At 60.3% G+C, this 115,343-nt stretch carries 105 protein-coding genes and 4 tRNA genes (2 of these 109 cut by a window edge); 40 read left to right on the forward strand and 69 right to left on the reverse strand.

The annotated features are described in order from the left end of the window. From proS to GR212_RS09000, 23 genes are all read right to left on the reverse strand, one after another. Positions 1–908, reverse strand: the 5' portion of a protein-coding gene (proS, locus tag GR212_RS08890; protein ID WP_163986122.1) for a proline--tRNA ligase. It extends 415 nt beyond the left edge of the window; only the first 908 of its 1,323 coding nucleotides appear in the window; the start codon lies at positions 906–908; the stop codon falls past the left edge of the window. A 611-nt stretch (positions 909–1,519) separates the two neighbouring features. Beyond that, the gene (locus tag GR212_RS08895) at positions 1,520–1,795 is read right to left on the reverse strand and encodes a DUF1467 family protein (protein WP_163986123.1); all 276 of its coding nucleotides are present in this window, start codon (positions 1,793–1,795) and stop codon (positions 1,520–1,522) included. Positions 1,796–1,894: 99 nt separating this feature from the next. Continuing rightward, positions 1,895–2,299, reverse strand: coding sequence for a methylmalonyl-CoA epimerase (mce, locus tag GR212_RS08900; protein ID WP_163986124.1), 405 nt, complete (start codon positions 2,297–2,299; stop codon positions 1,895–1,897). A gap of 31 nt (positions 2,300–2,330) precedes the next feature. After that, entirely contained in the window at positions 2,331–4,004 is a 1,674-nt protein-coding gene (locus GR212_RS08905) for a ribonuclease J (protein ID WP_163986125.1), read from the reverse strand. Positions 4,005–4,018: 14 nt separating this feature from the next. After that, positions 4,019–4,783: a biotin--[acetyl-CoA-carboxylase] ligase gene (locus tag GR212_RS08910; RefSeq protein ID WP_163986126.1), complete on the reverse strand. Its 765-nt coding sequence runs from the start codon at positions 4,781–4,783 to the stop codon at positions 4,019–4,021. Further along, a complete protein-coding gene (gene nuoN / locus GR212_RS08915; RefSeq protein ID WP_163986127.1) occupies positions 4,783–6,225 on the reverse strand; it encodes an NADH-quinone oxidoreductase subunit NuoN in 1,443 nt (480 codons plus the stop codon). The genes GR212_RS08910 and nuoN overlap by 1 nt, the downstream gene beginning before the upstream one ends. A gap of 18 nt (positions 6,226–6,243) precedes the next feature. Continuing rightward, positions 6,244–7,755, reverse strand: coding sequence for an NADH-quinone oxidoreductase subunit M (locus tag GR212_RS08920; RefSeq protein WP_163986128.1), 1,512 nt, complete (start codon positions 7,753–7,755; stop codon positions 6,244–6,246). After that, positions 7,755–9,749: an NADH-quinone oxidoreductase subunit L gene (nuoL, locus tag GR212_RS08925; protein WP_163986129.1), complete on the reverse strand. Its 1,995-nt coding sequence runs from the start codon at positions 9,747–9,749 to the stop codon at positions 7,755–7,757. The genes GR212_RS08920 and nuoL overlap by 1 nt, the downstream gene beginning before the upstream one ends. 7 nt (positions 9,750–9,756) lie before the next feature. After that, the gene (nuoK, locus tag GR212_RS08930) at positions 9,757–10,065 is read right to left on the reverse strand and encodes an NADH-quinone oxidoreductase subunit NuoK (protein WP_007689961.1); all 309 of its coding nucleotides are present in this window, start codon (positions 10,063–10,065) and stop codon (positions 9,757–9,759) included. Positions 10,066–10,096: 31 nt separating this feature from the next. Then, positions 10,097–10,711 (reverse strand): NADH-quinone oxidoreductase subunit J, encoded by a 615-nt coding sequence (locus GR212_RS08935; protein WP_163986130.1) that lies wholly within the window; start codon positions 10,709–10,711, stop codon positions 10,097–10,099. Positions 10,712–10,861: 150 nt separating this feature from the next. After that, positions 10,862–11,353, reverse strand: coding sequence for an NADH-quinone oxidoreductase subunit NuoI (nuoI, locus tag GR212_RS08940; protein ID WP_068385913.1), 492 nt, complete (start codon positions 11,351–11,353; stop codon positions 10,862–10,864). Between the two features lie 40 nt (positions 11,354–11,393). Next, the gene (gene nuoH, locus GR212_RS08945; RefSeq protein WP_034507519.1) at positions 11,394–12,437 is read right to left on the reverse strand and encodes an NADH-quinone oxidoreductase subunit NuoH; all 1,044 of its coding nucleotides are present in this window, start codon (positions 12,435–12,437) and stop codon (positions 11,394–11,396) included. Between the two features lie 12 nt (positions 12,438–12,449). Then, the gene (nuoG, locus tag GR212_RS08950) at positions 12,450–14,531 is read right to left on the reverse strand and encodes an NADH-quinone oxidoreductase subunit NuoG (protein ID WP_163986131.1); all 2,082 of its coding nucleotides are present in this window, start codon (positions 14,529–14,531) and stop codon (positions 12,450–12,452) included. A 242-nt stretch (positions 14,532–14,773) separates the two neighbouring features. Next, positions 14,774–15,526, reverse strand: coding sequence for a 5' DNA nuclease (locus GR212_RS08955; RefSeq protein ID WP_163986132.1), 753 nt, complete (start codon positions 15,524–15,526; stop codon positions 14,774–14,776). Positions 15,527–15,534: 8 nt separating this feature from the next. Then, positions 15,535–16,839 carry an NADH-quinone oxidoreductase subunit NuoF gene (nuoF, locus tag GR212_RS08960; RefSeq protein ID WP_163986133.1) on the reverse strand — a complete coding sequence of 435 codons (1,305 nt, stop codon included), beginning with the start codon at positions 16,837–16,839 and terminating at the stop codon, positions 15,535–15,537. A 10-nt stretch (positions 16,840–16,849) separates the two neighbouring features. Next, entirely contained in the window at positions 16,850–17,971 is a 1,122-nt protein-coding gene (locus GR212_RS08965) for an NADH-quinone oxidoreductase subunit E (RefSeq protein WP_163986134.1), read from the reverse strand. A gap of 15 nt (positions 17,972–17,986) precedes the next feature. Beyond that, entirely contained in the window at positions 17,987–18,307 is a 321-nt protein-coding gene (locus tag GR212_RS08970) for a hypothetical protein (RefSeq protein ID WP_163986135.1), read from the reverse strand. Next, positions 18,307–19,497 carry an NADH-quinone oxidoreductase subunit D gene (locus GR212_RS08975; RefSeq protein ID WP_047627059.1) on the reverse strand — a complete coding sequence of 397 codons (1,191 nt, stop codon included), beginning with the start codon at positions 19,495–19,497 and terminating at the stop codon, positions 18,307–18,309. The genes GR212_RS08970 and GR212_RS08975 overlap by 1 nt, the downstream gene beginning before the upstream one ends. Positions 19,498–19,563: 66 nt before the next feature. Beyond that, positions 19,564–20,166, reverse strand: coding sequence for an NADH-quinone oxidoreductase subunit C (locus tag GR212_RS08980; RefSeq protein ID WP_163986136.1), 603 nt, complete (start codon positions 20,164–20,166; stop codon positions 19,564–19,566). Between the two features lie 18 nt (positions 20,167–20,184). Then, positions 20,185–20,766, reverse strand: a complete 582-nt coding sequence (locus GR212_RS08985; protein ID WP_015339504.1) for a NuoB/complex I 20 kDa subunit family protein — start codon at positions 20,764–20,766, stop codon at positions 20,185–20,187. Then, positions 20,757–21,122 carry an NADH-quinone oxidoreductase subunit A gene (locus GR212_RS08990; protein ID WP_113392144.1) on the reverse strand — a complete coding sequence of 122 codons (366 nt, stop codon included), beginning with the start codon at positions 21,120–21,122 and terminating at the stop codon, positions 20,757–20,759. Before GR212_RS08990 ends, GR212_RS08985 begins: the two co-directional genes overlap by 10 nt. 259 nt (positions 21,123–21,381) lie before the next feature. Beyond that, a tRNA-Asp gene (locus GR212_RS08995) sits at positions 21,382–21,458 on the reverse strand. Between the two features lie 50 nt (positions 21,459–21,508). After that, a tRNA-Asp gene (locus GR212_RS09000) sits at positions 21,509–21,585 on the reverse strand. 390 nt (positions 21,586–21,975) lie between these two features. Here GR212_RS09000 and GR212_RS09005 point away from each other — a divergent pair. Then, a tRNA-Val gene (locus GR212_RS09005) sits at positions 21,976–22,051 on the forward strand. Positions 22,052–22,124: 73 nt separating this feature from the next. Here the strand turns inward: GR212_RS09005 and GR212_RS09010 are convergent. From GR212_RS09010 to GR212_RS09040, 7 genes are all read right to left on the reverse strand, one after another. Further along, positions 22,125–22,418: a hypothetical protein gene (locus GR212_RS09010; protein ID WP_163986137.1), complete on the reverse strand. Its 294-nt coding sequence runs from the start codon at positions 22,416–22,418 to the stop codon at positions 22,125–22,127. A 15-nt stretch (positions 22,419–22,433) separates the two neighbouring features. Then, complete coding sequence (locus GR212_RS09015) at positions 22,434–23,729, reverse strand: capsular biosynthesis protein (RefSeq protein WP_163986138.1); 1,296 nt, start codon at positions 23,727–23,729, stop codon at positions 22,434–22,436. Then, complete coding sequence (locus GR212_RS09020) at positions 23,726–25,303, reverse strand: LTA synthase family protein (protein WP_246725715.1); 1,578 nt, start codon at positions 25,301–25,303, stop codon at positions 23,726–23,728. The genes GR212_RS09015 and GR212_RS09020 overlap by 4 nt, the downstream gene beginning before the upstream one ends. A 173-nt stretch (positions 25,304–25,476) precedes the next feature. Further along, complete coding sequence (locus GR212_RS09025) at positions 25,477–26,286, reverse strand: SDR family oxidoreductase (RefSeq protein WP_163986140.1); 810 nt, start codon at positions 26,284–26,286, stop codon at positions 25,477–25,479. An 18-nt stretch (positions 26,287–26,304) separates the two neighbouring features. Then, positions 26,305–27,663 carry an aminotransferase class I/II-fold pyridoxal phosphate-dependent enzyme gene (locus GR212_RS09030; RefSeq protein WP_163986330.1) on the reverse strand — a complete coding sequence of 453 codons (1,359 nt, stop codon included), beginning with the start codon at positions 27,661–27,663 and terminating at the stop codon, positions 26,305–26,307. 62 nt (positions 27,664–27,725) lie between these two features. After that, positions 27,726–35,183 carry a type I polyketide synthase gene (locus GR212_RS09035; protein ID WP_163986141.1) on the reverse strand — a complete coding sequence of 2,486 codons (7,458 nt, stop codon included), beginning with the start codon at positions 35,181–35,183 and terminating at the stop codon, positions 27,726–27,728. A 392-nt stretch (positions 35,184–35,575) separates the two neighbouring features. Continuing rightward, positions 35,576–36,754, reverse strand: coding sequence for a polysaccharide biosynthesis/export family protein (locus GR212_RS09040; protein ID WP_163986142.1), 1,179 nt, complete (start codon positions 36,752–36,754; stop codon positions 35,576–35,578). A 675-nt stretch (positions 36,755–37,429) separates the two neighbouring features. Here GR212_RS09040 and GR212_RS09045 point away from each other — a divergent pair. The 7 genes from GR212_RS09045 to GR212_RS09075 all read left to right on the forward strand — a co-directional run bounded on the left by GR212_RS09045 (position 37,430) and on the right by GR212_RS09075 (position 46,105). After that, positions 37,430–38,266 carry a class I SAM-dependent methyltransferase gene (locus GR212_RS09045; RefSeq protein ID WP_163986143.1) on the forward strand — a complete coding sequence of 279 codons (837 nt, stop codon included), beginning with the start codon at positions 37,430–37,432 and terminating at the stop codon, positions 38,264–38,266. Between the two features lie 320 nt (positions 38,267–38,586). Beyond that, the gene (locus tag GR212_RS09050; RefSeq protein ID WP_348643454.1) at positions 38,587–39,459 is read left to right on the forward strand and encodes a hypothetical protein; all 873 of its coding nucleotides are present in this window, start codon (positions 38,587–38,589) and stop codon (positions 39,457–39,459) included. A gap of 16 nt (positions 39,460–39,475) precedes the next feature. After that, the gene (locus tag GR212_RS09055; protein WP_163986145.1) at positions 39,476–40,780 is read left to right on the forward strand and encodes a capsule biosynthesis protein; all 1,305 of its coding nucleotides are present in this window, start codon (positions 39,476–39,478) and stop codon (positions 40,778–40,780) included. 13 nt (positions 40,781–40,793) lie between these two features. Then, positions 40,794–41,447: an ABC transporter ATP-binding protein gene (locus GR212_RS09060; RefSeq protein WP_163986146.1), complete on the forward strand. Its 654-nt coding sequence runs from the start codon at positions 40,794–40,796 to the stop codon at positions 41,445–41,447. Positions 41,448–41,476: 29 nt separating this feature from the next. After that, positions 41,477–42,742 (forward strand): capsule biosynthesis protein, encoded by a 1,266-nt coding sequence (locus tag GR212_RS09065; RefSeq protein ID WP_163986147.1) that lies wholly within the window; start codon positions 41,477–41,479, stop codon positions 42,740–42,742. 17 nt (positions 42,743–42,759) lie between these two features. Continuing rightward, positions 42,760–43,872: a hypothetical protein gene (locus GR212_RS09070; protein ID WP_163986148.1), complete on the forward strand. Its 1,113-nt coding sequence runs from the start codon at positions 42,760–42,762 to the stop codon at positions 43,870–43,872. A 46-nt stretch (positions 43,873–43,918) separates the two neighbouring features. After that, entirely contained in the window at positions 43,919–46,105 is a 2,187-nt protein-coding gene (locus tag GR212_RS09075) for a glycosyltransferase family 2 protein (RefSeq protein ID WP_163986149.1), read from the forward strand. Between the two features lie 27 nt (positions 46,106–46,132). Here GR212_RS09075 and GR212_RS09080 read toward each other — a convergent pair whose 3' ends face one another. Both GR212_RS09080 and GR212_RS09085 read right to left on the reverse strand, forming a co-directional pair. Next, positions 46,133–49,588, reverse strand: coding sequence for an ATP-binding protein (locus GR212_RS09080; protein ID WP_163986150.1), 3,456 nt, complete (start codon positions 49,586–49,588; stop codon positions 46,133–46,135). Further along, the gene (locus tag GR212_RS09085; RefSeq protein WP_163986151.1) at positions 49,588–50,823 is read right to left on the reverse strand and encodes a metallophosphoesterase family protein; all 1,236 of its coding nucleotides are present in this window, start codon (positions 50,821–50,823) and stop codon (positions 49,588–49,590) included. Before GR212_RS09085 ends, GR212_RS09080 begins: the two co-directional genes overlap by 1 nt. 222 nt (positions 50,824–51,045) lie before the next feature. On the opposite strand from GR212_RS09085, the gene GR212_RS09090 reads away from it, so the two are divergent. Then, on the forward strand, positions 51,046–52,032 hold the full coding sequence (locus GR212_RS09090) for an aldo/keto reductase (RefSeq protein WP_163986152.1): 987 nt from the start codon (positions 51,046–51,048) through the stop codon (positions 52,030–52,032). A 139-nt stretch (positions 52,033–52,171) separates the two neighbouring features. After that, entirely contained in the window at positions 52,172–52,924 is a 753-nt protein-coding gene (locus GR212_RS09095) for an SDR family oxidoreductase (RefSeq protein ID WP_246725716.1), read from the forward strand. Positions 52,925–53,013: 89 nt separating this feature from the next. On the opposite strand, the gene hupB is transcribed toward GR212_RS09095, so the two are convergent. The 4 genes from hupB to clpP all read right to left on the reverse strand — a co-directional run bounded on the left by hupB (position 53,014) and on the right by clpP (position 58,539). Then, positions 53,014–53,289: a DNA-binding protein HupB gene (hupB, locus tag GR212_RS09100; protein WP_163986153.1), complete on the reverse strand. Its 276-nt coding sequence runs from the start codon at positions 53,287–53,289 to the stop codon at positions 53,014–53,016. A gap of 201 nt (positions 53,290–53,490) precedes the next feature. Next, the gene (lon, locus tag GR212_RS09105; RefSeq protein WP_163986154.1) at positions 53,491–55,911 is read right to left on the reverse strand and encodes an endopeptidase La; all 2,421 of its coding nucleotides are present in this window, start codon (positions 55,909–55,911) and stop codon (positions 53,491–53,493) included. Between the two features lie 420 nt (positions 55,912–56,331). Beyond that, complete coding sequence (gene clpX, locus GR212_RS09110) at positions 56,332–57,609, reverse strand: ATP-dependent Clp protease ATP-binding subunit ClpX (protein WP_015339478.1); 1,278 nt, start codon at positions 57,607–57,609, stop codon at positions 56,332–56,334. A 297-nt stretch (positions 57,610–57,906) separates the two neighbouring features. After that, positions 57,907–58,539 carry an ATP-dependent Clp endopeptidase proteolytic subunit ClpP gene (gene clpP / locus GR212_RS09115; protein WP_004122396.1) on the reverse strand — a complete coding sequence of 211 codons (633 nt, stop codon included), beginning with the start codon at positions 58,537–58,539 and terminating at the stop codon, positions 57,907–57,909. 411 nt (positions 58,540–58,950) lie between these two features. Here clpP and GR212_RS09120 point away from each other — a divergent pair, with 411 nt between their 5' ends. Then, the gene (locus GR212_RS09120; RefSeq protein ID WP_204326427.1) at positions 58,951–60,195 is read left to right on the forward strand and encodes a GGDEF domain-containing protein; all 1,245 of its coding nucleotides are present in this window, start codon (positions 58,951–58,953) and stop codon (positions 60,193–60,195) included. Positions 60,196–60,237: 42 nt separating this feature from the next. Beyond that, positions 60,238–61,482 carry a cytochrome P450 gene (locus GR212_RS09125; RefSeq protein ID WP_163986156.1) on the forward strand — a complete coding sequence of 415 codons (1,245 nt, stop codon included), beginning with the start codon at positions 60,238–60,240 and terminating at the stop codon, positions 61,480–61,482. A 119-nt stretch (positions 61,483–61,601) separates the two neighbouring features. Here the strand turns inward: GR212_RS09125 and pstB are convergent, their stop codons facing one another. The 7 genes from pstB to GR212_RS09160 all read right to left on the reverse strand — a co-directional run bounded on the left by pstB (position 61,602) and on the right by GR212_RS09160 (position 68,014). Further along, entirely contained in the window at positions 61,602–62,438 is an 837-nt protein-coding gene (pstB, locus tag GR212_RS09130; protein WP_163986157.1) for a phosphate ABC transporter ATP-binding protein PstB, read from the reverse strand. A 29-nt stretch (positions 62,439–62,467) separates the two neighbouring features. Continuing rightward, the gene (gene pstA / locus GR212_RS09135; protein ID WP_163986158.1) at positions 62,468–63,319 is read right to left on the reverse strand and encodes a phosphate ABC transporter permease PstA; all 852 of its coding nucleotides are present in this window, start codon (positions 63,317–63,319) and stop codon (positions 62,468–62,470) included. Positions 63,320–63,330: 11 nt separating this feature from the next. Beyond that, positions 63,331–64,302 (reverse strand): phosphate ABC transporter permease subunit PstC, encoded by a 972-nt coding sequence (gene pstC / locus GR212_RS09140; RefSeq protein ID WP_163986159.1) that lies wholly within the window; start codon positions 64,300–64,302, stop codon positions 63,331–63,333. Between the two features lie 75 nt (positions 64,303–64,377). Continuing rightward, positions 64,378–65,403: a phosphate ABC transporter substrate-binding protein PstS gene (gene pstS / locus GR212_RS09145; RefSeq protein ID WP_163986160.1), complete on the reverse strand. Its 1,026-nt coding sequence runs from the start codon at positions 65,401–65,403 to the stop codon at positions 64,378–64,380. Positions 65,404–65,663: 260 nt separating this feature from the next. Continuing rightward, entirely contained in the window at positions 65,664–66,008 is a 345-nt protein-coding gene (locus GR212_RS09150; protein ID WP_163986161.1) for a cupin domain-containing protein, read from the reverse strand. 143 nt (positions 66,009–66,151) lie between these two features. After that, a complete protein-coding gene (locus GR212_RS09155) occupies positions 66,152–67,435 on the reverse strand; it encodes an O-acetylhomoserine aminocarboxypropyltransferase (protein WP_163986162.1) in 1,284 nt (427 codons plus the stop codon). A gap of 150 nt (positions 67,436–67,585) precedes the next feature. Further along, on the reverse strand, positions 67,586–68,014 hold the full coding sequence (locus GR212_RS09160) for a CoA-binding protein (RefSeq protein WP_163986163.1): 429 nt from the start codon (positions 68,012–68,014) through the stop codon (positions 67,586–67,588). Positions 68,015–68,125: 111 nt separating this feature from the next. Here GR212_RS09160 and GR212_RS09165 point away from each other — a divergent pair, with 111 nt between their 5' ends. The 9 genes from GR212_RS09165 (at position 68,126) to GR212_RS09205 (ending at position 75,898) form a co-directional block, all read left to right on the forward strand. Beyond that, complete coding sequence (locus tag GR212_RS09165; RefSeq protein WP_163986164.1) at positions 68,126–68,452, forward strand: hypothetical protein; 327 nt, start codon at positions 68,126–68,128, stop codon at positions 68,450–68,452. An 846-nt stretch (positions 68,453–69,298) separates the two neighbouring features. Continuing rightward, positions 69,299–70,135, forward strand: a complete 837-nt coding sequence (locus GR212_RS09170) for an EamA family transporter (RefSeq protein WP_163986165.1) — start codon at positions 69,299–69,301, stop codon at positions 70,133–70,135. Between the two features lie 235 nt (positions 70,136–70,370). Further along, positions 70,371–70,835 carry a 50S ribosomal protein L13 gene (rplM, locus tag GR212_RS09175; RefSeq protein ID WP_068385834.1) on the forward strand — a complete coding sequence of 155 codons (465 nt, stop codon included), beginning with the start codon at positions 70,371–70,373 and terminating at the stop codon, positions 70,833–70,835. A gap of 2 nt (positions 70,836–70,837) precedes the next feature. Then, complete coding sequence (gene rpsI, locus GR212_RS09180; protein ID WP_163986166.1) at positions 70,838–71,305, forward strand: 30S ribosomal protein S9; 468 nt, start codon at positions 70,838–70,840, stop codon at positions 71,303–71,305. Positions 71,306–71,446: 141 nt separating this feature from the next. Next, positions 71,447–71,710: a hypothetical protein gene (locus GR212_RS09185; RefSeq protein ID WP_163985749.1), complete on the forward strand. Its 264-nt coding sequence runs from the start codon at positions 71,447–71,449 to the stop codon at positions 71,708–71,710. 66 nt (positions 71,711–71,776) lie between these two features. Beyond that, positions 71,777–72,154 carry an antibiotic biosynthesis monooxygenase family protein gene (locus tag GR212_RS09190; RefSeq protein WP_163986167.1) on the forward strand — a complete coding sequence of 126 codons (378 nt, stop codon included), beginning with the start codon at positions 71,777–71,779 and terminating at the stop codon, positions 72,152–72,154. Beyond that, positions 72,135–73,088 (forward strand): agmatinase, encoded by a 954-nt coding sequence (gene speB, locus GR212_RS09195; RefSeq protein WP_163986168.1) that lies wholly within the window; start codon positions 72,135–72,137, stop codon positions 73,086–73,088. The genes GR212_RS09190 and speB overlap by 20 nt, the downstream gene beginning before the upstream one ends. Positions 73,089–73,225: 137 nt before the next feature. Next, a complete protein-coding gene (argC, locus tag GR212_RS09200) occupies positions 73,226–74,158 on the forward strand; it encodes an N-acetyl-gamma-glutamyl-phosphate reductase (RefSeq protein ID WP_163986169.1) in 933 nt (310 codons plus the stop codon). Positions 74,159–74,581: 423 nt separating this feature from the next. Beyond that, entirely contained in the window at positions 74,582–75,898 is a 1,317-nt protein-coding gene (locus GR212_RS09205; protein ID WP_163986170.1) for a DUF2778 domain-containing protein, read from the forward strand. Positions 75,899–75,926: 28 nt separating this feature from the next. Here the strand turns inward: GR212_RS09205 and GR212_RS09210 are convergent, their stop codons facing one another. Beyond that, complete coding sequence (locus GR212_RS09210; protein WP_163986171.1) at positions 75,927–77,030, reverse strand: COX15/CtaA family protein; 1,104 nt, start codon at positions 77,028–77,030, stop codon at positions 75,927–75,929. 113 nt (positions 77,031–77,143) lie between these two features. Between GR212_RS09210 and GR212_RS09215 the strand changes: the two genes are divergently transcribed. Then, positions 77,144–77,353 (forward strand): DUF2842 domain-containing protein, encoded by a 210-nt coding sequence (locus GR212_RS09215; RefSeq protein WP_163986172.1) that lies wholly within the window; start codon positions 77,144–77,146, stop codon positions 77,351–77,353. Positions 77,354–77,486: 133 nt separating this feature from the next. Then, the gene (locus GR212_RS09220; RefSeq protein ID WP_163986173.1) at positions 77,487–78,746 is read left to right on the forward strand and encodes a GNAT family N-acetyltransferase; all 1,260 of its coding nucleotides are present in this window, start codon (positions 77,487–77,489) and stop codon (positions 78,744–78,746) included. On the opposite strand, the gene GR212_RS09225 is transcribed toward GR212_RS09220, so the two are convergent. Next, positions 78,747–80,969 carry an exopolysaccharide transport family protein gene (locus GR212_RS09225; RefSeq protein ID WP_163986174.1) on the reverse strand — a complete coding sequence of 741 codons (2,223 nt, stop codon included), beginning with the start codon at positions 80,967–80,969 and terminating at the stop codon, positions 78,747–78,749. A gap of 192 nt (positions 80,970–81,161) precedes the next feature. Between GR212_RS09225 and GR212_RS09230 the strand changes: the two genes are divergently transcribed. The 6 genes from GR212_RS09230 to GR212_RS09255 all read left to right on the forward strand — a co-directional run bounded on the left by GR212_RS09230 (position 81,162) and on the right by GR212_RS09255 (position 87,377). Then, complete coding sequence (locus tag GR212_RS09230) at positions 81,162–81,737, forward strand: polysaccharide biosynthesis/export family protein (protein ID WP_163986175.1); 576 nt, start codon at positions 81,162–81,164, stop codon at positions 81,735–81,737. 12 nt (positions 81,738–81,749) lie between these two features. Next, positions 81,750–82,895: a glycosyltransferase family 4 protein gene (locus tag GR212_RS09235; protein WP_163986176.1), complete on the forward strand. Its 1,146-nt coding sequence runs from the start codon at positions 81,750–81,752 to the stop codon at positions 82,893–82,895. 76 nt (positions 82,896–82,971) lie between these two features. Further along, a complete protein-coding gene (locus tag GR212_RS09240; protein WP_163986177.1) occupies positions 82,972–84,531 on the forward strand; it encodes an undecaprenyl-phosphate glucose phosphotransferase in 1,560 nt (519 codons plus the stop codon). After that, on the forward strand, positions 84,528–85,790 hold the full coding sequence (locus GR212_RS09245) for an O-antigen ligase family protein (RefSeq protein WP_163986178.1): 1,263 nt from the start codon (positions 84,528–84,530) through the stop codon (positions 85,788–85,790). The genes GR212_RS09240 and GR212_RS09245 overlap by 4 nt, the downstream gene beginning before the upstream one ends. After that, a complete protein-coding gene (locus tag GR212_RS09250) occupies positions 85,787–87,022 on the forward strand; it encodes a glycosyltransferase family 4 protein (RefSeq protein ID WP_163986179.1) in 1,236 nt (411 codons plus the stop codon). Before GR212_RS09245 ends, GR212_RS09250 begins: the two co-directional genes overlap by 4 nt. Before the next feature lie 64 nt (positions 87,023–87,086). Continuing rightward, positions 87,087–87,377 (forward strand): helix-turn-helix domain-containing protein, encoded by a 291-nt coding sequence (locus GR212_RS09255; RefSeq protein WP_163986180.1) that lies wholly within the window; start codon positions 87,087–87,089, stop codon positions 87,375–87,377. 97 nt (positions 87,378–87,474) lie between these two features. Here GR212_RS09255 and tnpA (GR212_RS09260) read toward each other — a convergent pair whose 3' ends face one another. The 3 genes from tnpA (GR212_RS09260) to GR212_RS09270 all read right to left on the reverse strand — a co-directional run bounded on the left by tnpA (GR212_RS09260) (position 87,475) and on the right by GR212_RS09270 (position 89,511). Then, the gene (gene tnpA / locus GR212_RS09260; protein ID WP_113356627.1) at positions 87,475–87,909 is read right to left on the reverse strand and encodes an IS200/IS605 family transposase; all 435 of its coding nucleotides are present in this window, start codon (positions 87,907–87,909) and stop codon (positions 87,475–87,477) included. 144 nt (positions 87,910–88,053) lie between these two features. Next, positions 88,054–89,076, reverse strand: coding sequence for an extracellular catalytic domain type 1 short-chain-length polyhydroxyalkanoate depolymerase (locus GR212_RS09265; protein WP_246725717.1), 1,023 nt, complete (start codon positions 89,074–89,076; stop codon positions 88,054–88,056). Positions 89,077–89,298: 222 nt separating this feature from the next. Then, positions 89,299–89,511: a hypothetical protein gene (locus GR212_RS09270; protein ID WP_163986181.1), complete on the reverse strand. Its 213-nt coding sequence runs from the start codon at positions 89,509–89,511 to the stop codon at positions 89,299–89,301. A gap of 252 nt (positions 89,512–89,763) precedes the next feature. Between GR212_RS09270 and GR212_RS09275 the strand changes: the two genes are divergently transcribed. Continuing rightward, positions 89,764–90,156 carry a hypothetical protein gene (locus GR212_RS09275; RefSeq protein ID WP_163986182.1) on the forward strand — a complete coding sequence of 131 codons (393 nt, stop codon included), beginning with the start codon at positions 89,764–89,766 and terminating at the stop codon, positions 90,154–90,156. A gap of 92 nt (positions 90,157–90,248) precedes the next feature. Next, on the forward strand, positions 90,249–90,950 hold the full coding sequence (locus GR212_RS09280; protein WP_163986183.1) for a thermonuclease family protein: 702 nt from the start codon (positions 90,249–90,251) through the stop codon (positions 90,948–90,950). A gap of 36 nt (positions 90,951–90,986) precedes the next feature. Here GR212_RS09280 and GR212_RS09285 read toward each other — a convergent pair. Together GR212_RS09285 and GR212_RS37515 are read right to left on the reverse strand one after the other, a co-directional pair. Next, a tRNA-Pro gene (locus GR212_RS09285) sits at positions 90,987–91,063 on the reverse strand. An 87-nt stretch (positions 91,064–91,150) separates the two neighbouring features. After that, positions 91,151–91,549, reverse strand: a complete 399-nt coding sequence (locus GR212_RS37515; RefSeq protein WP_163986184.1) for a BA14K family protein — start codon at positions 91,547–91,549, stop codon at positions 91,151–91,153. 177 nt (positions 91,550–91,726) lie between these two features. Between GR212_RS37515 and GR212_RS09295 the strand changes: the two genes are divergently transcribed. Beyond that, positions 91,727–91,984 (forward strand): hypothetical protein, encoded by a 258-nt coding sequence (locus GR212_RS09295; RefSeq protein ID WP_163986185.1) that lies wholly within the window; start codon positions 91,727–91,729, stop codon positions 91,982–91,984. 78 nt (positions 91,985–92,062) lie between these two features. On the opposite strand, the gene GR212_RS09300 is transcribed toward GR212_RS09295, so the two are convergent. The 9 genes from GR212_RS09300 to GR212_RS09340 form a co-directional block, all read right to left on the reverse strand. Next, complete coding sequence (locus GR212_RS09300) at positions 92,063–92,392, reverse strand: hypothetical protein (RefSeq protein ID WP_163986186.1); 330 nt, start codon at positions 92,390–92,392, stop codon at positions 92,063–92,065. Between the two features lie 237 nt (positions 92,393–92,629). After that, entirely contained in the window at positions 92,630–93,064 is a 435-nt protein-coding gene (gene tnpA / locus GR212_RS09305; RefSeq protein WP_113356627.1) for an IS200/IS605 family transposase, read from the reverse strand. A 206-nt stretch (positions 93,065–93,270) separates the two neighbouring features. Then, entirely contained in the window at positions 93,271–94,377 is a 1,107-nt protein-coding gene (locus GR212_RS09310; RefSeq protein WP_163986187.1) for a porin, read from the reverse strand. Between the two features lie 339 nt (positions 94,378–94,716). Then, a complete protein-coding gene (locus GR212_RS09315; protein WP_204326442.1) occupies positions 94,717–95,256 on the reverse strand; it encodes a MerR family transcriptional regulator in 540 nt (179 codons plus the stop codon). Between the two features lie 232 nt (positions 95,257–95,488). After that, positions 95,489–95,827 (reverse strand): integration host factor subunit alpha, encoded by a 339-nt coding sequence (locus GR212_RS09320; RefSeq protein ID WP_112797246.1) that lies wholly within the window; start codon positions 95,825–95,827, stop codon positions 95,489–95,491. 107 nt (positions 95,828–95,934) lie between these two features. Then, positions 95,935–96,906: a beta-ketoacyl-ACP synthase III gene (locus GR212_RS09325; RefSeq protein ID WP_163986189.1), complete on the reverse strand. Its 972-nt coding sequence runs from the start codon at positions 96,904–96,906 to the stop codon at positions 95,935–95,937. A gap of 19 nt (positions 96,907–96,925) precedes the next feature. Next, positions 96,926–97,972: a phosphate acyltransferase PlsX gene (gene plsX / locus GR212_RS09330; protein ID WP_163986190.1), complete on the reverse strand. Its 1,047-nt coding sequence runs from the start codon at positions 97,970–97,972 to the stop codon at positions 96,926–96,928. 102 nt (positions 97,973–98,074) lie between these two features. Continuing rightward, on the reverse strand, positions 98,075–98,632 hold the full coding sequence (locus GR212_RS09335) for a YceD family protein (RefSeq protein WP_163986191.1): 558 nt from the start codon (positions 98,630–98,632) through the stop codon (positions 98,075–98,077). 10 nt (positions 98,633–98,642) lie between these two features. Beyond that, entirely contained in the window at positions 98,643–99,200 is a 558-nt protein-coding gene (locus tag GR212_RS09340; RefSeq protein ID WP_163986192.1) for a ubiquinol-cytochrome C chaperone family protein, read from the reverse strand. 280 nt (positions 99,201–99,480) lie between these two features. Here GR212_RS09340 and GR212_RS09345 point away from each other — a divergent pair, with 280 nt between their 5' ends. Continuing rightward, positions 99,481–99,993: an outer membrane protein assembly factor BamE gene (locus GR212_RS09345; RefSeq protein ID WP_163986193.1), complete on the forward strand. Its 513-nt coding sequence runs from the start codon at positions 99,481–99,483 to the stop codon at positions 99,991–99,993. Positions 99,994–100,068: 75 nt separating this feature from the next. On the opposite strand, the gene GR212_RS09350 is transcribed toward GR212_RS09345, so the two are convergent. The 3 genes from GR212_RS09350 to GR212_RS09360 all read right to left on the reverse strand — a co-directional run bounded on the left by GR212_RS09350 (position 100,069) and on the right by GR212_RS09360 (position 103,396). Next, complete coding sequence (locus GR212_RS09350) at positions 100,069–102,207, reverse strand: sodium-translocating pyrophosphatase (RefSeq protein ID WP_163986194.1); 2,139 nt, start codon at positions 102,205–102,207, stop codon at positions 100,069–100,071. 247 nt (positions 102,208–102,454) lie between these two features. Beyond that, positions 102,455–102,937, reverse strand: a complete 483-nt coding sequence (gene nusB, locus GR212_RS09355) for a transcription antitermination factor NusB (protein ID WP_107107680.1) — start codon at positions 102,935–102,937, stop codon at positions 102,455–102,457. A gap of 3 nt (positions 102,938–102,940) precedes the next feature. Next, a complete protein-coding gene (locus GR212_RS09360) occupies positions 102,941–103,396 on the reverse strand; it encodes a 6,7-dimethyl-8-ribityllumazine synthase (RefSeq protein ID WP_092710734.1) in 456 nt (151 codons plus the stop codon). Positions 103,397–103,594: 198 nt separating this feature from the next. On the opposite strand from GR212_RS09360, the gene GR212_RS09365 reads away from it, so the two are divergent. Genes GR212_RS09365 through GR212_RS09375 form a run of 3 tightly spaced genes read left to right on the forward strand, consistent with a single transcriptional unit; the run spans position 103,595 to position 105,166 of the window. Further along, positions 103,595–104,104, forward strand: a complete 510-nt coding sequence (locus GR212_RS09365; RefSeq protein WP_163986195.1) for a cupin domain-containing protein — start codon at positions 103,595–103,597, stop codon at positions 104,102–104,104. 38 nt (positions 104,105–104,142) lie between these two features. Next, a complete protein-coding gene (locus GR212_RS09370; protein ID WP_163986196.1) occupies positions 104,143–104,682 on the forward strand; it encodes a GNAT family N-acetyltransferase in 540 nt (179 codons plus the stop codon). A 1-nt stretch (position 104,683) separates the two neighbouring features. Then, on the forward strand, positions 104,684–105,166 hold the full coding sequence (locus tag GR212_RS09375) for a GNAT family N-acetyltransferase (RefSeq protein WP_163986197.1): 483 nt from the start codon (positions 104,684–104,686) through the stop codon (positions 105,164–105,166). Between the two features lie 53 nt (positions 105,167–105,219). Here GR212_RS09375 and GR212_RS09380 read toward each other — a convergent pair whose 3' ends face one another. The 7 genes from GR212_RS09380 to GR212_RS09410 form a co-directional block, all read right to left on the reverse strand. Next, on the reverse strand, positions 105,220–105,840 hold the full coding sequence (locus GR212_RS09380; protein WP_163986198.1) for a riboflavin synthase: 621 nt from the start codon (positions 105,838–105,840) through the stop codon (positions 105,220–105,222). After that, positions 105,840–106,949, reverse strand: coding sequence for a bifunctional diaminohydroxyphosphoribosylaminopyrimidine deaminase/5-amino-6-(5-phosphoribosylamino)uracil reductase RibD (gene ribD, locus GR212_RS09385; RefSeq protein WP_163986199.1), 1,110 nt, complete (start codon positions 106,947–106,949; stop codon positions 105,840–105,842). Before ribD ends, GR212_RS09380 begins: the two co-directional genes overlap by 1 nt. Before the next feature lie 2 nt (positions 106,950–106,951). Beyond that, positions 106,952–107,428: a transcriptional regulator NrdR gene (gene nrdR, locus GR212_RS09390; RefSeq protein WP_015339425.1), complete on the reverse strand. Its 477-nt coding sequence runs from the start codon at positions 107,426–107,428 to the stop codon at positions 106,952–106,954. 9 nt (positions 107,429–107,437) lie between these two features. Next, entirely contained in the window at positions 107,438–108,736 is a 1,299-nt protein-coding gene (gene glyA, locus GR212_RS09395; protein ID WP_163986200.1) for a serine hydroxymethyltransferase, read from the reverse strand. Between the two features lie 176 nt (positions 108,737–108,912). Beyond that, the gene (locus GR212_RS09400; RefSeq protein WP_163986201.1) at positions 108,913–110,226 is read right to left on the reverse strand and encodes a L,D-transpeptidase family protein; all 1,314 of its coding nucleotides are present in this window, start codon (positions 110,224–110,226) and stop codon (positions 108,913–108,915) included. 510 nt (positions 110,227–110,736) lie between these two features. Then, entirely contained in the window at positions 110,737–111,252 is a 516-nt protein-coding gene (ldtR, locus tag GR212_RS09405; protein ID WP_069616333.1) for a transcriptional regulator LdtR, read from the reverse strand. 133 nt (positions 111,253–111,385) lie between these two features. Further along, entirely contained in the window at positions 111,386–111,826 is a 441-nt protein-coding gene (locus tag GR212_RS09410) for a DUF6163 family protein (protein WP_112797217.1), read from the reverse strand. 144 nt (positions 111,827–111,970) lie between these two features. On the opposite strand from GR212_RS09410, the gene hemB reads away from it, so the two are divergent. The 4 genes from hemB to GR212_RS09430 all read left to right on the forward strand — a co-directional run. Further along, positions 111,971–112,984, forward strand: coding sequence for a porphobilinogen synthase (gene hemB, locus GR212_RS09415; RefSeq protein WP_163986202.1), 1,014 nt, complete (start codon positions 111,971–111,973; stop codon positions 112,982–112,984). A 174-nt stretch (positions 112,985–113,158) separates the two neighbouring features. Continuing rightward, positions 113,159–113,617 carry an RDD family protein gene (locus tag GR212_RS09420; protein ID WP_163986203.1) on the forward strand — a complete coding sequence of 153 codons (459 nt, stop codon included), beginning with the start codon at positions 113,159–113,161 and terminating at the stop codon, positions 113,615–113,617. A gap of 181 nt (positions 113,618–113,798) precedes the next feature. Continuing rightward, a complete protein-coding gene (locus GR212_RS09425) occupies positions 113,799–114,578 on the forward strand; it encodes an arginyltransferase (RefSeq protein ID WP_163986204.1) in 780 nt (259 codons plus the stop codon). Further along, positions 114,579–115,343: the 5' portion of a DMT family transporter gene (locus GR212_RS09430; RefSeq protein WP_163986205.1), read on the forward strand. The gene runs 117 nt beyond the window's last position; only the first 765 of its 882 coding nucleotides appear in the window; the start codon lies at positions 114,579–114,581; its stop codon lies off the right edge, out of view.

Consider the following 115,343-nt stretch of genomic DNA (forward strand, 5'->3'; position numbering starts at 1 on the left):
TGCACTTTCGCGCCCATCGGCTCGGAATATTTCGTGCCGAAATAGAAGATGTGACCAACCTCGATGCCGCGCGCGGACAGGCGCTCGCCTTCGGGAATGGCGTTGAACGCGGCTTCGTCGTGCATTTCCGACGTGGCGGCATAGACCGAAGTCCACTTGTCGAAGATAGCCTTCAGGCCGGCGACGTCGTCGAAATTCGTGTCGTCGCCAGGGATGTCGAAATTGACGAAATCCTTGTGGCAGAACACTTCGGACTCACCGGTATCGGCGAGGATGATGAATTCATGGCTGAGCTTGCCGCCGATGGGGCCGGTGTCGGCGCGCATCGGAATCGCCCTCAGACCGAGGCGATTGAAGGTGCGCAGATAGGCCGTGAACATCTTGTTATAGGCATGCACGGCGCCTTCGAGCGTCAGATCGAAGGAATAGGCGTCCTTCATCATGAACTCGCGCGAACGCATGGTGCCGAAACGGGGGCGGATCTCGTCACGGAACTTCAGCTGGATATGATAGAGGTTCAGCGGCAGGTCCTTGTAGGACTTGACGTAGGACCGGAAGATGTCGGTGACCATTTCCTCGTTGGTCGGGCCGTAGAGCATGGGCCGGTCCTGCCGGTCCTTGATGCGCAGCATTTCCTTGCCGTAGGCGTCGTAGCGGCCGCTTTCCTGCCAGAGCTCGGCCGACTGCAGCGTCGGCATCAGCAGCTCGATGGCGCCGGAACGGTTCTGCTCCTCGCGGATGATGGCATTGACCTTGTCGAGCACGCGCTTGCCCAACGGCAGCCAGGAATAGATGCCCTGCGACTGCTGACGGATCATGCCGGTTCGCAGCATGAGCCGATGGGAGACGATTTCAGCCTCTTTAGGATTTTCCTTCAGAATGGGCATGAAGTAACGAGACAGACGCATGACGCTTGTTCCAGATGGTTTGATATTCCGCGCCCCGCGGAATCGTTAGCAAATTATGTACTGGAGGCAGTTCATAACTGCTTCGGCGGAGGAAGGAAACCCGCATTCTGCAATGGAAGATTTTGGCAAACACCTGAGAATACAGGCGATACAGCCTATTTTCGATGTTTCGAAAAAGCGCACGTTTATAAGGATTTAAGACGAAAATCTGTCAACAGAAAAATTCTGCTCGACTGTAGCAAAAAAGCAAAAAAAAGGATGACAAAGCTCAATCTTTGAGCTAATTTTAGCTCACAAAAGAGGCAAGAAGGCTAAATTCTTGCCGTTTCGCGGTCAAGTCTTGGGAGGATCAGATCTTAGGCGCGCTCGCTCGCTGCCCCGGTAACGGATAAGGATCACGCGATACTTTAAAACAAGGCTTACAGCCTTGTTTTTTTTTGCTTTCTCGGCTCGCTCTTCAATCGCCCGGAAGTATTGGCCCGGTCTTCAGCCGAAATAATATACACAAGCTGTAAATTCTTTGCTCTACGCTGATGACAGGCGTGTGACAAATTGATGGCGATCGCAAGGCGCCGCCATTCCGGGCGCCGTCAATCTACGGTTTTCATGGATCACTTGTAGCTTGGAACGATCTGGGGAATGGAATCTATACTCAGCCCGAAATAATGCGAAGCGACATACCAGGTGCCATAGATGAGGGCCGACACCAGCGTCGTGGTGAAAACCACGCGCCACGCGCGAAACTTCGTCGGCGCGCTTTCGACGGTACCGAGGATCACATGCTCGTCTTCGGCCTGGGTTCGCAGGCCGAAGGGCAGGACGGCGAAAAGCGTAATCCACCAGATGACGAAATAGACGGCTAAACCGGCGGCGATCTGCTGTGCCATTGTGCTCCCTTCGAGACGAGCCTGCCCGCCTCCTCCTCTTCCAAGCTGCTTATAGGGGCAAAGCAGTCGTCTTTCAAAGCGCCGATCAGCGTTTTAATGTCACACTTGCTCAAGCTCGATGAGCGTACCGAAGAAATCCTTCGGGTGCAGGAAGAGCACCGGCTTGCCATGCGCGCCGATTTTCGGTTCGCCATTTCCGAGCACCCGCGCGCCCTTGGCGACCAATTGATCGCGGGCCGCCAGGATATCCACGACCTCGTAGCAGATATGGTGCATGCCGCCATCCGGGTTCTTGGCGAGGAAGGACGCGATGGGCGAAGTTTCGCCCAGCGGCTCCAGCAGTTCCACCTTGGTATTGGGCAGTTCCACGAAAACGACGGTAACGCCGTGCTCCGGCAACAGCTGCGGAGCAGACACCTTGGCGCCGAGCGTCTCACGATAGGCTTCGGAGGCCGTCGCGATATCGGGGACGGCTATCGCGATGTGATTGATGCGTCCCAGCACGGCACTCTCCTCCCCGATCGGATCGCCGACCTCAATTGGCCGTGCGCGTGACGAATACGGTTACAATCGGCTTTTTGCCCCAGCCCTGGTTGGCGGCCGAGCGCACCGCGCGACGAGCGGCCTCCTGCAGCATGTCCAGATCCTTGCGGCGTGCTCTGGGGATGCTTTCGATGGCGCTGACGATGGCGTCGAAGAGCGTATCTTCCATCTCCTCGCCTTCGTCGTCATAGGCCGGCAAGCCGATGGGTACGACATCCGGATCGCCGACGATATCGTAACGGGCATCCAGCACGACGTTGACGGCGACATGGCCGACATAGGACAGCTTCTTGCGCTCGCCGATGCCCATCTCGTCGAAATCGCCGATGAGCGTACCGTCCTTGAAGATACGCCCATGCGGGGCCTCACCGATAACTTCGACCGGTCCGGGCGCGAGGCGCAATATATCGCCGTTGCGCACGCGCGGTACGGTGGAAATGCCGCTCTGTTCGGCCAGTTCCTTATGGGCGGTCAGATGCGTCGCCTCGCCGTGCACAGGCACGACGACGGCCGGACGCGTCCACTCATACATCTTCTGCAGCTCGTTGCGTCTCGGATGGCCGGAGACATGCACGAGCGCTTCGGCGTCGGTCACGACATGCACGCCCTGCTCGATCAGGCCGTTCTTGATATCCTGGATCGCCTTTTCGTTGCCGGGAATGGCACGCGATGAAAAGACGACGATATCGCCGGCAGCCAGCGCAACATTGCGCATCTCGTCGCGGGAGAGCTTGGCAAGGGCCGCGCGCGGCTCTCCCTGACTGCCGGTCAGGATGACCACGACCTTGTCGCGCGGGATATAGCCATATTCGTCTTCCGCGATGAAAGGCTTGATGCCTTCCATCAGGCCGATGTCACGGGCAACATCGACGACCCGCTTCAGCGAGCTGCCCAATAGCAGCACTTCGCGGCCGGCAGCCTCGGCGGCCTCGGCGACCGTGCGGATACGGCCGACATTGGATGAGAAGGTGGTGATCGCAACGCGACCCTCGGCGTTCTCGATGATCTTGCGCAGGCTTTCCGAAACATCCTTTTCGGAAGGCGAAACGCCATCGCGGAGCGCATTGGTGGAATCGCACATCAGCGCCAGCACGCCTTCGTCGCCGATCTGGCGGAACCGGGTCTCGTCCGTCAACGGCCCCAGCGAGGGCTCATGATCGATCTTCCAGTCGCCCGTATGGACGACGTTGCCGAGCGGCGTGCGGATCACCAGCGACATCGGCTCGGGGATCGAGTGGTTGACGGCCACGCCTTCGATATTGAAGGGGCCGACATTGATGCGGTCACCGGCCTTGAAGAGCGTCACGGGAATCTCGCCCATCGACTTCTCATAATCGCGCTTGGCTTCCAGAAGGCCTGCGGTGAAAGCCGAGGCATAGATGGGAACATTCAGCCCGGGCCAAAGATCGTTCAGCGCGCCGTAGTGATCTTCGTGCGCATGAGTGATGATGATGCCCTTGAGGTTCTTGCGCTCCTTGGCGAGGAAACGGATATCCGGCAGCACCAGATCGACGCCCGGCAGATCCGGCCCCGGGAACGTCACGCCGCAATCGACCATGATCCACTGGCGCTGCTCGGGCGGGCCATAGCCGTATAGCGCGAGATTCATGCCGATTTCGCCAACGCCGCCGAGGGGCAGAAACACCAATTCGTCTTGCTTCGCCATCTGATCCCCAACCATCATCTAAAGAAAACGTCGCCCGCGGCGATCGGCATGATCCTGCCGTCCTCCGTCTCGAGCATCAACAAGCCATTATCATCGATTCCGGTGAAATGGCCCAAAATCGAGCGATCCGGCAAGTTCACCGTGATCTTTTCGCCGATACCGCAAGCGACCTCGCGCCAGCGCGCGGTGATTTCCCGAATGCCCTTGCCGCGATTCCAGGCGCCGAGCGCCTCGGACATGGTCGCATACAAATGGGCAAACAACTCGTCCGGCGAAACCATCGAACCCTGCTGCCTGAGGCAGGTGACCGGATACATCGGATTGTCAGGCATGACCGCAATGTTGATGCCGATGCCGATGACAAGCGCATAACGCCCGTCCGGCATGGCTTCGCCTTCGATCAGGATGCCGCAAGTCTTCTTTCGGCCGATCAGGATATCGTTCGGCCACTTGATCTCTACCGGTTCTGCAGCCAGCGGCAGCACGCTGCGCACAGCCTGATGCACGGCAACCGCGACCGCTAGCGGCAATGAGCCGATGCGGTCCATGGGAGCGGGGTCGATCAGAAGGAGAGATGCATAGAGATTGCCGGGCTCCGACACCCAGGGGCGACCGCGGCGACCGCGTCCACCCGTCTGGCGTTCGGCGGTCACCCACAGGTTCCCGGGATCGCCGGCGCGTGCACGCTCAAGGCACACGCTGTTTGTGGATGACGTTTCCTGAAGGGCATCATGCCGGAAGTCGGCGAGCGACTTCCGGTTATTCATGTCAGAGGCCATCAAAACAGCGTCGCAGCGGCCAGATCGGCAGCCCCGCCGATCGCGCCGCCAAAGAAGACGTAGGCAACGACGAAGAGGCCGGAAAGACCGAAGACGAGGCGCAGCGAACCGGCCGTGCGCGCAAATTCGTCCTTGGCTTCATCGAACCACATCACCTTGATGACGCGCAGATAGTAGTAAGCGCCGACGACCGAGGCCAGAACGCCGATGATGGCGAGCGCATAGAGATGCGCCTGGATGGCCGCGACGAAGACGAAGTACTTTCCGAAGAAGCCTGCAAGCGGCGGAATACCGGCCAGCGAGAACATCAGCGCCGTCAGCACGACCGCCATGAACGGGTTGGTGGTGGAAAGGCCGGCGAGGTCCTCGATGGTCTCGACCTGACGTCCGTCCTTGCGGCGCATCGCCATGATGATGGCGAAGGAGCCGAGCGTCATGGCCATGTAGATGACCATGTAGAGCATGACGCCGGACACGCCGGTCTTGGTGCCGGCGGCAAGGCCCACCAGCGCATAACCCATGTGACCGATCGACGAATAGGCCATCAGTCGCTTGAAGTTGCGCTGTCCGATCGCGGCGAAGGAACCGAGCAGCATCGACGCGATCGAGATGAACACGATGATCTGCTGCCAGTCGGCGAGCACCGGATGGAAGGCCGTGACGACGATGCGCGTCAGGATCGCCATGGCGGCAACCTTCGGCGCGCCTGCGAAGAAGGCGGTAACCGGGGTCGGAGCGCCTTCGTAAACGTCCGGCGTCCACATATGGAACGGCACGGCGGAGATCTTGAAGGCGAGACCGGCAAGAACGAAAACCAGGCCGAAGACGAGACCGAGCGAGCGGGTCTCGGCGCTCAGCGCCGCGGCGATGGCGTCGAAGCTCGTGTGGCCGGTGAAGCCGTAGACCAGCGACATGCCGTAGAGCAGCATACCGGAGGAAAGCGCGCCGAGGACGAAATACTTCAGGCCCGCCTCAGTCGACTTCAGGCTGTCGCGATTGATGGCGGCCACGACGTAGAGCGCCAGCGACTGCAATTCCAGCGAGAGGTAGAGCGAGATCAGGTCGTGCGCGGAGATCATCAGCAGGATGCCGAGGGTCGCAAGCACAAGCAGAACCGGAAACTCGAAGCGATCGAGCTGCTGCTCGCGCGCCTGCCCCATGCTGAGGAACATGGCGACGATCGAGCCGATAAGGGCGACGACCTTCATGAAGCGCGAGAAGCCGTCGGCTAGATAGGCGCCGCCATAAGCGAGCCCGTCGCCCGGCACGAAGATGATCCACAGGCCGGCCACCGCAAGAAGCGCGATGGCAAGACCGGTGACCATGGGTCCCGACCGCTCGCCCGAGAAGACGCCGATCATGAGCAACGCAAGCGCACCGACCGCGAGGATGAGCTCCGGAATGGAAAGATGCAGGCTTGCAAGAATTGTGTCAGCAGTCATGTCGAATAGGTCCCGTCATCAATTCATCGACAGCGCAACATTCTGCGCAGCGTGCAGGGCAGCGGTATAGTTGTTCACCAGCAGATCCACCGAGGCGGCCGTGGCGTCGAAGATCGGAGCCGGATAGACGCCGAACAGGATCGTGAGTGCGATCAGCGGATAAAGGATCAGCTGTTCACGCGGCGACAGATCCAGGAGCTTCTTCAGGTTCTCCTTGTCCAGCACGCCGAAAATGACACGGCGGTAGAGCCAGAGCGCATAGGCGGCCGACAGGATGACGCCGGTGGCGGCAAAGAGCGCAACCCAGGTGTTGGCGCGGAAGACGCCGATCAGGGTCAGGAACTCGCCGATGAAGCCGGAGGTGCCAGGCAGGCCGACATTGGCCATGGTGAAGACCATCATCGCGACGGCGTATTTCGGCATGTTGTTGACCAGGCCGCCGTATGCCGCGATTTCGCGGGTATGGGTGCGGTCGTAGATCACGCCGACGCAAAGGAAGAGCGCGCCCGAAACGATACCGTGCGACAGCATCTGGAAGATCGCACCCTGCACGCCCTGCTGGTTCGCCGCGAAGATACCCATCGTCACGTAACCCATGTGGGCGACCGACGAATAGGCGATCAGCTTCTTGATGTCTTCCTGCATCAGCGCCACCAGCGAGGTGTAGATGATGGCGATGACCGACAGCGCGAAGACGAGCGGCGCGAAATATTCCGACGCATTTGGGAACATGCCGAGCGAGAAGCGGATGAGACCATAGCCGCCGAGCTTCAGCAGCACGCCTGCCAGGATGACCGAGCCGGCCGTCGGCGCCTGAACGTGCGCGTCGGGCAGCCACGTATGGACCGGCCACATCGGCATCTTCACCGCGAAGGAGGCGAAGAAGGCCAGCCATAGCCATGTCTGCAGCTGCGGCGGGAACTTGTACTGCAGAAGCGCCTGGATGTCCGTCGTGCCCGCCTGCCAGTACATCGCCATGATGGCGAGCAGCATCAGCACCGAGCCGAGCAGCGTGTAGAGGAAGAACTTGTAGCTGGCGTAGACGCGATCCTTGCCGCCCCAGACGCCGATGATCAGGAACATCGGGATGAGGCCGGCCTCGAAGAAGACGTAGAACAGCACGATATCCAGCGAGACGAACACGCCGATCATCATCGTCTCGAGGACGAGGAAGGCGATCATGTAGTCCTTCAGCCGCTTTTCGACCGAGAGCCAGCTTGCCAGGACACAGAAGGGCATCAGGAAAGTCGACAGGATGACGAACAGCATGGAAATGCCATCGACGCCCATGTGATAGCTGATGCCGCTGGTCAGCCACTCATGCTTCTCGACCATCTGGAAGCCCGGATTGGCGTTGTCGAACCAGATCCAGACGAACAGCGATACGATGAAGGTGAAGACCGTCGTCGCCAGCGAAATGTTCAGGATGTTGCGGCGGCCGTTGGGGCCGTCGTCCTGCGTGAACAGCAGGAGCAGGACACCCACCAGCGGCAGGAACGTGACCGTTGAAAGAATGGGCCAATCGGTCATCAGAGGGAACTCCCGAGCATCATCCAGGTAACGAGGGCTGCAATGCCGAGCAGCATCGCAAAGGCATAGTGATAGAGGTAGCCGGTCTGCAGGCGCACGACGCGGTTGGTGACATCGACGACACGCGCGGCAATGCCGTTCGGGCCGTAGGTATCGATCACTCCGACGTCGCCCTTCTTCCAGAGGAAGCGGCCAAGCGCCTTTGCGGAGCGAACGAAGATGAAGTCATAGAGCTCGTCGAAGTACCACTTGTTCAACAGGAACTCGTAGAGCGGGCGCTGCTGCTGAGCGAGGCGGCGCGGCGTTTCCGGCGACTTGATGTAGAAATACCAGGCGACCACGAAACCGACGACCATCGCGATGAACGGGCTGAGCTCGACCCAGTGCGGGGCATGCTCCATTTCCTCGATGATCTTGTTGTCGGGCAGCGTGAAGAGTGCCTGCTTCCAGAATTCCTCGTAGGCGTGACCGACGAAATAGTCATGGAAATACCAGCCGGCGAAGACGGCGCCGATCGCCAGCAGATAGAGCGGGATCAGCATGACATTCGGCGATTCATGCACATGGTGCATGACCTCGTGCGAGGCGCGGGGCTTGCCGTAGAAGGTCATGAAGATCAGACGCCAGGAATAGAAGCTGGTGAACAGCGCGGCGATGACCAGCAGCGTGAAGGCGAAGCCCGAGGCCGGATTGTGCGACGTATACGAAGCCTCGATGATCGCGTCCTTCGAGAAGAAGCCGGCGAAGCCGATCGGCGAGAACGGAATGCCAACGCCGGTGATGGCCAGCGTGCCGATGATCATCATCCAGTAGGTCTTCTTGATATGGGTGCGCAGGCCGCCCATATGGCGCATGTCCTGCTCGCCATCGACGGCGTGGATGACCGAGCCGGCGCAGAGGAAGAGCAGCGCCTTGAAGAAGGCATGCGTGAACAGATGGAAGATCGCAGCGCCGTAAGCGCCGACGCCGAGAGCGACGAACATGTAGCCAAGCTGCGAACAGGTCGAGTAGGCGATGACGCGCTTGATGTCGTTCTGTACGAGGCCGACGGTCGCGGCGAAGAAGGCCGTGATCGCGCCAATGATGGTGACGAAGGTCAGCGCATCCGGAGACAGTTCGAAGATCGGCGACATGCGGGCGACGAGGAAGACGCCGGCGGTGACCATGGTTGCGGCATGGATGAGCGCGGAGACCGGCGTCGGGCCTTCCATGGCGTCCGGCAGCCAGGTGTGCAGCAGGAACTGCGCCGACTTGCCCATCGCGCCCATGAAGAGCAGCAGGCAGACGGCCGTCAGGGCGTGGCCGCGATCGAGGTGCATGCCCAGGAAATTGAGCACGATGTCACCCGGCTGGCCGCCCTGCCCTGCGGCAAAGCTCTGGGCATTGCCGAAGATCACGTCGAAATTGATCGAACCGAACAGGACGAAGACGCCTGCAATGCCGAGCACGAAGCCGAAGTCGCCGACGCGGTTGACGATGAAGGCCTTCATGGCGGCTGCCGACGCGGACGGCTTCTTGAACCAGAAGCCGATCAGCAGGTACGAGGCCAGACCGACGCCTTCCCAGCCGAAGAACATCTGCGCGAGGTTGTCCGACGTCACCAGCATGAGCATGGCGAAGGTGAAGAGCGAGAGATAGGCGAAGAAGCGCGGACGATGCGGATCGTGATGCATGTATCCGATCGAGTAGACGTGAACGAGGGTCGAGACCGAGTTCACGACGATCAGCATCACCGATGTCAGCGTATCCACGCGCAGCGACCACGATACGTCGATGCCGCCGGACTGAATCCAGCGCAGGACTTCAACCTTGATCGGGCCGTCGGTATGGCCGAGCGCCACCGTGAAGAAGACGACCCAGGACAGGATCGCGGCAATGATCATCAAGCCGGTGGTGACGTATTCCGAAGCCTTGGCACCGATGGCGCGGCCGAAAAGGCCGGCGATGATGGCGCCGATAAGGGGAAGAAAGACGATAGCCTTATATAAAAACATAGCTGTATCAGCCCTTCATCACGTTGACGTCTTCAACCGCGATGGAGCCGCGGTTACGGTAGAAGACGACGAGAATTGCAAGACCGATCGCAGCCTCGGCGGCAGCAACGGTCAAAATGAACAGAGCGAAGACCTGGCCGACAATGTCGTTGAGGAACGACGAGAAGGCGACCATGTTGATGTTGACCGCGAGCAGTATGAGTTCGACGGACATCAGGATGATGATGACGTTCTTTCGGTTGAGAAAGATACCGAAGACGCCGAGCACGAAGAGGATGGCGCTAACCGTGAGGTAGTGGGAAAGTCCGATGACCATGTTCTTGTTCCTTTGATCCTCGTGCCTCGCCTCAGACGCCCTGCCCCGGCTTGACCTTGACCACCTCGACGGCGGTCGCGGGCGTGCGGGCGACCTGTTGGGGAATGTTCTGGCGCTTGATGTGCGTGCGATGCTTCAAGGTCAGCACGATCGCGCCGATCATCGCCACCAGCAGCACGAGACCGGCGATCTCGAAGAAATAAACGTAGTTGGTGTAGAGCACGTCGCCGAGGGCGGCCGTGTTCGTTCGGGTCGCCGGCGCCGGGATCGGCATGGCGACCGATTTGGCGATCTCGGGCGAAATCACGCTGCCGCCGATAACGACGATCAGCTCGGCGGCGAGAATGACACCGATCAATGCGCCGATCGGTGCATATTCCAGAATACCCGCCCTGAGCTCGGAGAAGTCGATATCGAGCATCATCACGACGAAGAGGAAGAGGACCGCCACCGCGCCGACATAGACGACCAGCAGGATCATCGCCAGGAATTCAGCCCCCATCAGCAGGAAGAGGCCGGCCGCGTTGAAGAAAACCAGGATGAGGAACAGGACCGAATGGACCGGATTCCGCGCCGAGATGACCATGAACGCCGACGCCACAGCGACAAAGGCGAAGATATAGAAAAAAAGAGCCTGCAGACCCATGTTGGTGCCTTTTTCGTCTTCCCCCGGGCAGCCGGGAGTTTCCCTGCCCGATGGAGCTCGACCGGACGAACGTCCGGCAAAGCCCCGGTCTAGATTCGACCGCGGCGGCGACACTTGTGGCCGCCTGCCACGGCATATTCAAAACTCCGCTCAGCGGTATGGCGAATCCAGCGCAATGTTGTGCGCGATTTCGCGTTCCCAGCGGTCGCCGTTGTCCAAAAGCCGCGCCTTGTCGAAGTAGAGTTCTTCGCGGGTTTCGGTGGCGAATTCGAAGTTGGGCCCCTCGACGATGGCGTCGACCGGGCAGGCTTCCTGGCAGAAGCCGCAATAGATGCACTTCACCATGTCGATGTCGTAACGCACCGTGCGGCGGGTGCCGTCATTGCGGCGCGGCCCGGCCTCGATGGTGATGGCCTGGGCAGGACAGATGGCTTCGCAGAGCTTGCATGCGATGCAGCGCTCTTCACCGTTCGGATAACGGCGCAGCGCATGCTCGCCGCGGAAGCGCGGGCTGACCGGCCCCTTTTCGAACGGATAATTGATCGTCGCCTTCTGTTTGAAGAAGTAACGCATCGACAAAAAGAATGCGCCGACGAATTCCTTGAGGAACAGCGAGCTGACGGCGTTGGAAATTCCGGCCATCTTCAACCTCCAAATCTGCTTGAAGCGAGGATCGACATCATCATGCCCATCCCGTCAGCTTCAGCACGAATGCAACGATAACGACCATGGCGAGCGACAGCGGCAGGAAAACCTTCCAGCCGAGACGCATGAGCTGGTCATAGCGGTAGCGCGGCACGAAAGCCTTCACCATCGCGAACATGAAGAATACCAGGCACGACTTCAGCAGGAACCAGATGATGCCCGGAACCCAGTTCAGGATCCAGATATCGACCGGAGGCAGCCAGCCGCCGAGGAAAAGGATCGTCGTCAGCGAGCACATCAGGACGACGGCGGCATATTCGCCGAGCATGAACATCATGTAGGGCGAAGAACCGTATTCGACCATGAAACCGGCAACCAGCTCCGATTCCGCTTCCGGAAGATCGAAGGGCGGGCGGTTGGTTTCAGCCAGCGCCGAAATGAAGAACACGATGAACATCGGGAACAGCGACAGCCAGTGCCAGTCGAGGAACGAAGCCGGCAGGCCGAGCTTGGTGCCGAGACCGGTCTGCTGCGAGAGCACGATGTCCGTCAGGTTCAGCGAACCGACGCACAGCAGCACGGTGACGATGACGAGGCCGATCGAGACTTCGTAGGACACCATCTGCGCCGCCGAGCGCAGCGCACCGAGGAACGGATACTTCGAGTTCGAAGCCCAGCCGCCCATGATGATGCCGTAAACTTCCAGCGACGAGATCGCCAGAATGTAGAGAATGCCGACGTTGATGTCGGCGACGACCCAGTTCTGCGCCACCGGCACGACGGCCCAGGTGGAGAGCGCCAGCACCACGGAAACCAGAGGAGCCAGCAGGAACACGGTCTTGTTGGCGCCGGCTGGGATGATCGGCTCCTTGAACATGAACTTGAGCAAGTCGGCGAAGGACTGGAACAGGCCGAAGGGGCCCACGACGTTCGGGCCGCGGCGCAGCTGGACGGCAGCCCAGATCTTACGGTCGGCAAGCAGAATGTAGGCGATGAAAATCAGCAGGCAGACCAGGAGCAGCAGGGACTGGCCGATCATGATCAGCGCGGGCCAGAGATAGGTCGAAACGAATGAGTCCATAGTCCTGTGCCCTTACTCTGCCGCAACGCGGAAATTGTTGCGGGCCAATGCCGAGCACTCGGCCATGACAGCCGATGCGCGCGTTATCGGGTTCGTCAAATAGAAGTCTTTGATCGGCGAAGCAAATGCCGATTTGGCCATAGCGCCGGCTTTTTTCGCAAGTGCGGCAATTTGGGCGCTATCGGCTTCGGCAATCTCGTCGATACCGGCGAAATGCGGGAAGGCTGCATAGAGCTTGGCGCGCAATTCCCTCAGCGAATCAAAGGGAAGCTTCTTGCCGAGTACGTCGGAAAGGGCGCGGATGATGGCCCAGTCCTCGCGGGCGTCGCCCGGTGCGAAACCGGCGCGGTTGCCCATCTGGACGCGGCCCTCGGTGTTGACCCAGGTGCCCGACTTTTCGGTGTAGGCGGCTGCCGGAAGGATGACGTCGGCGCTCTGTGCGCCGTTGTCGCCGTGCGAGCCGATATAGACCGTGAACTTCGCGCCCTTGCGGCTGAAATCCAGCTCATCGGCACCCAGCAGGAAGAGGACGTCCATCGAAGACAACATGGCAGCGGCGTTGACGCCCTTTTCGCCCGGCACGAAGCCGAGATCGAGGCCGCCGACACGCGAAGCTGCCGTGTGCAGCACGGCAAAGCCGTTCCAGTCTTCCTTGACGACGCCAACGGCTGCGGCGAGCTTGGCGGCGTTCGCCAGCACTTCCGCACCGTCTTCGCGGATCAAGGCGCCCTGCCCGACGATAATCATCGGCTTCTGGGCATTCTTCAGGACATCGGCAAAGCTGTGCGAACCGTTGACGATATCAGCCAAGGTATCCGGGCCGGCACCGAGATAGTCATAAGAATAGCGGAGGTCGGCAGCTTCGCCGATCACGCCGATCGGAAACTTGCCACGACGCCAGCGCTTGCGGATGCGCGAATTCAGCACGGCAGCCTCGAAGCGCGGATTGGCGCCGACGATCAGCAGCGCATCGGCGGCTTCGATGCCCTGGATGCTCGGGTTGAAGATGTAGCTTGCGCGGCCGAGCGACGGATCAAGCGCCGTCCCGTCCTGGCGACAGTCGAGGTTTTCCGATCCGAGCGATCGCAGCAGTTCGCCAAGAGCGTACATTTCCTCAACCGAGGCAAGATCGCCGGCGATTGCGCCGATCTTGTCGCCGCTGGTGGCCGAAACCGCCGACTTGATGGCGGCGAAGGCGTCGCTCCAGCTTGCCGGCTGCAGGCGGCCGTCCTTGCGGACATAGGGCTTGTCCAGGCGCTGCGTCTTCAGACCGTCCCAGATGAAGCGCGTCTTGTCGGAGATCCACTCTTCGTTGATCTGCTCGTTGACCCTGGGCAGCACGCGCATAACTTCGCGGCCGCGGGTATCGACACGGATGGCAGAGCCGAGCGCGTCCATGACGTCGATCGATTCGGTCTTGTTCAGTTCCCACGGGCGAGCCGTGAAGGCAAAGGGCTTCGAGGTCAGCGCGCCGACCGGGCAAAGATCAACGATGTTGCCCTGCAGCTCGGAGGTCATTGCCTGCTCGAGATAGGTGGTGATTTCGGCGTCTTCGCCGCGGCCGATCAGGCCGAGCTCGGAGATACCGGCAACTTCCGTCGTGAAGCGAACGCAACGCGTGCAGTGGATGCAGCGGTTCATGACCGTCTTGACGAGCGGGCCGATATACTTGTCTTCGACGGCGCGCTTGTCTTCCTGATAGCGCGAACTATCGATGCCGAAGGCCATGGCCTGGTCCTGCAGGTCGCATTCGCCGCCCTGGTCGCAGATCGGGCAATCCAGCGGGTGGTTGATCAGCAGGAATTCCATCACGCCTTCGCGGGCCTTCTTGACCATCGGCGTGTTGGTGAAAACTTCCGGAAGCTCGCCGTTCGGGCCGCCGCGGATATCGCGAACGCCCATGGCGCAGGATGCCTGCGGCTTCGGCGGGCCACCCTTCACTTCGACGAGGCACATGCGGCAATTGCCGGCCACCGACAGTCGTTCATGGAAGCAGAAGCGCGGGACTTCGGCGCCGGCTTCCTCGCACGCCTGGATAAGCGTGTAGTGATCCGGAACTTCGATCTCTTTACCGTCAATCTTCAGTTTAGCCATCGTCCACTCAGTCCTATGTCACGTCTTCAGCCCAACCTGGCCGGAGACAATTTCATGATCGCAAGCCAGGTTTCCATCGGGACGGCTCAAATGCCCGATGGCACCGGTTCGCTCACAATAAGCTTTGCCGATACTTGTCCCCGCAAGACCAGCTTTACGATCGAACCGTGCGGATCGCGCCCGCACCGTCCCCATCGCCTTCATTCACCCTCCCCGGCCGTCGGATACAGCCGAGGAAATTCTCAACTCCGGCCTTTCGGCAGCAGCGCCTTCGCCTGGCCAACCCAGTCGTCGCGCCTTATGCGGCCGTCAAAGCCGAGTTCGGCGTCGATCCGCTCGATATCCGCATCGCTCCAGGCGGCGATATCGGCAAATCGCTTGACGCCGCGTCCGTTCAGCACCTGCTCCAGCTTGGGACCGATGCCGGATATCCGCTTCAGATCGTCAGCCTTTGCCACAGCTTTGCGACCGCGCGAGGGAGCCGGGTCTGTCGAAACCGGTTTCGCCGCTTCGACCTTGGCCTTGCCCCGGGCGGCTGCCGCCACCGGCGTTGCGGACACAACCGGCTTCGGCTCCGCCTTCTTGGCCCCCACAGGTTTTGCGACCGCGGGCTTCGGCTTTGCAGCCACCGGCTTCGAGACGACCGGCTTGACAGCGGGCGATGCCTTTACCGGCTTCGCTTCCCCTGCCTCGTCCTTCTTTACCGCCGGCTCCTCCCTGGAGACGACAGCATCCCTTGCGTCCGTCTCGGCCGCGCGCTTGCCGGAAGCCTCGACCGCCCCTTGAAGCGCACCGAAGAAGGCACCGGCGATCTGCGATGTAACGCTGAAGCCTATGGCCGCCGCCGCGGCAAACGCCGCAGCCTGATGGGCAACCAACGGATGGATCGGCATCATGGGCGCGTTCCGCAGCATATCGGCGGCGACGCGGCCGAAACCGGCCGATGCATCATCGGCCGCTCCGCTGTCCTGCCTGATATCCGTGGTCTTCGCCATGACAATCCCTACTCGGCTGCTTCCAGAACCGCGCCGTGGCTGGTCGCGTTGGCGGTGTACTGGTCTATACGCTTTTCGATCTCGGGACGGAAATTGCGGATCAGACCCTGAACCGGCCATGCGGCGGCGTCACCGAGCGCACAGATAGTATGACCTTCGATCTGCTTCGTCACCTGGAACAGCATGTCGATCTCGCGCTTCTGCGCGTTGCCGCGAGCCATACGCTCAAGAACGCGCCACATCCAGCCCGTGCCTTCGCGGCACGGCGTACACTGGCCGCAGCTTTCATGCTTGAAGAAGGCCGAGATGCGGGCAATCGCCTTGATGATGTCGGTCGACTTGTCCATGACGATCGCCGCAGCCGTGCCGAAGGACGACTTGACTTCGCGCAGACCGTCGAAATCCATCGGGCAATCGATGATGTCGGCAGCCGGAACGACCGGGCACGACGCGCCGCCGGGAATGACGGCAAGCAGATTGTCCCAACCGCCGCGAATACCGCCGCCGTGCTTTTCGACCAGCTCGCGGAAGGTGATGCCCATCGTCTCTTCGACCGTGCAAGGACGATTGACGTGGCCGGACAGCATGAACAGCTTGGTGCCGACATTGTTCGGGCGGCCGAACGAGGAGAACCAGCCTGCGCCACGGCGCAGGATCGTCGGCGCAACGGCGATGGATTCGACGTTGTTGACCGTGGTCGGGCAGCCGTAGAGACCCATGTTGGCCGGGAACGGCGGCTTCAGGCGCGGCTGGCCCTTCTTGCCTTCGAGGCTTTCGAGCAGCGCGGTTTCTTCGCCGCAGATGTAAGCGCCGGCGCCATGATGAACGTAAACATCATAATCCCAGCCGAGCTTGTTGTTTTTGCCCAGAAGTCCGGCATCGTAGCATTCGTCGATCGCAGCCTGAAGGGCTTCGCGTTCGCGCATGTATTCGCCTCGGACGTAGATGTACGCGGCGTTTGCACCCATGGCAAAACCGGCGATGACGCAGCCTTCGATCAGCGTATGCGGATCGTGGCGCATGATGTCGCGGTCCTTGCAGGTGCCCGGCTCGGATTCGTCGGCATTGACGACGAGATAGTGCGGACGGCCATCGCTTTCCTTCGGCATGAAGGACCACTTCAGGCCCGTCGGGAAGCCGGCGCCGCCACGACCGCGAAGGCCGGAAGCCTTCATCTCGTTGATGATCCAGTCACGACCCTTTTCGAGGATTTGCTTCGTGCCATCCCAGTGGCCGCGCGACATCGCGCCCTTCAGGGATTTGTCCTTGAGGCCGTAGATATTGGTAAAGATGCGATCCTGATCCTGTAACATGCTTCACCTCTTACCGCGGCTTCTTGCCGAAGACCTTGATATATTCCGCTTCGCCACCCTTAGCGAGTGCCTCTGCCTGCCTGACCCAGTCGTCGCGCTCGATCCGGCCCTTGAAATTCAGATAACCGTCGACCCAGTGGCGTTCGGCCTCATGCCAGCTCGCAATCTGCGCGAAGGTAAAGATGCCGAGCTCGTGCAAGGTGCCCTCGATCTTCGGACCAACGCCTGAAATGAGCTGCAAATCGTCCGGCTGTGCGGGTCTTTCGATACCTGCGGGACGATTCTTGTCGTCAAGCGAAGGCTTCCCGGCAACGGGCTCCGCAGCTGCAGTTCCCGAAAGCGGCTGCGTTTCGGCTGCCTTGGCATTCTTGGCCGCTTCCGCCGGAGCCGTTGCCGGCGTCTTCAGACTCTGATTGGTTTCAGCATCCGTGCTCTTGGCACGGCCGGCCTCGGACGGCGGTATCGAAACAGCCTCGGCAGTGGCCTTGGCCACCTTGCCTGCGGTGCTCTTTGCCTGCGCCTCATCCGACAGGAGGGACGTCAAGCCACCTTCCGGAGCGGAGAAAACGCGGTCGATCTGCGGACCGGTCGGAATTTCATGGCCCTTGCCTGCGGCGAACGCATCGATGATCTCTTCGAGACGTGTCGGGGTCAGATCCTCATAGGTATCCTTGCCGATCACGACCATCGGTGCGTTGACGCAGGCGCCCTGACACTCGACCTCTTCCCAGGAGAGCGTGCCGTCGGCGGTGCGCTCGAAAGCATGGTCGCTGATCCGGCTCTTACAGATCTTGATCAGCCCTTCGGCGCCGCGCAGCATGCAGGGCGTCGTGCCGCAAACCTGAACGTGAGCGCGCGTGCCGACCGGATGCAACTGGAACTGCGTGTAGAAGGTCGCGACTTCGAGCGCGCGGATATAGGCCATATCCAGCATGTCGGCGATCTTTTCGATAGCGGCCTTGGTGACCCAGCCTTCCTGCTCCTGCGCGCGCATCATCAGCGGGATGATCGCGGACTGCTGGCGGCCCTCGGGATATTTATTGATCGTCTTTTCCACCCAGACCGCATTCTCCTTGCTGAAGGCGAAGGCGGCAGGCTGGAATTGATCTTCGGCTAGTCGACGAACGGACATCTTTCACGCCTTATCTCAGTTTAAGGACCCACACCGCGTATTCGTCAGAGACGAGAATTCGCAGGCATAGGCCGACTGGTCTTTCTGCATAAACACAACAAACTTGCCGCCGTTCGGCACAGCGGCCTTGATCTGATAACCGCGGGAAAGAAGGTCGGCCATGGTCGAATCCCCCTCGCCCGACGTCACCTCATTTCCGCCCTTCGCAGAATTCGCGCCGATCGCATTCGAACCCTGCGTGGTGATGTTCGGCAGGGTCTGCGTCTTGCCGGCCTGCTGCGCCGAAGCGCCGCAGGCGACGAGGATCACAGGAATGACGGCCTGCCAGGCTCGCATCAGCGATCCACCTCACCGAACACGATATCGAGCGAACCGAGCACCGCTGCTACGTCGGCGAGCTGATGGCCGCGGCACATGAAGTCCATGGCCTGCAGATGCGCATAGCCCGGCGCACGTATCTTGCAGCGGTAAGGCTTGTTGGAACCGTCGGAGACGAGATAGACGCCGAATTCGCCCTTCGGCGCTTCGACAGCCGCATAAACCTCGCCAGCCGGCACGTGGTAGCCTTCGGTGTAGAGCTTGAAGTGGTGGATCAGCGCTTCCATCGAGCGCTTCATCTCGCCGCGCTTCGGCGGAACGACCTTGCCGTCCAGCGACGAAACCGGCCCCGTCTTGGCGTCACCCAGCAGGCGATTGACGCACTGCTTCATGATGCGGACGGATTCGCGCATTTCGATCATGCGGATGAGGTAACGGTCGTAGCAGTCGCCGTTCTTGCCGATCGGAATGTCGAATTCCAGATCCGAATAGCATTCATAGGGCTGCGCCTTGCGCAGGTCCCATGCGGCGCCGGAGCCGCGGACCATGACGCCGGAGAAGCCCCAGGCCCAACAGTCTTCCAGCGAAACCACGCCGATATCGACGTTGCGCTGCTTGAAGATACGGTTGCCGGTCAGAAGGTCGTCGATGTCATCGAGCGCCTTCAGGAAAGGATCGCACCAGTCGCCGATATCCTGCACGAGCTTCTCGGGAAGGTCCTGGTGAACGCCGCCCGGACGAACGTAAGCGGCGTGCATGCGCGAGCCGGAGGCGCGCTCATAGAACACCATCAGCTTCTCGCGCTCTTCGAAGCCCCAAAGCGGCGGCGTCAGCGCGCCGACGTCCATGGCCTGCGTCGTGACGTTGAGCAGATGCGACAGGATACGGCCGATTTCCGAGTAGAGAACACGGATCAGCTGGCCACGGATCGGGATATCGATGCCGAGCAGCTTCTCGACGGCCAGCGCATAGGCATGCTCCTGGTTCATCGGCGCCACGTAGTCGAGGCGGTCGAAATAAGGAACGGCCTGCAGGTAGGTCTTCGTCTCGATCAGCTTTTCAGTGCCGCGATGCAGCAGGCCGATATGGGGATCGACGCGTTCCACAATTTCGCCGTCCAATTCGAGGACAAGACGCAAAACGCCGTGCGCGGCCGGATGCTGCGGACCGAAATTGATGTTGAAGTTGCGAACGTTATGTTCTGTCATGGCGGCGATGCTCGCGTTGTCAGATATTCAGAGAATGGCAGGCTCAAGCCCGCCACACGCCATAAATTAGGCCTTCGCCTTCTCATCGCCCGGGAGCACGTAGTCGGTGCCCTCCCAGGGCGACAGGAAGTCGAAATTGCGGAATTCCTGCTTCAGCTCCACCGGCTCGTAGACGACGCGCTTGGCGGCGTCGTCATAGCGAACCTCGACGAAACCGGTCGTCGGGAAATCCTTGCGCAGCGGATGGCCTTCGAAACCGTAGTCGGTGAGGATACGGCGCAGATCCGGGTGTCCGGTGAAGAGAACGCCGTACATGTCCCAGGTTTCACGCTCGAACCAATCGGCGCCGGGATAGATGCCGCAAACGGACGGAACGGCCTGATCTTCGCCGACGGGAACCTTGACGCGAATGCGAATGTTCTTTTTCGGCGACAGGAGATGGTAGACGACGTCGAAACGCTCGGCGCGCTGCGGCCAGTCGACACCGCAAATGTCCGTTATGTTGACGAAACCGCACTTGGCGTCGTCACGCAGGAAGGTCAGCAGGGCGATAACGTTTTCGGCCGTCGTCGTCACGTTCAGCTCGCCGTACTTGATCTCGCTCGAGGAGATCAGGGCGCTGCGAACTTCCGTGAGATAAGCGGCGAGCTCGTTCAGGGCTTCACTCATGATACCTTGTCCCCTGCCTTACCGTTCGATCGTGCCGGTGCGCCGGATCTTCTTCTGCAGCAGAAGCACGCCGTAAAGCAGCGCCTCTGCCGTGGGAGGACAGCCCGGTATATAAATGTCGATGGGAACGACACGGTCGCATCCGCGCACGACGGAATAGGAATAGTGATAGTAGCCGCCACCGTTCGCGCAGGAACCCATGGAGATGACGTAGCGCGGCTCGGGCATCTGGTCGTAGACCTTGCGCAGGGCGGGCGCCATCTTGTTGGTCAGCGTGCCGGCGACGATCATGACGTCGGACTGGCGCGGCGAAGCGCGCGGCGCAAAGCCGAAGCGCTCGACGTCGTAACGCGGCATGGAAACCTGCATCATCTCGACGGCGCAGCAGGCGAGACCGAAGGTCATCCACATCAGGGAGCCGGTGCGGGCCCAGTTGATCAGCTCATCGGTGGAGGTGACCAGAAAGCCCTTGTCGGCGAGTTCGTTGTTGATCTCGCCGAAGAACGGATCGTTGCTGCCGACGGGTCTGCCGGTCGCGGGATCGATGATCCCCTTCGGCTGCGGCGCCACGAGCGTCGTGTTGCTTGGGGCTACTCCCATTCCAGGGCTCCCTTCTTCCATTCATAGATAAAGCCGATGGTCAGCACCGCGAGGAATACCATCATCGACCAGAACCCGAACCAGCCGATCGCACCGAACGACACGGCCCACGGGAAAAGGAAGGCGACTTCCAGGTCGAAGATGATGAAGAGAATCGATACCAGGTAGAAACGGATATCGAACTTCATGCGGGCGTCATCGAATGCGTTGAAGCCGCATTCATAAGCCGAGAGCTTTTCCGAGTCAGGCGCCTTGAAGGCGACGGCGAACGGCGTGATCAACAGCGCCAGGCCAATCACCAAGGAAATACCTATGAAAATCGCTATCGGAATATAGGAACTGAGCAGTCCAGTCATCATGTCCATCCCTGCTTGCGGTGAGCGCCGGGGCGGGCGCTTTTGAGCAATTGCCCAGCAAGCGAAAGAGCGTTGCAACAAAGCCGTGGTTAGCGCAGCCGGAGCGCGCGCGCAAGCCTTTTGAATCGGTCCGTTAGCGTACTATCGAGCGGGATTTATCAATGTGTTGCGACGGTATCGCGACAAATGGGCGCAAACGCGAAAAGGCTTCTTCGCAATCGCAACAAATTGATGTTTGATTGTAATGGCTTGGAAAGAATGGCGCGAGTGACGGGGCTCGAACCCGCGACCTCCGGCGTGACAGGCCGGCACTCTAACCGACTGAGCTACACCCGCGCATTGTTTGGCCTTTCAGCCGAGTGCCCAGACCGGAATTGACCTTGAAATGGCGCGAGTGACGGGGCTCGAACCCGCGACCTCCGGCGTGACAGGCCGGCACTCTAACCGACTGAGCTACACCCGCATTTCATTTCAAGCATTCCGGATGCTTTCGCACCCATCAAAGCGGCCCTCGCCGTTCGATGAGCGGCTAACTACGGGGTTCGCGTTTGGGTGTCAAGCAGGTTTGAATACAAATCGATGACAGAGTGCGAATTGTTTTGGACAAGCTCGCCCGCAAATTTCCGTCCCCGCGATTTAGCATGGCAGGTTCCCGCCTCACGCATTTCATCGGGGCCGGATATGCACAGGGTCGAGCGAACCGGCGCCGGATCGGTCCATGTGGATGAGTGCGGTTGGGATGTGTAAAAATCAAAAAAATCAAAAATTCTTCACAAACACTCTTGCGGTTTTTCCTCGTTCCGCATAGATCACGGCCACCGAACGCGGCGGGCCAATGACCCGCTTCGCTGAAGGGCGATTAGCTCAGTTGGTAGAGCGCCTCGTTTACACCGAGGATGTCGGGAGTTCGAGTCTCTCATCGCCCACCACTCTTCAAGAACTCAATTGTCAGCTTGATGGATATGAGCGGCTTAACGCGCTCACGGTATGCGGCCGCGCCGTTCAGTAATTACCGAAAATAACGACAGTCAGAAGCACGCCGGAAACAAGCACGAGAGCCGCTATGATCATGAGCAGCTCCTTCAACATGAATCGTTCCATACTGCTGTCATCCATGATGTTTGCTCCCTGCAAACGGCTATCCGCTTTTTGTTCCCGGCGTCGAATCACAGCGCCAAGATGAACTCCAGTCCGCATATAAGTAGCCATGTTGTCAATTTCAGGGGCAACAGCATCGCGGCCGCCTGACCGCGGCGGCCAGTTGGCAGCCATCCATAGACGCACCTCGGCGGCCATTCCCCTTCTTTTCGCTCAAGGGACATGAACCTTCACCGGTCGCTGCCTCGGCGGTGACTGGATGTAGCCGCCTGGCAAGTTGACCGTGCGCGACAGCAACCTTTCCGCAATCTGCGCGGCGGCGGCGCGGGCGCCCTCCCCGGAACAGAAATTGCCGCGCACCTGCACGGCCGCCGCAAGCAAGCGGAAGAATGCATCGCGAAGTTTCGGCGACGGCGGCATCGGGTCCCGCCAGAATCGATCCAAATCCTTTCGATCGCTCAAGCCCTCGATATCGTAGATCGCCGCTCCAAGCGCCTTGGCCGGCTTGCCTGCCTGCAGGGCCGAGAGGGCGGCGGTCGAATTGACCGTCACCATGCCCAGGCTGGCGGCGATTAATCGGTCGAGGTTGCCGCCGTCTATGACATGGACGCGGGCAGACAATCCGCACGAGGCGCCGATATGATCGACATAGGCCCGCCAGTCCACGAGACCGTTGTCGAGCGGATGTATCTTGAGAACGATATGCGCCTCCGGACCGGCATTTTCCGCAAAGGAGCGGAGAATCAGTCTGATGGCATCCTGCTGCAGATGGAAGGGCGAGTGAGCCCGAAGCTGAAAATCGGTCTGAAGCTGCAGCGGATAGATGAAGAATCGTTTGCCGCTGGCAATCAGATCCTCGATTACGCCTTCCGCCTGACGCGTCCTTCTGCCGCTCGACGGAAGCTTCCTCAGCCAGCCGGCATATTCCAGCAGCGGATGGTAGAGCCCATGCCGCCTATAGCCCGGATACAGAAACCACAGAAAAGTAGTCGGAAGATAGTAGGCGAGATCATAGAGCGCTTCCGAGAGGAAAGTCTGGCTGAAGCGGCGCGTCCAGTCCGGCTCCGGCAGATCGGACGCTGATTCGAGGATATAGTCGGGATCGGCGGGAAAATGGGAGTTGGAAGACAGGCCGTCTCGCTCAAGCGTTACCCAGTCCGGCCGCAAATATCCCATCTCCACGACGTTGACGCGGACGCCGGCGCGATGTGCCTCCTCGATGGCGACACGGTGATAGGGGCGCTCCTCGCCGTGCAGAATCATGTCGCTGACGCCTTCGGCCTCGATTCGCCGCCTGACATAGGCGCGCCAGTCGTCAAAGCCGCCGCGATAGTTGAAGGCATTGTGCCGGCGCCACGAAATCCGGTCCCCGGCGTTCAGGTTGATGCGGATGCAGCGGCCGCCGGCCCTTTCCAGTATCCCGGCAATCTCGGCGAACAGCGGTGAGGACGGCCCCTGCAAGAACAGGAATACACGCGGGGAAACGGCTCCTTCCCCGACAGCCCTCACTCCGAGACCTCGGTGCTAAGGCCGGCATAGCGCAGCAATGTACCGATCAGGTTCCAGGGAGCCTCTTCCTGCGACGGTTGCGGCTTCTGCGAATGGGCCCGCGCGCGGCCCAGGGGAACGATGATATAATCGGTCCGCGGATCCGGGAACGGATCGGCGAAGGCCTTCAGCAAGGGCGCGTGATCGCCGTAGAAAAGCAGCCATACCGGGCGATCCAGCTTATCGAGGTGATGGGCCAGATTGCCGAGCGCATGATCGGCGCGCATCAGGAGTTCGCCGTATATATCCACCGGATTGACCAGGTCGCCGCAGCGGCCAGGCTCCCAGGGGCCGTGATTCGCCATGGACGCCACGAAGACGAAATTCTTGCTCGTGCCGTCGTCATCGATCGTTCGAATCACGCTCTTCGTCAGCGACAGGTCGCTGACATAGGGGCCATCGCGCTCGGAATTGTGATCGAACTCATCCAGCATCATCATCCGGTCGAAGCCAAGCTGCGGCATGGCCTTGTGACGCAGGAAGAAGGTCTTGTCATAGGGATGGATGAACTGCGTCTTCCAGCCGGCCTTCTTGAGCCGCGCCGGCCAGACGACGTCCTTGTAGTGGCTGGCTCGCAGATAGGGATAGCTGGCATCGATGTGCACATTCTCGGGCAGCAAGCCGCTCAGCACCGCAAATTCGGTGCGCAGCGTATAACCACCCTCGAAGACGCTGGTCATGCGGCCCCACTGCGCGGCCTGCTCACGCAGTCGATCCAGATTCGGCAGCTTGATCTTCTCGACACCGAAATGCCGGAGATCGATAAAGGATTCGGATTGCCAGATGACGATGAGCGGCTCGTCTTCACCGTGCTCCCAGAGTTCCTGAAGCGCCGAGATCAAGCGCCCCGATAGCTCCGAGACGATCGCCTCGCGCCGGACCCCGACCCAAATGACGAAATGAAACACGACGGAAGCGAAGGTGCCGAATCGCACGGTATCTATCTTGACGTCGACCCTGCCCAAAAACCTCTGCGTGAAACGGCAGACCGGTTCGCTGACGATCCGGCTGAACAATGCAAGCCAGGGTGCAAAGGCGAAAACCAGCACCAAGAGTACCCAAAGCACGCCGTTCGACGCCGGAAGCACCGATGGCTCCAGGTACATGTAGAGGCCGCTGATGCCGAACACATAGGCGAAGGCGATGACCCAGAAAACAATGTTCAGCGATGTCGCGTAGAAGATCTCCTTGTATTTGAAGACATCGACCACAAGCGCAATGTCCGAAAATACCAGGGGCTCCCGAATGAATTCGAATTTCGCTCTCGAAATCCCCGTGAAAATGACGAAGAAGCTGATGACCGCCTGCGTGCTGTAGAGCGGGCGCCAGGAAATCGCGAAGAAGGCGATATAAATCAGCGCGATGACCGGAATTCTTACAGCCCAGTCGCAAACCAGGCGCAGCCAGCGCCGCTGCGTGCGATTCTGCGCGTTGACAGCCAGCGGCATCGCAAAAGGATCGGTCAGAAATACGATGACGCAGGAAAACGCGAAGCAGGCAAGCGTCAAAAGAACTGGAAAATCATGCAGCTTCAAGATTGCGCCATCCAAATGCCCACTGCCTGCCGCAGCGCTTTCCAAATCCGCGAGGAACTGGCCACCAATTCCCTAACACCTTCTTGTCCCAGCGCCGTCGATAGCGCAACAACGACAATTGCTTCGTATTACTTACCATCATCAAAGCCGCGGGCCGACCCATCGGCAAGACTTTAACTTGCTTCTTTACCAGTTATTTTTCGCGTTTTCCGAGAAAACCACCATATAAGAAATGGCTTTATCAGCGGACCGAAATAGGCGAGCGCCATCAGCGAGAATCCGAAATGGATTCTCGGCGTGCCGCGGTCGAGCCCACGCACGATTCTTGCTGCCACCGCCTCGGCGCTCCAGGGCCTGACGGACCCCATCAATATCTCCGCCTCGGGAGGTCTCCGAGAGATTTCCCGCCGATATTGCGGCGTCAGCGTATCGGGCGGGAAGCAGATGGAAACATCTACGCCACAGGCATCCGCCTCGGCGCTCAGGGCTTCGGCAAAGCCGGTGAGCGCCGACTTTGATGCACAGTAGGCGGTGTAGCCGAAGATGCCGATCAAGGCCGCGCCCGAGGAAACCATCAGGATTCGGCCGCGACGCCGGCTCTTCATGCCGTGGTAGACGGCGCGCACGGCATTTGCCGTTCCGAGAAAATTGGTGATGACCTGCTCGTCGAAAACCGACGCCGGCATCGCATCGAAGGCCAACGGTTCGACGATCCCTGCGGAAGTGACAAGGATATCGCAGGGACCGAGGGATGCCTCGCAAAGCTCCACGGCTTCCGCCGTCGCTTCGGCCGAGGCGACATCGACGGAAACCGTCCGAATAAGGGATCCGTCGACACCTTGAAGTGCTGCGATCTCGGCTTTCGCCTCGTCAAGCCGCCCGGAATGGCGGGCAAGAAGCGAAACCCGGTCGCCTCTGGCCGCATAGAGCTTCGCTATCGCCAGACCAATTCCGCTTGAACCTCCCGTGACGATAACGTGCATGAGACGATCGTCCTGATTTCAAGGGCCGCCGGGAACGACACCCGCGGGCAACAATTGCATTATCTTGTCCACGTCAAGCGATGCGAGACCGAAGTTCCGATCCAGCAGGCTCCTGAGCTTTTCCGCCGTGACCGCGACGGCCCGCCGGATTTGCTCTTCGGTGTGATTGCAGGTGATGAAGAAGCGCAGGCGCGCCATGCCTTCCGGCACGGCCGGATGGATAATGGGCAGTACGTTGATGCCTTCGGCCAGCAGATCGTTCGACAGCTGCGCCGCCCGAAGCGAATCGCCGACGATGACGGGCACGACCGAATGGCCCATGCTGATGCCGGTATCGAGGCCCGCGGCCTTGGCCTGCTCGAGGAACAGCTGGCCGTTGCGCCTGAGACGCTCGGTTCGCTCCGGCTCGGATCGAAGGATATCGAGGCCGGCAATGGCGGCAGCGGCCAGAACGGGCGAGAGCCCGACGCTATAGACGAAGCCGCCGGCTTCCGCTTTCAGAATGTCGGCGAGCGCGCTGCTGCCTGCGATATAGCCGCCGCAGCTTGAGGTCGTCTTCGACAGCGTGCCCATCCAGATATCGATGTCTCGCGGATCGAGACCGAAATGCTCGAAACTGCCGCGGCCCGTCTTGCCGAGAATGCCGAGCGCATGTGCCTCGTCGACCATAAGCCAGAAGCCATAGCGCGATTTCAGCTCCAGCAGAGCCGGCAGGTCGGCGATATCGCCATCCATCGAATAGATGCCTTCGACGATCACAAGGATGCGCCGGAACTCAGACGACAGAGACTTCAGGATGTTCTCGAGATTCTCGACGTCGTTATGCTGGAAAAGGCGCCGCGCCGCGCCGGAAAGCTTGATGCCCGCGAGCGCGCTGTTGTGAATGAATTCGTCGTGAATCACCAGATCCTGCGGGCCCATGAGGCAACTGATCGCCGCGACATTGGTCAGGTAGCCGCTGACGAAACAGACGGCGGCATCCACGCCGTAGACTGCCGCAAGCTTGCGTTCCAACTCGACATGGCCTGGCCTCTCCCCCGCCACCAGACGACTGGCGGAAGCCGAGATTCCGAAGCGGTCGATCGCCTGCCTGGCGCTTTCGGCGACATGCGGGTCCGTATTGGTGCCCAGATAATCGTAAGAGGCAAAATTGATGAACTCGCGTCCGCCGATGCGCGTCGTGGCGCCGGCAGCGACATCGTGCGAGCGATAGAAGGGATTGGCAACCCCGAGCAGTTCCCCTGCGATCCGCTGCGTTGCAACGCGTTTGTATTCCGGCAGATCTTCGAAACGGACCGCCTGGCGCTGCTGCTGCGGCGCCGGCCTGTTCAGACGTTCGGCCCGGTTACGCCCGGAGGATTCGCCGACGTGGCGCATCTGTTCGAGCAGCTTGTTTTTCTTCTGCTCCGCCGGGCCGCCGCCATTGGCATCATGCGTAGTCACTGAACCGCCCTTCTTTCCTGTTCCGCGGCGTGGCTGCGCGCCAGACGCTCGACCAGCTGGTCGTCGCCTGCGGTGTCCTTCGCATCGCCGCCGCGATTCATCACCCGATCGCGCAAACGGCTGACGACATCGCCCACGGTCGTACCGTCGCCTACGCCGCTCAAGGGAATATCAAAGCCGGTCTTCTGCTGGAAGCTCATTCCGAGCTCCATGGCCATCAGGCTATCGAGGCCGATATCCTTCAATACCTTGTCGGGCGTCACGGTATCCTCCGTTACGCGCAGAATGGCGGCGATCTCGGCGGCGACGAGCGCATGCAAGGCGGCCTGGGCTTCCTCTTCCGATTTGCCTTTGATCAGCTCCTGGAGGTCGATGCTGTCCCCTTCGTTCAAGGCCTGATGGCTGCCGGCGTGCCGCATCAGCGGCTCGAACAGCGACTTGCCGGCGATCGGCAGCAGGCGAACGGCGTTCCAATCGATCTCCGCGATCATGACCGCTGCCGCATCGACGGCACCTTTATCCGCCAGCATGTAGCGCTCGACCTGCTCCAGCGCATCGCGCGCCTTCAGGGCGGCCTTGCCGATGCGCTTGGACAGGAGATCATTGACCTCGCTGTTGCGGGCCAGGAAGCCCTTATCGGCGATGGCGCCGAAGCCCACCGCGAGCGCAGGCTTGCCGGCAGCTCGACGCGCCCGCGCCAGGCCTTCCAGATAGCCGTTCGCGATCACGTAGTTGGCCTGACCCGGATTGCCGAGCATGGTCGTCGCCGAAGAGAAGAGCAGGAAGAGCTCGAGTTTGTCGTCTCGCGTCAGGCGATCCAGGTTTTCCGCGCCACGGATCTTGACCTCGAGAACGGGACGGTTGCGCTCCGGCGTCAGATTGGCAAGCAGCGCGTCGTCCAGAACCATGGCGGCGTGAACGACACCCTTGAGCACGCCTTCGACGCGAAGCGAGACAAGCAGCGTCTCGACTGCGGCCGCATCGGTGATGTCGCAGGCATGCAGCGTCGTTACCACGCCCCGCTTTGCCCAATCGCCGATCGCCTTCTTCGTTTCCGCGTCGGCGATGCCTCGACGCGAGCACAGCGCTATGCGGCGCGCGCCCCTGGAAACGAGCCAATCGGCAGCGGAAAGTCCGAAGCCGCCGATACCGCCCGCCACAAGGAAAACGCCCTTGGCATCGAAGCGCAAGGATTTCGCCGGAGCCCGCAAGACACTATCGACGCCGGCAACAGGTGGCCGCACCACGATCTTGCCGATATGACCGGCGTTCTGCATCAATCGGAATGCATTGCCGATCTCGTCGTAGGCGAAGGCGCGATACGGCAGCGGCGTCAACTTTTCCTCTGCGAAGAGCTGGCCGATTTCCGTGAAAATGCGCCGCGTAAGGTCGGGTACGTTGACCAGAAGCTGATCGGCATCGATGCCGAAATAGCTGACATTGCGCCGGAACGGGCGAAGCCCGATCTTGCGGTCGGCATAGTAGTCGCGCTTGCCCAACTCCAGGAAGCGACCGAAGGGTTTGACCAGTTCGATGCTGCGTTCCATCGCTTCGGCAAAGAGCGAATTGAGAACGAGATCCACTCCCTCTCCATCCGTGAGACGCTGCACGCCGGAGACGAAATCCAGAGAGCGCGAATCGAGCACATGATCGGCGCCCAGCATCTCAAGGAAGCTGCGCTTCTCGACCGTGCCGGCCGTGGCGATCACCCTGGCGCCCCTGAGCTTGGCTATCTGGAGCGCAGCAAGACCGACGCCGCCGGCAGCTCCATGGATGAGAATGGTTTCGCCCGGCTGAATGCGTCCGAGTTCGACCATCGCATAATAGGCGGTCAGGAAGGCAACCGGCACAGTCGCAGCGGCGACGGTTTCCATCTGCTCCGGCAGCTTGGTCACGCCATCGCGACGAACCTGCACATGGGTCGAGAATGCAGCGGGCCCGATACCCATGACCTTGTCGCCAGGCCTCGGGTCATCGACCTTATCGCCTACGGCAAGAATTCGCCCGGCGAATTCCATTCCGATCGTGGCGCCGGCAAAACCATCCTCCAGGGCCTCTTCGGGCAAAAGGCCCATCGCCCACATGACGTCCCGGAAATTGAGACCGGTGGCTTCTACGGAGACGACAACCTCTCCTTCGTCCGGCACGGGAAGGCGCGTCTCCTCCCAGCCCAGGCTATCCAGGCGGCCGCCCACATGCTGGCGGATCGTTGCCGCAGCAAAATCGCGGCGGCTTGCTTCGACGGCATCGAAGGGACCGGCGGCGGCCCTGATCTCGCGGACCTTTTCGGTCGCGCGGTCCAGGAACCACTCCCGGTTATCTGTCTGCGCCGTCATCAGGGTGTCGACGATGGAAAGCGTTCGCTTGCCATCCGCATCGGCATCCAGCAGGTGAACGTCAAAGGCGTCATACTCGTTCTGAAGGACACGTCCGAAGGCCCAGAGGCCTGCATTGGCGTCATTGACGGAGCCAGCAGCCAGCGGAGAACCGCCCGGGGCGACAATGACCAGCCGGGGCCTTGCTCCATCACCGTTCTGCGACAACAGATTGGCCAGTTCGGTGAAGATCGAGAGACGCGACAGCGAGCGTTCCGTCGCATCGCCACGTTGCGCGTCCGCAATGTATACGATCCGCCGGGTATCGGGATCGATCGTATCGAGGGCGTCGGCAAGATCCGTAGACAGCGCGCCGAGATCGATGACCGTCACTCGCTTGCCCGGCTTACCGAGGCCTTTCCTGCCCCGCTCCGACACGATCAGAAGCGGCTCTGCAGCCTCCACCGTGATGCCGGTATCCGGTTGCCGCCCCGCCACGGCCGACACCGCGATCAGCGAACCTTCCGGGAAGGTCAATTCTTGAATCCGGGGCTTGGCAAAACCCAACGTGCCGAGGATGTCCTCGATCTGTTTCGGCGTGCCGAGCCGCCCGACCGGGAATTCCGGCGATTGGCTGCCGGCAAACCAGCCTTCGGTAAGGCCGAAGACGAAATCATTGAAGGCGCTCGGTGCACGATCCGCCAGGAGCAGCTGGCCGCCGCCGGCGGCGACCGATCGGACAATCCGCTTGATGTCATCGCTATGCCGCATCAGATGCTGGCTCTGTTCGCCAGAGGCAACGGCGATATCGGCGACAGTGCGATCCGCCAGTTTGGCCGGGTCCGCCACGATGACATGCGCATCGCGCTCGAAAGCGATCTCCAATGCCCGGCGCGTCTGTTCGCGCGGTTCGGCAATGATGAGGCATGCATCCGCGGCAGCGGCAACCGCCGCCAACTTTCGGCTGAAAGCGGCCGATACGGAACCAATCTCGAGAATTCGCCCAATCGCTCCGGCATTGGCTTCGAGGGACGAGGCCAATGCCTCCACCAGCATCGAAAGCCGCCTCCTGCTCAAGGGAGAATGAACAAGCACATGCTCCAGCGTCGCCGCGCTCGGCGAACCCGCTCCCCGGGTCGAAGGCTCATCCTCCAGGACGTGCGGGCGGATCATCGCCAGATGCTCGAGCGTCTCGCGATAGGCATTGCCGACGAGAACGCTCTCCGCCACGCGCCCGGCGTCCTCGCGATAGATTTCCTGCAGCAATTCAGCCACCGGCGGCAGGGTCGGTTCCGGGGGAATTTCCCACTTGCCATCCCTTGCAGTCGCTATGCCGGCGTCCTCGATAATATACAGGCAATTGACGAGGAAAGACCTGAACTCGGAATCGCCGGGAAGGTTCGAAAATGCGACGGTGCCGCTACGACCGGCAACCTTCAACGCTATATCGTGGCAGGCGCGATAGATCGCGGCATCGAGAAGAAGGCTCGCATTGTTCGCCTCATGGCTCTCCTCGGGGCGGGACTGCGGTGCAATTTGCAGTGCAGCCGCATCCGATTTTCCAAGGGTCGTGAAAATGGCCGAAGGCGTGCTCTCGTAGTGGAAGGCGACGGAATCGAGAGTCGCCCGACGTCGTAGCTGGGTGCGGCGGAAGCGGCAATCATCGAGAACGGCAACGGGCTTGCCGCTTGCGTCAAACAAGCTGAAACGCGCTTTGACCGAATTTGCGCTGAACCTGCCGATCTCGATCCGCGCCTTGACAATCGACCTGCCCTTTCCGAACGCCTTCACGGTGCCGAAGTGAACGGGAATATAGGGCGCCCCGGTGTCGTCACCCGAGAACTGATCGAACAAGGCGACGAGACCGTGAAACGCGGCATCGACCGACATAGGGTTGAGATTATAGGTTCCGAAGGGATGCGAAGACGGAGCCGCCGGCTTCAGATCCACCTCAATCACCTCATGACCGAAGGCCACGGCCTTGGAGAGAAGCTGGAAATACGGGCCGTAGTGCAACCCGAAACGCTCCGCCGTTTCGTAGGTCGCTTCAGCGGTCAAAACGGATTTGCGATCCTTGCCCGATCGACGGGCCGGCTCGCCGAACCCTTCGCCGCCAAGCGGCCTGCGGCAGCGCCCGACGGCATGAACCGTCCATTCATCATGGCTGAGGCGCTCGCGCGACCGGATCTCTATATCTCCGGTCTCGGCCGACAGGACGGTCGACAGCTCGACGATGCGATCCTGGAGCAATTCGAGCGGCCGGATGATTTCGAGGTTGCCGATTTCAACCTCGTCCGTTTGGTAATGCTGCTGTGCGGCGGTAACCGCGATTTCGACGAAACCGCTGCCGGGCATGATTGCCTTGCCGTCGACCACATGTTCGGCGATGTCCGGGAAGAGACGGGCATCTAGGTGGTTTTTCCAGTTCGTGCCGTTCAGGTCGGTCCGCCAGCCGAGCAGCGTATAGTGACTCTCTCGGTCACGACCGAAAATATCGATCTCGTCGGTCGTCCTTTGCGTGCGAAGCTCCACCGGCTCGAACGGCAGAGGCGGCAGCGTGACGAAAGCGTTGCGCGTCGCGCTTCCACGCGCACGCAACGCAGGCGCGCCATTGGCGACCGCCCGGGCGAACGATTGCGAAACCGGATCATGACCGGCAACGGCGGCCTCCCGCAGCAGGGTCGGTATGGCGATGACCTGAACCGATGCGTGCTTTGCAATCTCCGCCACGTAGTTGGACAGGATCGGGCGCGGCGAAATTTCGATGAACAGATTGCACCCCATGGCGATGGCCGCCTGGCAGCCAGCCTTGAAGAGCACGGGATCGCGCACATTGCGCCACCAGTATTGCGTGTCCAGCAGGCGCCCGTCCCGCAATTCGCCGGTCACCGTCGAAATGAAGGTCCCTGCCCCGCCATCCGGCGCCAAATCGGGCAGGTCCGCGAAAAAGGCGTCCCTGGCGCGATCGATGATGGGATGGTGGAACGGATAGTTGATGTCGAGGACATGGGCGACGATCTGGAATTTGCGCGCCGTGTCCCGATACGCCTCTATCTCGCCGGCCGGGCCGGAAATCGTCACCGAATTCGGCGCATTGATTGCTGCGATATGGATGTTGTCGAGGCCATGCGATTTCGCGAAGGCCAGCGCGGCGTCCTCGCCGAGGACCACCGCGGCCATCTTGCCTTCGCCGGCCAGAAGATCCTGATGCAGCGAACGCTTGGCGACGATCGCGACGGCGTCGGCGGCCGTCAGCGCCTTGGCGGCATAGGCCGCGGCGATTTCGCCGACCGAATGGCCGAAGACGGCATCCGGCTTGACACCCATGGACCAAAAGCAGTCCGAAAGGGACGCCTGAATCGCAAACAGCAGCGGTTGCGCGATCTTGGTGTCGGCCAGCCGCGCGGCAAGGTCCGGCGCGACGAGAATATCGGTCAGCTTCTCGTCGAGATAATATTCGAAGAGCGCGCTGAAGGACTGAAAGCATTGCCGGAAATGACGGTTTTCCTGATAGGCGCTGACGCCCATGCCCGCCCACTGAGAACCGTTGCCGGAAAAAACGAAAGCGATCTTGGCTGCCTGTGCCGGCGCCTCGCCCACCTCGCCGACCGAATGCTTGCCGGCCAGATGTGCGTCTATCGCGGCCAGAATGGCGGCATTGTCCCTGGCGCGCGCGGCGAAGCGATGGCGCATCGGTTCGCGATTGGCCGCGGCCGAAGCAACGATCTGGCGAGCCTCCTTGGGCTCCGCACTTTGGAGACGCGCCTTGTATCCCTCAAGCAGCGCCGAAAGAGCGGACGCCGTATGGGCGCTTGCGGCGAAAACCACTCCCTCGCCTCGGATCTGCGGTTCGGGCGGGGCTACCGGATCGGGGTCGCTGATTACAACGTGAGCGTTCGTGCCGCCGAAGCCGAAGGAGTTGACACCGGCAAAGCGCGGCTGCTTCGCAGGAAGAAGTTCGATCGCCGACGTGTTGACCCGGACGTTCAAACCCTCAAAATCGATCGACTCGTTCGGGTGGTCGAAATGCAGTGAGGCCGGGAGGAAATTGTTCTCCAGCGCTATGACCGCCTTCAACAGTCCGAAAAGGCCGGAGGCGGGTTCGGTATGGCCGATATTGGTCTTGATCGACCCGATCGGCACCGGCGCCCGCCGATTGCGTCCGATGATTTCGCCGATCGCCCAGATTTCGGCGGGATCGCCGACCTTCGTCCCCGTTCCATGGCCCTCGATGAAGGCGATGCGATTGACGTCGATGCCCCGCCCTTCATATATCGACTGCAGCAGTGCTGCCTGCGCTTCGCGGGAGGGCATGGAAATGCCGTTGGTGCGCCCCGAGGAATTGACCCCGACGGCATGGATCCTGCCGTGGCTGCGGTCCTTCTCACGCAAGGCGACATCCGTCCGGCGCAGCACGATCGCTGCGCCACCTTCCGCGCGGACATATCCGCGACCATTGTCGTCATAGGCGCGGCAAAGCCCCTCCGGCGACAACATGCGCGCCTGCGCGAAACCCACGAAGGACATGGGATTGAGCAGGATATTGATGCCGCCGACGATTGCCGTGTCGATCTCGCCACCTTCCAAAGCCCTGACGGCCTGGTCGAGTGCGACCAACGACGACGAACAGGCCGTATCGATCGTCATGCTCGGGCCGCGCAGCCCGAATATGTGCGAGATGCGGTTGGAAACGATGGAAAGCGTATTGCCCGTCATGAAATACGGGCCGCCCGATGCCGGATCTTCGAGCGTCAGGTTGCCGTGCTCAAGCGAGGATGCGCCGACATAGACGCCGACCCGCTGCCCCTCGAAGCCGTCGATCGGCAGATTTGCGTCCTCTAGCGCTCGCCAGACGACATTCAGAAGGATGCGCTGCTGCGGATCCATCTGCATCGCCTCGCGCTGGGAGAGACCGAAAACCGCGGGATCAAAGGCGTAGACATCATCGAGAACGCCGGCCGCATAGGTGTAGGTCTTGCCCGGAATACCCACAGCCGGATGCCAAAAGCGCGCAAGATCCCAACGCTCTTCAGGAATCCGGCTTATCGTGCAGCGCCCTTCCTTGAGAACAAGTTGCAATTCTTCAATCGAACTCGCCCCGGGGGCGACGCTTGCGCGTCCGATAATTTCAACCGTCATGATCTCTCAGCAATAGTTCACAAAGTGCACCAAATTGGCCAATTTCAATATTAACGGCTTGCACCATAAATATCAGTGGTTGTTACCGACAAAAAATCTGCGTGTGCGGCCAATATGCGGCAGCGCAATAGCCGATGCAATATGCGATCTCTCGCACCCTCGTTTCCCGTCGAAAATCACAGCATCTGCTCGCATCATCGGCGTCGTCTCTGCAAATCGCTCCGCGATGAATTTCCCTCGCTTTCAGCGCATGATCCGTCACGATCAGAAACGGTCGTCGCGAACCGACGGATGGAGGCGAAACAACCTCGTCGCACTCAACAGGGGCACGCGGGCGCCGGTTTAAATCCAGTCGCCCCACCACGCACAGCCTCAGGCTTCCACTTTCCGGTCTATTGCCCCAGGTTCGCTGCCGTTGCCGCCCCTTGAGATGCAATGCCCAACGGCGTGCCGATAAGGCTCAGGAACTTGCGAATATCGACGGATGGATGACGCGAGACATAGATGACATCGCGGCTCTTGACCGGAAAGGTCTGCCCAACGATCAAGCTATCCGGGTGGGACATGTCGAAGCGATAGACGATCGGATAGCGTCCCTTGTCATCCGGCGCCATCCCCTTGCGCAGCAGGTCCTGGAAACGGGCCGGACCGAGCAGGCTCCTGGCGATTTCGGGCTCTTCGTAGCGGAACAGGAAGAAGCCTGTGGCATTGCTTGCCGCATCGACCGCGCCATGCCCCAGGGCAACGGCTTCGAGCAGATTGAGGTCGTTGGCGCCAAACTCGATGCGTCCGCTTCCGCGAACGGAACCGAGCAAGGTGAAGGTTCTCGGATCACGCATGAGGAAAATCTGATCGCCGGGCTGGACATAGATGTCCTCCGTGGGATGCTCGATGATCGATTTCAGCAGAACCGTTCCGGTCCGGTTACCACGAACCAGCGTGACGTAGGTTTCATAAGGCTGCGTTACGGGCCCACCGGCCTTCGCAACGACCTCCGTGATCTTTTCCTTGGTCAGGTCCAACGGAACCAGCGAAGGGCGCCCGACCGCGCCTGAAACGGTGACGGTCCGCGACGCCGTACCCGTGCTCGTGACGATGACATCCGGTTCAACGGCCTTGGTCGCCAGAGCCGCGAGGATAGCCTTGCGTGCTTGCTCAAGCGTCTTGCCGACGAAACGCACCGAGCCGGCGTAGGGAATTGCGGCCGTGCCATCCGGCTGCACAACGATATCCAGCGACACCTGCTTCGACTGTGCCGTCGAAAACAGACCATCGACACCCGCTTCGAAAATCGTGACCTTCAGCGCATCGCCGACGCCGATAACGACGGGCCCGACACCACCGCCTATGCCGAAACGGCGATTGAGGGTGGAGGAAACATAATCGGAAACGAGGCGCGCGCTACGGCTGTCTATATCCACGACATCGAAAACCGCAGCATTCCTGCGACCGAGCTCGGCGCCGGACTGACCGGCGTCGTCTACGATGGTACCTGCCAGCGGGCCTTCGCTCGAGACCGAATTACAACCCGCCAGAACTACGCAACAAAGTACGGCGCCAATACGAATCAATTGCAAAACCTCAAACTTATTAGCTGCCGCGATACCTGATGGCATGCACAGACATGGAATGCATCAAATCTATCGACGCCTTGAAAAGCATAACGGGCGCGCATCAACAAGCCCGCATACTCGGAATACAATCAAAAAAATCGGATGCGATCATTGGGTGACACCTGATTTTCTACAACTGCCCGAACTCCAGGCTCAAGCAGAAGGGCAAAAACGCAACGGTACTGTTACGAATTGAAGTATTTAAATTAAAATTCACTGAATCGGACAAGATGTCATCCAAGCAAGCAGCCTCCGATATATCGAAATATCCGGAAATGATATCAACTTCAGGTTTTCGAAAAGCGATTTCCTATTTGGAGAAACGAACGCCCGAGTCATCTTATAAGGAGTTTTTGACGGTTTGATCTAACGCATTCCAGCGTTTCAAGCTTTAGGATTGACAACGCCCCCTCCTGAAAAAGATTTCGATTTCCAGAGGTAACGCAGATTTTGCTTGCGACACCGCTGCGATAATGATTTGCAAGCTAATGATTGGTTTCTGTAGTTTATATCAACTTGATGCAGAGAATTGCCATCTCGGTGAATAATGGATGATTATAATCGTATCTGTTGGAATCTCTCCAGTAATTCGTCTTCTTGGCACCAATATCTGTTGAAATGAAGGTTGAGTCGATGCTCGGTTTTTCAAGGCTATTGCAAAAAAAGAAGCCGAAAGAACCCTTGGAAATATTCGATCAATACGAGCAAGGTGTGCCAAGCCACCAAAATGCTATCGATGCCCTTTCCGGCTGGAACTGCGCTTTTCCGAAGAATCTCAATCTCAACGCAGGAAATCTGCCTCTCTACGCGGACGACCGCATCGAATGGGCTTTGAAGACCTTCGGCTCCATCGAAGGAAAAAAGATCCTGGAAGTCGGGCCGCTGGAAGGGATGCATACCTACATGCTGCATAGCCGGAGCCCGGCGCATATCGACTCGATCGAGGCGAATCGTCTCTGTTTTCTCAGATGCCTCGTCACGAAGCAGATTTTGAATATCGGCAGTGCTTCGTTCATGTTGGGCGACATACAAAAATGGCTGATGGAGCGAGAAGACACATATGATTTCGCGCTGGCATCCGGCGTGCTCTACCATATGGCCGATCCCGGCGAATTTCTTCGCTTGCTGGCCGCCCGCGCGAACGCCGTGTTCATCTGGACGCATTTTTTTCTGGAAGAGGCGATGCCCGAGGGCGACGTACGCCGAATCCCTTTCAGCGGCAAAGTGGAAACAAAGATAATCGAGGGCGTTCCGCTTCGCTACTATGAGCGGAGCTACCAGCACGCCAACGCCAATGCATCGTTCTGCGGCGGCATGAAGGATCGCCATTTCTGGATGCATCGTGACGACATATTGATGCTGCTGGAGAAACTCGGCTATAGCGAAATCACCATCAGGGACGAGAACCTCAAGCACGCCGGCGGCCCGAGTTTCTCGCTTCTTGCCCGTAAAGCCTCTGCCACGCCTTGACGGAGGGAAGGCCATGCCGTGGATTGATCCCAGCAGCAACGCGATGCGCCTTGCCGTCTTGAGACCCATGCTTGCGAATTTCCAATCTTTCAACTGCGGCAGCACTGGCGGAACGAGCCGTGCCGAGATGCCGGAGGATCTGTTTGCTTTTTAATCTCGAATACGATCGCGGCACGGTTCTCGAAGGCTACCTTATTCCAGATGGCTTTTCCGACCTCCCGTCCATCAGAGTATCGGATGCCGACGGCGAGCTGATGGTCCTTCCCTGCGACCAGATCAAGCAGGCGGTCATCGATTCCGGCAGGCATGAGAACGGGCGAGTGGGATTCAAGCTGGATACGAAGATCATTCCCGATCTCGCCAGCCGCACCACGCTCATGATCCACGACGCAAAATCCGGATTGCTGATCTATCGGCGCCCCCAGGTGCCGAAAGTGGTGCCGATGAAAGTCGTGCGGCTCGAGACCCAGCTTCTGCCCATGGTGAAATTCGACTACCATTGCGGCCGCCAGTTCCAGTATGAACTCTCATCGGTCGAACGCTTCGGCCATGAGACCGCGCTCCAAGCCTTTCACCTGAACGCGATCCAGTCGATCTACATCAGCGGGCGCCTGCTGATGCGCAATTACGAGGAGTTTCTGGATAAGGGCTTCAAGGCGTTCGTCCTGCTCACCGACCCTTACTACGAAATGGCCTTGCGCATCTTCCTTCTCAAGCGGATGGCGACGACCCAGATTTCGTTTTTTGGCGATCGAGACAAGATCATCCTCGCTCCGGCCGCCGAGCACTTTGCGGACATCGATCTCGTCAGCGAAACCGCACTAAAGATGGCGCTGAAAAAGGCGTCGCAAAATGTAAGAAATGTTCTGGTATCCCCGGTGACACGACAGCTGGTCACAACGACACCGGAACAACACATCACGCGCGGCGATGTTGCTGCCGCGATAGACCTATTGTCCCGATTTGCTATTGTCGGTCATGACACCGATAGCATCCGGTTTCAGAATGCGCTCGGGGAATTACTTGGAATTTCGATCGGAGATCTTCCGCTACATGCAAGACATAGTACGCTGGAGGAGATTGCAGCGAGGTTGCGTTCATTGCATATTGCCGAATTGATGCTTGAAGAGGATCTGATTTTCGATCACTACGTGCGGGAGGCGATCAAACCGACTACGCCCGGATTGCGATAGACGGATGTAAGCCAACATGCCTAAAGCAGCGATTGAAGATAAGACGAAAGAATCGTTTACGAAAGCGGTCTCGGGCAGGCATCTGCTGCCGTCGCTGTTTCGCCGTCGCACGCCTGCCAGCCGCGACCGCAACGACATCGAAGAGATTGAATATATTCCGGTTCTCGACGGGCCGGCGCCCAAGACGCAATCCGGAGGAAAGCCGCCGCTCAGGCTGTTGGGCTTCCTGCTGCTCGTTGTTCTGCCGTTTCTGGCCAGCTCCGTCTATTATGCCTTCATCGCTTCGGACCAATATGTTGCCGAGGCCCGCTTTGCCGTTCGCTCGGTCTCGGGTTCCGGTTCCGATGCGGATGACAAATCGGACAATAACGACACCGCACAGAATACCGGTTCGGGCGTCGGCGCTCTTTCCATGCGCTCCGCCACCCAGGACGCCTATGTCGTCACCAGTTTTATCCACTCCTCAGAGATCCTAAAGAGGATCAGTGGCGAGATCGACTACAAGGCGATATTCACGAAAGGCGATACGGATTTTCTTTCCCGCTTCTCCGCGTCCGAGCCTGACGAGGAATTCCTGAAGTATTGGAACGATCATGTCAGCGCCTATATCGACGTCTCCTCCGGCATCATAACGCTGAAGATCAGGGCATTCTCTCCCGAGGATTCGGTAAGGCTCGCGAATGCGGTCATTCAGGAAAGCGAAAAGCTTATCAACGAGCTGTCCGAACGAGCACGCAACGATATCGTGCAGAGCATGAAGGCCGACCTCGAGAAGAGCGGAAAGACCTACAGCGACGCCCTATTGGCGTTGAACCAGTTTCAGCACACATCGGGCCTGCTCAGCCCCGAAGCGCAGGCCAAGGACAGCGGTACAATTCTCACGGGCCTTCTCGCGCAGAAGCTGGATTTCGAAACGCGCCTTTTCGTCATGCGGCAATCCAACGCCGACGGCTCTCCGACCTATCAACAGCTGAGTCTCGCCAAAGACAGCTTGGATGCCCAGATCGAAAAGATGAAATCAGGACTGACCGGTCCTGAAAACGCAAGCCTTGCAAAGGCTTTGCTGGAATATTCCAGGCTCGATACCGATCGCATGATAGCACAAAAGCTATACGAGAGTTCGCAGAAGAACTACGACACCGTGCTCGCGGAAGCCCTGCGCAAGACGCTATATCTCGCAGTCTTCGTCAGGCCGACGCTACCGGAAGAAGCAATGTTCCCCAGGCGCATCAGCACGCCGCTGATCATATTGCTCGCCCTCACGGTTGCCTGGGCGACCCTCTCGCTCATCTGGGCGTCCGTGGAGGATCACCGAGTATGAGCGGCGATGCACCATGATCCGCTTCAAGAACGTCTCCAAGTTCTTCAAGACCCCAAACGGCAGGAAGATCATTCTGGACCGGGTGAGCTGTGAATTTGCGTCCGGTTATTCCTACGGCCTCCTCGGCGTGAACGGCGCGGGAAAATCGACGACGATCCGAATGATCGCGGGCACTATTCTGGCCAACTCCGGCAAGATTTCAAAGGATGTACGCGTCTCCTGGCCGCTGGGGCTCAGCAGCGGCTTCAACCCCTATATGACCGGCCGGGCCAATCTGCATTTCGTCGCCCGGGCTTACGGCGAAGACGTGCGACGCGTCTCCCGTTTTGTGGAGGAGTTCGCCGAGCTTGGCGATTATATTGATGCGCCGGTGCGCACGTACTCTTCGGGGATGAGCGCGCGACTGGCCTTCGGGCTCTCAATGGCGATCGAGTTCGAATGCTATCTGGTCGACGAGGTGCTGGCCGTCGGCGACGCCCGGTTTCAAGAACGTTGTCGGGCGGCATTCGAAAGTCGACGCAAGACTTCCGACATCATCATGGTCTCGCACAGCATGAACATGATCAAGAAGCACTGCGATAAAGGCATGGTGCTCGTGGACGGCAGGCTTGTTGTTTTCGACAAGGTCGAGCAAGCTATTGAAGCCTATTACAGATTGAACCGATAACGTTAGAAGGATTGCCGGTACGGCCCAATATGGCTCAAGATAGCGGAAACACGTCCAAGGCCGTTGAGCTCACGGCGACCAAGCAAAGCCGCGAGGTTGCGGCGAGGCTGTCGGTTACTGCGCGCAAACTGCGTTTCTCGACGTCGAGAAGGAGTCAGCTGTTCAAGGCTGTCGGCCTCAGACCGCGCCCGCTCGAGCAAGTCATTCAAAAAGTGTCGCTGCTTTCGGCTGTTCTTTTGCTTGTCGTGCCCAACCTGGCTTCCATCTATTATTTTACGTGCGTGGCTTCCGATCAATATCAATCCGAAGCACGCTTCACGGTCCGTTCATCGAGCCCGGCGCTCGGCAAGAACCAGTTGGCGAAGGTCACCGGCTTGCCGACCACGCAAATCGTCCAGGATACCCAGATCGTCACGAACTTCATTCAAAGCAAGGACATGCTGACGGCTCTTGAGGGCAAGATCGATCTGCGGAAAATCTATGGCGATTCATCGATCGATCCGATCGCGCGGCTGAAAAAGGATGCCAGCTCGGAAAAGCTGCTCGACTACTGGGAAGATATCGTATCGGTGAAAGTCGACGCGAACAGCGGTATCGTAACGGTCAAGCTACGCGCTTTTTCGGCGGCCGATTCCCAGCGGGTTTTAGAGGCGGTCGTCGAGGCTTCCGAAGGGGCGGTCAACGAGGTCAACAATCGCATCTGGCGGGATGTCATCACCACGGCGCAAACCAACCTGGACAACGCAAAAAATCAATTGCAGACGGCGCGAGAACATCTTTTGAGCGCCCGCAATCAATCGGGCGTTCTCAGCGTCGAAGGGTCGTCGACCATCTTGTCGACGTTGATATCGACGGTGCAAACCGAGAGAATAGGCCTCCAACAAAAATATGATGCGATGCTGGGCACGGTGTCCGCCGATGCTCCTCAGATGCGCATTCTCAAACGCGAAATCGATAGCAAGCAGAAGCAGCTGGATCAATTGAACAGCCAGATTGCCGGGCAGAACAAATCGGAACAGAACCTCGCGGATGTGTCGGTGGATCTGTCCCAGCGGGAGCTCGAGCAAAGTCTTGCGGAGCAGCAGTTCGCAACGAGCATGAAGACGCTGGAACAGGTTCAGTTCGTCAGCAAGCAGCAGCTTCTTTACCTCGACACATTTCTCGCACCCAGCCTGCCGGACGAGGCCGAATATCCCAAGCGAGCGCTTTGGATCGGCGTCATCCTTGCGGCGAGCCTGGCGATCTGGGGCATCGTCGTCGGCGTGCTGTCGAATATCCGAAGTCGTTTGACGTAAGTTGCGCAGGCGGCCCCATGCAGATTCTACGCAACGTCATCTACAAACTGCTTCCCCGGCCCCGGTCGCTGGGAAGGCCGGCGGAGAATAGGCATCGTATCGCGACACGGCTTCTTATCCTGTCGCGACATCCCAACCCCAGCGTCAGCTATTACCTTGACGAGCGAACCAAAACGCTCGGCGAGATCCCTGTGATCATGAAAGGCCTCGACGACCCCCTGGATGGGATCGAAAGCGACGGGCTTTTTGTGATTATTTGCCGTTACATCAAGCCGCCGCATATTCGCTGGCTGGAGCAGCGGCGCGAACGTCTCGCCGGAGTGGCGTACTTCGTTGACGACGATATCGCCGCCGTGGTCGCCGGCAACGAGGCAAACTGGGACTATAAGTTCAGATTGCTGAGATTGGCCATTCGCCCGTTGCCCCGGGTCAACCGGCTCCTGACGGACATCTGGTCCTCCACCGAAACCCTGGCGGATTCCCTCGCTACTGCGGGCCATCGGATCGATGTTCTCGCCCCGCTGCCGGCGGAGCCGGCTCACGGCGCGGCATCTGCCGAAGACCAGGATGCTGCCCCGCTGCAGATGGTCTATCACGCCACCGGCGTTCACCGCCGCGAGCATGAGTTCCTGATGCCCGTCGTCAGAACCGCGATGGAAAAGCACGTCAACCTGCATTTTGAAGTGTTCGCCGGGGGCGGCCTCGCGCGCCGATGGAGCCGGCAGGGAATCGATGCCACGCGGATTGCGATCCGACCACCCTTGTCGTGGCCGGCCTATCTTGCCAAGACAACGCATCATGCCGCCGACATCGCCCTGGCGCCCCTCCTGGCGGGAAAGACGAATGCGAGCCGTTCCGACACCAAGCGGATCGACATCAGCCGCTTGCAGGCGGCCGCGATCTTCTCCCGATGCCCAACGTTCGCGCGTTGCGCCGTCGCCGGAGAGTTTCACATCGACAATACTCCGGAGGCGTGGCTGACAGCCATAGACCAGCTGGTGGGCAACCGGGAGCGTCGGCTCGCCGCTCGCGATGCCACAAGAAATTCGATCGAGAAAATGCGCCTGCATGCGAACCCGGCATTTCCCGGCATATGTTTCGAGCCGCTCGGCGGCTTAGCCCAGATCTGAAATCTCATAAACGACGCCTCAAGGCGTCCGGATAAACAATATTTCGATGACACTCAAAATCGTACCGAACGCCGATCTCGAACGCGAAATATCCGCCGATGCTCCTCCTGACCTATGGACGTCCGTGGGCGACGATCCCGCATTCGAGATCAGGTTTTCGCCGGTTCGCAAAAGGCTGCTGGTCATTCATATTGCCGCGGTTGACGAGCCCATAGACCCGAAGTTCTATATCAACCGCGGTTATGGCTTCCGTGAGAAGGATGCCGTCTCCTTCCCGGAGGGCCGTCGCTTCATCGTCACGGCAGATATCGGTTCGGCCGGCACCATCTGCTCATTGCGCGCCGATCCAGCGACGTTTCCAACGCGTTTCCAGTTCGATGCCAAGACCTTTGCATCCGCCAAGTCGGCCGAGAGATATATTTCCGAGGCCCTCGGCGCGGACGAAACAACCAGACGCATCGATCTCGGCAAGCTGCCGCGGCACTGGATGAAGCTGCCCAGGCTGCGCTTTGGCCGCCGCGGAGCAAGCCTGACCGTGCAATATGCCGACGCGAACTACCGGCTTGCCTCCGAATTGGCCGCGCCACCGGTATCGGCAACCGCCGGGAACTGGCTGAGCATCGTCGTTCCCGTCTACAACGCGCCACCTCGCTATCTGGACGACCTCGTCAAATCCTTCGAAGCACAAAGCGAGCAAGGGACCGAACTTATCCTGAGCGACGATGGTTCGACCTCATCGGAAACGCGGCAATGGTATGAAAGCCAGCAATCGAAGGATAACGTCCGCTTCGTACTGAACGAGCGCAACGGCGGGATCGCTGCTGCCACCAATGCCGGATTGGCGCATGCGCAAGGGCAATGGATCGCCTTTCTCGACCATGACGATGTCATCGCGCCCCATGCCTTCAGGCTCATCCGGCATACGCTGGAGCGAAATCTGAAGGCGAACTTCCTCTATACGGACGAACTGGTGGTGGACGACACCCTGAAGCCGACCGGCGTCATGCTGAAGCCGGCCTATGATTCCGTGCTGCTGACGGGCGTGAACTACATCAATCATTTCTCCATCTATCGCCACAGCCGGCTTCGCGAAATCGGCTATCTGCGCACCGGCTACGACGGCTCGCAGGATTACGATCTGCTGCTGCGCTATCTGGAGAGCCTTCCCGAGGAGAGCATTCTCCACCTGCCCTATCCCGCCTACTGGTGGCGCCGGAACGGCAAAACCTACTCGCGCAAGTTCATGGACGCCGCCACCAGCAATGCCAGGAAGGCGTTGACCGAGAGGTTCGAGCGGCTGCAGCAGGCGATCGATGTGGAAGGCGCTCTCACCAAGACGCTCCATCGCGTCATTTTTGAAGCGCCTCGCGAGTGGCCGAAGATTTCGATCGTCATTCCGAGCAAGGATAATTTGGATCTGATCTCGCGCATCCTCGGCGATATCTTCACAAAGACCGACTATCCCAACTTCGAAGTTCTGGTCATCGACAACGGCTCCACGGATCAATCGGTTCTCGATCTCTACGATCGTTACCGCCAGACCGAGCCGCGATTCTCCGCATCCGTTACGGCGGAGGCCTTCAATTTCTCCCGCTCGATCAATCGTGGCCTGCAGGCGGCGACCGGGGAACACTGCCTCATCCTCAACAACGATGTCGAAGTCATAGAATCAGGCTGGTTGAAGGAAATGGTCTCCTGCCTCGCTTACGACAGAACCGGCATCGTCGGCGCCAAGCTGCTGTTCTCGAATGACAAGATGCAGCATGCCGGCGTGGTGATCGGCTTCGGCGGGCTGGCCGGCCACTGGTACATGAACAAGCCGAAGGAGTTCGGCGGGCCGATGAACCGGCTGCATGTGCGCAACACCATGACCTGCGTGACCGGGGCGGTGATGCTGATTTCGGGCGATTGCCTCCGGAAGATCGGCCTGTTCGACGAGGAGAATTTCGCGGTGGCCTACAACGACGTCGACTATTGCCTGCGCGCGCACAAGGCTGGCTATCGCATCGTCTGGACACCGTTTGCCTGCCTATATCATCACGAATCGCTGTCGCGCGGGTCCGACAAATCCGGCGAGCGCAAGAAGCGGTTCGAGCAGGAGAAGCAGAACCTGCGCCGGCTGCACGCCACGCAGAATTTCATCGACCGCTCGCTCAATCCGGCCTACAGCCGGGACAAGTCAGATCCAAGGATCGTGATACCGACACGACTGCACATCCCGTCGGCCTCGTAGAAACCCCGGGGCCGCAGCCGGCCCCGATCAGAGTTGGATCAGGTCGAGCCCCTTGCCGATCTCGCTTTCAGCGATCTCGACCACGCTCTTCTCGTGGGTAAACAGGATCGTCTGGAAGCGGTCGGCCGTTGCGGCCAGAACCTGCAGTCCGGCGCGCGCGCGTTCGTCGTCGAACGTCTGGAATATATCGTCGACGATCAGCGGCGCCGGCTCGTTGCGAGCGGAATAATCCTCGAGAAACGCCAGACGCAAGGCGAGATAGAGCTGGTCGCCCGTACCCTCGCTCAAGCCATCCAGCGGCACGCGTTCGCCGGCGGCGCGTTCCGCCAGCAGCTGCAGCGCATCGCTTTCGTCATGCGCCTCCACGAGACGGGAAAAGCGGCCGCCGGTCAATTGCGAGAATAGCTCGCCGGCCCGCCTGACGACGGGATCGGCCTGCTTCTCGCGATAGGCCTCCATCGAGCCCGCCAGCATGCGGGCCGCAATCCTCAGCACCACCCATTGCCGCGCGAGGTCCTTTGCCTCCTGCTCGGCCGAGAGCTTTTCGAAGACCGCGTATTCGGCGCTGACACCCGTTTCCAAGGACTGCCGCTGACGGCGGTTCTCCGCCAGTCGCGCCGAAAGCTCGCCATGCATGGCGAACTGACGCTGATCCTCTTCGGTCAGGCGCTCGATTTCGAGATCGGCAGCGACCCGTTCGAAGCCGGCAAGCTCGGCACGAAGGTCGTCTTCGGCCTTGCCGTCGGCCTGCTGACGGAAGCGGTCGCGACTTTCGGCAAGCCGTGCGGAGAGACGCAGGCGCTCGCGCAGTCGCGATAGCAAGGCCGGCAGGTCCTCCATGCAACCCAGATCGCCAGTCAGAAGGTCGAGATCGGTCGCGATGGCGGCAAGCGCTGCTTCCTGGCGCGCCACCAGCCCTTCCCCGCGCTGCCGTTCCTCTTCGAGGCTGTCGCGCTTCTTCAATTCGCCGCGCATGGCATTGATGCGGGAGTGCAGCGCCTCGGCAGCACCATCCGGCGGCAGATGGTCCAATTCATAGCCGCTGGTGGCGGCAAGCGTCGCCAGCCGCCGCTCGAAATCCGCCATGTCGCGCCGCATGCCATTGACCCGGCGCAAACGGTTTTCTCGCTCCGCCAGAAGATCAGGCAACTCCTCCCATGCCTTCAGCGCAGCATTCGCCATATCCAGCGTCGTGTCGGATGGCAGGCCCAAAAGCTCCACGGCCTTGCCGAACGCGCCGCGCCAGTCGGCATGCTGCCGTTCCAATATCTGCTGCTGATCGTCGAACCGGGCCAGTCGGTCGCGCGCAGCACCGATCTCTCCTTCGCGCGTGCGGCTTTCGCTCCAGCGTTCCGAAAGAAGGCGCAGATGCTTGCGCAGCCCTTCGGCTATCGCGGCAGGCGGAAGGCGGCCGCTCCTGTAGCCGGTCGCCTCGACGATGTCCTGCAAGGCAGGCAGGACGCGGCCTTCCGCCAGCGCATTCTCATCGCGCTCGTCGAGCAGATCCCGCAACGCCTTGCGCTCGCGGCGCAGCAATTCCACTCCGCGTCGCCACTCCAGCATCGTCGAAGGGTCGAGGGCATCGATACCGCAGGGCTCGAAAAGGGCAGCGAAGGCCGCCTGAGCGTCCTTGAAAGACTTCTCGCAGCTCTTGAGGCGGCGAGAGGCCTCTTCCCGCTCCTGCAGCAAGCGCGCCTGACGCAGGCGGTAATCGGCGTGGCGCGCAACACGATCCGCATCGCTCAAGGCGGCATCGGCGAGACGGTCGGCCTCGGCTAGGCTCATGGTCAGGACGGCAAGCAGCTTGGCCTCGGGAGCGGCGCCGTCCGACCATCTTTGCTGGATCGAAGCCCATTGCCCATCACGGCCCTCGCGTGCCGCTGCGATCTGTTCGCGCGTGACGACCGGCCCGGTGCGTTCCGCGTCGGCAAGCGTGCGTTCTATCTCCGCCAGCTGTTCATCATAGCTCTGCAGTTTTCCGGCCGCCTCGCGCATCTTCGAACGAGCGTCATCGATGACGTCTCGATGTCCCGTAATCTCCGTCGCTTCCGGAAGCGGCACCGAAAAAAGGGCATCGATGTCACCAACCGGTGGCTGCAGCCGCCGGGCCGCTTCATTGAGATCGGCCTCGATGCGCCGTATCTGCGTTTCCAAGCCGTCAAGCCTGCTCAAGGCCGAGAGATCGCCAGCCAATGCCTCAAGCTGATCGATATAGGGTCTGGGATCGATCAACCGGCCCGCAAGGCTGTCCCTCTCCAAAGCAGCCAGCTGTCTGCGTTCGTTCTCGGATTGCTCGGCAAGAGATTGCATCTGCCGCGCAAGCTGCCTGCCCTGCTCCACCAGCTCGGACAGGCGTGCACGATCGATATCGCTCGGTTGCTGCCGCTCCAGCTCGATCTCGGCAAGACCGAGGCGGCGGGCGAGCTGCGAAAGCGTCGTGTCATAACCGGCAAGCTCCTGATCGACGCGCGGCAGGTCGTGACGCTGGGCGCGGTAGTTGCCTGTATCGGCAAAGAGCTGGGTTACATCGCCTGATATCTGCAACAGCGCGTCATCGACTTGTATGCGCGAGAGATCCTCTTCCGCGCGCGCAACGGCCTGCCGGGCCCGGCGCAGCTCTTCTTCGCTCGCTTGCCGGTCACGCAACCTCTGTTCAAGCGTATCGGCGAAACTGTCCGGTATGGCGGCGAGATCGGCAAGGCGATCGAGCGCCATGCTTTCCGCATCGATTTCGGAGAGCAAGGGCTGCAAGGTTTTGAGCCTCTTCAACCGGTCCAGCGCCTCCCGCGTGCCGCGGCGTTCCGTCTGCAGGCGCTCCAGTTCGGTCTCCAGCTCGGCCACTTCTGCGAGGAGCTTCTTCCAATCGCCGGACTTCAGCTCGTTGTCCCGCTCGGCCTTGCGCGCATCCTCGTAGCGATCGAGAGCCTGGTAGAAACCGCGATCCTTCGAACGCCTGGCGGCATAGATGCCGTCGGCTTCCGTTTCCAGCGACTGACGCAGCCGGGACAGTCCGGTCAGACCGGACGCCGCCGAAAACAGCAGGCTGCCGATCTCGCCGCCGCTGCGCAGCATCGCGGTCGCGCCCTGCCGAAGTCGTTGCGAGTCCAGCCCGAAGGCGCGTTCGAAGACGTCACGGCTCAAATTGCCGAGGAAGGGTGCAAGCGCATCCTCGGCCAGCGGCGTCTCCTTGTCGTCAGGGGCGAGAAGCGTTCCCTTCCGGCCACGGCGGCGGCGGAAGCTCAGCCGCGCGCCGTCGCGTGCATTGATGTCGGCTCCGATCCGCAATGTATTGGGTTCGTGCAGGAAGCTCTGCTCCGCGGCGGTCGGGAAGCCGAAAAGAAGATCGGAGATCGCGCTCAGCGCCGAGGATTTCCCCGCCTCGTTCGGGCCATAGATGACATGCAGCCTTGCACCGGCCCGGAAATCGAGCGTCCGATCGGTCAGCGCGCCATAGCGGAGAATATCGAGCCGGGTAAAGCGCATCAGGCTGCCCCCTGCCCGCGGGCAAGCAGCAATTGCCGCGCCTCTTCGATGAGGGCTTCCATGCTGTCGTCCAGCGGCTGCTCCGTCGCACCAAGGCCGCCCGGCAGGCGCACCGCGATCTCATCGATCAGGCGGCCCGCTTCCACCGCGATATCGGCACCGCCGGCATGTTCGGCCAGGAGCTGACGCAGATCCAGCGCACCGTCCGCATCCGCAGCTCTCTCCGGTGGCGGCACCAGCCTCAGTTCCAGCTTTTCAAGCCAGATATCCTCATGCACGCGATGGCAGGCGGCCTCCACCTCATCGCGCCATTGCTGGCGGTTGGCGGCTATCGCGCCGTGCAGCGGCGTTTCGCCGGAAAGTCGGACGCGCAGCGCGGTCATCCGCCCAGCCATGTCGTCGGCCACGGGCTGCACCGCCTGCTCCACGCGGCGCAAGATCGCCGTCTGATCGTCCTCCGGACCGACGACGATATCGACCTGTGCAAAGCGCGCTTCGTCGACGATTAGGCGCTCGTGCTCGATCCGCCCGTCTTCGACCGTCACCAGCACAGCACCCTTGGCACCGCGTTCGCGGATATTGCGTCCCTGCAGATTGCCGGGAAAGATGACGAGCGGATCCCACGCCACGACTTCATAGTCATGAACGTGGCCAAGCGCCCAGTAATCATAACCGCGCGAGCGCAGATCATCGACCGAGCACGGCGCATAGGGCGCATGCGGCTCTCGGCCGGTGAGCGAGGTGTGGAGAATGCCCAGGTTGAACCAGCCGGCGACGGGTGCCGGATAGGAAAGCGCCAGATTGTCGTTGGCGGAGCGCTCGGCGAAGCCCTGGCCGTGCAGCGCCACCCGGAGCGCTTCGAGCTTGAAGCTGCCCGGCTTGGCGGTCGGAAACTCATGGACGTTCGGCGGCAAGGTGATGGTCTTTGTGATGACGCTTGCCGCGTCGTGATTGCCGCGCAGCAGATAAACGGGAATTCCCGCCCGCTCCAGCCGCGCCATTTCACGATTGAAGAACAGCCCGATCTTGTTGTCCTTCCAATCGCCGTCATAGACATCGCCGGCGATCACGAAGAAATCGACGCGCCTTTCGATCGCCAAGCCGACGAGCGTCGAGAAGGCCTTGCGGCTGGCCTCGACGAAGACGGCAGCGACGGCTGCGTCCTTCAGGGCCAAGCCCTGGAAGGGGCTGCCAAGATGCAGATCGGCGGCATGGATGAAGCTGAAAGAGGACATGGGTTCCGATGACGTCAGATATCCGATCTTTCCTTCTTAAGGAAACGGAGGCGCGATGAATACCGCGCCGGCTCCGTCATCCAACGGTTTCGTCGGCAGAGCCGGGCTGTCATACGCCTGGTTCACGCGATTGCGATCCTTCATTGCGGATGCGCGCTTGTGGCATGCCCGGGCGGCTGCTACTGCGCTGTTATCCAGCGATCAAAAGAGAGGAGACATCTCATGAGACATCATGCTTTCGGACGCACGCCCTTTATCGTTACGGATGTAGGTTTTGGCGCCTGGCAGATCGGCGGCGCATGGGGCGATGTCAGCGAGGCCGATGGCCGTGCGGCCCTCAACGCCGCTCTCGATGCCGGCATGACCTTCATCGATACGGCCGACGTCTACGGCGACGGCCGCTCGGAAAAGATCATTGCCGACGTCTTGAAGGCCCGTGGCGGCGAGCGCCCGATGGTGGCGACCAAGGCCGGCCGCCGGTTGAGCCCGCATGTAGCCGATGGCTACACCAAGGCCAATCTGGAAGGCTTCATCGACCGCAGCCTGAAGAATCTCGGCGTGGAAAGCCTGGATCTGGTGCAGCTTCACTGCCCGCCGACCGAAGTTCTCTATCGGCCGGAGGTTTTCGCCGGTCTCGACGAATTGCAGAAGGCCGGCAAGATCAAGGGATACGGCGTCAGCGTCGAGAAGGTCGAAGAGGCGCTGAAAGCGATCGAGTATCCGGGCGTGCTCAGCATCCAGATCATCTACAACATCTTCCGCCAGCGGCCCGACCATCTGTTCTTCAAGGAAGCGAAGCGGAAGAACGTGGCGGTCATCGCCCGCGTGCCTCTCGCCTCCGGCCTGCTCTCCGGCAAGATCACCCGCGATACGCAGTTTGCCAGCGACGATCACCGCAACTTCAACCGTCATGGCGAGGCCTTCGATGTCGGCGAGACCTTTGCCGGCGTTCCCTTCGACGTGGGCCTCCAGGCCGTGGAAGAAGTGCGCAAGCTGGTGCCGGCCGGCGCCAGCATGGCGGCCTTCGCCCTGCGCTGGATCCTGATGAACGAGGCCGTTACCGTCGTTATCCCCGGTGCGCGTAATGCCGAGCAGGCAAAGGCCAATGCGGCCGCGGCCGGCCTGGCTCCGCTTTCCGCCGACGTCATGGCGGCGACGCGCGAAATCTACGAACGCCTGATCGCGCCGCACGTTCATCACCGCTGGTAGCAGCCGGTTCGAAACGGGTGGCCGGGGGCACGCCTTCGGCCACCCTGACGATGTCTTTCGGTCGGCTCGGCCTTACCGATGCACGGGGCCCGCCCGGTCGGGAGACATATGGGAGAAGAGGTCCGCGTTAGGAGCGGACATGGAGGAGGATGCAATGAAGGTAGCGCTGGTAACGGGCGCCTCTCGCGGCCTGGGCGCGGTGATCGCGCTGGAGCTTGCCGAGGCCGGCTGGGCGGTCGCCGTCAATTACGCAAGCGACACGCAGGGAGCCGAGAGGGTCGTCGACACCATTCGGCAGCGCGGCGGACAAGCTCATGCCGCTCAATTCAGCGTGATCGACAAGGACCAGATCGTTGGCGGCATCGAGAAGATCAAGGCGTCGCTCGGGCCGGTCGACCTGATCGTCAACAATGCGACCGGCCAGCAGCCGGAAATGCCTCTCATGGAGCAATCCTGGCGGACCTATCTCGATCAGCTCGAGTTCTTCGTCAAGGCGCCGCTGGAACTGCTGCAGGCGGTTCTGCCGGATTGGCGGGCGCGCAAGTCGGGCCGCGTCATCAACATCGGCTCGGAAGTCGCGGAGCTCGGCAATCCCAATTTCGGCAACTATGCCTCCGCCAAGGGCGCCATGCTGGCGATGACGCGCTCCTGGGCAAGAGAGCTGGCGCCGGAGGGGATCACCGTCAATCTCGTGGCTCCGGGGTGGATTCCGGTGGAGCGCCATGCCGACGCTTCGCAGCAGGCAAAGGACGGCTATCTCGCCCACACGCCGCTGGCCCACTTCGGCAGGCCTGAAGATATCGCCAATGCCGTGGCGTTCCTTGCCTCGAGTAAGGCGGATTTCATCACGGGGCAGAAGCTCGCCGTCAACGGTGGCCGGACGCTGCTCTGACGGCACGAAGGCAATAAAAAAGGGCCCGCTTGGGCGGGCCCCAATGTATCCACCCGCAAGGCAAAAGCCTCGCGGCGGGTGAAAACGAATTAGCTGTTGACCGAGTCCTTCAGGCCCTTGCCGGGCGTGAACTTCGGTACGTTGCGGGCCGGAATATCGACCTCAGCGCCGGTGGACGGGTTACGGCCCTTCGTGGCTGCACGGTGGGAAACGGTGAAGCTGCCGAAACCAGCGAGGCGAATGTCGCCGCCCTTTTTCAGTTCAGCCTGGACGGTCTCGAAAACAGCGTCAACAGCGGAAGCAGCGTCAGCCTTCGTGATACCGGCCTTCTCAGCCACTGCGGACACGAGCTCATTCTTGTTCATGTTTCCACCCCTTTCTTTGGTATGAAACGACTTATCAGTAAGCGGGGCGCAAATAGGAATGCTCTTACCCGCCGCACCCCCAAAAACCCTGCAAATCAAGGAAAAGCAAGCGTTGCCATACGCTTTTCACAAAAAAAGACCGGCAAAATTGCCGGTCTTTTCGCCTTTTAGGTCAATTCGACGGAATTGAGGCAAAGGGCCTCAATGAGCGATGGTCGAACCCACTTCGTCAACGCCCTCAACCGTAGCAATTACAGGCGTTTCCACGGTGCCATCCCACTCGATCGGCTCGGGCCGGCGAACAAGCGCGTGCTTGATAACCTCGCCCATGCGCGACACGGGGATGATTTCCATGCTGTTCTTCACGTTGTCCGGAATCTCCGCCAGATCCTTGGCGTTTTCTTCCGGGATCAGCACCTTCTTGATGCCGCCGCGCATTGCTGCCAGCAGCTTTTCCTTCAGGCCGCCGATCGGCAGCACGCGGCCGCGCAGCGTGATTTCGCCGGTCATCGCGACATCCTTGGAAACCGGGATGCCGGTCATGATCGAAACGATCGCGGTTGCCATGGCGACACCAGCAGACGGACCATCCTTCGGCGTCGCGCCTTCCGGCACATGCACATGGATGTCGCTCTTGTCGAAGAGCGGCGGCTGGATGCCGAAATCGACAGCACGCGAACGGACGTAGGAGGCCGCCGCGGAGATCGATTCCTTCATGACTTCCTTCAGATTGCCGGTGACCGTCATGCGGCCCTTGCCCGGCATCATCACGCCTTCGATCGTCAGCAGCTCGCCGCCGACCTCGGTCCAGGCGAGGCCGGTAACAACACCGACCTGATCGTCGCGTTCGGCTTCGCCGTGACGGAAGCGCGGTACACCGAGATAGTCGGAAATGTTCTCGGCGGTTACTGCAACCGACTTGGTCTTGCCCTTGATGATCTCGGTGACCGCCTTGCGGGCGAGCTTCATCAATTCGCGTTCGAAGTTACGAACACCGGCTTCGCGGGTGTACTGCTGGCTGATCGCCATCAGGGCATCGTCGCTGACCGAGAATTCCTGCGGCTGCAACGCATGTTCCTTGATGGCCTTCGGCAGCAGGTGCCGCTTGGCGATCTCGCGCTTTTCATCCTCGGTGTAACCGGCGATACGAATGACTTCCATGCGGTCCATCAGCGGCGCAGGGATATTCAGCGTATTCGCCGTCGTGATGAACATCACGTCCGACAGATCGTATTCGACTTCCAGGTAGTGATCCATGAAGGTCGAGTTCTGCGCGGGATCCAGCACCTCCAGCAGGGCCGAAGACGGATCGCCGCGATAGTCCATGCCCAGCTTGTCGATTTCATCGAGCAGGAAGAGCGGATTGGACTTCTTTGCCTTCTTCATCGACTGGATGACCTTGCCGGGCATCGAGCCGATATAGGTACGGCGATGACCGCGGATCTCGGCTTCGTCACGAACGCCACCGAGCGCCATGCGGACATACTCACGGCCGGTCGCCTTGGCGATCGACTGGGCAAGCGAGGTCTTGCCGACGCCCGGAGGGCCGACAAGGCACAGGATCGGGCCCTTGATCTTCGTCGCGCGAGCCTGAACGGCCAGATATTCGACGATGCGCTCCTTGACCTTTTCCAGGCCGAAATGATCCTGTTCGAGGATCTTCTCGGCGTTGTTCAGGTCAGCCTTGATCTTCGACTTCTTGTGCCACGGGATGCCCAGCAGCCAGTCGAGATAGTTGCGCACCACCGTCGCTTCGGCCGACATCGGGCTCATCTGCCGGAGCTTCTTCAGCTCGGCATCGGCCTTTTCCTTGGCTTCCTTCGACAGCTTGGTCTTGGAGATGCGCTCTTCCAGTTCGGCCATCTCGTCGCGGCCTTCCTCGCCGTCGCCGAGCTCCTTCTGGATCGCCTTCATCTGCTCGTTCAGATAGTATTCGCGCTGGGTCTTCTCCATCTGGCGCTTGACGCGCGAGCGGATGCGCTTTTCGACCTGCAGAACCGAAATCTCGCCTTCCATGAAGCCGAGCGCCTTTTCCAGGCGAGCCTTGACGCTGGTGGTTTCCAGCATTTCCTGCTTTTCGGTGATCTTGATCGACAGATGCGACGCAACGGTATCGGCGAGCTTCGAATAGTCGTCGATCTGGCTAGCAGCGCCAACCACTTCCGGCGAAATCTTCTTGTTGAGCTTTACATAGCTCTCGAACTCGGAAACAACCGAACGGCTCAGCGCTTCCAGTTCGACCTGGTCTTCCTCGGGTTCACTCAGGACATGGCCGAGGGCCTCGTAGAAATCCTCACGGCCGGTATATTCATCGATCTCCGCGCGCGCACGGCCTTCGACCAGCACCTTCACGGTGCCGTCAGGCAGTTTCAGCAGCTGCAGAACATTTGCAACGGTACCCACCTTGTGGATGGCGTCCGGCGCGGGATCATCATCGCTGGCGTTGATCTGGGTGACCAGCATGATCTGCTTGTCCGAACCCATGACTTCTTCCAGCGCCCGAATGGATTTTTCCCGTCCGACGAACAGAGGCACGATCATGTGGGGGAAAACCACGATGTCGCGCAACGGCAGTACCGGATAGGCAATGCTCTCATGTGCCGCAGACGTTTTCTTACTCATGTCATTTCCTTTCCGTCGTCCCGTTTCCGGGCTCATCGCCGGCTTGGGGGGATTAGCCGGCTCTCTCACTTGGTAAACAAGTGGAGCTTCACACTACCTATTTCAAGTCATGCGGGACGCTCCGTCGCCAGACAGAAGTCCCGCTTGTTCACGAGGAGGAACGCAACAACAAACACAGAGGCCCGGCTACTCGAACACGGCCGGCGAGGCAAAATCCGAAGATAAAACGCCGGACTCGAGCCCCATCCGCCGAATGCTCCAGAATCATGCCATCATGGCTGCAGCGGGCACTCTTCACAACCGGTTTCAACGGCGTTCCCACGAGCTTATCCAAGACTTTATCAGCAAAGTGCACGATTTTTCAAATAGAAAGGGGCCCGTCGATGACGAGCCCCCGATTCGTGATCGCTGATGCAGGGATCAGGCCGTTGCGTTGGCCTTTTCCTCCTGGCGATCGGCATAGATATAGAGCGGACGGGCCGAGCCGCGAACCACTTCCTCGGAAATGACCACCTCGCGAACGCCTTCCAGAGCCGGCAGTTCGAACATGGTGTCGAGCAGGATCTTTTCCATGATCGAGCGCAGACCGCGAGCGCCCGTCTTGCGGACGATCGCCCGGCGGGCAATCTCGCGCAGAGCGTCTTCGTGGAAGGTCAGCTCGACATCTTCCATCTCGAACAGGCGCTGATACTGCTTGACGAGAGCGTTCTTCGGCTCCGACAGGATCTGGATCAACGCATCCGCATCCAGGTCTTCCAGCGTCGCCAGGACAGGCAGGCGGCCGATGAATTCCGGAATGAGGCCGAACTTCACCAGGTCTTCCGGCTCCAGTTCGCGCAGGACTTCGCCGACGCGACGATCATCCGGGGCCTTGACCGTAGCGCCGAAGCCGATCGACGTTTTCTCGCCGCGAGCGGAGATGATCTTGTCGAGGCCGGCAAAAGCACCGCCGCAGATGAAGAGGATGTTGGTCGTATCCACCTGCAGGAATTCCTGCTGCGGATGCTTGCGGCCACCCTGCGGGGGAACCGACGCGACCGTGCCTTCCATGATCTTCAGAAGCGCCTGCTGCACGCCCTCGCCCGAGACGTCGCGCGTGATCGACGGATTGTCCGACTTGCGGGAAATCTTGTCGACTTCGTCGATATAGACGATGCCGCGCTGCGCGCGCTCGACGTTGTAGTCGGCAGCCTGGAGCAGCTTCAGAATGATGTTTTCGACGTCTTCGCCGACGTAGCCCGCTTCGGTCAGTGTCGTCGCATCGGCCATGGTGAAGGGCACATCGATGATGCGGGCGAGCGTCTGAGCGAGGTAGGTCTTGCCGCAGCCGGTCGGGCCGACGAGCATGATGTTCGACTTCGCCAGCTCGACGTCACCGTTCTTCGATGCGTGTGCGAGACGCTTGTAATGGTTATGAACGGCAACGGAGAGGATCTTCTTCGCCTGCCGCTGGCCGATGACGTATTCGTCGAGAACCTTGATGATGTCCTGCGGAGTCGGAACACCGTCACGGGATTTCACCATCGAGGATTTGTTTTCCTCGCGGATGATGTCCATGCATAGTTCGACGCACTCGTCGCAGATGAAGACGGTCGGCCCGGCAATCAACTTCCGGACTTCATGCTGGCTCTTACCGCAGAACGAACAATAAAGTGTGTTCTTCGAGTCGCCGCCGTTGCTGCCGCTGACTTTGCTCATATCACTTTCCTTCCAGCACGCCGCCAATTTCCAAACTGAAATCGCGGTCCACTCAATGCGCCCGCCGGACCTGCCCCTCGTTTGCAGATCGCGGCGCCCTTCAGGGTACTGAACGCAGGTCAGGCAACCGACCCGAACTGCGTGGCAACGATCCCCCGTCGAATGCCGAATGCTATGTCACAAAAACGCTACATAGCATTAATGCTTACTATTAGCGCGTTCCGTTCCACATTAAACCCCTATTCAATCACAAATGGGATAGAACTGTGGCGTAGAAGTCACCGCCTCGCGGATAAATCACGAGGCGCTTTCACCTTCAATTTCGGTACGCGACGTCAGCACCTTGTCGATAAGACCCCATTCCTTAGCCTCATCCGAGGACATGAAATGGTCACGATCGAGCGTCTGCTCGACTTCTTCGTAGGTCCGGCCGCAATGCTTGACATAAACTTCGTTGAGGCGGCGCTTCATCTTGATGATGTCGCGTGCGTGACGCTCGATATCCGAAGCCTGCCCCTGGAAACCGCCCGACGGCTGGTGAACCATGATGCGGGAGTTCGGCGTGGCGAAACGCATATCCTTGTCGCCGGCGGCGAGCAGGAGCGAACCCATGGAGGCAGCCTGACCGATGCACAGCGTCGAAACCGCCGGCTTGATGAACTGCATCGTGTCGTAGATCGCCATGCCCGCGGTCACGACGCCGCCCGGCGAATTGATATAGAGCGCGATTTCCTTCTTCGGGTTTTCGGCCTCGAGGAAGAGAAGCTGGGCGCATACCAAGGTCGCCATATGATCCTCGACCGGCCCGGTCAGGAAAATGATGCGTTCCTTCAGGAGGCGGGAATAGATATCGTAGGAACGTTCCCCACGGTTGGTCTGCTCAACAACCATCGGCACCAGAGCCATAGCTGTATCGACTGGATTTCTCATGTGCGTCCTTTACCAAACTTGCCCCGGCGACGAAGGCGCCGGGAATCGGAGTAAAAATCCTTTACTCCTACATAGAGTGTCCCTGCCATGCACTTCAAGACGCCCAAAAGCATAACGTCAAAAAGCTGTAATGCGCCAGGAAGCGTTGACAAAGCATTTCTAAACACCGCGCCTCGAATGCCAAGGCGCTCCAGCGCCGCCTCTTTCGCTACCCACGGTATTTCCCATCTGCAAGGTGAAGGAAGCATGAAGGTCCCTGCCGATACGGCTTGGAAAATCCACATAGGCAAAATTTACCAACTCATTTAAGGAACTTACCATCTTCTTCGGCAAGGATGGGCCATCGCAGAAATCGTTGTGCCTTTGCGCCGACGGGGACGAGGCAGCGGAGAAGTAGCAATCGTGCTCAACATGACGACAGGCCTGACCATCTGGTGTTCGGAAGCCATAACCCTGGCGACCGTGCTCCTTCTTGCCTGGCGGCACGACCGCAAATCGCCCGCCTATCTGATATGGGCCATGGGCTTCACCGTCAGCGCGGTGGGGTTTGCTCTGGTTGCGGCTCGCGGCATCCTTCCCGATATCTGGACGATCCAGATCGGCAATGCCGTTGCATTGCTCGGCGAAAGCGCATGGATCTTCGGCTTCCGGCTCATGGACAAGCGCAAGCTCGAATGGTCCGCGCTCTTGCCGCCAGTCATCTGGCTGATAGGCGTCAGCTTGCCGTGGGTCAGCGAGAGCTTCGTCAATCGCGTCATCCTCTATGACCTCGCGGGCGCGGCCGGCGCGACATTGCTCGCATTCGCCGTTCATCCGTCCGATGGCCGGCGCGAGCCGGCGCGCGGGCAGCTCGGCGTCGTCTTCATGACGCTTGCCTGCTTCTGCTTCGGTTCCGCCATCTGGATGGCGCTTCTGGCCCCGGCGCTCGAAGACGCCATGATCTATCGCGGCTACATGGCGCTCGGCTACGGGCTGCTGGTCATCGTCGCCATTGTTCTCAACGGCAAATTGCTGATGGAACGCTCCGAACGCCGCTGGCGCGCAATTTCCATCACCGACACGTTGACGGGGGTTCTGAACCGGCGCGGACTTCAGGAAAGCTACGATATCCTGGCCGGGGATGGGCAGCAACGGACGCAGAAACTCGCCGCGCTGCTGTTCGATCTCGATCACTTCAAGAAGATCAACGATCGCCACGGTCATCAGGCCGGCGATACGGTGCTGGTCGAATTTGCCCGCGTCGCCCGCCAGTTCGTCCCGCGCAGCGGCGCGTTCGGTCGGATGGGCGGGGAGGAATTCGTCGCCTTCGTTCCCATAGACGATCAATCGCAGGCGGAAGCGCTGGCCGAGACCATCCGTGCCGATTTCTGCCGCGTGCCATTGCTGGCCGGGCGCTCGCTGGTGCCGGCGACCGTCAGCATCGGCGTTGCGATCATGACGCTCGATACCGTCAGCTGGGACCGGCTGGTATCCTCCGCGGACCGCGCGCTCTACGCAGCCAAGTACGCGGGCCGCAATTGCACCATCGTCTTCAACGAAATGGAATCGGCGAAAGAAGCGGATGATGCGCCTGCCGCCGACGAAGGCGAGTTGGTGCCGACCCTCGACGACCAGATCCATGCGTTGCGACGCATGGGCACGATCGCCAGAATGTGACCGCGCTTTCCCGACACCCGATAATCCGATAGTCGTTTCGGCATGACCAGATCCGCACTTTTCTCCATCGACGCGGCAACCTGCCGCCTTTCACTCAACGGCCGCGACCCTGCCTTCTACGGCAATCCCAACGCCGTCTATGCTGCCTTGCATACCCAATGTCCCACATTCTACTGGGAGGAGCAGAAGCAATGGTTCTTCATCGGCTACGACCATGTGAACGGCCTGCTGCGCGATCGCCGCTTCGGCCGGCAGATTCTGCATGTCGCCACCCGCGAAGAACTCGGCCTGCCCCAGCCTCTGCCGCATTTGAAGAATTTCGACCTTGCCGAGCAATATTCCCTGCTTGAACTCGAGCCGCCCGAGCACACCCGTCTGCGCACCCTCGTCAACCGTGCCTTCGTCTCGCGCCATGTCGAAAGGATGAAGCCGGAAATTGCCGAGCTTGCGAACCGCCTGATCGACGGCTTCGAGAAGGATGGCGAAGTCGAGCTTCTGTCGGCCTTTGCCGATGTCATCCCCGTCACCATGATCGCGCGGATGATCGGCATTCCCGAAGAGATGGGGCCGCAACTGCTGAAGTGGTCGCACGCCTATGTGCGCATGTATATGTTCGGTCGAACCGAGGCGGACGAGTATGCGGCCGATCAGGCGGCCAGGGAATTCTCCGACTACGTGAAAACCGTCATCCGCGAGCGCCGCGCCAATCCGCGGGACGATCTCCTTACGCATATGATCACGACGGAACACAAGGGCCAGTTTCTGTCGGAGGACGAGCTGGTGTCGACGACGATCGTGCTGCTCAATGCCGGCCACGAGGCGACGGTGCATCAGATCGGCAATTCCGTGCGCGTCATTCTGGAGAGCGGCTATCCGCCCGCAGAGCTCTTCAGGGACGAGAGCGCGACGGAACGCACGGTGGAAGAAACGCTGCGCATCTGCGCGCCGGTACACATTTTCGACCGCTGGTGCCTGGAGCCCGCGGAAATCGACGGGATCTCCTTCCAGCGCGGCGACAAGGTGGCAATGATCCTCGCGGCCGCCAATCTGGACCCGAAGAAATTTTCCGATCCCCTCGCCTTCAAGCCGGACCGCAACGAGGCGCCCAACCTTTCATTCGGCGCGGGCATCCACTTCTGCATCGGCGCGCCGCTGGCACGGCTGGAGCTGAACCTTGTGCTGCCGATCCTGTTCCGGCGTCTCCCCGGGCTGAAGCTCAAGCGAACGCCCGAGGTCAAGGACGTCTACCATTTCCACGGCCTCGACAAGCTCGAACTGACCTGGTGACGACGAGCCGCCTGGCGCACTCCTACCCTCGCGGACGCAGCCCACCCTTCAACGCAAAATGGCGCACCTGAGCGGCGCGCCATTGCGAACTGTCGGCTCGAAAACGAAGCCGTGGCAAATCAGCCGTAACGGCCGGTGATGTAGTCTTCCGTGCGCTTGACCTTCGGCGCCTGGAAGATCTGCTCGGTCGCGCCGTATTCGATCAGCTCGCCAAGATACATGAAGGCGGTGCTATCGGAGATACGGCTGGCCTGCTGCATGTTGTGCGTCACGATGACGATGGTGAACTCGCCCTTCAACTGCGAAACCAGTTCCTCGATCTTGGCGGTCGAGATCGGGTCGAGAGCGGAGGTCGGCTCGTCGAGAAGCAGCACGGACGGCTTGACCGCTATGGCGCGGGCGATACAGAGACGCTGCTGCTGGCCGCCGGAAAGGCCAAGTCCGCTCTGGTGCAGCTTTTCCTTCACTTCGCTCCACAGCGCCGTTTCCGTCAGCGCCGCTTCGACGCGGACGTCCATTTCGGCCTTGGAAATCTTCTCGTAGAGCCGGATGCCGAAAGCGACGTTTTCATAGATCGACATCGGGAACGGCGTGGGCTTCTGGAACACCATGCCGACCTTGGCGCGCAGATCGTTCAGATCGACGTCCTTGGTGAGAATATTGCGCCCATCGAGCAGGATCTCGCCCCCTACCGTCTGGCCCGGGTAGAGATCGTACATGCGGTTGAAGGTGCGCAGCAGCGTGGACTTGCCGCAACCCGAGGGGCCGATGAAGGCGGTGACCGCATTCTTGCGGATGTTCATGTTCACACCCTTCAGAACGCGATGGCCGTTCTGATAGGTGAAGTCGAGGTTCTTCACCTCGAGCTTCGCGAGCGCGCCGAGATCCGACGGGGAAACGGCGTCCTTCCCCGATTGGGTGTTGACGCTCTGGAAATTGTTGTCGCTCATGTTCATGGTCTCATTCCTATCGTTCGGCAGCTGCGTCACTGGCGGCGCCCACTCAAGACACGGGCAAGAATGTTGAGGGCAAGGATGGCGACGGTGACGATCAGCGCGCCGGCCCAGGCCAACTGTTTCAGATCCTCGCCTGGATCGGCGGCAAGCGTGTTGATGGCAACTGGCAGCGTGGCCATCGGACCGGTCAGACCCAGATTGGTGAATTTACTATAACCAGCGGTAAAGAGAAGAGGCGCGGTTTCGCCGCTGATACGGGCAACGGCAAGCAGGATGCCGGTGAGGATACCCGTCCAGGCGGAACGATAGATCACCATCGTCATGGACTTCCAGCGCGGCGCGCCAAGCGCGGCAGTCGCCTCGCGCAGCGCATTCGGCACCAGCAACAGCATGTCCTGCGTCGTGCGGTTGACGACCGGAAGCGCGATCAGCGCCAGTGCGAGGATGCCGGCGATCGCTGAGCTACCGTGCATGGGCACGACCACGGCGCCATAGACGAATACGCCGATGATGATCGAGGGTGCGGATAGCAGGATGTCGTTGATGAACTTGGCAGCCTCGGCAAGCTTGGTGCCGTTGGCATATTCCACCAGATAGGTACCCGCGAGAATGCCGATCGGCGCAGCGATCAGGATGGCGATCCCCGTAATCACCAGGGTACCGTAGATTGCGTTGATAAGGCCGCCGCGCGAGCCCTGAGCCGGGATCGACATGGTGAAGACGTCGAGGCTGAGCGCCGATACGCCACGATACAGCAGGGTCACAAGGATCACGCTGAGAAAGAATATGCCGAGGGCGGCCGCGAAGAAGCACAAGGCCATCATCACCCGGTTCTTCCCATAACGCCTCGACACGAGGTTCTGACGAATTGCATTTTCCATGGGTTTTTTCCTCAATGCGCGTCGCCGCGGCCGATCATCCATCTCGCCAGCGCAAGCACGCAGAAGGAAAGGACGAACAGGAGCAAGCCGAGCGCAATCAGGCTCGACAATTGCAGACCGTCGGCATCGCCGAAATTGTTCGCGATCTGGGCGGAAATGGTGGTGGACGGCGAGATGATCGACGACTGCAGGCGGCTGACCGAGCCGACGACGAAGGTGACGGCCATGGTTTCGCCCAGCGCGCGGCCAAGGCCGAGCATGACGCCGCCGACGAGACCGCGGCGCGTGTAGGGGATCAGGATGTTGCGAGCCACTTCCCATGTGGTCATGCCCATGCCGTAAGCGGATTCACGCAGCATCGGCGGCACGGTGCTGAACACGTCGCGCGCGATTGCGGTGATGAACGGCAGGATCATGACAGCCAGCACGAGGCTTGCGGTCAGCAGGCCGACGCCCGGCGCCGGCGGCTGGAACAGCAGGCCGATCAACGGCACCTGGCCGATCGTCATGATAAGGAAGGGCAGGATATAGCTCTGCATGATCGGCACGAGAATGAACAGACCGACGATGCCATAGATAATGGAGGGAACACCGGCCAGAAGCTCGATCGCCGTACTGATAGGGCGGCGCAGGCTGCCGGGGCAAAGTTCCGTGAGGAAGATGGCGATGCCGATGCCCATGGGAACGGCAATCAGCATGGCGATGAACGAACTCACCAACGTACCGACCATGGCAGGCACGGCGCCATAGATATCGGAGGGAGCGCTCCATCGCGTGCCCCAGAGGAACGAGAACCCGAAGGTCTCGAAAGTCGGCAGCGCATTGATGACAAGAGTCGCAAGGATTGCCAAAAGCAGAAGCACGACAAGAGCAGCCGAGCCAAGCGTCATGAAATAGAAAATCCGATCCTGTGTCCGGAATTTCCTGGTCGCGGCGGCCATATCCACTGCCTGGAAGCCAGCCGTCTGAGTCGCGTCAGCCATCGATTTCCCCTCATCCTGTGATGAAAGGCGGACAGGGCTTTACCCTGTCCGCCGCAACTTCTCACTCAGCACAAATTACTTCGCGCCGAAGTCCTTTTTCCAGGACTTTTCAACAATCGCAGCAACATCGTCCGGGATCGCGAGATAGGACAGGTCGGTGGCGTCCTTCTGACCCTTTTCGTAGGACCACTTGAAGAACTTCAGCGCTTCTTCGTTGAGAGCGGCGTCGACCGGCTTCTTGTAGAGCAGAACCCAGGTCGAAGCAGCAATCGGCCAGCTCTTGTCGCCCGGCTGATTGGTGATGATCAGGTTGAAGTTCTTGGCATGCGCCCAATCGGCGTTGGAAGCGGCAGCCTTGAAGGTGTCGAGGCTCGGCTCGATAACCTTGCCGGCAGCATTCTTCATCTTCGCGAAGCCGATATGGTTGGCGACGACGTAGGAGTATTCAACGTAGGAGATCGAACCAGCCGTCTGGTTGACGGTGGTGGAAACGCCTTCGGAGCCCTTGGCGCCGAAGCCGACCGGCCATTCAACAGCCGTGTCCGAACCAACCTTATCCTTCCACTCCGGCGAAACCTTCGACAGGTAGTTGGTGAAGTTGAAGGTCGTGCCCGAGCTGTCGGCGCGGTAGACAACGGAGATCGCGGTGGAAGGCAGCTTCACATCGGGGTTGAGAGCCTTGATGGCCGCATCGTCCCACTTGGCGATCTTGCCAAGGAAGATATCGGCCAGAACCTTGCCGTCGAGAACGAGTTCGCCCGGCTTTACGCCGTCGATGTTATAGGAAACGACGATACCGCCGGAGATCATCGGGAACTGGGCAATGCCGTTCTTCTCGAGATCAGCGTCGCTCATCGGCTTGTCCGAAGCGCCGAACACGATGGTCTTGTCGAGGAGCTGCTTGATGCCGGCGCCCGAACCGACCGACTGGTAGTTGACGACATTGTTCGTCGCAGCCTTGTAGCCTTCGGCCCACTTCGACAGAACCGGTGCGATGAAGCTCGAGCCGGCGCCCGAGACGTCGGCAGCCGAAGCCGAAACGGACATGGCCGCGATGAAGCCTGCGGTCAGGCAGAGCGAACGAAATTTCTGATTCAACATGATTGAACTCACTTCCCAGAGTGATGAAAGGATGGCGAGCAGAAGATCGGCGCGAGGCATCCAAGGTCATGAACCTCCCCACCACGATCTCCTGGCGACAAGGATGGCTCTAATGCCGCATTGTTTCAGTTTGATGACAGTTTAATGAAGCGGGAGTGACACAACCTGCGGCAAGCATGACGACCGTTGTGGAACCTCCTGAAAAGGCCGCTTCCGCCCGCATGGAGCCACGATCTTCATGTTTTGATTCAAGAGCGCCCTCAAAGGCGGATTACATAGTCCTTGCGAGTCGTTTCAACGACTTCCCAGCTTCCCTTGAAGCCCGGCTTCAGGATCATGCGGTCGCCCGCACGCAGGTGAAACGTCTCTCCGTCATCGGCGGTGACGATGGAATAACCCGAGAGGATGTGGAAGTACTCCCATTCGTCATAGGCGATCCTCCATTTTCCGGGCGTCGCCTCCCATATGCCGGCATAAACGCCGCCATCGGCCTCATCGAGGTTCCAGGTGCGGAAGGCCGGAGCGCCGGAAACCAGACGATCTGCGGCGGGCGATCCCGCTTCCGGCTCGATGCCGTCGATAGTCAACCGCAGATAGGTCGGCATATGAATCTCCCGTCGATCGCGCCTCGCATTCAACGCAAAAAGTCCGCGGTCGCCATTGGGCGGCCGCGGACGGACAAAAGCATGAAATGGCATGTCATCAAAGATGGCCGGCCGCCTTTTCCGGCGTTCGGCCCGGGCAATCCTCAAACTTTTGCCAGCGCCTGCTCCAGGTCGGCTATGATGTCCTTGACGTCCTCGATGCCGATGGACAGACGCACCACATCGGGACCGGCGCCGGCGGACACCTTCTGTTCGTCGGTCAGCTGCTTGTGCGTCGTCGAGGCGGGATGAATGACGAGCGAGCGCGTGTCGCCGATATTGGCAAGATGCGAGAAGAGCTCCAGCCCTTCCACCAGCCCCTTGCCCGCCTCGTAGCCACCCTTCAGCCCGAAGGTGAAGACAGACCCTGCCCCCTTCGGCGAATAGCGCTGCTGCAGGGCATGGTTCTGATCATCCTCCAGGCCGGAATAGTTGACCCAGGCCACCTTATCCTGCGCCTTCAGCCAGCGTGCGACGGCAATCGCATTGTCGGAATGGCGCTGCATACGCAGCGGCAGCGTTTCGATCCCCGTCAGGATCAAAAAGGCGTTGAACGGCGAGATGGCGGGACCAAGATCGCGCAGGCCGAGAACGCGGCAGGCGATGGCGAAGGCGAAATTACCAAAGGTCGCGTGCAGCACGACGCCGTTATATTCCGGCCGCGGCGCGGACAGCATGGGATAGTTGCCGGATGCCGACCAATCGAAGGTGCCGCCGTCGACAATGATGCCGCCCATGGAATTGCCGTGGCCGCCGAGGAACTTCGTCAGAGAGTGCACGACGATATCGGCGCCATGCTCCAGCGGCCGGATGAGATAGGGGCTGGCCATGGTGTTGTCGACGATCAGCGGCAGGCCGTGCTTGTGCGCAATGGCGGCGATCGCGGCGATATCGACGAAGGTGCCACCCGGATTGGCAAGGCTTTCGATGAAGATGGCGCGGGTACGGTCGTCGATCTGTCCCTCGAACGTGGAAAGATCAGCCGGATCGGCCCAACGGACCCGCCAGTCGAAATTCTTGAAGGACTGGCCGAACTGATTAACCGAGCCGCCGTAGAGCCGCTTGGCGGCAATGAAATTATCGCCCGGGCGCATGATGGTATGGAAGACGAGCAGTTGGGCTGCATGGCCCGAAGCGACCGCGAGCGCCGCGGTTCCGCCTTCCAGGGCAGCGACACGCTCCTCGAGCACGGCCTGCGTGGGGTTCATGATACGGGTATAGATATTGCCGAACTGCTGCAGTCCGAACAGGGCGGCGGCGTGATCCGCATCCTGGAATACGAAGGATGTCGTCTGGTAGATCGGCGTCGCACGGGCGCCTGTGGTTGGATCCGGCTGCGCGCCCGCATGGATCGCAAGCGTGTCGAAACCAGGATTGTTCGTTGGCATGATTTTCTCCTCCCGCCGATTCTGTTGTAGCGCGGCGATCATAGCGACCGGCCCGCGAAAGTTAACCGCGAACTTTGCAGCGCGTTTCGCCGGATGGAAAAAACTTGCCTTCTTTCAGCCATATCGCGCGATAAACGCGCGCCGCGCCGCTCAGGCAACCAGCCGCGGATATTCTATGGCCGGGCAGCGGTTCATGACGACCCTCACCCCTGCAGCTTCCGCCCTCGCCGCGGCAGCATCGTCGCGCACGCCGAGCTGGCCCCATATGACCGGCGGCCGCGGGTCGATCATGATGGTCTCCTCGACCACCGATCGCAGATATTCGGGCGCCCTGAAGACATCGACCATATCCACGGGCTCGGGGATGTCGGCCAGCCGGGCATAGACCCACTGCCCGAGAATTTCCTTGCCGGCCTGCCCGGGATTGATGGGAATGACGCGATATCCCCTGTTCAGGAGATAGGCCATCACGCCGTTGCTAGGACGGGCGGGATTGGGCGAGGCGCCGACGAGCGCGATGGTCCTTACGGACAAGAGGATATCGGCAATATAGGAATCATCATAACTGTCGTGGTTCATCACGAAGCCTCCCACCTCGATCACACTTGCGTTCTGCCGCAAATATGGAAACCGCAATCACGAACTCCACGTATATACAGTATTATAACAATTTCAGGGAGGATCACCCCGATGAAAAACATCGTCCTGCTGGGGCTGCTGATTGCATCGACTGCAACGCCCGCGCTCGCCATTTCCCGATATAATTCCATGTCCATGACCTGCGCCGAAGCGAAAGCCGTCATCAACCGCGAGCGCGCGGTCATCATGCGCTACCCGGCCAAGAGAACGCCGAACATGACGCTCTATGACCGTTATGTCGCCGATAGCAACGCATGCGATAACGGCTATTATGCCGAGCAGGATTATCTGCCCACGAAGGATCGGGCCTCCTGTCCGGTATACATATGCCGGCCGACGACCGATCTCGATGACGACGAGTTGATTTTCCGGCGCTGAACAGGATGCGCTACACTTGACAAATGCGGACGATTGAGATCGTCCAGCGCTACCGTTGATTGTTCCGGGCATGGCACGCCTTGAGATGGCGGCCGTGGAGATGAGCCGTGTACTGACGCGTAAGCGGCCCCTTCAAAGCACGTTCATGAACTTTATCGAAGCGACGGAATTGCGTTCTCGGGAAATGCAATCTTTGTTCTCTATTTATTCCCATGCAAATTAGAATGGCCTCATTAAAGGCCATTTGAAATGAGAACCGACTGCGAACGGCAAATATGTGCCGCTTCATACATCTCCCACAGAATAATTTCTACATTCGCGGACAGATATACGCGGCGATTCGCCCGATTTCGGCTCCTATACTTAAGGTGTTAATAATTTTTCGCCGTAACTTTTAGCGTCGCCGGGAAATGCGGACTGAAATATTTTTCAATACTTGCATATTTATACACTGCTTTTCGTGGACAAGCAAAGACTATGAGCGCGCGATGTCTTGATTTTACCCCATATGACACCCGACGGCGAGGCGCGGCTTTTCAGGTTCCGTGGCAGGCCGTGGTTTTTAAGTAAGAGATGCCTAACTCTACCATCGCGTTCACAGGACATGCGATGTTTGTTCGCGCTTCATACTCCAATAAATTAGTCATTTATGATATTCAACACGGGAAACCGGAACAGATCCAAAACGATACACTACCACCTCATCGGCCGCACAAAGCTGGACAGGCAAGCCTGCATAACCGGGGATATTTCGTTGCTTTTTGATGCATTGCGGCTCATATGGGAGCCAAACTCCCACAAAATGCCAAGCATCCGCATCTCGCCAGCCAATTTCCGAGGTTTTCCGTGTCTCTCGACGTTATCGCGCTCGTCCTTTTCGGCGCATTGCTGCATGCGACATGGAATGCGATCATCAAGGCTGGGACCGATAAATCGCTCGATGCCGCGCTCGTCTCGGCCGGCGGCGCGGTCGCTGCCCTCCCCTTGCTGCCGTTCCTGCCATTGCCGGCTTCCGCAGCCTGGCCGTTCATCGGCGCGTCGGCGATCCTGCAGTTCGCCTACTTCCAGCTCGTTGCAGCCGCCTATCGGGCCGGAGACATCGGGCTGGTCTATCCGCTGATGCGAGGCGTGGCGCCGCTCATCATCGTCTCCACCAGCAGCTTCATCCTCAAGGAAACGCTTTCGGGCGGCGCGCTGATCGGTACGATGACCATTTGCGCCGGCATATTGACGCTGGCCTTCGAGGCGCGAAAGGGCAGCCGCCGGGCGATCGTTCTGGCCCTTGCCAATGCGGTGGTGATTGCGACCTACACCTATGTCGACGGCATCGGCGCGCGCGAATCCGGCAATTCCATCTCCTATACGCTCTGGATGGCGCTCCTGCCGCCTGTCCTTCTGTTCGCCTGGGCGATCTCGCAGCGCGGCGTCAATGCCGTCGCAGCCCACGTCCGCTATAACTGGTGGCGCGGGCTTATCGGCGGTGGCGGCTCGATCGTCTCCTACGGGCTGGCTCTGTGGGCCATGACCAAGGCGCCGGTCGCGATGGTCGCCGCTCTTCGCGAAACGTCGATCCTTTTCGCGCTGGTCATATCCGTCGTCGTGCTGAAGGAGCGATCCAGCATCTGGCGCTATATTGCCGGCGGCATTATCGCCGCCGGAGTGCTGGTTTTGCGACTGGGGTGACGTCAAATGTGTGGTTTCGAAATACCACACACATAACACATTGATTTTCAATGATATTTTTTACAGCCGTCCAATGCGACGATATTGACCCAACCGCTCAATCACTTTATAAGCCGCCACAGATCGCAGCCTTTCCGGGCTGCTTTCTTTTTGGCGGGCGTCAAGCTGGCCAAATCAAGCAACAAGAAACGCCCAGGTGCCTTCGGGCCAAGGGTCCTAAAAGAGAGTATGCAACATGGCAACCTTCTCCCAGAAGCCTGCAGAGGTGGAGAAGAAGTGGATTCTCATCGACGCCGAAGGGCTCGTCGTTGGTCGTCTCGCTTCTATCATCGCAATGCGTCTGCGCGGCAAGCATAAGGCTACCTTTACGCCCCACGTCGACGACGGCGACAACGTCATCGTCATCAATGCCGACAAGGTCGTCCTCACCGGCAAGAAGTACGAAGACAAGGTTTACTACTGGCACACCGGTTATGCCGGTGGCATCAAGGAGCGCACCGCTCGTCAGATCATCGAAGGCCGCTTCCCGGAGCGCGTCGTCGAAAAGGCTGTCGAACGCATGGTTCCGCGCGGCCCGCTCGGCCGTCGCCAGATGAAGAACCTGCGCGTCTACGCCGGCTCGAACCATCCCCATGAAGCCCAGCAGCCGGTCGTCCTCGACGTCGCCAAGCTGAACAAGAAGAACGTAAGGAGCGCCTGATAATGGCTGATCTCTCTTCCCTGAAGGATCTCGGCACGGTATCGGAAGCAGCTGCTCCGGTTCACGTCCGCAAGGTCGATTCGCTCGGTCGCTCCTACGCGACCGGCAAGCGCAAGGACGCTGTCGCCCGCGTCTGGATCAAGGCCGGCTCCGGCAAGATCATCGTCAACGGCAAGGACTATACGGCCTATTTCGCCCGTCCGGTCCTGCAGATGGTTCTGCGTCAGCCGATCGTCGCTGCTGCTCGTGACGGCCAGTTCGACATCATCGCTACCGTTGCCGGCGGCGGTCTTTCCGGCCAGGCCGGTGCGGTTCGCCACGGTCTGTCCAAGGCGCTCACCTACTTCGAACCGGGCCTGCGCTCGGTCCTGAAGAAGGGCGGCTTCCTGACCCGCGACAGCCGCGTCGTCGAACGCAAGAAGTACGGCCGTGCGAAGGCACGTCGTTCCTTCCAGTTCTCCAAGCGTTAATCGCTTATCCGAGACGGGATTTTGGAAAGGCCGGGTTTTACCCGGCCTTTTTCTTTTGCGGCCTCTGAAAAAGATGCAGATCCGCCGAGGCAAGCGCCGTGTTTTGTGGCAGAGTGCCGCCACAAGCATCGGGAGAGTTCAATGGGTCGATTCATCTTTTCGCTTCTGCTCTTGATTGGCAGCGTCTCGCCGGCTCTTTGCGACGACACCCAGCAGCCCGCGCCCACCGAAAACGCAGCCGAGATGCAGAGCATGAAGGATTTCCTGCAGGCGAACCCCGATTGCCGCCAGTTTACCGACAGCTGCTCCTACTGTGTCGTCACCGAGGGGAGCGCCGAATGCTCGACACCGCAGATCGCCTGCGTCAAAAAAGCATATCAATGCACGGCCAGATCGGGCCAATAATCACCAAACGCTAATTATTTGCGATTCTACCGAGTCACAATTCCACTCGCTTTCCCGAGGCCCACCATGAGCACGAACACAGCATCCCGCTTTGCAGCCACCCCCGAGCCGCCCTACGTCCTCGTCTCCTTCGCGTCGATCCGAACGAAAGGCGACAATGGCTATGACGCCATGAGCGAACGCATGGAAACGCTGGCACTGGCGCAGGAGGGCTGTCTTGGCGTCGAGAGCGCAAGAGATGCCGAGGGTTTCGGCATCACCAATTCCTTCTGGCGGGACGAGGACAGCGTCCGCGGCTGGAAGAACGTCGTTGCGCATCTTGCCGCCCAGAAAATCGGCCGCGAGCGCTGGTACGAGCAATATAAGGTTCGCGTGGCGCGGGTAGAACGGGCCTATGATTTCCAGGCAAGCACAGGAGATGACCTTGCCGAGCACGTCGATTGACCATGCCTTCACCGCCGGCAGCCTGACCTCGGCGGCCGGCGACCCGACCTTCGCAGGCGCCCTCTCCTTCATGCGCCGCCGCTTTACGAAATCGCTGGAGGGCGCGGACGCCGTGGTGTGGGGCATTCCCTTCGATGCCGCGACCTCCAACCGCCCGGGAACGCGCTTCGGGCCGCAGGCCATCCGCCGCGCTTCGGCCATCTTCGACAACGATCCGCAATATCCCTTCAACCGCGATCTCTTTGCCGGGATGGCCGTCATCGACTACGGCGACTGCCTGCTCGACTACGGCAACCATCAGGAGACGCCTGCCGCGATCGAGCGACAGGCAACAGCGCTCCTCGACAGCGGTGCCTTCCTGCTGACGCTCGGCGGCGATCATTTCATTACGTGGCCGCTATTAAAGGCTCATGCCGCCCGGCATGGCCCGCTGGCCCTTGTGCAGTTCGACGCCCATCAGGATACCTGGTTCGACGACGGCAAGCGTATCGACCACGGTTCCTTCGTCGCCCGCGCCGTGCGCGATGGGCTGATCGACGCGGATCGCTCCATCCAGATCGGCATCCGCACGCATGCGCCGGAGGATTTCGGCATACAGATTCTCTATGGCCATCAGATCGAGGAGATGAGCGCAGGCGATATCGCTTCGACGATCGTCTCCCACACCAAGGGCGCCCCCACCTACCTGACCTTCGACATCGATTGCCTCGATCCCGCCCATGCGCCGGGCACGGGAACGCCGGTGGCGGGCGGCCCCTCCAGCGCCAAGATCCTCTCGGTGCTGCAGCGACTGCACCAGCTTGACATCCGGGGCGCCGACGTCGTCGAAGTCTCCCCCGCCTACGACCATGCCGACATCACCGCCATTGCAGGGGCGACCGTGGCGATGTATATGCTCGGTCTTCACGCCGAACGACGTGAGAGCGGTCGCTGAGACACGATTTCGGGACATGCGCGGCGGTTTTCGAAGACCGTCCTGCTGCTTCCGTAGCGGCTGTTATGAAATTGAATCAACTGCATGGCAAACTGAATCCGGAAACACTGTCAACCTATTGAAAGAGCAGGAATAAGATGGCACCGAAGATCTTCATCGATGGCGAACACGGAACCACGGGCTTGCAGATCCGCACGCGCATGGCCGACCGCCGCGATGTCGAGCTTCTGTCCATCCCGGAAGCGGAGCGGCGCAACGCCGCCATCCGCGAGGATATGCTGAACAGCGCTGATATCGCCATTCTCTGCCTGCCCGACGATGCGTCGAAGGAAGCGGTGAAGATGGTGGCGGCCAACAACAACGTTCGCATCATCGACACCTCGACGGCCTTCCGCATCCATCCCGACTGGGCCTACGGCTTTGCCGAAATGGACAGGGAACAGGGCAACCGGATCAGGGGCTCGCGTTTCGTCGCCAATCCGGGCTGCTATCCCACGGGCGCGATCGGCCTCATCCGGCCGCTACGCGCCGCCGGCATCCTTCCGGCGGGCTATCCCGTCACGGTCAATGCCGTTTCCGGCTATACCGGCGGCGGCAAGCAGATGATCGCGCAGATGGAAAACCCGGATCATCCGGATGCGATCAGCGCACCGCATTTCCTTTACGGGCTGCCGCTTACCCACAAGCATGTGCCCGAGATGACGACACACGGCCTGCTCGACCGTGCCCCTATCTTCTCGCCCTCCGTCGGACGCTTCCCGCAGGGCATGATCGTGCAGGTGCCGTTGCATCTCGACGATCTGGCGGAAGGCGCGACGCTCGAAAGCATTCATGCCGCTCTTTCCGAGCACTATGCCGGCCAGGACATCGTTCAGGTCATCCCGATTGAGGAAAGCCGCTCCCTGCCCCGCATCAATGCCGTCGAGCTCGCCGGCAAGGATACGATGAAGCTGTTCGTCTTCGGCACACCGGGCGCCGCTCAGGTCAATCTGGTCGCGCTGCTCGACAATCTCGGCAAGGGCGCATCGGGCGCCGCCGTACAGAACATGGATCTGATGCTGAGCGCCTAAATCGCCCGGCGCGAACGGAAGCCTTATCGCCCGGCCCGGTCATCCACAGAGGATAGACCGGGCCGGGCTTTTTCGTGCCATTGACGGAATTTCGTGATTTCGAGACCGTCTTCGGCCTTATTTCCGCCTTCCCGCTAAATTAGCTGGCACTACACGGAAATTTGATTGACCGTGAGCCTCCGCGACCAATTGTCGGCCGGATTTGCTCTTTAACGGCTTCACTGGCCCGGGCGAATAGCCTCACAGAGGCACCCATTTTTTCAATGAATATCCAAGAATGAGCCATCGTAAAGGAATTGGTTACCATAATTCGGCATGCTTCCAGACAGTCGGCAAGGTGTTGGCCGGACGCGGTTTCAGCGTCGAGGCGCGTGTGCATTTGTGAGCCGGCGCAGTGTCTGTGTAGTTTGGATAACGAGTATCATGGCGTTTGTGACCGAAACGTTCGGTAACTTCAGTTCGCGTTCTGGCTATGCCTCGCGATCGAAAAAATCCCTCAGCATTCGTCCCGGCACCTTGGCCACCGGCGTCGCCGTGGCGGCCTTCGCCTGGGTTACGGCGACGCTGATCACGACGCAGTCGATGGTGCTGTCGCTTCCCGGCGCGGCGACATCGGACGACAACTTCCTCACGCCGCGCGCATCCGCCTTCATCGTACCGCAAACCCATATGGCGCATTCCACCCGTTACGCCTCCCACACCACCTCGCTGAACGGCCAGAGCCGCTTCGGCAGCGCCGCCGCGACCGACAGGGAACTTCAAGCGAAAGCCACCGGCGCGGATGCGGTTCGCCTGCAACTGGCGAACGCGCTCGCGCAGCAGACTACCGACATGCAGCAGGCACAGAACGCAGCCGCGAGCATCAAGAGCGGCCGCGTCGAAATGGCCGCCGCGTCGCCGGAGACGATCGACCATCTGCGCAAGGTGATCGCCATAAACTTCGCCACTGCGGTCCAACAGCTGAACCAGGTCAAGTATACCGCCGCCCTCATGCCGGCTGCCGGCCCCGTCAAGACGACCGCGCAGCCGGCTGCGGTTGCCTCGGCAGCGCCCGAGGTGAGCCTGCCCGCTATCGCGGAAGCAAAGCCTCTGCCCGCCAAGGATGCCGACATCGCGGTGGCCGAAGCCGTGCTCAACGTCATTCCCGTGGCCCGCCCTGCCCGCGAAACACCTGTGCAGCGCGCCAACGCCACGAGCGCTATCGCCAGGGCGACCGCCAGTGACACGACCGCGCAGCCGCCGTCACGCCTCATGGCCTATGCCGATCCGGACGACAGCTCCGTCCGCAAGACGAAGCCTTTTATCAATCCCTTTGCGGCGATCAGCCCCGGCGAAGGCACGGCGATCTACGACATCGAGGCGAAGACGGTTTATCTTCCGAGCGGCGAGCGCCTCGAGGCCCATTCCGGCCTCGGCCAGATGCGTGACAATCCCCGCTATGTCGACCGCAAGAACACCGGCCCGACACCGCCTGAGACTTATAGCCTGACATACAGGGAAAGCCTGTTCCATGGTGTGCAGGCGCTGCGCCTGACACCCTCAAATGGCGCCCGCATCTATGGCCGCAACGGCTTGCTGGCTCACACCTACATGCTCAGAGGCGGCCGTGGCGAATCGAATGGCTGCGTGGTCTTTAAGGACTACAACCGCTTCCTCGCGGCCTTTAAGCGCGGTGAAATAAAGCGGCTGAAGGTCGTCACGCGCGTATCGTCGGCGGCGAGCGTCGCCTCATCGCGCTAGGAGAAGCGAGACTGAGGCGCTGCGCGCCTCAGTCTCCCACAACGATCGACGTCTGGCGCGGCAACTCTCCATAGAAACCGCGCCAATTGGCAATTGCAAAGCCGAAGACGATCAGGGCGCCGGCCTGATGCGCCAGGGCCAGATCAAGCGGCACATGCAGCAGCAATGTCGAAATGCCCAGGATCGCCTGTATCAGCACAAGCATGAACAGCACGACGGACCGGCGCGCATGCGTCGTTTGCGGAGCGGCGCGCAGCGAGACGACCATGTTGATGGCGACGACGACGAAGATCGCATAGGCGCCGAGGCGGTGGACGAACTGGACCGTCTTCGGATTCTCGAAGAAATTGATCCAGGCCGGCGACTGTATAAAAAGATCGCTCGGAACGACGGCGCCATCCATCAGCGGCCAGGTGTTGTAGGAGAGGCCCGCGTCCAGGCCGGCGACGAGCGCGCCGAGATAGATCTGGAACAGCGCCATGAAGGCGATGAGACCGGCGACCTTCGCCGAATGGCGCGTCGGCGGCGGTTCGTTCGAATGCGGCGACAGGGCGCGCATGAACCACATGCAGGCGGCAAAGATCAGACAGGCCGTCACGAGATGCGTGGCAAGACGATATTGGCTGACATCGGTGCGGGCTTCAAGGCCCGACGAGACCATCCACCAGCCGATCGCTCCCTGAAGGCCGCCAAGCACGAAAATGCCGGCCAGCGGCAACCAGAGCTTCCGCTCGACGCGGCCTGTGAGGACGAAGAACAGCAGCGGCAGGCCGAAGATGATGCCGATGGTGCGCGCAAGCAGACGATGCGCCCACTCCCACCAGAATATGCCCTTGAACTCCTCGACGGTCATATCCTTGTTCAGCAGCTGAAATTGCGGAATGCGCTTGTAGAGGTTGAACTCCTCGTCCCATTCCTGGGCATTCAGCGGCGGGATGACGCCGTGGATCGGCTGCCATTGCGTGATCGACAGGCCGGAATTGGTAAGGCGCGTCGCCCCGCCCACCAGCACGAGGCCGAAGAGCACCAGCAGCACGCAGGCAAGCCAGATGCGGATGGCGCGACGATTGCGGTCCTGGCGAGCCACTTCCTTCAAAATCGCCTGCTCGGTCGTAAAATTAGTGGCAGCCATGGCTTCTCCCTTCGATCAGGCTGTTGATTTGCCTGATAGGGGCGTGCAAAACAAGTCCCGGGAGTTTGCGGCATGCCGTCGCGGCATGCTGTCGTAATGAGGAGAAAAACCCCGTGCCCCTTCGCCTGCGCAAATTCATAGGCATGATCCTGCTCGTGCTGTTGGTTGCAATCTATGCGATCGTTGCCATGATCGTTGCAGTGCGGACGCTTGCAGATCAACCCGGCTGGGTTCATTTCCTCTACTTCCTTTTCAGCGGCGTCGTCTGGGTGCTGCCGGCGATGGGCATCATCAAGTGGATGGCCGGACCGCGCCCGCAATGATGCGCACTGTCACAATTTACACAAGGCTAACCCTGATCCGCGCCATATTGGGTGCGATTGTCCCATCTTAAGCCAAAAATAAGCCGTTGCCCGACAGACTGCATTCGAACGCCGCCGGAGCGGAGAAGATCGGATGCAGACCCAGACGCGAGATATCGCCGGTATCGCCGCCGCAGCGACGGCGGATGAACCGACTGCATCCAACCGGGTGCGGCCTGCCGCCGCCGACCAGTTGCGGATCGACATCTTCGACAGCATGATCCCGCTCGAAGCGGAATGGCGTGAACTGGAGCAAGACAACCTCGCTTCGGTACACCAGAGCTATGACTGGTGTACGGCCTGGGTGGAGAGCTTCCGATACCCTCTCGCGATCCTTCGCGGCTCGATTGGCGATCGCATCGCCTTCATCCTGCCGCTGGAGATCATCCGCAGTCGCGGAATACGGCGGGCCGAGTTTATCGGCGCCCGCCACAGCAACATCAACACAGGCTTGTTTTCAGCCGAATTTCTGGCGAACGAGGAACTTGCGCCGGCCCTGACGACGGCCATCGCAACGGCATTGCGCGGCAAGGCAGATCTCGCGATCTTGCGCAACGTGCCTCTCGAATGGCGCGGTCGACGCAGCCCGCTTGCATCTTTGCCGGCCGTCGAAAACCAGAACCACGCCTTCCAGCTGCCCTTCCTCGACAGTTTTGAAGCGAGCCTGAAGCAGGTGAACGCCAAGCGGCGGCGCAAGAAGTTCAAGCATCAGAGCAGAATCCTCGAAGCCACGGGCGGCTACGAGTACATGATTGCCGATCCGGATCAGCAGGACGCCCTTCTCGACCTCTTCTTTCACCAGAAGGCAGTCCGCTTCCGGGAGGCCAGCCTGCCGGACGTCTTCGACGATGTCCCGACCCAAGCCACGTTTCACCGACTGCTGCGGCGAAATGCGGAGGGTGGCTTCGACGCGACGCTGCAGATGCATGCGCTCCGCCTCAAGGGAGAGCACGAAGGGCATATTGCTGCGGTTGCGGCGCTGTCCCGCAAGGGAGATCACGTCATATGCCAGTTTGCCTCAATCGACGAGGCTCTGGTCGCGGAGGCAAGCCCCGGCGAATTTCTATTCTGGTTGATGATCGAGCGGCTGCACCGCGAAGGCGTCGCCCTCTTCGATTTCGGCATCGGCGACCAGACCTACAAGCGATCCTGGTGTCCCGTGGAAACCGTGCAACACGATCTGCTCCTGCCGATTTCGAGCATGGGTCGCATGGCTGCGATGGCACAAAGGGGAATTACGCACACAAAGACGGCGATCAAGTCCAATCGCAAGCTCTATGCGTTCATCCAGCGGCTGCGAGCACGGCGCGGAACCGGCGCCGTCGCAGCAGGGAGCGATGGCGAAGGGGATTAATCAGGCTGCATCCCGGCGCGCATCCGGATCATGCTTTTCGCGCCAGCCGGACATCAGAATGATGTGTTCGTAGCCGGCCTTCTGGAATTCCGTCATCGCGGCGATAAACTGGCCTTCTTCGGGCTCCGGCATGGAAAGGATGATTTCCGTATCCTTGCTGCGCGTCAGCCGCGCGACGCCGGAGACCTCTGCCGCACCACATTCGACGAGAACGATGTCATAGGCCGAGCCGAGCGCATCGAGAATCAGCGACAGGCGATCCGCGCCGCGCATGGCGCGGGCAAGGTCGCTCGTGCCCTGCGGTACGAGATGGGCATCCGACAGGCGATCCGGATGGATCGTGTCGCCAAAGGCGGCCTCGCCACATAGCAAGTCGGTCACGCCGGCAAGCTCGTCGTGTTCGGCCATCAACCTCGAGGGGCATCCGGTGCCGGTCATGTCCACCAGCACGATACGGCTTCCCGCATCGGCGATGGTGCGCGCCAGCATGACCGTTGCCGTAGAACCATTGTCACCGGTCGGCGATATGGCGATAGCCAGCCGCGAGCCGCTGTCGATCAGATAATCGGCAACGGATTGAATGGAGAAATCCTCTTCTTCCTCCTCCGCATGAACCGCGTCCTCGGACTCATGTTCGTGTTCGAGCGCGGCATCCGCCACATGAACCGGAACCTCGTCCGCCGGAATCGAGAGCGCGCTTGCGGGCGCCTCGACGGTGCCGGCCGCGACCGCTGCCAAGGTGGGCGCCGGCTCGAAGTCGGGTTGCCGGCGCTCGGGCGTTTCCACCAGCGCGGTCTCTTCCTCCTTGCGGACAGGACCGACGGGCCGCAAGGCGCGGCCGCTGAACAACTCCGCGAGCATGATGACGATGGCTGTCAGGATAAAGGTCGCCAGCGTTGCGACGACGACGATAGGGCCGACTTTCGGGAAGGACGGATCGACCGGCTCGACCGCCGTGGAAACCACGCGCGCATCGGCGGGGCTGGAATTCTTGTCCGCGCGCGAGGCTGCCTCGCGATAACGGGCAAGATAGGTTTCAAGCAGCTGCCGCTCGGCGGTGGCTTCACGCTCCAGGGCATTGAGGCCGACTTCGTCTTCCCCTGCCCGGGCGCTGTCGGCTTTCAAGGTATTCGACTGCGCCACGAGCTGCTGCTCGCGCAGCTGCGCGACATTGGCTTCGTTCTCGATGCTTGCCAGGATCCTCTGCGTCTCGCGATTGATCTGCTGGCGGATGTCGACGAGCTGCGCCCGCAGGCTCTTCAACCGCGGATGCCCTTCCATCAGTGTCGTGGACAGATCCGAGATCTGCGACTCCAGGCCGGACTCCGTCGCCTTCAGCCGCTGGATGGTCTGCGACCCGGAGACATCGGTCAGGGTGTCGGTGGAACGGCCGCTGGACAGCGCGCTGCGCACCGCCTGCGCCCTTGCGTCGGCATTCGCCTTGTCTCCACGCACCTGCGCGAGCTGCGCGGAGATATCGGCAAGCTGCTGCGTGGCGAAATTGCTGTTCTGGCTGGTCTGGAGCAGCCCGTTGGCGGACCGATAATCCGCGACCTTCTTTTCGGCTTCGCTGACCTTGTCGCGCAGCTTGGCGATCTCCGGCTCGAGCCAACGTGTCGCCTCGCTGTTGGAATCGAGCTTGGCGCCGCTCTGCATCGACAGGTAGACCTGCGCCATCGCATTCGGAACGCTGGCGGCAAGATCGGGATCGCGGGAGGTAAAGCTTATGCCGATCACGCGCGAACTGTTGATCTGGTAAACCTGCAGCCGGCCATTGAAGGCGTCCAGCATCCGCTCCTCCGGCGCCTTGTCGGCGGCTGCGTGCTTCAGATGCAGCTTGACGAGAATATCGGAGAGCGCCGAGCCGTTGTTGCCGGGCGCAAATTCCGGGCGGTCATAAAGCTTGAGATTGGTAATGACCTGCTTCACCAGATCCGCCGACTGGAGAATCTGCACCTGGCTGGCAATATTGAGCTCGTCCAGCAGCGGACCGGAACTGGAGTCGTTGTTGGATGTCGTCGTCGCGAAGGCAGGTGCGCGCTGCTCGATCAGGATACGAGCTTCGCTGCGGTATTCCGGCGAAACGACCTTGGCGATGACAAGTGCCGCGCAGGCGCCCGCCAGCGTGATGGCAACGACACGCACACGCCGCTTCCACACGGCGCGGAAGAGCTGTGCGAGATCGATGTCCACATCCTGCTGGGTGTTGTTGACACCGGACATATGCAAGAACTCCGTAATAGAAAGCCAAAATTAATCGTAAACGACTATGGTAACCCAAGCGTTAATAGTATTTCGCTCGCGTTATTTTTGGCATTGCTAAATTTTTCCCGAATTCCCCCTGCTCTTTACCGACCGTTAACCCTAACGGATTGATAACGACCATAGTGTTTTCCCTTTTCCAATGAGCGCGAAATGCCCTTCGCAAAGTCAAAGATTGTCCTTGCACTTGGCATGGCTGCCGTGAGCGCCACCCTTTCCGGCTGCAATACTTATCAGCCCGCGCCAAAGGCCTTCAACGAAGCCACTATCCAACCCTATGCCCTGGATAGCGGCGACCGGTTGCGCATAACGGTGTTCGACCAGCCTGGATTGACCAATACCTATACGATCGACCAGGCGGGCTATATTGCCTTCCCGCTGGTCGGCCAGGTCGCTGCCCGCGGACGAACCCTGCAGCAACTCTCCGGCCAGATCGCCCAGAAGCTGCGCCAGGGTTACATTCGCGACCCGGACGTCACCATCGACATCGACCGCTATCGCTCGGTCTACATCATGGGCGAAGTCGGCCAGCCGGGCCAATATTCCTACGTGCCCGGCATGACCATCCAGAATGCCATCGCAGTCGCCGGCGGCTTCACCAGCCGGGCCAACCAGTCCAATGCCGACGTCACCCGCAAGATCAACGGTCACGTCATGACGGGGCGGGTCGGCATTTCGGATCCGGTGCTGGCAGGCGACACCATCTATGTCAGAGAGCGGTTGTTCTAACCGCGACCGTTCATGGCCAGACCGCTCCGCATCCTCCATTGCTTCAGATCGCCGGTCGGCGGAGTCTTCCGCCATGTCCGGGATCTGGCGGAGGAACAGAGCAAGGCCGGACACGAAGTCGGAATCCTGTGCGACAGCCTGACGGGCGGAGAGCATGAGGATCGCCTGTTCGACGACATTGCGCCCTTCCTGACGCTTGGCATAATCCGCCTGCCGATCCGGCGGCAGATCACATTGTCGGATACGGCCACGCTTTGGAAGAGCTACAAGGAAATCAAGAGTTTGCGGCCGGACGTGCTGCATGGGCATGGCGCCAAGGGCGGCCTGCTTGCGCGCGTTCTCGGCTCGGCCCTGCGGGTAAACAGGTATCGCGTAGCCCGCCTCTATACCGCGCATGGGGGAAGCCTGCACTTTCCCCGCGCCTCGCTGCAAGGCATGCTGGTGCACAGCATGGAGCGGATGCTGGAATTTCTGACGGATGGCCTGATCTTCATCTGCGATTTCGAGCGCCGCACCTATGAGAGAAAGATCGGCAAGCCGCGCACGCGCTCGGTGATGATCTATAACGGCATCAGCGAACGGGACTTCCGCGGGATACCGACACGATCGGACTCGGTGCATTTCGTCTATATCGGCATGCTGCGGGACCTCAAGGGCCCCGATCTCTTTGTCGACGCCTTCGCCAAGACCGAACGCCTGATCGGCAGGCCGCTTTCGGCACTGATGATCGGCGACGGGCCCGACAGGGACAAATACCACAGGATGATGGTCGAGCGGGGCCTCGGCCACCGTATCGGCATGCTGCCGGCCATGCGCGTGCACGAGGCTTTCGCCGTGTCGCAGAATGTCGTCGTCCCCTCTCGCGCCGAGGCCATGCCCTACATCGTTCTGGAGGCGCTGGCGGCCGAGAAGACGGTCATCGCCTCGCGTGTCGGCGGCATTCCGGAAGCGCTCGGTGAAAACAGTGCCGCGCTCGCAAAACCGGAAGACGCGGACGACCTTTCCCGCGTCATGGCGGAAGCGATCACCGAGCCGCAATGGGGACGCCGCAACATGCCCGATATCGGCACGATACGATCGAATTTCTCGGCTTCAGTGATGGCGCGGGATACTTTGCACCTGTATCGAAATATACTTGGCATGGACACTGACGGTTAGAATACCAGCAAGTGTTGTAAGTGTTTCTTAGCTGATTTCTGATAGCCCTTTTCCGGTAACGACCGGATAAATTGCCATGAACACGAGTGAAAAGTCCGAGCAATTTAACTTGGACAATATTCGCAAGCAGGTTTCGGAAATCCGCACCCGCGGCGCCGGGGAAGCTCACGGCGACAACCCGGACGGCATCAATGCCTATGCCCGGCAAGTCGCGGAGCAGTTGCGCGAAACGAACCAATCCCCGGCGATCGTCGTCGGGCAATATCGGTTGTTCGAATTTCTGTCGCTGCTCGCGCTCGGGCTTGCAATCCTCTTCTTCGGAACGGCGGCGGACAATCATCCGTTCGTGTCCAAGGCGGTCGTGACGATTGCCCTGTGCGGCCTTGCCATCGCGTTTCTGCAGATTGCCGATGCCTATCAGATACCGGTGCTGCGCTCGCCTCAGCGCTTCCTGCACCGGGTTCTCGGATCATGGGTTGCCGCCTTCGCGGTCATGGCCATCGCCCTCGTGCCGTTCGACATCAACAATATCTATTCGATCCGCCTTCTCGGCCTGTGGCTCATGGCGGGTGCGGGCTTCCTTCTCGTCGCCCGCTTTCTCTTTGCCTATGGCATCCGCCATTGGGCGCGCAACGGCATCATGGAACGGCGTGCGGTTATCATCGGCGGCGGCGAACCGGCCAAGGAACTCATCCGCGCGCTGGAGCACCAGCCCGATAACGATATCCGGATCTGCGGCATCTTCGATGATCGTGGCGAAAAACGCTCCCCCGTCATGGTCGCCGGCTATCCGAAGCTCGGCACGGTCGCGGAACTCGTCGAATTCGCCCGTCTCGTGCGCGTGGATATGCTGATCATCTCGCTTCCGATCAGCGCCGAGGATCGCATCCTGCAATTGCTCAAGATGCTTTGGGTGCTGCCCGTCGACATTCGTCTGGCGGCACATGCCAACAAGCTGCGCTTCCGGCCCCGCTCCTATTCGCATGTCGGCGCCGTGCCGATGCTCGATATCTTCAACAAACCGATCCGGGACTGGGACGGCGTTGCAAAGCGCATCTTCGATGTCTTCTTCAGCCTGCTGGCGCTGGTGCTGCTCTGGCCGATCATGCTGGGAGCTGCGATTGCCGTGAAGGCGACATCGAGAGGGCCGGTTCTCTTCATGCAGAAGCGTCACGGCTTCAACAACGAGATCATCAACGTCTTCAAGTTCCGCTCGATGTATACGCATATGAGCGATCCGTCGGCGCGCAATGCCGTGACGAAGAACGATCCACGCGTCACGCCCGTCGGCCGCTTCATCCGCAAGACGTCGATCGACGAACTGCCGCAGCTTTTCAACGTGCTCCTCGGCAACCTCTCCCTCGTGGGGCCACGGCCGCATGCGGTTCTCGCCGCCAGCCACAACCGCACCTATGCCGATGTCGTCGAAGGCTATTTCGCGCGCCATCGCGTCAAGCCGGGCGTAACGGGCTGGGCGCAGATCAACGGCTGGCGCGGCGAGATCGACAGCGACGACAAGATCAAGTTCCGTACCGCCTATGACCTCTACTATATCGAGAACTGGTCGCTGCTCTTCGATCTGAAGATCCTCTTCCTGACGCCTTTCCGCCTGCTCAATACGGAAAACGCCTATTGACCGCGTTCGACCTTCCAGCGTCCCGGGTCGCGCAACCGCAGCTGGCCACATTGCGGATGCTCGGCACAGCCAGCGTCGCCATCGGCGTGTTCCTGTCGGGCTTCGTGATCGCGGAGCCGGCACCCTACGAACTGTGGCTCGCCTTTCTCATCGGCAGCTGGTTCATCCTCGGGCTGAAGATATCGCGCAGCGTCGCGCCGCTTCTGGCCTTGTTCCTGGCATTCAACGTCGGCGGCATGCTGTCGATCACGCAGATGCACGACCTCGCCGCGGGAAATCATCTCGACGGCCCGATCTATATCGCCGTCTCCACCTTTCTGGCGCTGAGCTCCGTCTTCTATGCCGCCATTACCGAAGACAATGAAAAGCGGCTGAAGCTGATCTTCAATACCTGGGTGGTGGCGGCGCTGATTACGGCAAGCCTCGGCATTCTCGGCTATTTCCACGCCGTTCCGGGCTTCGATATCTTCACGCGCTACGACCGTGCCATGGGCGCTTTCCAGGATCCGAACGTCTTCGGCCCCTATCTGGTGGCGCCGAGCCTCTACCTTATGCACGGCCTGCTGATCGGCGATTTGAAGAAGGCGCCGATCAAGGCCATCTGCCTGTTCGTTCTGGCCTTCGGGGTGTTTCTGTCCTTTTCCCGCGCAGCCTGGGCCCTGTTTGCCTTCGCCTCGGTGATGCTGATCTTCTGCATGCTGCTGAAGCATCGCAGCAATGCCTTCCGGCTGCGCATCCTGGTGATGTCGCTGGCGGCGATCCTCCTGATGGTCGTCCTGCTGGTCGTCGCGCTGCAGTTTCCGCAGGTCAGCGACCTGTTTTCCACGCGCCTGCAGCTGGTGCAGAGCTATGACGGCGGGCATCTCGGCCGCTTCGAACGTCACAGCATCGGCTTTCAGATGTCCATGGAACGGCCGCTCGGCATCGGGCCATTGGTCTTCGGTCAGATCTTCCGCGAGGACGAGCACAATACCTGGCTGAAGACGCTGACCACCTATGGCTGGCTCGGCTTCGTAACGTGGATCAGCATGATCTGCTGGACCGTTTATATCGGCTTTCGCAACCTTCTGAGGGAGCGGCCCTGGCAGCCTTTCGTGATGATCGCCTGGATCGTCATTCTCGGCCATGTCGGTATCGGCAATGTCATCGATACAGATCATTGGCGCCATCTTTACATGCTGATCGGCATCGTCTGGGGCTGCGGCGCTCTCGAGCAAAAGCATCAGCGCGCCTTGAGCAGAGGGGAAGCAGCGCCTTGAATATTCGCACCAGCGTCAAGCGCCTGTCGTTGCTGCAGGTTCTCGAACCAAGCGGCGGCGGCTCGGGGCGGCACTTCCTCGATCTGTGCCGGGCGATGCAACATCGCGGTCATTCCGTCACCGCCATCTATTCGCCGGTGCGTGCCGAGCCTGCCTTTGTTGCCGAGCTGCAAAGCATCGGCCTGGACAATGTCGTCCCGCTCGACATGCGGCGGGCGCCCGGTCCCTGGGACCTGTCGGCGTGGTGGCATCTCCGCAAGATAGCGGCGCGGCACGGGCCGTTCGACCTGATCCATGGCCATAGTTCGAAGGCCGGCGCGCTGACACGACTGCGGCTGCCGGGCCGACACGTCCCGGTCCTTTATACGCCGCATGCCTTCCGCACCATGGATCCGACGCTGGGCGCCAAGGGCCGCATGGTCTATGGCGGCATCGAGCGCTTTCTCGGCACCTGGCTGACGGATCGGCTGGTCTGCGTTTCGCAGGATGAGTACAATCATGCCATGTCGCTCGGCATTCCCGAAGCGCGCCTGCGGGTCGTGGTCAATGGCGTCAACGCGCCGCCCCTCAGCCAGCGCGCTGCCATTCGCAAGCGATATGGCATTCCCCAGGATGCCCTGCTCTTCGGCTTCGTCGGCCGGATGACCCGGCAAAAGGCGCCTGAACGCCTTGTTCAAGCCTTTGCGCACATGGCGGCGGCAGTACCGCAAGCCTATCTGCTGATGATCGGCGTCGGCGAACTGGCCGATACCGTCAGGGAAACGATCAGGGCATGCGGACTTGAAGATCGTGCTCGCCTGGACGGCAGCGTGCCGGGCGTGACGGCCATCGATGCCTTCGATGTCGTCGTCATGCCAAGCCGCTACGAGGCGATGTCCTATGTGATGCTGGAGGCTGCGGCCGCGGGCAAGCCGCTCGTGCTGGCCGACGTCGGTGGCGCGCGCACGGTGCTGGAGCACGGCAAGAACGGCTATATCGTTCCCAACAGCAACGATCCGGAGGCGTTGGCGGCCGCGATGGCGAGCTTCGCCGATCCGACGCTGCTTGCCAGTTTCACCGCTGAAGCGCGCCGCCGCAAGGATGGTTATACGCTGGCAGGCATGGCGGATGCGACCGAGAAAATTTATCAGGAGCTGCTCGGCTACCCCGTCCCCGCTCAGCTGGATCTGACCGGAAATGGAGACTTGCGCGATGCGGTCGAAGGCCGGCAGAAGAGCGCGGCCGCCCTTTGAGTTCGCGCGTGATTTTTGTCCGAAACCGGTTCCGCTTCCTGAGCCGATGCGATAGAGTTAACTCATGATTACTTCAGCACAATTACGTGGCGCGCGCGCCATGCTCGGACTGACGGTGGAAACGCTCGCAAGCGAGAGCAAGCTTGCGGTTTCGACAATCGAAGCACTGGAAACGGACATCGGCTCGAGCGACATCAAGGCGCTTGCGACGGTTCGGTCCGTCCTCGAAAGCCGTGGCGTGCTTTTCCTCGCCGGTGGCAGCGACGGAACAGGCGGTCCCGGCATACGCTTCAAGCATTGGTCAGACAATGATGGCATCAGGCCGGAAAACCTGAATGCCACCAATGATGACTGACGTTAAGGCGCATCGCCATCGCAAAAGTCATGACCTCCACCAAAGGTGGAGGTTTGAAACGCTGCGCTTGAACCACTAGAAGTGGTTTTGTTAGTGCTTAGTAGCTACGATTAAAGAGGTCGGCAAAGTCGGAAGCTTTGTCGGCCTTTTCTTGGTTCCGGATATATTGTCTGACGACCTGCTCATTATAGCCCGTCGTCGACACGAAATACCCACGTGCCCAAAAGTGATACCCTTTGTAGCGGCGCTTACGCGCGTACTTGTTGGCAATGTAAAGAGCCGTCTTGCCCTTCAAAAATCCAACTATATGCGCGACCGAGTATTTCGGCGGGATCGATATCAACATGTGGACATGATCGGGCATCAAATGACCCTCTTCGATCTGGCAGCCCTTTTGCTGAGCCAGACGACGTAAGAGTTCACCCAACTCTCGACGCACATCCCCGTAGAGTCTTTTCGTTCGGTATTTGCTGCCAAAAACAACGTGATATTTGCAGTCCCACGTCGCATGCGAGAGCGATTGCTCATCCATATAACCTCCTTGTTTGAAGTCTGGGCCACGCCAGCGGTTCAAGCAGGAGGTCTCTCAACTACCGTGTAAAACTCGTCCAGTCCTCCACCGTAGGTGGAGGTTTATTCTTGATATAAATCGCCGCACACTTCGGTGCGGCATTCTTCAGTGCGCCAGCTTCCAGCTTTTGACCAGCTCCTCGGGAGCCGAGATGGCGGCGGGCAGGATGAAGCGCTCGGTGTCGTTGGCCGGTTCCCAGCCCTCGACCACCTGGCCGACAGGCAGGCCATGCCCGAAATCCGTCAGCGTCACGAGCTCCAGGATCATATGGCCGTAATCGTCGCGCCATTCGCGGCGCTCGCCACCTTCGAACAGCCGCAGGCGACCTTTGGTCCGCGGACGTCCGCGCGCGGCCAGCCACTGCGCGACGGAAGCTTCCGCATTGGCAAAGGACACGACCTCGTCGGCATCGCCGTGCCAGATGGAAATGGCCGGATAGCGGGTCACCTCGGGAGACACTTCGCGAACGAGCTCTCCCCATTTTTCAGCCGGGCGGTTTGAACCCCGCTTCATGACGTCAAGCGCCGCCATGGCATCGCGGGCGGCTCCGAAAGGCAAGCCCCCGATGATGGCGCCGGCGGCAAACAGCTCCGGATAGGTTGCGAGCAAGGCGGCAGCCAAGGCGCCACCGGCCGACAGGCCCATGATAAAGATCCTGCTATCGTCGATATCGTGCACCTTGCGGCTGAAATCGATCATCTCGCGAACTGAGCCAAGCTCGCCGCGATCACGCGTGACCAGGCTCGGGCGAAACCAGTTGAAACACAGGTTGGGATTGTTCGATGCCTTCTGTTCTGCGTAAAGCACGGCGAAGCCATGCTGGCGCGCGAGCGCGCTCCAGCCGCTGGCACGATCGAAATCCTCGGCATTCTGATGACAGCCGTGCAGCACGACGACGAGCGGCATCGGGGCTTTGACGCCCGGAGGCACGTATTCAACCATACGCAGGTCGCCGGGATTGCGGCCGAACCACAAAATTTCCGTCAGCCGCTGCGGCACTGGGCGCGTGGGAACGCGACGACGCGCGGGCTGCGATTGCGGCTGCGCCATCGGAAACTTGAGCTGCGGCAGCTCGACGGAATCAACGAGCAAGCGGCGAAGCCGGCTCGGAACTTTAAAATTCATCATGGACCTTTCTATCCACGCCAGCCGCAATCGGTTTTCCTCCGCGGCGGCAGGCGCGCACTGTTTCTTTCAAGAAGCAGTGAGCATCGAGAAATCGAATCTCTTTTTGCAACGCAGCAAATATAAGGATGGGGGTTCGCTTCGAACAGGCACAAAGCATCATTGCTGCTATGTGAAATCAGCCTGAATCGATTGAATTTCCGGCTAGAAAAAAACGCAGTTGCGTCAGAAATAAGCCCTTGCGAGCGCAAGAAGTTTTGCGTCGTCCTTCACGCCCTGACGATAGAGCTGGATGATCAGCGCACCGAGGCGCTCGGCTTCCGGGCTGCGGGGGTTCATGCCGCGATCCGTGCAAACGGCGTCGAGCACTTTTTCCAAACGATCCAGATCGTCTGAAAACAGCGGCAAATCCCGGGGATGAATAGGAGTTTCCAACATTCGTGCGTCTCGTCATCCTTCGGGTAGAAGCACGCGGAACCTCGCCGGCACCCGCTGCATACCCGACGACATGGCCCAAACTATGCGCTTTGCTCGCCGTCTTGGCAAGGAAGCAATTCAGCAATCGCGCCCTTCGAGTTCCGTCTGATTCGCAAACACAGCGACAAATCCCGACACGGGTACAATTTTAAGTTACCGCATCACCAAGCATTTATCCGCGTCTGCGATAAGAAGGGAAACGGAGACATGACGATGACCAGATTTTTGATCCGGGCCGCGTTCGGGCTTGCGCTTGTCAGCGCAGCCTCGCCGGCTCTTGCGCAGAACTTTTCGAATCTCCCCCTGCGCAACCCTCGCCAGCCGCCAGAGGGATATATCTCCGTGCAATCCGGAATATCGATTTCCTATCCGGTGGCGGATGGCGATAGCGAGGCGCAGCAGGAGAAGGCGTTGAAATCCTTCTACAAGATCGCCGCGAGCAGCTGCGCGACCCTTCTCGACACCATCGCCGATGCCTGCGAGATCAGCGCCATGTCGAGCAGCAGCTCGGTCACCAATCTCGACAATCGCGGCACGAGACTTTCGATCAGCGGACAGGTGACGATGTCGGTCAAGCTCAAGCCGTCGGCAGCCGCCGCGAAGTAGCCCTCCACCATTGCGGTCGGCAAATCGATCCCAAGCCAACGGATCGGTAAGAAATCGCGGCGATAATCCCCTCGCAATCGAGGGATGATACCATGGCGAAAGCGAAACGACGCACGCGGCGCAAGCCGCAACCCAAGGCGGGCAATTCGATGTGGCTGTGGGGCATCGTCGGTGTCGCGACCGTGGCGGGCATTTATGCCTATCAGAATCGCAAGGACATGCCGTCGATGCTCGCCCGCGCCGGCGCGGTCGCCGGTATGCAGCATGTGGCACGGGAAGCGCCGGTGCCGGCAGCCAAGCCGCAGATCAGGACAGCCGCAATCGCTCCCGAGCCGCGCGCGACATCGGCCCTGCCCGTGCCGCCGGCCGCCATTCCGGTGGCAATGCCGGTCGGCAGGATACCGATCGAGCGGCCCTCGCCCTCCCCTGGCCTGCGCGCGCAGACCGGCGGAAAGTTCGTGCTTTGCGGTCCCGGCTCAGGCACCAATTGCGTCATTGACGGCAATACCTTCTGGCAGGATGGGATGCGGATCCGGTTGGCGGATATCGATGTGCCGGACGCGGATGCTGCGCGCTGCCCCAGCGAGAAGCAAAAGGCGGTGGCCGCGAAGCTGCGCCTGCAGGCAATCCTCAACGACGGAACCTTCGTGCTTTCCGGCAGCAACCGCCGCGACGACGAGAATGGCGGCAAGCTGCGCATCGCCATGCGCGCTGGCCGCTCGCTCGGCGACCAGTTGGTCAGCGAAGGCTTTGCGCATCGCTGGACGGGCCAGGTGTCGTCCTGGTGTAGCTGATTTTCAGAAATTCGATTGGGAGTTCAAGGAGATAAATGGTCGGGGCGACTGGACTCGAACCAGCGACCCCTTGACCCCCAGTCAAGTGCGCTACCGGGCTGCGCTACGCCCCGACCTGCCGAAACGGCTTGTTTCGTTTAGAGTTTAGAGTTTCCCGACGCAAGCGAAAAGTGGTGGCTTGCTCAGAAAAAAGTTGCGGCTCAGCGACAAGCCTGCCTTGGTCCGTGGCTCGGCTGATAGGTGTTGTCCGAGGGGCGGTAGGAGCGATAGCGGCTGGCGCAGTTGCGCGTGTGGCTATCGTAGTAGCTCTCCGTGTGCTGCCTGTTGAACAGCGTGCCGGTTACGAAGGATTTGAACAGCACGCCGCTGTCGGAATTATCGTCGTAATAGCTGTCCGAGCCGTGATGCTGATGGCCGCGGCCCCAATGGCTGTGATGACCATGCCAATGGCCGTGACCGTGATCATGCACCTGGATGACATCAGACTGTTCGGGCACCGACAGGGCCGGCATGGTGATGGCGCCCGCCGGAACGGCGGCGCCTGCCGCCAGCAACAAACCAAAGCCCGCTGCAGTTATCGACCTGGCAATCGTAAACATATGCGACTCCTTCGAAATCCGGCGGCGGCGCCTCGCAAATTTGCGTGAAAAAACCTTGCTGCCGTGCACGCCGTTATTATCTGTATATAGTGATTTGGAGCCACACTCATAGATGCCCTCCGTCTTTATTGTGCGGCAGATTTCGCAGAAACGAAGGGGGCACGGAAAGTTACGGCAATGAAGCCTCTGATAGCCCTTATGCTATGTGCCCCCCTGCTTGCCGCATGCGCGGCAGCCGAGCCCTTGCAGCCCATTCCCGGCAGCATCACCTATGGCGGCCAACCGCGTATGAAGCTGACGCAATCGCCTCCCGGCTCGCAACTGCAGCATCACTTCACCAACCAATGGGGCCAGGATGTCTATGAGACCTACATCATCCAGCCGGACCGGAGCCTGAAGCTCGTCAGCCGTGAGGAAGTAAGCCCGCCATTCTGAGCGGCGCGTTGCCCCGCAAATAAAAACTCCGCCGGGATGAGCCGACGGAGCTTGCATTTCGGTATCTTGGAAAATGGATTACCAGCAGCGATAGCAACGGCGATAATAGGGCCGGCCGTAATAGCCACGATGATGGTGGTTGTCGCTGACAGCCGCACCGACGAGAACGCCGCCGATGATGCCGGCCGCAGCCAGCGCGGCCGCCTGATTTTCAGCCTGCTGCGCCTGGACGCGATTGGACTGATAGGTCGCGCCGACGCAGCGATTGTAGCGTTGCGTTCCGGGACGGAATCCTTGCGACTGGCAGGTCATTTCGGCATTCATCGCAGATTCCTGCGGCGTCTGGCAGCTTGACAGAATGGTGGTTACGGCGACGAGACTCGCCGCCACGGTGGCACGTATGCGCATGTTCTCTCCGGCAATGTTGATACAACCCCGGGGAAGCGAAATACAGCCAAAGGTAAGCTTTAGCAAGCCAAGCCGGCCAGCAATGCGCGAGAATCGATCCAGGCACCTGAAATCACTCGCCAGGATGGCATTTTGCTCGACGGCTCGATGGCGCTTTGGCGAAAAAGTCATGACCTCCACCAAAGGTGGAGGTTTGAAACGCTGCGCTTGAACCACTAGAAGTGGTTTTGTTAGTGCTTAGTAGCTACGATTAAAGAGGTCGGCAAAGTCGGAAGCTTTGTCGGCCTTTTCTTGGTTCCGGATATATTGTCTGACGACCTGCTCATTATAGCCCGTCGTCGACACGAAATACCCACGTGCCCAAAAGTGATACCCTTTGTAGCGGCGCTTACGCGCGTACTTGTTGGCAATGTAAAGAGCCGTCTTGCCCTTCAAAAATCCAACTATATGCGCGACCGAGTATTTCGGCGGGATCGATATCAACATGTGGACATGATCGGGCATCAAATGACCCTCTTCGATCTGGCAGCCCTTTTGCTGAGCCAGACGACGTAAGAGTTCACCCAACTCTCGACGCACATCCCCGTAGAGTCTTTTCGTTCGGTATTTGCTGCCAAAAACAACGTGATATTTGCAGTCCCACGTCGCATGCGAGAGCGATTGCTCATCCATATAACCTCCTTGTTTGAAGTCTGGGCCACGCCAGCGGTTCAAGCAGGAGGTCTCTCAACTACCGTGTAAAACTCGTCCAGTCCTCCACCGTAGGTGGAGGTTTATTCTTGATATAACGAAAGGCCCCGTCAAACGACGGGGCCTTTGCACATCACGCCTGTGCCCATGGCGATATTCGCGGGCCAGTGCAGATTATCCAGCTCGGATCAGAAATTCCGCTCGAAGCGAAGGATGCCGGCGAGCGTATCGTCCTTGATGAAATCATAGTGGACGTAGGTCAATTCCGGCTCGACCAGGAGATCCTTCACCGGGTTGAACTTCAGGTTCGTGGTGGCTTCGAAGATCTTCGAGTCGGTATAGGCGAGCTGGAGGTTCCACTTCAGCTTTTCGTTGATCGGAACGCCAACGCCACCCCAGACAGCCCAGTCACCCCAGCCGCATTTGGCTGCATTGACCGTGCCGTTCGACGCGGTGCAGGCTGAAACATCCTGGTTCGTGCCTGCGTACTTGTTGAGCTTGTCGCCATCGGTGTTCCAGCCACCCATCAAGAAGGCTTCCACGCCGCCGAACTTGGCGTCGAGGCGAGCCTTGATGGCACCTTCTTCGACGATCGAGTCGTAACCGCCGACGACCTTGAAGCCCCAGTTGTCCGTCTTGTAACCGAGACCGGCAACGACATCGGGAGCATAATGATCGGACTTGTCGTCCGTCCACCAGCCGGCGCCATAGGATGCCTCGCCGTCGGAGGTGGAGTAGCTGTCTTCGAGCGAGATCACGGCCGAGAAGCCGTTGCCTGCATCGTAGTTGTAGGTCAACTGGTTGAGTTCGTACGGGCCGTCATAGATCACGTCGTCGTTGATGACGTCGCCGGCGTAACCGACATACAGATTGTACTGCGAGTCGAGCTTGCCGACCGTGAAGCCGCCGAGGCTGATATTGGCAAACAGCAGCTTTGCGGAGGTCGCGTTGCCATCGTTCCATTCCCAGCGGAAGATGGTGTTGGTCTTCAGCGGACCGTATTCCGTATCCGTGGCCGTATCGACATTGAGTTCGACGCGCTCGTGCCAGAGCGTACCGACCCTGCTGCGCGGATTATAGGCGTCATACCACTCGCCTTCCGTGCGAACCTTTCCACCAACTTTCAGGCAGGTTTCCGTACCGGGAATAAAGAAATAGCCAGTGCCATACGCGTCGCAGATACGAACATATTCAAGTGGTTCGGGTTCGGCGGCAACAATGGCGTCGGCGGCATGGGCAGCGCTGGCTGCGACGATGGCAGCAGCGGAGCCAAGAAGAAGGCTCTTGATGTTCATGGTGTCTCCATTCGACTAATCCGTCAGGGATGGAGTCTCCCGGCAGACACAGCGTGCCCCTCCATAGCCTGACTGTTCCCCTCATACAGGGCGAAGCAACAAAGCTTCGCCGTCAAAATTGAACCCATGGCCCCGCTGCGGCAAGTTAATAAGTCTACCTTAGTAATTTTCACAACGCAGAAGGGTGGCGAGTGTCACAAAAATATCACTCCCCCGCATAAACAATACGCAAGCGATACACAGCTAAAACATGCGCAATCCGGAATTGCGCACATAATAGTTGTATATTCCTGAAATTCAATATGCGTTAACTATGATCGCCGTTGCGGAGAGGATCGTTTAGCGCACCTGGTCGAGCAGGCGCTTGCATTCCAGAAGGTCGTAGAGCGTTTCCTGAAGCAAGGCACGATCTTCCTTGCCGACGCTGGATTTGCCGATGGAAACATCCGGCGCGCCGTCATCGCCGCTGACGAAATTGAAGAAACGACGGCTGATGGGCGCCTTGGCGCGGCCGACGAGCTGGTCCTCATCGGAATTGACAGAATTGATGCGCGGCTCGACTGCCGGCGGCTCCTGCGCAGCGGCGAGCGCCTCGACGCTTGCCAGATCGCCATGACCGACGGCGATGACAAATTTGTTGCCGTTGGTCTTCAGAAGCTTCTGGACACCCTTGATCGTATAGCCGTGATCGTAGAGCAGATGGCGGATGCCGTTCAGCAGGTCGACATCTTCAGGACGATAGTAACGCCTGCCGCCGCCACGCTTCATCGGCTTTATCTGGGGGAACCTGGTCTCCCAGAACCGTAGGACATGCTGCGGCAGATCAAGGTCTTCCGCGACTTCGCTGATCGTGCGAAATGCATCCGGGCTCTTGTCCATCATCGTACTCCTACAGTGCGCATGCGGCGCCGTTCGGGCCGGATCGCACAGGTGGGGATATGATATCCGCGTTTCCCGGCGATGCGACTCACCATATTTCAACGGTTTGGCGGCGGAAATTCAAGTCACATCTTCAGCTGTTGCACAAGCTGGCAACAAACAGCAAGGAAAGACAGCACAAATCGGCCGCAGGACGAGCCATCCGGCCGAACGAATAAACATCAAAATGGAATCAGGAGGCAGGGTTTGCCGGCTTGGCCTTCGCCTTGCGGCTCGCATGCGCTTTCAGAATGCGGGTCTTGAGAACGTTCGACGCCTTGAAGGTCATCACACGCCGCGGAGAGATCGGCACTTCCTCGCCGGTCTTCGGATTGCGCCCTATGCGTTCATTTTTGTCGCGCACCTGAAAGGTCGCAAACGAGGAGAGCTTTACGGTCTCCCCACGCACGATGGCGTTGCAAATTTCATCGATCACAGTCTCAACGAGTTCCGCCGACTCCGTTCGGGAGAGACCGACCTTCCGGAATACCGACTCCGCCAAATCTGCGCGCGTCACTGTCTTGCCTGTCATAGCTCCCCGCCCATATCGCTGCGTAATATTCTTTGAGTTTCGCGAGACTATTGCCCTTGCGCCGAGCGGTCAAGCTCTTGTTCGGACCGGCTTTTAGAGATGCGACACTACCAACGCAACAGGACGGCGCCCCAGGTGAAGCCACCACCCATGGCCTCCAGCATCACCAGATCGCCCTTCTTGATTCGACCGTCGCCTGCCGCGACGGCAAGTGCCAGGGGGATCGACGCGGCCGAGGTATTGCCATGGAGGTCGACGGTGACCACAACCTTCTCGGGAGCAATTCCGAGCTTCTTGGCCGAACCGTCGATAATGCGGCGATTGGCCTGATGCGGCACCAGCCAGTCGAGGTCGTCCGAGCTGGTTCCGGTCGCGTCGAAGGCAGCCTGGATGACATCGGTAATCATGCCGACGGCGTGCTTGAACACTTCGCGGCCCGCCATGTGCAGGACGCCGACCGTTCCCGTCGTGGAAGGGCCGCCGTCGACATAGAGCTTTTCCTTATGCGCACCATCGGAGCGCAGGCTTGCCGTCAGCACGCCACGGTCGGTATTGGCGCCGCTCCCCTCGCCTGCCTCGAGGATCAGCGCGCCCGCGCCGTCACCGAAAAGAACGCAGGTCGTGCGGTCCGTCCAGTCGAGAATGCGGGAAAAGGTCTCGGCGCCGATGACGAGAACGCGTTTGGCAAGGCCGCCGCGAATATAGGCGTCCGCCGTCGTCACCGCATAGACGAAGCCGGTGCAGACGGCCTGCACGTCGAAGGCAAAGCCATGATGCATGCCGAGCCGGTTCTGGATGTTCACCGCGGTGGCGGGAAAGGTATTGTCCGGCGTCGAGGTGGCGACGATGATGAGATCGATGTCGTCGGGCGTCAAGCCGGCATTGGCAAGGGCGGCGCGGGCCGCCTGCTCGCCGAGAGAGGCCGTGGTTTCGCCTTCGCCGGCGATATAGCGCTGGCGGATACCGGAGCGCTGGACGATCCAGTCATCGCTGGTATCGACAATCTGCTCCATTTCGGCATTGGTCAGGACGCGCTTCGGGAGCGCCGCCCCAAAGCCGCGAACAATTGAACGGATCATTCTGCTTGTACCCCGTCGCTCATGCCGCTTCCGGCCCTATGGGAGGCAGCCGCTTGGCATGGTATCTTTTCAAATCATTCTCGATTTTCTGTGTAAGTCCATTCTTGGCCATGTCGTAGCCGACATCGATGGCTGCGGCGAAGGCTTCGGCATTCGCGCCGCCATGGCTCTTGATGACGATGCCGTTGAGGCCGAGGAAGACACCGCCATTGACCTTGCTCGGATCGAGCTTTTCACGCAGCAGGTCGAAAGCGCCCTTGGCAAGGACATAGCCGATGCGCGCGAGCAGCGTGCGCGACATGGCGGCACGGAGATAGGAGCCGATCTGCTTTGCCGTGCCTTCCGCCGCCTTCAGGGCGATATTGCCGGAAAAACCTTCCGTCACCACGACGTCGACAGTGCCCTTGCCGATGTCATCGCCTTCTACGAAGCCGGAATATTCGAGCGACTCGAGGTTGGCCTCGCGGATCAGGCGCCCGGCATCCTTGACCTCTTCCTGGCCCTTGATCTCCTCGACACCGACATTCAGCAAGCCGACGGTCGGCCGTTCGATCTCGAAGAGCGCGCGCGCCATGGCGCCGCCCATCAGGGCAAAATCGAGCAACTGCTGCGCGTCGGCGCCGATGGTGGCGCCGACATCGAGCACGATGCTTTCGCCGCGCAGCGTCGGCCAGATCGCCGCGATCGCCGGACGTTCGATATTGGCCATCGTGCGGAGGCAGAATTTCGCCATCGCCATCAGCGCGCCGGTATTGCCGGCGGATACGACGACATCGGCATCGCCTGACTTCACCGCATCGATCGAACGCCACATGCTGGAGACGTAGCGGCCGCGGCGAAGCGCCTGGCTCGGCTTCTCGTCCATGCTGATGGCAACTTCGCATTCATGAAAAACCGACTTTTCACGAAGCTTTGGATATTTTGCGAGGACCGCTTCGCAGCGATCCTTCTGTCCGTACAAGATGAACGTGATATCTGGATGCCTATCCAGCGCCTTGGCCGCGCCGGGAACAACAACCTCTGGGCCAAAGTCGCCACCCATTAGGTCAAGAGAAATTCTGATCACGCGTCCCTGGTCCTTTTTCTCCGCCTAGCATGGCGAATTTGGCGTCAAAATACCGTTTTCTCCCCCGGTTACAACTGAATTGTGCTCAATTGCCAAGCGGGTCTATTCCTTTTTCCAGTCTTTCAGAACCGCAAACGGCGAAGGTTTCCTGTCGTCTTCACCCGTGTCTTCTATATGCGCGTCGAACTCTACGCCGGGCTTGCGCGGATAGGGATCGATGGCGAGAGCGGCAAACTCCGCCACGACCTCCCCGGCATCGATCGTGTCGCCCGTAAAGGTTTCCGGAAGATCCGGACCATCCGGATCGAGCACCATTTCTCCCGCATCCACCGACGGCGCACGCGCCAGCTTCGAGTCCTCCGGTATGAAGATATGCTCGAAGTCCTCATCGATATCCGATTCGACCGGCTCGAGCGTGACAACGCAGGCCTGAACGATCTTCGCCTTCACATTGCCCTTGATGCGCACCCCGTCGCGCTTCCAGCGCGAGATCTTGAGATCAGCCTCGAGCTTCTCCACGGAAAGCACGTCCCAGAGGGCGGCAAGCCCCACAAGCTCGCGCTTGTCCGCCTCGACATGCACGTCCACCGGATTGGCGGAAATATGGCCCACCTTCACGGGGTAGGAAAACGGTGTTTCGTCGGAGTCATGTCTTTTCATTTTTCTTCTCCTAGCCGACCTGCCGGTCGAGCCTTTCGGGCAACGGCAACGTCGCCGAACCCGTGGCGATATGGTCTTCGGTAACGGTCGCCAGATGCGCCTCGGCCGCGATCATCCAGCCGGCCAGCGCATCCATCGATGCCGCATTTTCATCCGCCTTGGGATAGATGTTGCGCCGTAGCGCCACGGCAAGCGCTGCGCGATCATTGCCGTCCATGGCTGTCGCATAGCTTTCGAGCCGCCCATAAAACATGCCGGCCAGCTTCTTCATGCGCTTCGGGATGCTGTTGTCGCCGATTCCAAGTTCGCGGATCGAATAATCGATGTCCTCGAAGAAGGCGTCCACGATTTCCTGCGCGAGCTCCTGACCGCTGGTCGCGGAAGATCGCGTGCGGCGAAAGAACAGGATCATCATCACCGACAGCAACTCGAAGCGCCCCATCACCGTATCCGGCACGTCGTAATCGGTATAGAAAACCGCCTGTCGCGCCATGGATGTCAGGACTTCATACTGCCTGACGACGATGATCTGATTGTGATTTCTTTTGCGGAAGAGCCCAAAAATCATGAAAATTCCCGGAATTGGCTCCCTCAGAACGTGCCGTTTTTGCTTGGCCTTGTTGCATCCACGCAAAAGCTGGTTTACCGAAGCAGGCGCGAATTGCAATGCCGTTTGTGCCCGCTTCGTGGCTCCAGCCCTCACCGTCGTCACGTTGTGAATGATCGGTGATGAAGAATGCCCGAACAAGGTCATTGTGCCTTTTCAATCGCGGAAAGGCCACAATGATATGCACAGCAAGGTCACACCGGCCATTCGGCCATCGGATTGATTCATTAGGGGAGATGGGATGTCGTTGACCAGACGGTATTTCAAGTCTGACATAAATTTCAGCAGCAGTGCCGCCATCGCCCTGGTGATCGCGACCGTGGGACTTTCGGGTTGCAAGACCAGCGAGGTCATGAACAACGGCTACATCTTCGATCAGCAGTCGCTCGCGCTTGCGCCGGTCGGCTCCAGCCGCGAGCAGGTTCTGCTGTCGCTCGGCACGCCGTCGACCACGGCAACCTTCGACGGCGAAGTCTTCTACTATATCTCCCAGAAGCGCACGCGTGCCGTCGCCTTCATGAAGCCGAAGCTGGTCGACCAGAACATCCTGGCGATCTATTTCGACAAGGACGGCATCGTGAAGCAGGAAGCCAACTACACGCTGAAGGACGGCAAGGTCTTCGACATGATCAGCCGCACGACGCCGACTGGCGGTCGCGACATCACCTTCCTGCAGCAGATCCTGCAGGGTGGCGCAGCCGGCGGCGTCAACGGTGCGAGGAACTTCCTCAACAACCTCAACCCGGGCCAATAAGCCGGGCAGCTTTCCAATGAAAAACCCGCGAGGCTCTGCCCCGCGGGTTTTCTTTATGCGTTCGGTTTGCTTTCCTTATCCAGCGAGAACGGCAAGCAGCAACAGCGCGACGATGTTGGTGATCTTGATCGCCGGATTGACCGCGGGACCTGCCGTGTCCTTGTAAGGGTCGCCGACGGTGTCGCCCGTCACGGATGCCTTGTGGGCTTCCGAACCCTTCATATGGCGCGTCCCGTCCTTGTCGACGAAGCCGTCCTCAAAGCTCTTCTTGGCATTGTCCCATGCACCGCCGCCCGATGTCATCGAGATGGCGACGAAGAGGCCGTTGATGATGACGCCGAGCAGCGAGGCACCAAGAGCCGCAAAGGCCGAGGCCTTGGAGCCGGATATCAGCAGGACGCCGAAATAGACGACCACGGGGGCCAGGACCGGCAGCAACGACGGAATAATCATCTCGCGAATGGCGGCCTTGGTCAGAAGATCGACGGCGCGACCGTAGTCCGGCCGCTCCGTGCCTTGCATGATGCCCGGCTTTTCGCGGAACTGCTTGCGCACCTCTTCCACGATCGCACTTGCGGCGCGGCCGACAGCGGTCATGGCAATGCCGCCGAAGAGATAAGGAATGAGGCCGCCGAACAACAGGCCGGCGACGACATAGGGGTTCGACAGTTCGAACGAGATCGTGCCGACATTGGCGAAATACGGGAACTTGTCGCCGTGAGCCGCAAAATACTGCAGATCGTTCGAATAGGCCGCAAACAGGACCAGCGCGCCGAGGCCGGCCGAGCCGATGGCATAACCCTTCGTGACGGCCTTGGTCGTGTTGCCGACCGCATCCAGCGCGTCGGTGGATTTACGCACTTCCGGCGGAAGATGCGCCATTTCCGCGATGCCGCCGGCATTGTCCGTGACCGGGCCGAAGGCGTCGAGTGCGACGATCATGCCGGCAAGGCCGAGCATGGCGGTGACCGCGATGCCGGTGCCGAACAGGCCGCCGAGCTGATAGGTGGCGATGATGCCGCCGACGATGACGAGCGCCGGCAGCGCCGTCGATTCGAGCGAGACGGCAAGGCCCTGGATGACGTTGGTGCCGTGCCCGGTCACCGATGCCTGGGCGATGGAGTTGACCGGCCGCTTGTTCGTGCCGGTGTAGTATTCGGTGATGACGACGATCAGCGCGGTGACGATGAGGCCGACGATACCGCAGGTAAACAGCCTCGAGCCGGTGATCTCGAAGCCTGCGACGGTGCCGATCGAGCCCCAGCCGATGGTCAGCGAGGTCGCAGCGGCCAGCCCGACGATCGACAGAAGTCCCGTTGCGATGAGGCCCTTGTAGAGCGCGCCCATGATCGAGCCATTGGCACCGAGCTTCACGAAGAAGGTGCCGATGATCGAGGTGATGATGCAGGCGCCGCAGATCGCCAGCGGATAGATCATGGCGGAGCCGAGGAGCGGCGAACCGGCAAAGAAGATCGAGGCGAGGACCATCGTCGCAACGACGGACACCGCATAGGTCTCGAACAGGTCGGCGGCCATCCCGGCGCAATCGCCGACGTTGTCCCCGACGTTGTCGGCGATGGTGGCCGGATTGCGCGGATCGTCTTCCGGAATGCCGGCTTCCACCTTGCCGACGAGGTCGCCGCCGACATCGGCACCCTTGGTGAAGATGCCGCCGCCAAGACGGGCGAAGATCGAAATCAGCGAAGCGCCGAATCCGAGGGCGACCAGCGCATCGATGACGTCGCGCGAGCCGGCTTCATGGCCCAGAATGCCCGTCAGCACGTAGAAATAAATGGACACGCCAAGCAGGGCGAGACCCGCGACCAGCATGCCGGTGATGGCACCCGACTTGAAGGCGATATCGAGGCCCGCGGACAGGCTCTGCGACGATGCTTGCGCCGTGCGGACATTGGCGCGCACGGAGACATGCATGCCGATGAAACCTGCGGCGCCTGAGAGGATTGCGCCGATCAGGAAGCCGAAAGCGGCTTCGGACGACAAAAGGAGCCAGGCCGCGATGAAAACAATGATCCCGACAATGGCGATGGTTCTATATTGGCGCGCCAGATAGGCTTGCGCTCCTTCACGAATATATCCGGCAATCTCCTGCATGCGGGCATTGCCCTGATCGGCAGCGAGCACCGACCGGGTTGCCCATACGGCATAAATGACCGAGAGCAGTCCGCATGCGATCACTCCTAAAAGAATCGACATTTCGCTTTTTCCCTCCAAAAAAGCCGGCGGTTCACTCCTCCCCCGGCCGCCTGCGACAACGGCCGGTCCCCTCCTCCAGAAGACCGGCTGATGTGCAGTGCGAGATTGCTGTCGGGAAAACGTCGCGTCAAGACCGCCCGCAGGTAAAACACCCGCAGGAGGTTCAAAAGAATATTCGAAGATCAAATCAGGTGCGAACGAAGGAAACGAAAGCGTCCCCTGCCGCCTTTGGAATGCCGGGCGAGCGCTATTTCTTCGCTTCGCCGCGAACCTGCTTGGCGATTCGGTCGAGCACGGCGTTCACGAGCTTCGGCTCATCCTCTTCGAAGAAGGCATGTGCTATCTCGACATATTCGGTGACGATGACCGGAACCGGCACGTCCTTGCGGTCGAGAAGCTCGAATGTGCCGGCACGCAGGATGGCGCGCACGGTGCTGTCGAGGCGCGACAGCGCCCAGTCGTCCTGAAGGGCGGAGCCGATCAGCGGATCGAGCCGGGTCTGCTCGCGCACGACGCCGGAAACGATGGAGCGGAACCAGGATGCGTCGGCCTTCAGATAGGTCTCGCCGTCCAGCTCCTGCCCGAGACGATGAGCCTCGTATTCGGCCACCACCTCCAGAACGCCGGTTCCGCCGATATCCATCTGATAGAGCGCCTGCACCGCCGCGAGACGCGCCGCGCCCCGCTGATTGGCGGTTTTTGCCGGTCGCTCGTTATCCTGATTGCTCATGTATTATGCACCCAACTTCTCTTTCAGCGCGATCATGGTCAGCGCTGCGCGAGCGGCAAAGCCGCCCTTGTCCTTGTCCGAACGGCGGGCGCGAGCCCAGGCCTGCTCATCGTTCTCGACGGTCAGGATGCCGTTGCCGATCGCCAGCGATTCACTGACGGCCAGATCCATCAGCGCCCGCGAGGATTCATTGGCGACGATATCGAAATGATAGGTCTCGCCGCGGATGACCATGCCGAGCGCCACGTAGCCGTCATAGACCACGTTGCCATTATCCCCGCCATCGAGCGCCATGGCAATCGCCGCCGGGATCTCCAGAGCGCCCGGGACGGTCACGACGTCGTAGGTCGCACCAGCCGCGTCGAGGGCAGCCTTGGCGCCGTCGAGCAGGGCATCTGCCATATCGTCATAGAAGCGGGCTTCGACGATAAGGATGTGTGCATTGGAAGAGCTGGTCATACATCACCTGCGGATTGAGAGGGCGCGGCACCTTGTAAAGGCGGGACAAACCACGGCGGGCCGCCCTTGGCAAGTGTTTTTCAATGGCCGGCGCCGATTCCGGCCCTATTTGGAAATGATCGGGGCATCACGGAAATTGTAGCTTCCACGCGTGTAGCCGCTTCAGTAATAATTTCAGGCCTGCAGAGGGGGAGGTTCATGACGAAGAAATCCACACCCGCCGTCAATGTCGGCGAGCTTGAACTGGGTCATTGGCAGCAGGGCAGCTTTTTTGCCGGCAGCGACGCCTCGTTCGGAGCGATGCTGGGACTGAAGAACCTCGGGATCAGCTACAACGAAGTACCGCCCGGCAAGTCCGGCTGTCCGTTCCACAACCATCACGTCGAGGAAGAGCTTTTCGTCATCCTCGATGGCGAAGGCGAGTATCGCTTCGGCGACAAACGCGTCGCCGTCAGCAAGGGCGACGTGCTGGGTGCACCGGCCGGCGGCCCGGAGACCGCGCATCAGCTGATCAACACAGGCCCCGCCGTGCTGGTCTATCTCGCCGTTTCCACCAAGGCGCGGACCGAAATCGTCGAATATCCCGATTCCGGCAAGTTCCTCGCCAAGACCAATCGCGACGACAAGACGACGTTCCATGTGATCGGCCGCGCCGCCGCCACCGATCTCGATTACTGGGATGGCGAACCTGGCGCCTCGAACGACTGAACGTCACCAAGGGTATTTTCAGCAAAGATCCAGATCTTATGACCAGTATTCCGACATTGACGACCGACCGGCTGCTGCTGCGCGGGCACAGGCTGGACGATTTCGACGAATTTCTTGCCCTCTGGAAACACAGGGATCTCGTGCGCTTCATCGGCGGCGAGATGCCGACGCGCGAGCAGGTCTGGGCGCGCCTCCTACGTTATGCCGGCCTTTGGCATCATCTCGGCTTCGGTTTCTTCGCCGTCGAGGAACGCCAAAGCGGCCGGCTGATCGGCGAAGTGGGCTTTCTCGATCTGCATCGCGACATGACGCCGATGACGGAAGGCACGCTGGAGGCCGGATGGGGCATCGCGCCGCCGATGCAGGGCAAGGGCTATGCGACGGAAGCCATGAGCGCGGCGATCACCTGGGCGGATGAACAATTCGCAGGACAGCGCATGACCTGCATCGTGGAACTGGAAAACAAGCCATCGCTGCGGGTCGCCGAGAAGATCGGCTTTCGCCGCATCGGCGAATTGATCTTCAAGGGCAAGCCCAACGCGATGTTCGAGCGCCAGGTCGCGGCCGGGGGCGCATGATATGCCAGTTTCGCGAGAGAGATTTTCCATCAAACCTTACGAGCCAGGTGATGCGCAGGCGACGATCGATATTTTCCTGCGGGCCATTCGCGAGGTGGCGTCCAAGGATTACAGCCCGGCGCAGATCGCGGCCTGGGCGAAGGTCGATGACACCGAAGTGTGGGCACGGTATCGGGCGAGCCGGCCGACCTGGCTTGCAATGGATGGTTCCTTGCCCATCGGCTTTACCGACCTCACGTCGGATGGCCTCCTGGATATGATGTTCGTCGCTCCCGACTATCAGGGAAAGGGCGTAGCCACCCTGTTGCTCGCCACCGTCGAAAGCGCCGCCCGCAGACAGGGTCTACAGCGGATTTTCACGGAGGCGAGCCTGACCGCCCGCCCCTTCTTCGAGCGCAAGGGCTTTGCAGTCCTGACCGCGCAACAAGTCGTAAAGCGCGGCCAGACACTGGCGAATTTTCTTATGGAGAAGATGCTCGCATAAAGCAGCCGGAGCGCCTATTCGCCCCGCCGTCAAACCGGCCCGACCTGTTCAGCTCAGCCTTCGCGGACGACCGGGAATTCGGCCAGCCGGGCCGCGTAGCGCGCCATGGTGTCGACTTCGAAATTGACGAAGTCACCGGCCTTGCGCTCGCCCCAGGTCGTGACCTCGAGCGAATGGCGGATCAGGAGCACGTCGAATTCCGTGCCGTCGACGGCATTGACCGTCAGCGAGGTGCCGTCGAGCGCAACCGAACCCTTCGGCGCGACGAATTTTGCGAGGTGTTCCGGCGCACGCAGGCGGAAGCGCGTGGCCTCGCCTTCGGCCGTCACGGAGAGAATTTCCGCCTTGCCGTCGATGTGGCCGGAGACGATGTGGCCGCCGAGTTCGTCGCCAATCTTGAGCGAACGCTCGAGGTTGATCTTGGCTCCGGCTTCCCAGGTGCCGATGGTCGTCAGGCGCAGGGCTTCTTCCCAGGCCTCGACCTCGAACCAGCGTCCGTTGCTGCCCTCTTCCGGCAGTTTGGTGACTGTCAGGCAAACGCCCGCATGCGAAATCGATGCGCCCAAGTCGATCGTCGCCGGATCGTAGTTGGTGGCGACCCGCAGCTTGATGCCTTCCTTGAGCGGAGAAACGGTTTCGACCGTGCCGACGTCGGTGACAATTCCGGTAAACATCAAAAACCTCTTTCGAATTCGTCGCAGCGATCGTCGCCGAAGCGGCTTTCGCCGATATGCGTGAAACTGGGTGGGATATTGGATTTGAGGACGGGCGATTCAATACCGCCTTCGCCGATATCGGCCGGCCCCTGAAACAGCAGGATGCGGTCGACCATTCCGGTATCGAGGAAACGCCGTGCGGTCTTGGCCCCGCCTTCCACCAGCAGGGAGGAAATCCCGCGCGTGCCGAGCGCCTCCAGCAATTCTCCCGGCTCGGCCGAATTGGACTGCAATACCTCGACGCCCGCGGCATCGAGGGCGGCGCGGCGCCCCAAAAAGGCGTTATCCGTATTCTCGTCAAAGGGTGGCTGGTGGCCGGCAACGGCGATGACCGGATATTGCCGCGCCGTTCTCACCAGCTTGCTGCCGAGCGGCAGTTGAAGGTCTTCGTCGATAACGATGCGCAGGGGAGAGCGATCTTCCAGGCCCGGAAGGCGGCAGGTCAATTCCGGATCGTCAGCGATCGCCGTGCCGATTCCGACGAGAATGGCGTCGCTTTCGGCGCGCAGCATCTGCACCTGCGCGCGCGAGGCATCGCCGGTAATACGAATCTGCCCCTCGCCCGTCTTGCCGATCATGCCATCGGCGGAAACGGCAAGCTTGAGAGTCACATAGGGCCGGTTTCTCGTCTGGCGCATGAGATAGCCCGCCAGGGACCGCCTGCCTTCCGTCTCCAGAATGCCGGTATCGACCTCGATGCCGGCGTCACGCAGCATGGCGATGCCGCGACCGGATACGCGCTGATCGGGATCGGTGACGCTGATGACGACGCGCGCCACGCCATAGGCGATCAAGGCTTCGGCGCAGGGCGGGGTCTTGCCGTAGTGAGAACAGGGCTCGAGCGTCACATAGGCGGTAGCGCCCCTCGCCCCTTCTCCTGCTTCGGCCAAAGCCTGCGGCTCGGCATGCGGGCGGCCGCCGACGGCCGTCACGCCGCTGCCGAGAACGACGTCATCCTTGACGATGAGGCAGCCGACGGACGGGTTGGTCGAGGTCAATCCGAGATGCCTGCGCGACAAACGGATGGCCTCGGCCATGAAACGTTCGTCCTCGGGCCGCGCTGCCATGGTCAAGGATCCAGCGGATCGCGGGCGATCTTCGCGTTGATCTCGTCGATCACATGCTCGAAATCCTCGGCATGGGAAAAATCGCGATAGACGGACGCATAGCGCACGAAGGCAACGTCATCGAGGCTCTTTAGCGCCTCCAGCACCTGAAGGCCGATCTGCTCGGAACTGATCTCGGTTTCGCCGGAGCTTTCGAGGCGGCGGACGATGCCGGAAACGGCCCGCTCAATCCGGTCCCGATCGACCGGACGCTTGCGCAGCGCGATCTCGAAGGAGCGCACCAGCTTGTCGCGATCGAACGGCACCTTGCGGCCGGTCTTCTTGATGACCATCAGCTCGCGCAGCTGCACGCGCTCGAAGGTGGTGAAGCGACCGCCGCAATCCGGACAGATGCGCCGCCGGCGGATGGAGGTATTGTCCTCCGCCGGGCGCGAGTCCTTGACCTGGGTATCTTCAGAGCCGCAGTAAGGGCAGCGCATGCGCCCTCCTCAGCCCATGTAGCCGTACATCGGGAAGCGGTCGGTGAGCTTGACCACCTTCTCGCGCACGGCGGCCTCGACGGCGGCATTGCCTTCGTCGGAATTGGCGACCTTCAGGCCATCGAGCACTTCGATGATCAGATTGCCGATTTCGCGGAACTCGGCTTCCTTGAAGCCGCGCGTCGTGCCGGCCGGCGTGCCGAGGCGAACGCCCGACGTGACGAAGGGCTTTTCGGGGTCGAACGGAATGCCGTTCTTGTTGCAGGTGACATAGGCGCGGCCGAGCGCTGCCTCGGCGCGCTTGCCGGTGGCATTCTTCTTGCGCAGGTCGACCAGCATCAGGTGGTTGTCGGTGCCGCCGGAGACGACATCGACACCGCCGGAGATCAGCGTTTCGGCGAGAGCCTTGGCGTTCTTGACGATCTGGGCGGCATAGTCCTTGAAATCAGGCTGCAGCGCTTCGCCGAGAGCAACGGCCTTGGCGGCGATGACGTGCATCAGCGGGCCGCCCTGGAGGCCGGGGAAGACGGCCGAGTTGAACTTCTTGGCCAGATCCTCGTCATTGGTGAGGATCATGCCGCCGCGCGGGCCGCGCAGAGACTTGTGCGTGGTCGTGGTGGCGACGTGGCAATGCGGGAACGGCGACGGATGCTGGCCACCGGCAACCAGGCCGGCGATGTGGGCCATATCGACCATCAGATAGGCGCCGACGCTGTCGGCGATCTCGCGGAAACGCTTCCAGTCCCAGATGCGGGAATAGGCGGTGCCGCCGGCGATGATGAGCTTCGGCCTGGTTTCTTCGGCCTTGCGCTGAACAGCGTCCATGTCGAGCAGGTTGTCGCCTTCACGAACGCCGTAGGAAACGACGTTGAACCATTTGCCGGACATGTTGACCGGCGAGCCATGGGTCAGGTGACCGCCCGAATTCAGGTCGAGGCCCATGAAGGTGTCGCCCGGCTGCAGCAGCGCAAGGAAGACGGCCTGGTTCATCTGCGAACCGGAATTCGGCTGGACGTTGGCGAAGTTGACGCCGAACAGCTTCTTGGCGCGCTCGATGGCGAGTTCTTCGGCGATGTCGACATACTGGCAGCCGCCGTAATAGCGCTTGCCCGGATATCCCTCGGCATACTTGTTCGTCATGATCGAGCCCTGCGCTTCCAGCACGGCGCGCGAGACGATGTTTTCCGAGGCGATCAGTTCGATTTCGTGCCGCTGGCGACCCAGTTCCTTGCCGATCGCGCCAAAGATTTCCGGATCGGTATCGGCAAGCGAGCGATTGAAGAAGGGTTCGGTGGACGCATTGGTCATCGTGAAAGCTCCTGAACGGCCGGAAAGGCAATGCAGACGGTATTAGCGTCAGGGTGATCGGAGAGCAATACGATCAGCGACATTTGCTGGGCATTCTACGATGAGCGACGCCGGCAGACGAAAAAGCCGCATCCAGGGATGCGGCTTCGATAACAATCAAGCTCGAAATCTGCCGATTACTGAACCGGCTGTTCCATGCCCTGGGTCGTGTCGAGCGCCAGCTGGGAATTGCCGTCGAGATTATAGATGTCGTCACGGAACTGGACGATACCGTCGGCCGCGCTCCAGGCGGAGATATAGACGAAATAGACCGGCACTTCCGTCGCCAGGGTGATCGGCGTGTTGACGCGGGTGGAGATGACCTGCTCGATGTGCTGGCGCGGCCAGCCCGGAGTTTCGGCCAGCAGCCAGGTCGCCAGGTCGCGCACGTTCTGAACGCGCACGCAGCCCGAGCTGTCGAAACGCATCAGCTTGTTGAACAGGCCCTGCTCCGGCGTGTCGTGCATGTATTCGTTGTTGGGATTGTGGAAGTTGATCTTCGTGGACGCCATGGCGTTCGTCTTGCCCGGGTCCTGACGGAACATCAGGTCCGGCGCCTTGTCCGAATTCCAGTCGATCGTCTCCGGCGCTACTTCCTGGCCCTTGCCGTCGAGAAGGCGGATGTTGCTCTTCGTCAGGTAGGTCGGATCCTTCCGCATCAGCGGCATGATGTCCTTGATGATGATGGAGCGCGGCGCCGTCCAGTAGGGGTTGAGGATGACCTCGTAGATCTTCGAATTGATGATGTGCGTCGGGCGCGATTCACGACCGACGATCGCCTCGTGGCGCAACGCCACCTGACCGTCTTCCACGGCTTCAACGCGGGTCGCCGGGATGTTGACCATGACGTGACGGCGGCCAAGGTCGGACGGGAACGTCTGAAGGCGGACGAGATTGGTGTTCAGCTGCTGCAGGCGGACATTGGCGGGAATGTTCATCGCCTTCTGCGTGAAATCGCCGATCACACCATCCGGCGGCAGGCCATGACGGGCCTGGAAGCGCTTGACGGCGCCGTCCACGTAGGAGTCGAACGACGAGGAAATGCCCGCCTCGCGCGGCAGGTCGCCGGTGACCATCAGATGCTGGCGCAGGGACTGCACGGCGGGATCGGTAACGCCGATCTGCAGCGGCTGCTGGCTCGTGGGAGTGACTTGCGGCCAGCCGCCATTGGCAACGATGCTCTGATACTGGGCGATCGCCTGCTGAATGTTCGGTACGGAATCCGGCCCGAGAATCGGGGTGTTCGACTGCACGGCGGCGGCCGTGCGTGCCGCGGCCTTGGCGTCGAACTGGTCGTCCCAATTGCCGCGAGAACGGTCATTGATCAACGCTTCCAGTGGAGTCGCGTTTTGCGCGAGGGCCGGTGCGGCCAACGCGGCAGCGCCAAAAGTTACGGCCGACCGCAAAAAGGAGCGGCGCGAAAAGGGTTCAATTCCGTTTTTCTTCGACATATCCCAACCGTTCGACGCTACGATCTAATGACGCGCAGCCTAGAGAGGAAGCAGTAAATAGCGCAGCCTGTGCCAAGTAACGCCGCTCAATATCAATCCGTTCCCTTAATGCGCCATCAAAAACCCGGCCACGAACTATCACAATATCGCGAAGCTAAGACTTGGGGCTGGAAGATCGAAATTTGAGAACGCTGCCTGCCGTCAGTTTCCGCTGTCATAGCAATATGGCCAATTCGTGTCGCCCGGCATGAAACTTGCCCTGCCATGCGACGGCGAAAGAAAAGCCAAACTGCATTTGCTAAAATACCACAGCTGCGCGTGGTTCATAGCGTGTATTCACCCGCCGTCAATGGCTTAGCCGCACTACACGTTACATGTAGCGGAAGGTGACGCGTGGACGTGGCAAAAAACGCACAACTACCGGCTTTGCAACGCGTTCAAGCCGGACACGCAGGGAACGTGTCCAGCTTGCTTTTACTGGAAGGTCGCGTGATCGATCCGCGCCGTTACTTACAGGCGATAGAGGATCTGATCGTTCCAGAAGCGGTCCAGGCGCTGCAGCAGCTTGTTCATCTGGGTGAATTCGTCGGTGCCGATGCCGCCGACCTTGTCGATCGAGCCGATGTGACGCTCATAGAGCTTGGCAACGGTTTCGGCGATGTCCTGGCCCGTCTCCGTCAGGCTGATGCGGACCGAGCGACGGTCGATGCGCGAGCGCTGATGGTTGATGAAGCCGAGATCGACCAGCTTCTTGACGTTGTAGGAAACGTTGGAACCGAGGTAGAAACCGCGGGAGCGCAGTTCGCCGGCCGTCAGTTCGGAGTTGCCGATGTTGAAAAGGAGAAGTGCCTGTACGGCATTGACGTCGTCGCGACCCTGACGGTCGAACTCGTCCTTGATGACATCAAGCAGGCGGCGGTGCAAACGCTCGACCAGGTGAAGGGATTCCATGTAGAGGGCCCGGATGTCGTCAACCTGCTGATCCCGAGCGTTCGCAACTGCCTGCGGCTTGATTTTCGTGTTCATCATGACTTGGCCTCACTCTGTTTTGTTTGGCGGTGTCGTTTTCTTCCCGCCTTGAGTGAGACCCTATCGAATACACATAAAATTCTACTTAAACTGCAGGCTTAACAGCACCTTACCATGAAGTCTTGGTGTCTCAGGGTAAATCAACCATTACCTGCTGCCGGCGGCGGCGCCGCTTTTCCTGCCAGAGCAGAACACGGAAAAGGCAATAAATCACGGCCACGCAGGCATGCAAGATCATAATCAAGGGATTGGATCCGAAGATCTCCGGCCAGACCCCATACATCAATGCCTGCCCGCCTGCGGCCAGCACCCACATGACCGGCCCCCAGGAGACGGTGAGCCACAATCCGAGCGCGGCAACCGGGAAGACGACGGCCAGTCCGGCGGCTGCGACCTTCCATGGCAGCGCGAGCAGGTCGAACCGCGCATGACCTTCCAGCGAATAGCCAACCAGCATGGCCCAATATTGCAGGCCGAGCCAGAAGCAGGCGATCGCGATCAGCCGCAGGAACAGCACGAACAGGATGTCCGTCAGCGTATTCTTGGGTACGGTCGAAGAATCAGGTTCCATGCGCGAACAATACGTATGAGGCATCGGCCTCGCCAGAATATAATGGCTGCGGCCTTTCGTCTGGTTTTGAATCCTGGGGACAGCGTGGTAGGTACGCTGCCCATGGAATAAGGCCACAAATAGACGAAGAAGGATGGCGGCATCATGGAAAACAAGACGCATCTGGTCGACGAGATCACCGGACATCGCCGCATGCGACGCAACCGCAAGGCCGACTGGACGCGCCGCCTCGTGCAGGAGAACAGGCTGACCGTCGACGATCTGATCTGGCCGATCTTCCTCATTCCCGGCACCGGCATCCTGGAGCCGATCCCCGCCATGCCCGGCGTCAACCGCATGACCGTGGACAAGGCCGTCGAAGCGGCAAAGGAAGCAGCCGATCTCGGCATTCCCGCCCTCGCCACCTTCCCGAACATCGAGATGGAGCTGCGCGACGAAACGGGCTCCAACAGCCTTGAGAGAAACAATCTCATCAACCTTGCCAGCGCCGCGATCAAGAAGGCCGTGCCGAATATTGGCGTCATTACCGACGTCGCGCTCGATCCTTTCACCAGCCACGGCCATGACGGCATCCTGCGCGGCAACGAAATCGTCAACGACGAGACGGTCGAGCAGGTGGCGCGGGCCGCCGTCTACCAGGCCGATGCGGGCGCCGATATCATCGCGCCTTCGGAAATGATGGACGGGCGCATCGGCGCGATCCGTCAGGCGCTGGATGCAGCCGGCCACCAGAATGTCGGCATCATGAGCTATGCGACGAAGTTCAGCTCGGCCTTCTACGGCCCCTACCGCGAAGCGATTTCCACCGGCGGCCTGCTGAAGGGCGACAAGAAGACCTATTATATCGACCCGGCCAACGGCACCGAGGCCGTGCGCGATGCCACGCTCGACGTCGAGGAAGGCGCCGACATGCTGATGGTCAAGCCCGGCCTGCCCTATCTCGACATCTGTTGGCGGCTGAAGGAGGCGTTCGGCCTCCCGACCTTCGCCTACCAGGTCTCCGGCGAATACGCGATGATCAAGGCGGCGGCCGCCAATGGCTGGATCGACGGAGAGAGGGTGATGCTCGAAACCCTGCTCGCCTTCAAGCGCGCCGGGTGCGACGGCATCCTCACCTATTTCGCGGTGGATGTGGCGAGGCACCTGGCGAAGAAATAGCTTGCCGCCACCCGCTTATTGTATTTGCGGCACCCGATACCATATGTTCGGCAAGTGTTTCCCTGTTGCAGGGCGCCCCATTTCGGTCGTCATGCAACAGTATATCCGTAACCTGTGCTTGAATTCTTCCTCAGTCGGAATGATTGAAGAGGTTCTGCGCCAAGGAGAAAAGTCATGAGCCTGAACCCCAGCCCGCTCTATGCAGCACCGGACGACTGGCGCGCTTATAGCGGCGTGCTGAGCAGGCGCATCTTCGCGTTCATCGTCGATTACATCATCGTCGCGCTGCTCTGCATTCCCGCAGCCGTGCTTCTGTTTTTCGTTTCGATCCTGACGCTTGGGCTTGGTTTCTTCCTCTATCCGGTGCTCTTCATTCTCGTCGCCGGCTTTTATTTCGGCTGGACGCTCGGCGGACCTTACCAGGCTTCCCTTGGCATGCGCGCCATGGGCCTCACCATGGTCCGCGTCGATGGCCGCCGGATGGATTTCCTGACGGCGATCGTCCATCTGGCGCTGTTCTGGATCCTGAACTCGGTCCTGACGCCGCTGATCCTGCTGGTGGGCCTCTTTACCGACCGCAGCCGGCTGCTGCACGACCTGCTGCTGGGCACCGTCATCGCCCGTACGGCCTGAGAGCACGTCGCGATACCGAAACAACACGATTCCTCGCGGAAGCAAAGGTCCGCGAGGCGGCACCCGGGCGCATCATCAATTAGGAAACTTCGATCTTTAACGAAGGACGTAGTTGACGTTTTCTAAACTTGGGCCATGCTTGTAGAAAACAGGTGCCGAAAGAAAGGGCAATCAACGGCAGATGAACACGCAGTCGACGCCTTCTCCGCAGTTTTATCTGACGGCACCGGCTGCCTGCCCGTACCTGCCGAACGAGATGGAGCGCAAGGTCTTCACACATCTCGTCGGTCCCCGAGCAGCCGAGATGAACGATATCCTAACCCAGGGCGGCTTCCGGCGTTCGCAGAACATCGCCTATCGGCCTGCCTGCGAATCCTGCCGCGCCTGCGTATCCGTGCGCATCCTCGCCCAGGAGTTCGAGCCCACCCGGTCGATGCGGCGGGTACTGGCCTCCAATAGCGACGTCATCGCCACCGAATTTCCGGCGCAGCCTTCAAGCGAGCAATATTCGCTGTTCCGCCGCTATCTCGACTATCGTCACCAGCAAGGCGGCATGTCCGACATGACCGTGCTCGACTATGCGATCATGGTCGAGGATACGCATGTGAATACGCGCATCATCGAATATCGCCGCCGCGAGGAAGGCTCGGGGCTGGAACAGCGCCCGAAAGGCGAGTTGCTGGCGGCAGCGTTGACCGACGTCATGAGCGACGGGCTGTCGATGGTCTATTCCTATTTCAATCCCGATCTCGACGAGCGGTCGCTGGGGACCTTCATGATCCTCGACCATATCAGGCGGGCGAAAGCGCTCGGCCTGCCGCACGTCTATCTTGGCTACTGGGTCAAGGGTTCGCGCAAGATGGACTACAAGACCCGCTTCCAACCGCAGGAACATCTCACGCCGCGCGGCTGGGAACGTTTCGATCCCGCCGCAGACGGCGGCAAAGATACCTTCCGCTGAATGTTCTCCCATCTTTCGGATCATAAAAAGGGCCTGCTGCTGACGACGCTCGGCGGACTGGCCCTGTCGATGGACATACCCTTGATCCGGCTGTCCAGCGGCGAGGTCTGGTCGGTGCTGTCGGCACGCAGCCTTGCGACCATTGTCGTGGCGCTCGCCGTCCTTGTGGTCATTCGCCGCGTCACCGGTTCGCTGCAAAGCGTGCTGCCGGGCTGGCTCGGGCTTCCGGTCGGGTTCTTCTACGGGCTGACGACGATTACCTTTCTTCTCGCCGTCTATTACACGACGGCGGCGAATGTGGTGTTCATCATCGCACTCAACCCGATGTTCACCGCGCTGCTCTCCTGGATCTTCCTCAAGGAGCGCCCTGCCCTTTCGACATTCATCACCATGGCGGTGATGCTCCTCGGGGTCGGCCTGATCGTCGGAGGCGGCATGGAGAGCGGCCATCTGCTTGGCGATGCGCTTTCGGTGCTCGCCTCGTTTTCCATCGCCTGCGCCATCACCATAGGCCGCGCTTCGGGGCGGGACATGGGCTTCGCCTCCCTGCTGGCCGCCGTCATTCCGGCCGCCGTCGGGCTCTACCATATAGCGCCCTCGGGCTTTTCCATCGAACATCCCGGCTGGATCCTCTTCGATGGCGCGGTGCTGATGCCGCTTTCCTTCTGGTGCCTTGCGACAGGCACGCGCTTCCTCTCGGCGCCGGAAGTGGCGATGTTCTATCTGCTGGAAACGATCCTGGCGCCGATCTGGGTCTGGCTGATC

It is taken from the genome of Martinezella lusitana (genome assembly GCF_010668395.1).
GTDB lineage: Bacteria > Pseudomonadota > Alphaproteobacteria > Rhizobiales > Rhizobiaceae > Rhizobium > Rhizobium lusitanum_A.

Bases quoted from the DNA above. Each gene is read 5' to 3' on its own strand.
- pstB (WP_163986157.1), bottom strand. From the start codon at position 62,438: ATGAACATGAGCGACAACAATTTCCAGAGCGTCAACACCCAATCGGGG.
- GR212_RS09160 (WP_163986163.1), bottom strand. From the start codon at position 68,014: ATGAACCACGACAGTTATGATGATTCCTATATTGCCGATATCCTCTTG.
- GR212_RS08990 (WP_113392144.1), bottom strand. From the start codon at position 21,122: ATGACTGGACTGCTCAGTTCCTATATTCCGATAGCGATTTTCATAGGT.
- GR212_RS09155 (WP_163986162.1), bottom strand. From the start codon at position 67,435: ATGCCAACGAACAATCCTGGTTTCGACACGCTTGCGATCCATGCGGGC.
- GR212_RS09360 (WP_092710734.1), bottom strand. From the start codon at position 103,396: ATGACCAGCTCTTCCAATGCACACATCCTTATCGTCGAAGCCCGCTTC.
- clpP (WP_004122396.1), bottom strand. From the start codon at position 58,539: ATGAGAAATCCAGTCGATACAGCTATGGCTCTGGTGCCGATGGTTGTT.
- GR212_RS09055 (WP_163986145.1), top strand. From the start codon at position 39,476: ATGCCTAAAGCAGCGATTGAAGATAAGACGAAAGAATCGTTTACGAAA.
- GR212_RS09075 (WP_163986149.1), top strand. From the start codon at position 43,919: ATGACACTCAAAATCGTACCGAACGCCGATCTCGAACGCGAAATATCC.
- GR212_RS09095 (WP_246725716.1), top strand. From the start codon at position 52,172: ATGGAGGAGGATGCAATGAAGGTAGCGCTGGTAACGGGCGCCTCTCGC.
- GR212_RS09310 (WP_163986187.1), bottom strand. From the start codon at position 94,377: ATGAACATCAAGAGCCTTCTTCTTGGCTCCGCTGCTGCCATCGTCGCA.
- GR212_RS08975 (WP_047627059.1), bottom strand. From the start codon at position 19,497: ATGACAGAACATAACGTTCGCAACTTCAACATCAATTTCGGTCCGCAG.
- hupB (WP_163986153.1), bottom strand. From the start codon at position 53,289: ATGAACAAGAATGAGCTCGTGTCCGCAGTGGCTGAGAAGGCCGGTATC.
- GR212_RS09420 (WP_163986203.1), top strand. From the start codon at position 113,159: ATGAGCCTGAACCCCAGCCCGCTCTATGCAGCACCGGACGACTGGCGC.
- pstA (WP_163986158.1), bottom strand. From the start codon at position 63,319: ATGGAAAATGCAATTCGTCAGAACCTCGTGTCGAGGCGTTATGGGAAG.
- GR212_RS09325 (WP_163986189.1), bottom strand. From the start codon at position 96,906: ATGATCCGTTCAATTGTTCGCGGCTTTGGGGCGGCGCTCCCGAAGCGC.
- GR212_RS09350 (WP_163986194.1), bottom strand. From the start codon at position 102,207: ATGTCGATTCTTTTAGGAGTGATCGCATGCGGACTGCTCTCGGTCATT.
- GR212_RS09220 (WP_163986173.1), top strand. From the start codon at position 77,487: ATGCAGACCCAGACGCGAGATATCGCCGGTATCGCCGCCGCAGCGACG.
- GR212_RS09035 (WP_163986141.1), bottom strand. From the start codon at position 35,183: ATGACGGTTGAAATTATCGGACGCGCAAGCGTCGCCCCCGGGGCGAGT.
- GR212_RS09410 (WP_112797217.1), bottom strand. From the start codon at position 111,826: ATGGAACCTGATTCTTCGACCGTACCCAAGAATACGCTGACGGACATC.
- pstC (WP_163986159.1), bottom strand. From the start codon at position 64,302: ATGGCTGACGCGACTCAGACGGCTGGCTTCCAGGCAGTGGATATGGCC.
- GR212_RS09425 (WP_163986204.1), top strand. From the start codon at position 113,799: ATGAACACGCAGTCGACGCCTTCTCCGCAGTTTTATCTGACGGCACCG.
- GR212_RS08895 (WP_163986123.1), bottom strand. From the start codon at position 1,795: ATGGCACAGCAGATCGCCGCCGGTTTAGCCGTCTATTTCGTCATCTGG.
- rpsI (WP_163986166.1), top strand. From the start codon at position 70,838: ATGGCTGATCTCTCTTCCCTGAAGGATCTCGGCACGGTATCGGAAGCA.
- GR212_RS09030 (WP_163986330.1), bottom strand. From the start codon at position 27,663: ATGCGCCACGTCGGCGAATCCTCCGGGCGTAACCGGGCCGAACGTCTG.
- GR212_RS09065 (WP_163986147.1), top strand. From the start codon at position 41,477: ATGGCTCAAGATAGCGGAAACACGTCCAAGGCCGTTGAGCTCACGGCG.
- GR212_RS09225 (WP_163986174.1), bottom strand. From the start codon at position 80,969: ATGTCCGGTGTCAACAACACCCAGCAGGATGTGGACATCGATCTCGCA.
- GR212_RS09380 (WP_163986198.1), bottom strand. From the start codon at position 105,840: ATGTTTACCGGAATTGTCACCGACGTCGGCACGGTCGAAACCGTTTCT.
- GR212_RS09190 (WP_163986167.1), top strand. From the start codon at position 71,777: ATGAGCACGAACACAGCATCCCGCTTTGCAGCCACCCCCGAGCCGCCC.
- GR212_RS09240 (WP_163986177.1), top strand. From the start codon at position 82,972: ATGAACACGAGTGAAAAGTCCGAGCAATTTAACTTGGACAATATTCGC.
- GR212_RS09185 (WP_163985749.1), top strand. From the start codon at position 71,447: ATGGGTCGATTCATCTTTTCGCTTCTGCTCTTGATTGGCAGCGTCTCG.
- GR212_RS37515 (WP_163986184.1), bottom strand. From the start codon at position 91,549: ATGTTTACGATTGCCAGGTCGATAACTGCAGCGGGCTTTGGTTTGTTG.
- GR212_RS09090 (WP_163986152.1), top strand. From the start codon at position 51,046: ATGAGACATCATGCTTTCGGACGCACGCCCTTTATCGTTACGGATGTA.
- GR212_RS09365 (WP_163986195.1), top strand. From the start codon at position 103,595: ATGACGAAGAAATCCACACCCGCCGTCAATGTCGGCGAGCTTGAACTG.
- GR212_RS08935 (WP_163986130.1), bottom strand. From the start codon at position 10,711: ATGGGTCTGCAGGCTCTTTTTTTCTATATCTTCGCCTTTGTCGCTGTG.
- GR212_RS09165 (WP_163986164.1), top strand. From the start codon at position 68,126: ATGAAAAACATCGTCCTGCTGGGGCTGCTGATTGCATCGACTGCAACG.
- glyA (WP_163986200.1), bottom strand. From the start codon at position 108,736: ATGACCAATGCGTCCACCGAACCCTTCTTCAATCGCTCGCTTGCCGAT.
- GR212_RS09210 (WP_163986171.1), bottom strand. From the start codon at position 77,030: ATGGCTGCCACTAATTTTACGACCGAGCAGGCGATTTTGAAGGAAGTG.
- GR212_RS09060 (WP_163986146.1), top strand. From the start codon at position 40,794: ATGATCCGCTTCAAGAACGTCTCCAAGTTCTTCAAGACCCCAAACGGC.
- nuoL (WP_163986129.1), bottom strand. From the start codon at position 9,749: ATGTTTTTATATAAGGCTATCGTCTTTCTTCCCCTTATCGGCGCCATC.
- GR212_RS09280 (WP_163986183.1), top strand. From the start codon at position 90,249: ATGGCGAAAGCGAAACGACGCACGCGGCGCAAGCCGCAACCCAAGGCG.
- GR212_RS09265 (WP_246725717.1), bottom strand. From the start codon at position 89,076: ATGATGAATTTTAAAGTTCCGAGCCGGCTTCGCCGCTTGCTCGTTGAT.
- tnpA (WP_113356627.1), bottom strand. From the start codon at position 87,909: ATGGATGAGCAATCGCTCTCGCATGCGACGTGGGACTGCAAATATCAC.
- argC (WP_163986169.1), top strand. From the start codon at position 73,226: ATGGCACCGAAGATCTTCATCGATGGCGAACACGGAACCACGGGCTTG.
- nuoG (WP_163986131.1), bottom strand. From the start codon at position 14,531: ATGGCTAAACTGAAGATTGACGGTAAAGAGATCGAAGTTCCGGATCAC.
- GR212_RS09045 (WP_163986143.1), top strand. From the start codon at position 37,430: ATGCTCGGTTTTTCAAGGCTATTGCAAAAAAAGAAGCCGAAAGAACCC.
- ldtR (WP_069616333.1), bottom strand. From the start codon at position 111,252: ATGAACACGAAAATCAAGCCGCAGGCAGTTGCGAACGCTCGGGATCAG.
- GR212_RS09235 (WP_163986176.1), top strand. From the start codon at position 81,750: ATGGCCAGACCGCTCCGCATCCTCCATTGCTTCAGATCGCCGGTCGGC.
- GR212_RS08970 (WP_163986135.1), bottom strand. From the start codon at position 18,307: ATGCGAGCCTGGCAGGCCGTCATTCCTGTGATCCTCGTCGCCTGCGGC.
- GR212_RS09370 (WP_163986196.1), top strand. From the start codon at position 104,143: ATGACCAGTATTCCGACATTGACGACCGACCGGCTGCTGCTGCGCGGG.
- GR212_RS09275 (WP_163986182.1), top strand. From the start codon at position 89,764: ATGACCAGATTTTTGATCCGGGCCGCGTTCGGGCTTGCGCTTGTCAGC.
- GR212_RS09300 (WP_163986186.1), bottom strand. From the start codon at position 92,392: ATGCGCATACGTGCCACCGTGGCGGCGAGTCTCGTCGCCGTAACCACC.
- nuoI (WP_068385913.1), bottom strand. From the start codon at position 11,353: ATGGCCGGAATTTCCAACGCCGTCAGCTCGCTGTTCCTCAAGGAATTC.
- nuoN (WP_163986127.1), bottom strand. From the start codon at position 6,225: ATGACTGCTGACACAATTCTTGCAAGCCTGCATCTTTCCATTCCGGAG.
- GR212_RS09320 (WP_112797246.1), bottom strand. From the start codon at position 95,827: ATGACAGGCAAGACAGTGACGCGCGCAGATTTGGCGGAGTCGGTATTC.
- lon (WP_163986154.1), bottom strand. From the start codon at position 55,911: ATGAGTAAGAAAACGTCTGCGGCACATGAGAGCATTGCCTATCCGGTA.
- GR212_RS09345 (WP_163986193.1), top strand. From the start codon at position 99,481: ATGTCGTTGACCAGACGGTATTTCAAGTCTGACATAAATTTCAGCAGC.
- tnpA (WP_113356627.1), bottom strand. From the start codon at position 93,064: ATGGATGAGCAATCGCTCTCGCATGCGACGTGGGACTGCAAATATCAC.
- GR212_RS09270 (WP_163986181.1), bottom strand. From the start codon at position 89,511: ATGTTGGAAACTCCTATTCATCCCCGGGATTTGCCGCTGTTTTCAGAC.
- GR212_RS09025 (WP_163986140.1), bottom strand. From the start codon at position 26,286: ATGCACGTTATCGTCACGGGAGGTTCAAGCGGAATTGGTCTGGCGATA.
- hemB (WP_163986202.1), top strand. From the start codon at position 111,971: ATGGAAAACAAGACGCATCTGGTCGACGAGATCACCGGACATCGCCGC.
- clpX (WP_015339478.1), bottom strand. From the start codon at position 57,609: ATGAGCAAAGTCAGCGGCAGCAACGGCGGCGACTCGAAGAACACACTT.
- GR212_RS08905 (WP_163986125.1), bottom strand. From the start codon at position 4,004: ATGGCGAAGCAAGACGAATTGGTGTTTCTGCCCCTCGGCGGCGTTGGC.
- GR212_RS09255 (WP_163986180.1), top strand. From the start codon at position 87,087: ATGATTACTTCAGCACAATTACGTGGCGCGCGCGCCATGCTCGGACTG.
- GR212_RS09205 (WP_163986170.1), top strand. From the start codon at position 74,582: ATGGCGTTTGTGACCGAAACGTTCGGTAACTTCAGTTCGCGTTCTGGC.
- GR212_RS09335 (WP_163986191.1), bottom strand. From the start codon at position 98,632: ATGAAAAGACATGACTCCGACGAAACACCGTTTTCCTACCCCGTGAAG.
- GR212_RS09120 (WP_204326427.1), top strand. From the start codon at position 58,951: ATGACGACAGGCCTGACCATCTGGTGTTCGGAAGCCATAACCCTGGCG.
- nusB (WP_107107680.1), bottom strand. From the start codon at position 102,937: ATGAGCAATCAGGATAACGAGCGACCGGCAAAAACCGCCAATCAGCGG.
- GR212_RS09375 (WP_163986197.1), top strand. From the start codon at position 104,684: ATGCCAGTTTCGCGAGAGAGATTTTCCATCAAACCTTACGAGCCAGGT.
- GR212_RS09295 (WP_163986185.1), top strand. From the start codon at position 91,727: ATGAAGCCTCTGATAGCCCTTATGCTATGTGCCCCCCTGCTTGCCGCA.
- nuoH (WP_034507519.1), bottom strand. From the start codon at position 12,437: ATGGACTCATTCGTTTCGACCTATCTCTGGCCCGCGCTGATCATGATC.
- GR212_RS08980 (WP_163986136.1), bottom strand. From the start codon at position 20,166: ATGAGTGAAGCCCTGAACGAGCTCGCCGCTTATCTCACGGAAGTTCGC.
- GR212_RS09125 (WP_163986156.1), top strand. From the start codon at position 60,238: ATGACCAGATCCGCACTTTTCTCCATCGACGCGGCAACCTGCCGCCTT.
- GR212_RS09080 (WP_163986150.1), bottom strand. From the start codon at position 49,588: ATGCGCTTTACCCGGCTCGATATTCTCCGCTATGGCGCGCTGACCGAT.
- GR212_RS09150 (WP_163986161.1), bottom strand. From the start codon at position 66,008: ATGCCGACCTATCTGCGGTTGACTATCGACGGCATCGAGCCGGAAGCG.
- GR212_RS09315 (WP_204326442.1), bottom strand. From the start codon at position 95,256: ATGGACAAGAGCCCGGATGCATTTCGCACGATCAGCGAAGTCGCGGAA.
- nuoF (WP_163986133.1), bottom strand. From the start codon at position 16,839: ATGTTACAGGATCAGGATCGCATCTTTACCAATATCTACGGCCTCAAG.
- GR212_RS08985 (WP_015339504.1), bottom strand. From the start codon at position 20,766: ATGGGAGTAGCCCCAAGCAACACGACGCTCGTGGCGCCGCAGCCGAAG.
- GR212_RS08910 (WP_163986126.1), bottom strand. From the start codon at position 4,783: ATGGCCTCTGACATGAATAACCGGAAGTCGCTCGCCGACTTCCGGCAT.
- GR212_RS09400 (WP_163986201.1), bottom strand. From the start codon at position 110,226: ATGTCGAAGAAAAACGGAATTGAACCCTTTTCGCGCCGCTCCTTTTTG.
- GR212_RS08955 (WP_163986132.1), bottom strand. From the start codon at position 15,526: ATGGCGAAGACCACGGATATCAGGCAGGACAGCGGAGCGGCCGATGAT.
- GR212_RS09010 (WP_163986137.1), bottom strand. From the start codon at position 22,418: ATGGCCGCCGAGGTGCGTCTATGGATGGCTGCCAACTGGCCGCCGCGG.
- GR212_RS09070 (WP_163986148.1), top strand. From the start codon at position 42,760: ATGCAGATTCTACGCAACGTCATCTACAAACTGCTTCCCCGGCCCCGG.
- GR212_RS08920 (WP_163986128.1), bottom strand. From the start codon at position 7,755: ATGACCGATTGGCCCATTCTTTCAACGGTCACGTTCCTGCCGCTGGTG.
- GR212_RS09085 (WP_163986151.1), bottom strand. From the start codon at position 50,823: ATGTCCTCTTTCAGCTTCATCCATGCCGCCGATCTGCATCTTGGCAGC.
- GR212_RS09340 (WP_163986192.1), bottom strand. From the start codon at position 99,200: ATGATTTTTGGGCTCTTCCGCAAAAGAAATCACAATCAGATCATCGTC.
- pstS (WP_163986160.1), bottom strand. From the start codon at position 65,403: ATGTTGAATCAGAAATTTCGTTCGCTCTGCCTGACCGCAGGCTTCATC.
- nuoK (WP_007689961.1), bottom strand. From the start codon at position 10,065: ATGGTCATCGGACTTTCCCACTACCTCACGGTTAGCGCCATCCTCTTC.
- GR212_RS08965 (WP_163986134.1), bottom strand. From the start codon at position 17,971: ATGTCCGTTCGTCGACTAGCCGAAGATCAATTCCAGCCTGCCGCCTTC.
- rplM (WP_068385834.1), top strand. From the start codon at position 70,371: ATGGCAACCTTCTCCCAGAAGCCTGCAGAGGTGGAGAAGAAGTGGATT.
- nrdR (WP_015339425.1), bottom strand. From the start codon at position 107,428: ATGCGCTGCCCTTACTGCGGCTCTGAAGATACCCAGGTCAAGGACTCG.
- ribD (WP_163986199.1), bottom strand. From the start codon at position 106,949: ATGGCAGCGCGGCCCGAGGACGAACGTTTCATGGCCGAGGCCATCCGT.
- GR212_RS09230 (WP_163986175.1), top strand. From the start codon at position 81,162: ATGCCCTTCGCAAAGTCAAAGATTGTCCTTGCACTTGGCATGGCTGCC.